Annotated in this window: 111 protein-coding genes and 1 pseudogene (1 of these 112 only partly in view); 47 read left to right on the top strand and 65 right to left on the bottom strand. The window is 39.0% G+C overall.

The annotated features are described in order from the left end of the window. Positions 1-3: 3 nt before the first annotated feature. The 3 genes from agaF to agp all read left to right on the top strand — a co-directional run bounded on the left by agaF (position 4) and on the right by agp (position 2961). Positions 4-441 (top strand): PTS galactosamine/N-acetylgalactosamine transporter subunit IIA, encoded by a 438-nt coding sequence (gene agaF / locus GYM74_RS01095; protein ID WP_220218663.1) that lies wholly within the window; start codon positions 4-6, stop codon positions 439-441. Further along, positions 431-1588 (top strand): N-acetylglucosamine-6-phosphate deacetylase, encoded by a 1158-nt coding sequence (gene nagA, locus GYM74_RS01090; RefSeq protein WP_220218662.1) that lies wholly within the window; start codon positions 431-433, stop codon positions 1586-1588. Before agaF ends, nagA begins: the two co-directional genes overlap by 11 nt. Positions 1589-1701: 113 nt before the next feature. Continuing rightward, positions 1702-2961 carry a bifunctional glucose-1-phosphatase/inositol phosphatase gene (agp, locus tag GYM74_RS01085; protein ID WP_220218661.1) on the top strand — a complete coding sequence of 420 codons (1260 nt, stop codon included), beginning with the start codon at positions 1702-1704 and terminating at the stop codon, positions 2959-2961. Between the two features lie 141 nt (positions 2962-3102). Here agp and GYM74_RS01080 read toward each other — a convergent pair whose 3' ends face one another. The 8 genes from GYM74_RS01080 to gatA form a co-directional block, all read right to left on the bottom strand. After that, positions 3103-3765, bottom strand: a complete 663-nt coding sequence (locus GYM74_RS01080) for an HAD-IA family hydrolase (RefSeq protein ID WP_220218660.1) — start codon at positions 3763-3765, stop codon at positions 3103-3105. Position 3766: 1 nt separating this feature from the next. Continuing rightward, on the bottom strand, positions 3767-4621 hold the full coding sequence (locus tag GYM74_RS01075; RefSeq protein ID WP_220218659.1) for a tagatose bisphosphate family class II aldolase: 855 nt from the start codon (positions 4619-4621) through the stop codon (positions 3767-3769). A gap of 26 nt (positions 4622-4647) precedes the next feature. Further along, positions 4648-5586: a hexose kinase gene (locus GYM74_RS01070; RefSeq protein WP_220218658.1), complete on the bottom strand. Its 939-nt coding sequence runs from the start codon at positions 5584-5586 to the stop codon at positions 4648-4650. Between the two features lie 205 nt (positions 5587-5791). Then, positions 5792-6565 carry a DeoR/GlpR family DNA-binding transcription regulator gene (locus GYM74_RS01065; RefSeq protein WP_220218657.1) on the bottom strand — a complete coding sequence of 258 codons (774 nt, stop codon included), beginning with the start codon at positions 6563-6565 and terminating at the stop codon, positions 5792-5794. 93 nt (positions 6566-6658) lie between these two features. Beyond that, positions 6659-7702 carry an alcohol dehydrogenase catalytic domain-containing protein gene (locus tag GYM74_RS01060; protein ID WP_220218656.1) on the bottom strand — a complete coding sequence of 348 codons (1044 nt, stop codon included), beginning with the start codon at positions 7700-7702 and terminating at the stop codon, positions 6659-6661. Positions 7703-7797: 95 nt separating this feature from the next. Continuing rightward, entirely contained in the window at positions 7798-9183 is a 1386-nt protein-coding gene (locus GYM74_RS01055; RefSeq protein WP_220218655.1) for a PTS galactitol transporter subunit IIC, read from the bottom strand. A 4-nt stretch (positions 9184-9187) separates the two neighbouring features. Continuing rightward, entirely contained in the window at positions 9188-9472 is a 285-nt protein-coding gene (gene gatB, locus GYM74_RS01050; protein WP_065734968.1) for a PTS galactitol transporter subunit IIB, read from the bottom strand. A 17-nt stretch (positions 9473-9489) separates the two neighbouring features. Next, entirely contained in the window at positions 9490-9942 is a 453-nt protein-coding gene (gene gatA, locus GYM74_RS01045) for a PTS galactitol transporter subunit IIA (protein ID WP_220218654.1), read from the bottom strand. 293 nt (positions 9943-10235) lie between these two features. Here gatA and gntK point away from each other — a divergent pair, with 293 nt between their 5' ends. Together gntK and edd are read left to right on the top strand one after the other, a co-directional pair. Beyond that, positions 10236-10766: a gluconokinase gene (gene gntK, locus GYM74_RS01040; protein WP_220218653.1), complete on the top strand. Its 531-nt coding sequence runs from the start codon at positions 10236-10238 to the stop codon at positions 10764-10766. Positions 10767-10812: 46 nt separating this feature from the next. Continuing rightward, positions 10813-12618, top strand: coding sequence for a phosphogluconate dehydratase (gene edd / locus GYM74_RS01035; protein WP_220218652.1), 1806 nt, complete (start codon positions 10813-10815; stop codon positions 12616-12618). Between the two features lie 111 nt (positions 12619-12729). Here edd and GYM74_RS01030 read toward each other — a convergent pair whose 3' ends face one another. Next, positions 12730-14451, bottom strand: a complete 1722-nt coding sequence (locus GYM74_RS01030) for a thiamine pyrophosphate-dependent enzyme (RefSeq protein WP_220218651.1) — start codon at positions 14449-14451, stop codon at positions 12730-12732. A 288-nt stretch (positions 14452-14739) separates the two neighbouring features. Between GYM74_RS01030 and GYM74_RS01025 the strand changes: the two genes are divergently transcribed. Both GYM74_RS01025 and fmt read left to right on the top strand, forming a co-directional pair. Beyond that, positions 14740-16581, top strand: coding sequence for an SLC13 family permease (locus GYM74_RS01025; RefSeq protein ID WP_366915704.1), 1842 nt, complete (start codon positions 14740-14742; stop codon positions 16579-16581). A gap of 491 nt (positions 16582-17072) precedes the next feature. Then, positions 17073-18029, top strand: a complete 957-nt coding sequence (gene fmt / locus GYM74_RS01020; RefSeq protein ID WP_220218649.1) for a methionyl-tRNA formyltransferase — start codon at positions 17073-17075, stop codon at positions 18027-18029. Between the two features lie 48 nt (positions 18030-18077). Here fmt and tehB read toward each other — a convergent pair whose 3' ends face one another. Beyond that, positions 18078-18938, bottom strand: coding sequence for an SAM-dependent methyltransferase TehB (gene tehB / locus GYM74_RS01015; protein ID WP_220218648.1), 861 nt, complete (start codon positions 18936-18938; stop codon positions 18078-18080). A gap of 195 nt (positions 18939-19133) precedes the next feature. Between tehB and fabI the strand changes: the two genes are divergently transcribed. The 4 genes from fabI to GYM74_RS00995 all read left to right on the top strand — a co-directional run bounded on the left by fabI (position 19134) and on the right by GYM74_RS00995 (position 22106). Beyond that, entirely contained in the window at positions 19134-19922 is a 789-nt protein-coding gene (gene fabI / locus GYM74_RS01010) for an enoyl-ACP reductase FabI (RefSeq protein WP_220218647.1), read from the top strand. A gap of 301 nt (positions 19923-20223) precedes the next feature. After that, positions 20224-20790: a peptidylprolyl isomerase gene (slyD, locus tag GYM74_RS01005; protein ID WP_220218646.1), complete on the top strand. Its 567-nt coding sequence runs from the start codon at positions 20224-20226 to the stop codon at positions 20788-20790. A 386-nt stretch (positions 20791-21176) separates the two neighbouring features. Continuing rightward, positions 21177-21845: a DNA repair protein RadC gene (radC, locus tag GYM74_RS01000; protein WP_220218645.1), complete on the top strand. Its 669-nt coding sequence runs from the start codon at positions 21177-21179 to the stop codon at positions 21843-21845. Between the two features lie 57 nt (positions 21846-21902). Next, positions 21903-22106, top strand: coding sequence for a SlyX family protein (locus tag GYM74_RS00995; RefSeq protein ID WP_220218644.1), 204 nt, complete (start codon positions 21903-21905; stop codon positions 22104-22106). Between the two features lie 69 nt (positions 22107-22175). On the opposite strand, the gene GYM74_RS00990 is transcribed toward GYM74_RS00995, so the two are convergent. From GYM74_RS00990 to iscR, 36 genes are all read right to left on the bottom strand, one after another. After that, positions 22176-23093, bottom strand: a complete 918-nt coding sequence (locus GYM74_RS00990) for a DMT family transporter (RefSeq protein ID WP_220218643.1) — start codon at positions 23091-23093, stop codon at positions 22176-22178. Between the two features lie 221 nt (positions 23094-23314). After that, positions 23315-23701, bottom strand: a complete 387-nt coding sequence (rplQ, locus tag GYM74_RS00985; protein WP_065558593.1) for a 50S ribosomal protein L17 — start codon at positions 23699-23701, stop codon at positions 23315-23317. A gap of 29 nt (positions 23702-23730) precedes the next feature. Continuing rightward, the gene (gene rpoA, locus GYM74_RS00980; protein WP_220218642.1) at positions 23731-24720 is read right to left on the bottom strand and encodes a DNA-directed RNA polymerase subunit alpha; all 990 of its coding nucleotides are present in this window, start codon (positions 24718-24720) and stop codon (positions 23731-23733) included. A gap of 25 nt (positions 24721-24745) precedes the next feature. Then, complete coding sequence (gene rpsD, locus GYM74_RS00975; RefSeq protein ID WP_065577881.1) at positions 24746-25366, bottom strand: 30S ribosomal protein S4; 621 nt, start codon at positions 25364-25366, stop codon at positions 24746-24748. A 43-nt stretch (positions 25367-25409) separates the two neighbouring features. After that, positions 25410-25799, bottom strand: coding sequence for a 30S ribosomal protein S11 (gene rpsK / locus GYM74_RS00970; RefSeq protein ID WP_025314405.1), 390 nt, complete (start codon positions 25797-25799; stop codon positions 25410-25412). A 15-nt stretch (positions 25800-25814) separates the two neighbouring features. After that, positions 25815-26171 carry a 30S ribosomal protein S13 gene (gene rpsM, locus GYM74_RS00965; protein ID WP_220218641.1) on the bottom strand — a complete coding sequence of 119 codons (357 nt, stop codon included), beginning with the start codon at positions 26169-26171 and terminating at the stop codon, positions 25815-25817. A gap of 169 nt (positions 26172-26340) precedes the next feature. After that, on the bottom strand, positions 26341-26454 hold the full coding sequence (gene rpmJ / locus GYM74_RS00960; RefSeq protein ID WP_025314403.1) for a 50S ribosomal protein L36: 114 nt from the start codon (positions 26452-26454) through the stop codon (positions 26341-26343). Positions 26455-26480: 26 nt separating this feature from the next. Continuing rightward, positions 26481-27821, bottom strand: coding sequence for a preprotein translocase subunit SecY (gene secY / locus GYM74_RS00955; protein ID WP_220218640.1), 1341 nt, complete (start codon positions 27819-27821; stop codon positions 26481-26483). An 8-nt stretch (positions 27822-27829) separates the two neighbouring features. Then, positions 27830-28264 (bottom strand): 50S ribosomal protein L15, encoded by a 435-nt coding sequence (gene rplO, locus GYM74_RS00950; RefSeq protein ID WP_160403070.1) that lies wholly within the window; start codon positions 28262-28264, stop codon positions 27830-27832. 5 nt (positions 28265-28269) lie between these two features. Then, a complete protein-coding gene (gene rpmD / locus GYM74_RS00945) occupies positions 28270-28449 on the bottom strand; it encodes a 50S ribosomal protein L30 (RefSeq protein ID WP_025314400.1) in 180 nt (59 codons plus the stop codon). 6 nt (positions 28450-28455) lie between these two features. Next, positions 28456-28956, bottom strand: coding sequence for a 30S ribosomal protein S5 (gene rpsE / locus GYM74_RS00940; RefSeq protein WP_025314399.1), 501 nt, complete (start codon positions 28954-28956; stop codon positions 28456-28458). A 14-nt stretch (positions 28957-28970) separates the two neighbouring features. Then, positions 28971-29324, bottom strand: coding sequence for a 50S ribosomal protein L18 (rplR, locus tag GYM74_RS00935; RefSeq protein ID WP_025314398.1), 354 nt, complete (start codon positions 29322-29324; stop codon positions 28971-28973). Between the two features lie 9 nt (positions 29325-29333). Next, positions 29334-29867 (bottom strand): 50S ribosomal protein L6, encoded by a 534-nt coding sequence (rplF, locus tag GYM74_RS00930; RefSeq protein ID WP_220218639.1) that lies wholly within the window; start codon positions 29865-29867, stop codon positions 29334-29336. 11 nt (positions 29868-29878) lie between these two features. Beyond that, positions 29879-30271: a 30S ribosomal protein S8 gene (gene rpsH, locus GYM74_RS00925; RefSeq protein ID WP_220218638.1), complete on the bottom strand. Its 393-nt coding sequence runs from the start codon at positions 30269-30271 to the stop codon at positions 29879-29881. A gap of 17 nt (positions 30272-30288) precedes the next feature. After that, positions 30289-30594, bottom strand: coding sequence for a 30S ribosomal protein S14 (gene rpsN, locus GYM74_RS00920; protein WP_065634459.1), 306 nt, complete (start codon positions 30592-30594; stop codon positions 30289-30291). An 11-nt stretch (positions 30595-30605) separates the two neighbouring features. Then, positions 30606-31145, bottom strand: a complete 540-nt coding sequence (gene rplE, locus GYM74_RS00915) for a 50S ribosomal protein L5 (RefSeq protein ID WP_025314394.1) — start codon at positions 31143-31145, stop codon at positions 30606-30608. Positions 31146-31162: 17 nt separating this feature from the next. Next, on the bottom strand, positions 31163-31477 hold the full coding sequence (gene rplX / locus GYM74_RS00910; RefSeq protein WP_220218637.1) for a 50S ribosomal protein L24: 315 nt from the start codon (positions 31475-31477) through the stop codon (positions 31163-31165). 10 nt (positions 31478-31487) lie between these two features. Continuing rightward, positions 31488-31859, bottom strand: a complete 372-nt coding sequence (rplN, locus tag GYM74_RS00905; RefSeq protein WP_025314392.1) for a 50S ribosomal protein L14 — start codon at positions 31857-31859, stop codon at positions 31488-31490. 195 nt (positions 31860-32054) lie between these two features. After that, positions 32055-32315 (bottom strand): 30S ribosomal protein S17, encoded by a 261-nt coding sequence (gene rpsQ / locus GYM74_RS00900; RefSeq protein ID WP_220218636.1) that lies wholly within the window; start codon positions 32313-32315, stop codon positions 32055-32057. A 1-nt stretch (position 32316) separates the two neighbouring features. Further along, on the bottom strand, positions 32317-32508 hold the full coding sequence (gene rpmC, locus GYM74_RS00895; RefSeq protein WP_034902373.1) for a 50S ribosomal protein L29: 192 nt from the start codon (positions 32506-32508) through the stop codon (positions 32317-32319). Further along, a complete protein-coding gene (gene rplP / locus GYM74_RS00890) occupies positions 32509-32919 on the bottom strand; it encodes a 50S ribosomal protein L16 (RefSeq protein ID WP_025314389.1) in 411 nt (136 codons plus the stop codon). 12 nt (positions 32920-32931) lie between these two features. Next, a complete protein-coding gene (rpsC, locus tag GYM74_RS00885; protein WP_065562942.1) occupies positions 32932-33669 on the bottom strand; it encodes a 30S ribosomal protein S3 in 738 nt (245 codons plus the stop codon). Between the two features lie 14 nt (positions 33670-33683). Further along, positions 33684-34016, bottom strand: a complete 333-nt coding sequence (gene rplV / locus GYM74_RS00880) for a 50S ribosomal protein L22 (RefSeq protein WP_034884235.1) — start codon at positions 34014-34016, stop codon at positions 33684-33686. Positions 34017-34029: 13 nt separating this feature from the next. Continuing rightward, on the bottom strand, positions 34030-34308 hold the full coding sequence (gene rpsS, locus GYM74_RS00875; protein ID WP_024496505.1) for a 30S ribosomal protein S19: 279 nt from the start codon (positions 34306-34308) through the stop codon (positions 34030-34032). A 19-nt stretch (positions 34309-34327) separates the two neighbouring features. Next, on the bottom strand, positions 34328-35152 hold the full coding sequence (gene rplB, locus GYM74_RS00870; RefSeq protein WP_065561019.1) for a 50S ribosomal protein L2: 825 nt from the start codon (positions 35150-35152) through the stop codon (positions 34328-34330). 18 nt (positions 35153-35170) lie between these two features. Further along, entirely contained in the window at positions 35171-35473 is a 303-nt protein-coding gene (gene rplW / locus GYM74_RS00865) for a 50S ribosomal protein L23 (protein WP_034885052.1), read from the bottom strand. Next, positions 35470-36072 carry a 50S ribosomal protein L4 gene (gene rplD, locus GYM74_RS00860; protein ID WP_220218635.1) on the bottom strand — a complete coding sequence of 201 codons (603 nt, stop codon included), beginning with the start codon at positions 36070-36072 and terminating at the stop codon, positions 35470-35472. The genes rplW and rplD overlap by 4 nt, the downstream gene beginning before the upstream one ends. A gap of 16 nt (positions 36073-36088) precedes the next feature. After that, on the bottom strand, positions 36089-36715 hold the full coding sequence (gene rplC, locus GYM74_RS00855) for a 50S ribosomal protein L3 (RefSeq protein ID WP_065567159.1): 627 nt from the start codon (positions 36713-36715) through the stop codon (positions 36089-36091). Between the two features lie 31 nt (positions 36716-36746). After that, positions 36747-37058: a 30S ribosomal protein S10 gene (gene rpsJ, locus GYM74_RS00850; protein ID WP_006120582.1), complete on the bottom strand. Its 312-nt coding sequence runs from the start codon at positions 37056-37058 to the stop codon at positions 36747-36749. Between the two features lie 652 nt (positions 37059-37710). Continuing rightward, positions 37711-38049 (bottom strand): ISC system 2Fe-2S type ferredoxin, encoded by a 339-nt coding sequence (gene fdx / locus GYM74_RS00845; RefSeq protein WP_220218634.1) that lies wholly within the window; start codon positions 38047-38049, stop codon positions 37711-37713. A 14-nt stretch (positions 38050-38063) separates the two neighbouring features. Next, the gene (gene hscA, locus GYM74_RS00840; protein WP_220218633.1) at positions 38064-39923 is read right to left on the bottom strand and encodes a Fe-S protein assembly chaperone HscA; all 1860 of its coding nucleotides are present in this window, start codon (positions 39921-39923) and stop codon (positions 38064-38066) included. Between the two features lie 37 nt (positions 39924-39960). Next, on the bottom strand, positions 39961-40479 hold the full coding sequence (gene hscB / locus GYM74_RS00835) for a Fe-S protein assembly co-chaperone HscB (RefSeq protein ID WP_220218632.1): 519 nt from the start codon (positions 40477-40479) through the stop codon (positions 39961-39963). A 14-nt stretch (positions 40480-40493) separates the two neighbouring features. Further along, complete coding sequence (gene iscA / locus GYM74_RS00830; RefSeq protein WP_220218631.1) at positions 40494-40817, bottom strand: iron-sulfur cluster assembly protein IscA; 324 nt, start codon at positions 40815-40817, stop codon at positions 40494-40496. After that, positions 40817-41203 (bottom strand): Fe-S cluster assembly scaffold IscU, encoded by a 387-nt coding sequence (iscU, locus tag GYM74_RS00825; protein WP_220218630.1) that lies wholly within the window; start codon positions 41201-41203, stop codon positions 40817-40819. The genes iscA and iscU overlap by 1 nt, the downstream gene beginning before the upstream one ends. Positions 41204-41218: 15 nt before the next feature. Further along, on the bottom strand, positions 41219-42433 hold the full coding sequence (locus GYM74_RS00820; RefSeq protein ID WP_220218629.1) for an IscS subfamily cysteine desulfurase: 1215 nt from the start codon (positions 42431-42433) through the stop codon (positions 41219-41221). A 45-nt stretch (positions 42434-42478) separates the two neighbouring features. Continuing rightward, positions 42479-42934, bottom strand: coding sequence for a Fe-S cluster assembly transcriptional regulator IscR (iscR, locus tag GYM74_RS00815; protein WP_220218628.1), 456 nt, complete (start codon positions 42932-42934; stop codon positions 42479-42481). 163 nt (positions 42935-43097) lie between these two features. Here iscR and sltY point away from each other — a divergent pair, with 163 nt between their 5' ends. Together sltY and trpR are read left to right on the top strand one after the other, a co-directional pair. Further along, entirely contained in the window at positions 43098-45038 is a 1941-nt protein-coding gene (gene sltY, locus GYM74_RS00810; protein ID WP_220218627.1) for a murein transglycosylase, read from the top strand. 11 nt (positions 45039-45049) lie between these two features. Further along, positions 45050-45340 (top strand): trp operon repressor, encoded by a 291-nt coding sequence (gene trpR, locus GYM74_RS00805; protein ID WP_220218626.1) that lies wholly within the window; start codon positions 45050-45052, stop codon positions 45338-45340. A 38-nt stretch (positions 45341-45378) separates the two neighbouring features. On the opposite strand, the gene robA is transcribed toward trpR, so the two are convergent. The 3 genes from robA to GYM74_RS00790 all read right to left on the bottom strand — a co-directional run bounded on the left by robA (position 45379) and on the right by GYM74_RS00790 (position 47736). Then, the gene (gene robA / locus GYM74_RS00800) at positions 45379-46296 is read right to left on the bottom strand and encodes an MDR efflux pump AcrAB transcriptional activator RobA (RefSeq protein WP_220218625.1); all 918 of its coding nucleotides are present in this window, start codon (positions 46294-46296) and stop codon (positions 45379-45381) included. A gap of 85 nt (positions 46297-46381) precedes the next feature. Continuing rightward, positions 46382-46963 (bottom strand): Fe-S biogenesis protein NfuA, encoded by a 582-nt coding sequence (gene nfuA / locus GYM74_RS00795; RefSeq protein ID WP_255556185.1) that lies wholly within the window; start codon positions 46961-46963, stop codon positions 46382-46384. Positions 46964-47064: 101 nt separating this feature from the next. Further along, complete coding sequence (locus tag GYM74_RS00790; RefSeq protein ID WP_220218624.1) at positions 47065-47736, bottom strand: phosphoribosyltransferase family protein; 672 nt, start codon at positions 47734-47736, stop codon at positions 47065-47067. A gap of 719 nt (positions 47737-48455) precedes the next feature. Here GYM74_RS00790 and GYM74_RS00785 point away from each other — a divergent pair. Beyond that, on the top strand, positions 48456-49019 hold the full coding sequence (locus GYM74_RS00785) for a peptidylprolyl isomerase (protein WP_220218623.1): 564 nt from the start codon (positions 48456-48458) through the stop codon (positions 49017-49019). A gap of 94 nt (positions 49020-49113) precedes the next feature. Here the strand turns inward: GYM74_RS00785 and GYM74_RS00780 are convergent, their stop codons facing one another. The 6 genes from GYM74_RS00780 to pepB all read right to left on the bottom strand — a co-directional run bounded on the left by GYM74_RS00780 (position 49114) and on the right by pepB (position 60062). Then, positions 49114-50316, bottom strand: a complete 1203-nt coding sequence (locus tag GYM74_RS00780) for a tetratricopeptide repeat protein (RefSeq protein ID WP_220218622.1) — start codon at positions 50314-50316, stop codon at positions 49114-49116. A gap of 333 nt (positions 50317-50649) precedes the next feature. Continuing rightward, on the bottom strand, positions 50650-51462 hold the full coding sequence (locus tag GYM74_RS00775; RefSeq protein WP_220218621.1) for a tetratricopeptide repeat protein: 813 nt from the start codon (positions 51460-51462) through the stop codon (positions 50650-50652). A 334-nt stretch (positions 51463-51796) separates the two neighbouring features. After that, complete coding sequence (locus GYM74_RS00770; RefSeq protein ID WP_220218620.1) at positions 51797-54874, bottom strand: tetratricopeptide repeat protein; 3078 nt, start codon at positions 54872-54874, stop codon at positions 51797-51799. Between the two features lie 329 nt (positions 54875-55203). Then, on the bottom strand, positions 55204-55917 hold the full coding sequence (locus GYM74_RS00765) for a tetratricopeptide repeat protein (protein ID WP_220218619.1): 714 nt from the start codon (positions 55915-55917) through the stop codon (positions 55204-55206). A 354-nt stretch (positions 55918-56271) separates the two neighbouring features. Continuing rightward, a complete protein-coding gene (locus tag GYM74_RS00760; protein ID WP_220218618.1) occupies positions 56272-58605 on the bottom strand; it encodes a tetratricopeptide repeat protein in 2334 nt (777 codons plus the stop codon). Positions 58606-58781: 176 nt separating this feature from the next. After that, the gene (gene pepB / locus GYM74_RS00755; protein ID WP_220218617.1) at positions 58782-60062 is read right to left on the bottom strand and encodes an aminopeptidase PepB; all 1281 of its coding nucleotides are present in this window, start codon (positions 60060-60062) and stop codon (positions 58782-58784) included. Positions 60063-60163: 101 nt separating this feature from the next. Here pepB and GYM74_RS00750 point away from each other — a divergent pair, with 101 nt between their 5' ends. Then, complete coding sequence (locus GYM74_RS00750; protein WP_220218616.1) at positions 60164-60937, top strand: tyrosine-protein phosphatase; 774 nt, start codon at positions 60164-60166, stop codon at positions 60935-60937. Between the two features lie 71 nt (positions 60938-61008). On the opposite strand, the gene GYM74_RS00745 is transcribed toward GYM74_RS00750, so the two are convergent. After that, a complete protein-coding gene (locus GYM74_RS00745) occupies positions 61009-61626 on the bottom strand; it encodes a 4'-phosphopantetheinyl transferase superfamily protein (protein ID WP_220218615.1) in 618 nt (205 codons plus the stop codon). Between the two features lie 97 nt (positions 61627-61723). Between GYM74_RS00745 and metC the strand changes: the two genes are divergently transcribed. Then, positions 61724-62941, top strand: coding sequence for a cystathionine beta-lyase (gene metC / locus GYM74_RS00740; RefSeq protein WP_220218614.1), 1218 nt, complete (start codon positions 61724-61726; stop codon positions 62939-62941). A 64-nt stretch (positions 62942-63005) separates the two neighbouring features. Continuing rightward, complete coding sequence (gene tilS, locus GYM74_RS00735) at positions 63006-64295, top strand: tRNA lysidine(34) synthetase TilS (protein ID WP_370634040.1); 1290 nt, start codon at positions 63006-63008, stop codon at positions 64293-64295. Between the two features lie 94 nt (positions 64296-64389). Here the strand turns inward: tilS and GYM74_RS00730 are convergent, their stop codons facing one another. After that, a complete protein-coding gene (locus GYM74_RS00730; protein WP_220218612.1) occupies positions 64390-66579 on the bottom strand; it encodes a cation-translocating P-type ATPase in 2190 nt (729 codons plus the stop codon). A gap of 323 nt (positions 66580-66902) precedes the next feature. Between GYM74_RS00730 and GYM74_RS00725 the strand changes: the two genes are divergently transcribed. Beyond that, positions 66903-67229: a helix-turn-helix domain-containing protein gene (locus tag GYM74_RS00725; RefSeq protein ID WP_220219606.1), complete on the top strand. Its 327-nt coding sequence runs from the start codon at positions 66903-66905 to the stop codon at positions 67227-67229. 102 nt (positions 67230-67331) lie between these two features. On the opposite strand, the gene suhB is transcribed toward GYM74_RS00725, so the two are convergent. Beyond that, on the bottom strand, positions 67332-68135 hold the full coding sequence (suhB, locus tag GYM74_RS00720) for an inositol-1-monophosphatase (RefSeq protein ID WP_220219605.1): 804 nt from the start codon (positions 68133-68135) through the stop codon (positions 67332-67334). A 278-nt stretch (positions 68136-68413) separates the two neighbouring features. Between suhB and GYM74_RS00715 the strand changes: the two genes are divergently transcribed. The 3 genes from GYM74_RS00715 (at position 68414) to GYM74_RS00705 (ending at position 80972) form a co-directional block, all read left to right on the top strand. Further along, positions 68414-70114, top strand: a complete 1701-nt coding sequence (locus GYM74_RS00715) for a ShlB/FhaC/HecB family hemolysin secretion/activation protein (RefSeq protein WP_220218611.1) — start codon at positions 68414-68416, stop codon at positions 70112-70114. A gap of 88 nt (positions 70115-70202) precedes the next feature. Beyond that, positions 70203-80588, top strand: coding sequence for a hemagglutinin repeat-containing protein (locus GYM74_RS00710; protein WP_220218610.1), 10386 nt, complete (start codon positions 70203-70205; stop codon positions 80586-80588). Positions 80589-80594: 6 nt separating this feature from the next. Beyond that, positions 80595-80972 (top strand): hypothetical protein, encoded by a 378-nt coding sequence (locus GYM74_RS00705; protein WP_220218609.1) that lies wholly within the window; start codon positions 80595-80597, stop codon positions 80970-80972. A gap of 56 nt (positions 80973-81028) precedes the next feature. On the opposite strand, the gene GYM74_RS12340 is transcribed toward GYM74_RS00705, so the two are convergent. Further along, positions 81029-81208, bottom strand: coding sequence for a SymE family type I addiction module toxin (locus GYM74_RS12340; RefSeq protein ID WP_370634032.1), 180 nt, complete (start codon positions 81206-81208; stop codon positions 81029-81031). 240 nt (positions 81209-81448) lie between these two features. Between GYM74_RS12340 and GYM74_RS00695 the strand changes: the two genes are divergently transcribed. The 10 genes and pseudogenes from GYM74_RS00695 to GYM74_RS00650 all read left to right on the top strand — a co-directional run bounded on the left by GYM74_RS00695 (position 81449) and on the right by GYM74_RS00650 (position 93989). After that, positions 81449-81787, top strand: a complete 339-nt coding sequence (locus GYM74_RS00695; protein ID WP_220218607.1) for a hypothetical protein — start codon at positions 81449-81451, stop codon at positions 81785-81787. 21 nt (positions 81788-81808) lie between these two features. Then, a complete protein-coding gene (locus tag GYM74_RS00690) occupies positions 81809-82048 on the top strand; it encodes a hypothetical protein (RefSeq protein ID WP_220218606.1) in 240 nt (79 codons plus the stop codon). A gap of 735 nt (positions 82049-82783) precedes the next feature. Further along, entirely contained in the window at positions 82784-87334 is a 4551-nt protein-coding gene (locus GYM74_RS00685) for a hemagglutinin repeat-containing protein (RefSeq protein ID WP_220218605.1), read from the top strand. A gap of 8 nt (positions 87335-87342) precedes the next feature. Further along, positions 87343-87810, top strand: coding sequence for a hypothetical protein (locus tag GYM74_RS00680; RefSeq protein WP_220218604.1), 468 nt, complete (start codon positions 87343-87345; stop codon positions 87808-87810). 109 nt (positions 87811-87919) lie between these two features. Beyond that, positions 87920-91345, top strand: a complete 3426-nt coding sequence (locus tag GYM74_RS00675) for a hemagglutinin repeat-containing protein (RefSeq protein WP_370634039.1) — start codon at positions 87920-87922, stop codon at positions 91343-91345. Then, positions 91342-91608, top strand: a complete 267-nt coding sequence (locus tag GYM74_RS00670; protein ID WP_220218602.1) for a colicin immunity domain-containing protein — start codon at positions 91342-91344, stop codon at positions 91606-91608. Before GYM74_RS00675 ends, GYM74_RS00670 begins: the two co-directional genes overlap by 4 nt. An 81-nt stretch (positions 91609-91689) precedes the next feature. Continuing rightward, positions 91690-92451 (top strand): annotated as a pseudogene (locus tag GYM74_RS00665) (VENN motif pre-toxin domain-containing protein); the annotation flags it as partial. A gap of 1 nt (position 92452) precedes the next feature. Further along, the gene (locus tag GYM74_RS00660) at positions 92453-92701 is read left to right on the top strand and encodes a hypothetical protein (RefSeq protein ID WP_220218601.1); all 249 of its coding nucleotides are present in this window, start codon (positions 92453-92455) and stop codon (positions 92699-92701) included. A 215-nt stretch (positions 92702-92916) separates the two neighbouring features. After that, the gene (locus GYM74_RS12325) at positions 92917-93714 is read left to right on the top strand and encodes an EndoU domain-containing protein (RefSeq protein WP_305054784.1); all 798 of its coding nucleotides are present in this window, start codon (positions 92917-92919) and stop codon (positions 93712-93714) included. 23 nt (positions 93715-93737) lie between these two features. Continuing rightward, a complete protein-coding gene (locus GYM74_RS00650; RefSeq protein WP_220218600.1) occupies positions 93738-93989 on the top strand; it encodes a MafI family immunity protein in 252 nt (83 codons plus the stop codon). Positions 93990-94038: 49 nt separating this feature from the next. Here GYM74_RS00650 and GYM74_RS00645 read toward each other — a convergent pair whose 3' ends face one another. Next, positions 94039-94272, bottom strand: coding sequence for a SymE family type I addiction module toxin (locus GYM74_RS00645; RefSeq protein ID WP_220218599.1), 234 nt, complete (start codon positions 94270-94272; stop codon positions 94039-94041). Between the two features lie 110 nt (positions 94273-94382). Here GYM74_RS00645 and GYM74_RS00640 point away from each other — a divergent pair, with 110 nt between their 5' ends. From GYM74_RS00640 to GYM74_RS12335, 3 genes are all read left to right on the top strand, one after another. Next, the gene (locus GYM74_RS00640; protein ID WP_220218598.1) at positions 94383-94979 is read left to right on the top strand and encodes a hemagglutinin repeat-containing protein; all 597 of its coding nucleotides are present in this window, start codon (positions 94383-94385) and stop codon (positions 94977-94979) included. Positions 94980-95041: 62 nt separating this feature from the next. Continuing rightward, positions 95042-95473, top strand: a complete 432-nt coding sequence (locus GYM74_RS00635; protein WP_220218597.1) for a hypothetical protein — start codon at positions 95042-95044, stop codon at positions 95471-95473. 148 nt (positions 95474-95621) lie between these two features. Further along, positions 95622-95810, top strand: coding sequence for a DUF6572 domain-containing protein (locus GYM74_RS12335; RefSeq protein ID WP_370634031.1), 189 nt, complete (start codon positions 95622-95624; stop codon positions 95808-95810). Positions 95811-96164: 354 nt separating this feature from the next. Here the strand turns inward: GYM74_RS12335 and GYM74_RS00630 are convergent, their stop codons facing one another. Then, entirely contained in the window at positions 96165-96710 is a 546-nt protein-coding gene (locus tag GYM74_RS00630) for an RNA 2'-phosphotransferase (protein WP_220218596.1), read from the bottom strand. Positions 96711-97303: 593 nt separating this feature from the next. Between GYM74_RS00630 and GYM74_RS00625 the strand changes: the two genes are divergently transcribed. From GYM74_RS00625 to csdE, 5 genes are all read left to right on the top strand, one after another. Then, positions 97304-97999 (top strand): hypothetical protein, encoded by a 696-nt coding sequence (locus GYM74_RS00625; protein WP_220218595.1) that lies wholly within the window; start codon positions 97304-97306, stop codon positions 97997-97999. A gap of 350 nt (positions 98000-98349) precedes the next feature. After that, positions 98350-99345 (top strand): peptidase U32 family protein, encoded by a 996-nt coding sequence (locus tag GYM74_RS00620; protein ID WP_220218594.1) that lies wholly within the window; start codon positions 98350-98352, stop codon positions 99343-99345. Positions 99346-99485: 140 nt separating this feature from the next. Next, positions 99486-100364 (top strand): U32 family peptidase, encoded by an 879-nt coding sequence (locus GYM74_RS00615; protein ID WP_220218593.1) that lies wholly within the window; start codon positions 99486-99488, stop codon positions 100362-100364. Continuing rightward, the gene (gene csdA / locus GYM74_RS00610) at positions 100321-101544 is read left to right on the top strand and encodes a cysteine desulfurase CsdA (protein ID WP_255556183.1); all 1224 of its coding nucleotides are present in this window, start codon (positions 100321-100323) and stop codon (positions 101542-101544) included. The genes GYM74_RS00615 and csdA overlap by 44 nt, the downstream gene beginning before the upstream one ends. Positions 101545-101579: 35 nt before the next feature. Further along, on the top strand, positions 101580-102011 hold the full coding sequence (gene csdE, locus GYM74_RS00605; RefSeq protein ID WP_220218592.1) for a cysteine desulfurase sulfur acceptor subunit CsdE: 432 nt from the start codon (positions 101580-101582) through the stop codon (positions 102009-102011). A 46-nt stretch (positions 102012-102057) separates the two neighbouring features. Here csdE and dolP read toward each other — a convergent pair whose 3' ends face one another. Next, positions 102058-102636, bottom strand: a complete 579-nt coding sequence (gene dolP, locus GYM74_RS00600) for a division/outer membrane stress-associated lipid-binding lipoprotein (RefSeq protein ID WP_220218591.1) — start codon at positions 102634-102636, stop codon at positions 102058-102060. Positions 102637-102868: 232 nt separating this feature from the next. Here dolP and GYM74_RS00595 point away from each other — a divergent pair, with 232 nt between their 5' ends. Next, positions 102869-103567, top strand: coding sequence for a DUF1266 domain-containing protein (locus tag GYM74_RS00595; protein ID WP_220218590.1), 699 nt, complete (start codon positions 102869-102871; stop codon positions 103565-103567). Beyond that, complete coding sequence (locus tag GYM74_RS00590; protein ID WP_220218589.1) at positions 103564-106230, top strand: J domain-containing protein; 2667 nt, start codon at positions 103564-103566, stop codon at positions 106228-106230. Before GYM74_RS00595 ends, GYM74_RS00590 begins: the two co-directional genes overlap by 4 nt. 67 nt (positions 106231-106297) lie before the next feature. On the opposite strand, the gene GYM74_RS00585 is transcribed toward GYM74_RS00590, so the two are convergent. The 3 genes from GYM74_RS00585 to xthA form a co-directional block, all read right to left on the bottom strand. Then, positions 106298-107968, bottom strand: coding sequence for a molecular chaperone HscC (locus GYM74_RS00585; protein ID WP_220218588.1), 1671 nt, complete (start codon positions 107966-107968; stop codon positions 106298-106300). 149 nt (positions 107969-108117) lie between these two features. After that, positions 108118-109449, bottom strand: coding sequence for an exodeoxyribonuclease VII large subunit (xseA, locus tag GYM74_RS00580; RefSeq protein ID WP_220218587.1), 1332 nt, complete (start codon positions 109447-109449; stop codon positions 108118-108120). A gap of 30 nt (positions 109450-109479) precedes the next feature. Then, the gene (gene xthA / locus GYM74_RS00575) at positions 109480-110286 is read right to left on the bottom strand and encodes an exodeoxyribonuclease III (protein ID WP_220218586.1); all 807 of its coding nucleotides are present in this window, start codon (positions 110284-110286) and stop codon (positions 109480-109482) included. A 115-nt stretch (positions 110287-110401) separates the two neighbouring features. Between xthA and tyrA the strand changes: the two genes are divergently transcribed. From tyrA to atpH, 6 genes are all read left to right on the top strand, one after another. Continuing rightward, entirely contained in the window at positions 110402-111523 is a 1122-nt protein-coding gene (tyrA, locus tag GYM74_RS00570) for a bifunctional chorismate mutase/prephenate dehydrogenase (RefSeq protein ID WP_220218585.1), read from the top strand. Positions 111524-111688: 165 nt separating this feature from the next. Further along, entirely contained in the window at positions 111689-113026 is a 1338-nt protein-coding gene (glmM, locus tag GYM74_RS00565) for a phosphoglucosamine mutase (protein ID WP_220218584.1), read from the top strand. A gap of 252 nt (positions 113027-113278) precedes the next feature. Then, positions 113279-114061 (top strand): F0F1 ATP synthase subunit A, encoded by a 783-nt coding sequence (atpB, locus tag GYM74_RS00560; protein WP_220218583.1) that lies wholly within the window; start codon positions 113279-113281, stop codon positions 114059-114061. A gap of 41 nt (positions 114062-114102) precedes the next feature. Next, positions 114103-114336, top strand: a complete 234-nt coding sequence (atpE, locus tag GYM74_RS00555) for a F0F1 ATP synthase subunit C (RefSeq protein WP_220218582.1) — start codon at positions 114103-114105, stop codon at positions 114334-114336. Between the two features lie 24 nt (positions 114337-114360). Beyond that, positions 114361-114831, top strand: coding sequence for a F0F1 ATP synthase subunit B (gene atpF, locus GYM74_RS00550; RefSeq protein WP_220218581.1), 471 nt, complete (start codon positions 114361-114363; stop codon positions 114829-114831). 13 nt (positions 114832-114844) lie between these two features. Then, a protein-coding gene (gene atpH, locus GYM74_RS00545; RefSeq protein ID WP_220218580.1) for a F0F1 ATP synthase subunit delta crosses the window boundary here: on the top strand, positions 114845-115343 show its 5' portion. Its footprint extends 35 nt past the window's final position; the window shows 499 of its 534 coding nt (coding positions 1-499); the start codon lies at positions 114845-114847; the stop codon falls past the right edge of the window.

The following is a 115343-nucleotide window of genomic DNA, read 5'->3' as shown; positions in this document are numbered from 1 at the left end:
TAAATGATAGGTGTAATTTTAACAGGTCACGGTAGCTTTGCTACCGGACTTTATCAAGCGGCTTGCCAAATTATTGGTGAACAACCACAATTTATTGCCGTCAATTTTCCCGACGGTATGAGTAGCGAACAGTTAGAACAACAATTAAATAGCGCGTTAACACTTTGTGATAGTGGCGAAGGTGTGATATTTTTAACAGATATTGTTGGTGGCTCGCCATTTAGGCTGGCAGCAACGATAAGTTATCAATATAATAATATTGAAGTTGTCAGTGGTATTAATATGCCACTATTACTTGAAGTATTACTTCGGCGTGATGAGCTGGATTTACCCACACTCCGCCACCATACCATTGAAAACGGTAAAAATACGGTCACCAGCTTATGGCATGAACATCAAAAAAAATCGCTAACAAATAAGGAGCGTACGGATGGAATTTAAACAAATCCATGCTAAGCAAGTGTTTACACCTGTTGGTTGGCTTGATAATGCTATCGTTGACATCAAAGATGGCAAAATTATCGATATCAAGCCAAGTAACACGCCCTGTCCCAATCAATTCAAACTTATGCCGGCACTGATTGATACCCATATTCATGGCGTAATGGGTGCCGATACAATGGACGCCACTCATCAATCACTTAATACCATTAGCTCATTTTTAGCCAGCCACGGCGTCGGTGCATTTTTGGCGACAACAGTGACAGAAAGCCATGAAAAGATTGAAGCGGCGTTAGTTCAAGTCAAAGAGAGTATTAAACAGGGAGTCGCTGGCGCCACCATACTAGGTTCTTATTTAGAAGGTCCTTTCTTTAATGCCGTTCATAAAGGCGCACATCCGGAAGAACTTTTACAAGCCCCCGACCGTGAACTTATTGAAAAGTGGCTTAAGTTAGCTGACGGCACACTAAAATGTATTGCGCTGGCGCCGGAATACCCAAGCGCCTTACCGATTATTAAATGGTTATGTAGTCAAAATATCCGAGTCATGATTGGTCACACTAATGCCGATTATGAAACTACTAAAGCGGCACTTTTAGCCGGCGCCAGTGGTGTTGTACATTGCTATAACGGCATGTCCGGTTTGCATCACCGTAATCCGGGTGTGGTCGGTGCGGCACTGAGCATTGATAATTGCCAAACCGAAATCATTGTTGACGGTCATCATGTGCATCCGGCAGCGGTTAGCATTGCACATAAGTGCTGCGGTCACAATCTGCTATTAATTACCGATGCCATGCGAGCAACCGGAATGCCAAACGGCGATTACTATTTAGGTCAATTACCCGTGCACATGGAAAACGATGTAGTGCGAACTCAAGACGGTAGTTTAGCTGGCAGTACCTTAACGCTCGATCGGGCGGTGAATAATCTTGCCAACTTTACCCGTATTACCTTTGAGCAAGCTTGGCTCCATGGTAGCCATTATCCGGCAAAAGCATTAGGCATTGATAATCAGTTAGGTACTATTGCGGTCAATAAAGTGGCTAATTTAGTCCTGCTTAATGAACAAAATCAAGTTACTGCAACCATGGTAAATGGCAATTTTGTCTATCAAACCGAGCAATTTAAAAGCCAATATCAATGACCAAACCCGATGCACAGCAAAGCTTAAATAAAAGGAATTAAACGTATTGATTAATGGTCAGCAGTTATGAACCTCATCAATTACAACATGTTATACCAGTCAAAGGAGAGCATATGAAAAAAATACGATTAAAAGGCGTGTTAGCTTTAACGTGTATTTTATCTTTTTCAACTCAAGCATTAGAAACACTGAATCATTACACGTTGGAACAAGTGGTCGTTTTTAGCCGTCATGGTTTACGAGCCCCCTTAGCCAGTCCCAATAGTACTTTGGGTAAAGTCACCCCTAATCAGTGGCCACAGTGGGATACCCCGGCAAGTTACCTCACCACTCGTGGTGGTGTGTTAGAGAGCTATTTTGGTCATTATTTTAGTCAATGGTTAGCCGATAATAAGTTATTAGATCAAAAAGATTGCCCTGACCAAAACGATGTATACATTTATACCAATAGCCTACAACGCACTATCGCAACCGGACAATATTTTGCGGTTGGTGCCTTTCCGGGCTGCACCGTGCCTGTTGTGCATAAAGAAACCTTAGGCACAATGGATCCGCTATTTTTCCCGGTGATCAGCGATGATAGCGCTGAATTTAAACAATCGGCGATTAATGCCATTAATAACATTGCCGACAGTGACGGTGTGAAAGGTTTAAATAACAAATTGGCTCATGCCTATCAAGACATGTCAAATATTCTAAATTATTCACAATCGCAAAATTGCCTTACCGATAAACAGTGTGATTTTTCGACTTTACCCACTAAGCTCATCATTGAAAAAGGAAAAGAGCCGGGTATCACCGGACCATTACGCACAGGCACATCGATTGCTGATGCATTTATTCTACAATACTATGAAGGCGCCCCTTTGCAAGATGTTGCATGGGGTAAAATAAAAAATAATCAACAGTTTGAACAGTTGGTTGCCATAAAAGAAAATTACAACACGGTATTATTTGGTTCACCGGTTGTCGCTAAGCAAGTTGCCACAAAGTTAGTGAACTACATCAATCAGTCGTTTAGCGAAAATGAAAATAAACCAAAATTCACTTTACTTGTAGGCCATGATTCTAATGTCGCTTCACTATTTTCAACCATAAAGATTAAACCTTATCAGCTTGCCGATCAGTTTGAAACAACGCCTATCGGTGGCAAGGTTGTCTTTCAGAAATGGCGTAACAATCAAACTGGTGAAGCGATGATGAAAATTGAATATTTTTATCAATCTACCGATCAAATTCGTCATTTAACCGAATTAAACCGACAAAACCCACCACTTAAGGTGACGTTGGAAATGGAGAATTGCCCAATTAACACGCTGGGCTTTTGCGCTTTTTCAACCTTTAAACAAGCGATGAGTAAGGCAACGCAATAACCTTTAACGAGTTGAAAGTATGCATAAATTTAGCTAAATTTTGTATACTTTCAATCTTTCGTATACTTTCAATCTAAAGACAGTTAAATCAATTGCACTTGTGTGGAGCAAAAGCAGGTAACACCGCCGGGGATTATCTTATTAGCAAAACGTTTTTTTATTAATAATGAATTGATCGCTACCTGTGATTTTTTCAACAATCAGATCATTAAAGTTATCGATATTTAGCTGGGCATGATGATTAATCAAATTAGACGTATTAACACCAATCACCTGACAATTAGCCTTATTTGCTGACTCAATGCCCGCAGCGGAATCTTCAAAAACAATACACGAACTGGCAGCTAAACCTAATAGTTTTGCGCCTTGCAAATAGCCGTCCGGCGCTGGTTTGGTGTTAGCTACCATTTCGCCAGTGATAAATACCGGCGGTTTGGCAACCTGTAGCAAACTAAATCTTGCTTCAGCCACAATTTTAGTGCCGGAAGTAACAATCCCCCAAGGGATATTCATTGATGATAATAGCTGCAGAAAATCGCTTGCGCCCGGTATTTCATCAATCCCTTGTACATCATTTGACTCTAATTGCTCCATCCAATGATATTCTTGCTCAATCAAACTAGCGGGCTGATCAGGTAAAAACAGCTTAATATTATCGATAGCTTTACGCCCATGAATGGTTGTTAATACCTGAGTGGCATCTAAATGATGCCGCTGAGCAAATTTCAACCAGCAGCGTTCAACTGCTGGTAGAGAGTTCACCAAAGTACCATCTAAATCAAACAAAATACCTTTAGCTTTCATATTATAGTTTACCTGCACTTCCACAAATACGAATTTTATCTTCCACAATTTTCGCCATTGCCAGTTTAGCCGGTTGCATGTAGTGCCTTGGATCGTTAGCATCCGGTTGCGCTTGAAAGTATTGTTTCAACGCATCTGAAAAAGCAATTTTTAATTCAGTTGCCACATTCACTTTACAGATACCTAATGAAATCGATTTTTTCACCATTGCTTCAGGTATTCCCGAAGCGCCATGCAACACCAATGGAATGGCAACTTTTTCGCGTATTTTGGCTAATCGATCAAAATCCAATTTAGGCTCACCTTTATACATCCCATGAGCGGATCCAATTGCCACCGCTAAAGAATCGATGCCAGTGCGCTCGACATATTCCCTTGCTGCATCCGGATCGGTAAAGGCACTGTCTTTATCATCCACGATAAGATCGTCTTCTTGCCCGCCCAGACGCCCTAATTCAGCTTCAACACTGGCATTAAATTTATGACTAAATTCGACCATATTACGCACAATGTCAATATTTTCTTCAAAGGGATGATGTGAAGCATCGATCATAATTGAGCGAATGCCGCCGGCAATTTTGGCTTGGATATCATCGACATCTTCATGGTGATCAAGATGTAAAGCAAACGGGAAATGCTTAATTTGGGCTGCTGTTTTACAAATATTGATTAAATACTCTGTGCCGGCATAACGATAAGTGCCGGGGGTGGCGGCTAATATAACCGGCGACTGCAACTGTTTTGCGGTATCAATCACAACTTGAATTGTTTCAAGGTTATGAATATTAAATGCCGGAACAGCATAATTTTCACGTTGCGCTTTTTTTAACATCTCTTGACTTGAAATAAGATACATAATAACTCCTGAATTAATCTTGATATTTAATAAATTTGGTTAACAATAACTTGTTGAAAATAATCATCATAATTGTGCATATTCACAAACCCGGTTTGCGATTCCATGGCATTTAACATGCCCATTGTCATCGCCCGTTTGAGCATGGTTTCTATCGATTCGTTTTCATGGATACTTACCGCAAGCCCCGCTAACGTCACATCGCCAGATCCAACCGGATTGACAACATCAATTTTAGGGATTGAAACTTGATAATATTGCTGATGACAACGCGCAAAAGCACCATTTTTACCCAGTGAAATAATGATAAAAGGGATTGCATTTAGCAGTGGATGATCAACCGCCTTAATCAACGAAGCCGTATCATTTACATCAATATCCATTTGAATTATTTGTTGTAATTCATCTTTATTCGGCTTAATTAAGTAAGGTTTACGTTCAGACACCAGCGTAGCTAATAACATCTTGCCGGAGGAATCTAGCAAAACAGGAATGCTCTTTTTATTGGCGATTTGAATTAATGTGGCATAAAAATCAACCGGAAAACCTTGTGGCAGCGATCCGGAAATGGTCATCACTTTGGCTTTGTCCATTAACGTTTGATAGTGCGCTAAAAAGGCGTCCACCTCTTTTTGTCCGAGTGTTGGCCCGGATTCGAGAATTTCGGTTTGATTGCCTTCATGTAGTATTGCGATACAATTTCGTGATTCATGCTTGGTAACATAAAAATGGTAGTGGATATTGTCACTATCTAACTGTTTTTGTATATATTCACCTGTTGTACCGCCAACAATACCGGAAGCTAACACCTCGATGCCAGAAAACTTCACACCTCGTGTGACATTGAGTCCTTTACCACCAGCAGTTTTTCTAACATTGGCAACACGATTAATATCATTAATATGGAGCGTATTGAGTGGATAAGAGATATCCACGGAAGGATTCATGGTAATTGTTAATATCATATTCTCACCTACGTATTGATTGCAAAGTCATAGCATTGGGAGAAATAACAAGCTTAAATAATCAAATGAGTTCAATAGTATTAATCAACCAAATAGCCAACAACAATCCATTGCTATCATTACGTTCATTACCCAAAATCGACTATTTAGCTAAAAGATCTTTTAAGCTTTGTTCAAAAAGATACACAATCACCAGTTAAAAAATTTAAACAGCTATAAAACCAATGCCTTTTTCTTCAAATTGTTGTTTATAACTGTTATCGACATCAGTATCGGTAATTATGGTACTTAGTTTATTAAGTGGTAATACGATATTAATGCCATTTCGTCCAAATTTTGATGAATCTAAAACCGCAACAACCTGCCTTGCCGCATTAGCCATCACACTACTGATAGTGTAGCCTTCGTTAAACGTTGTTATTCCTCTTTTTGGATCTATTCCATCTGCACCAACAAACAAAATATCAGCAGAAATGCCGTCTAACGATTGCTCAGCAATTTTTCCATGAAAAGAACGAGTCTTATGCCTCAGCGTACCACCACACATAAATAACATAATGTCACTGTTATCCGATAAAATAAATGCAGAAGTAAGACTGTTGGTAATGACAGTGATATGCTTGAGTTTTACTAACTCTTCAGCTATCAACATTGTGGTACTACCACTATCTAAAATAATGGTATCCCCCTCTTTAACATGTTTAACTGCTTCAATTGCAATGCGTTTTTTGGCTTCTATAAAACGTTGATAACGTTCTTCTAATTGCAACTCTTTAAATGATTTTAAATCGCCTTTACTCATGATTTTGGTTGCGCCGCCATGAAATCGAGTCAAAACCCCTTGTTTTTCCAACAAACGAAGATCGGTTCTGATTGTCACTTCCGAAACATCATATTGTCCTGATAAATCACTAACCAAAACAGTTCCTTTCGTATTAAGAAGTTCGACTATTTGTTGACGTCTTTCACTTGCATTCATAATATTTCCTTTTTCGAAAATTTTTCAGCAGTGTATAACAAACAAAATCAAAAGATAAGCGCTCATTTTTATTGGCTGATTTAAATCAGATAATTACATGCAATTTAATAAAATCTTACCGTTCATTGGATGACCGTTTAACGCACTAACTTGCTGAGTAAATTCATCAAAATCCCCCACCCCAGCAATTAACTCATCAAGCCTGATTTTACCGTCAACAAAAAACTGACTAACGAGTTGCCACTCTTTACCAGGCCATGGTGCTGAGTAATTCATCCAGCTACCTAAAATCTCAAGCTCTTTGCGTAAAATCATTCCGAACGTTTTTTCTGAAAGGGTCACATCATGATGCAATGTACCAATCAAACCAACTTTGGCTCTAGCACCAGCTATTTCAATGGCTAAGCTTACTGTCGCTGGCGTGCCGGCGGTTTCTAATACCACCTGATCAAATCGATGTGGCATCAATGCTTCATAGATCGCCGAAGCTGTCATATTTTTTGAGTGATAAACCGCATCAGCACCTAGTTTTTTAGCCAGATCTAAGCGCTCTTGATTAATATCTAATACCGCAACAAATTTAGCGCCCATCGCTTTGGCGCACTGCATAGCAAGCAAACCAATGGTACCGCCACCAACAATCACTACATTTTTATTTTGACAACCGTCAGCCAATAATAGTGCATGCATCCCAACAGTCATTGGCTCAAAAAATGCCCCTTCAATAGGGCTAACACTTTTCGGTAACTTAAAGGCATTTTTCTTATTTATGACGATATACTGTGCCAAACCGCCGGTAATTCTTGAACCAACGAAGGTGTAGTGTTTACAAAGTGAATAGTAATGTTTTTGACACTCATCACATTTAAAACAAGGCAATAAAGGTACACAAGAGATCAGATCACCAATCTCAAACTCTGTCACATCGCTGCCCATTTCGACAACCGTGCCACTAAATTCATGACCAAGTGTGATTGGGTAAAAATGTGCACCATGATGAAAAATACGTGGAATATCAGAACCGCATAACCCACAATACGCCACTTTCACCAGAATTTGATCTGGTGAAGTGATTTTGGGCATCTCAATATCTTCTACAGATAAAGTCCCCTCATCATTAACAACGACTGCTTTCATATTATTTTCCTATGTTAATAATTAAATAGGTTGCTGTTTTAACGTTCACTGGTTTGACAGTGAACGTTGCTTAATGGATTTAAAAAATGACTTTTTTATTGCTTATTTACGCTGTTTGCACCGTCTACCTGTTGCTGTTTTAATAATAATTTGTATTTTTGCGCGCGTTGCCAGGTCAAAAATAGACAAAACAGGTAAAAGAGACCAATGCAGGCAAACCCGATCGGTTGTTTTAAATTAACCAGTTGAACTAAGATATAGGTAATTGGCGAACCACCTTGATCCATTGCGCCAACCGAGATGCCATTACCGGCAGTAATGGTACCGGCATTGACGGCAAGCTGAGTGGTTAATGGCACCATTTGCGTGGCAATCCATAAGGTAATAGCAATAATGATTGAACCGGAAATAATAATCCTAAACAGATTGCCTTGATGAATCGCCACACCCATTGCGATAAAAAAGCCGATAGTTGCTAAGTCACCAAAAGGAAGCACTTCATTACCGGGCAGCACAATGGCAATAAAAATACTTAATGGGATAAAAATTAAGCTGGCAGAAACAACGGTTGAATGACCCAATAATAGTGCCGGATCTAAACCGATTAAAAAGTCTTGCCCACCAAATTTCGATTGAAGATGTTTACGTGCTTGTTTAGATATTGGGGTTAAACCGTCCATAATAGGTTTAATCACTCTCGGCATTAATAGCATGACCGCTGCGGTTTGAATCGCAAGTTGTAAAGTCTGTTTCACCCCATAACCGGCTAATACGCCTAATAAAATACCCATAAATAAACCAACTGTGACGGGCTCACCAAATGCGCCAAATCTTTTTTGCATATCGACCGCATTGAAATTAATCTTTCTAATGCCGGGTATTTTTTCAATCACCGTATCGACAAATACCGCTATCGGTCCACAATAAGCCGACGTACCATGTGGCACAGCAATGCCGTCAAGCTCAAAAAAATCTTTGGTATCTTTAGCAAACCAATCCCCCAATTTATAAGCGATAATTGCATGTACAATCACGCCAGCAATGCCTAGCCAGTAAGAGCCGGTTGCAATATAAACCAGCGCCCCGCTGAAGGTCATATGCCAAATGTTCCAAATATCAACATTAACAACACGGGTTAATCTTAAAAGTAACATGGCAATGTTTACTGCAATGGCAATGGGAATGGCAACCAGCGCAATTTGCGATGCCCACGTCATAGGGGCTGCGCCAGGCCAACCAACATCGACAACATTCAAACTGATATCAAATCTTTCTGCCATAGCTTGAGCTGCAGGCCCAACTGAGCTGGTTAATAAGCCAACCACCAAACCAATACCGACAAAGCCAATCCCAATATGAATCCCGGCTTTTAATGCATCACCAATTTTCATTCTTAGCGAAAGTGAAAACAGAATAATCACAATGGGTAGCATTACAGACGGTCCCAAATCTAAGATGTACTGCATAATTTCAGTAAACATAGGTTCATCCTTTTAAAATAGACAATATTTTTGCTTTTAACTGCTCAATACCAACGCCAGACACAAAAGGCATACCATGCACAATCGGAATATCACCAAATGTTTGATCCATTTTTGCCGTCGTACAGATCAGGTCGACATCATCAATAAAGGTATTAATTTCATTAATACGACACTGCACTAAATCGAGCTCAATATTATTTTCATTACATAGCTCTTTTATCTCTTCTGCTGCTAAAGTTGACGTCGCAACAGCGCCACCACATGCAACAATAATCTTTTTTTTCATAATGCCTCCTAAACAACTTATTGATTAAATATCACTTCATTAAAACGTTCGGTAACTTCGTCTTGCGAGCGATTTAATAAAAAGTGATAAAATTCTTTATCTTGTAAATGGGTAAAAAGTGCTTTTAACAGTGATAGTTGATCAGCCGGTGAAGTCACTACCAATGAAATAATCAATGAAACATCAACGGTGCCATCGTCATCTGCACGTTGAAATGAAACCGGAGATTGGGTGCGAAGAATAAAAATCGCAGGACTGTTAGCATGCTCAGCTTCACAATGTGGAATCGCCACTGCATAGCCATCGAGCAAAATACCGGTTGGATATAATGCTTCCCGATCAAGTAAAGCTTTCAAATGGCTCTGTTTGACAATCCCTTTTTCTTGTAACTGTTGACTTAAATAAGTCAGTAAGGCTAACTCATTGTCAAATTTAAGATTGTCTTCGAAAAGAAGCTGACATTTATTCATATTTACTCTCCATTTTTTATCTTTTTGATATTACGTTTTAGGTTATTACTTTCGAAAACAAAAACAATATCGAAAGATTAAATACTTTCGAAATAAAAAACAAATAGGATTTTATATTTTTGTGATCGAAATCTATTTTTTAAAATAAACTTGAGATCCCAAATCGGGATAAAAACCTTTACCCAAAACAAAGTATGATCCAGATCACAAAATCAACTTTTTTGAATTGCAATAACGGATTAAAATGTCAAAATGTTACCCGTAACAACATGGGAGCAAATTAAGGACAAGTAATGACGAAAAATAATAAACATGTTTTTGTTTTAATGGGGGTATCGGGTAGTGGTAAATCAGCAGTTGCCAAACAAGTAGCCTATAATCTTGACGCCGCTTTTTTAGACGGTGATTTTTTACATCCGAAAGCCAATATATTAAAAATGCGCAGCGGTACGCCGTTAAATGATCAAGACCGTATGCCATGGCTTGAACTAATCAGTAATGCCGCCTTTGCGATGAGTAATGTTAATGATGTGTCGTTAATTATCTGTTCATCCTTGAAACGACAATATCGGGACATTATTCGTGGCGAAAATGAAAATGTTCATTTTATCTATCTAAAAGGCAGTTTCGATGTGATTGCTAAGCGACTTGCTGAGCGTAAAGGGCATTATCAAAAAGCCGGCATGTTGCAATCACAATTTGATACGCTCGAAGAGCCCGATCAAGATGAGAAAGATGTTTACACAGTCAATATCGAACAATCATTAGACGGGGTGGTTAACGATACTGAACAAGTGATTTGTTCAATTTGCCAAGGTCAGTAACATATAAAAATTAATAACAAGAATAAAGATAGTCCAAGAGGTTAATGTGAATTCTACCGTTGAAGCTGTAACACAACGTATTATTGAACGATCGAAAGCTTCTCGTGAAGCTTATTTGCAAAAAATTGAGCAGGCGATGCAACATAACGTAAACAGAGCCAAATTGCCATGTAGCAATCTGGCGCATGGTTTTGCCGCCTGCTGTGCGGATGAAAAAAACGATTTAAAAAATATTTTAAAAAGTAATATTGGTATTATTAGTGCCTATAACGATATGCTCTCAGCACATAAACCCTATGAGTTTTATCCGGAGCAAATACGTAAAGCACTGCACCAAGCCGGCGCAGTTGGGCAAATGGCTGGGGGTGTGCCGGCTATGTGTGATGGGGTAACGCAAGGCGAACCGGGCATGGAACTGTCTTTAATGAGCCGAGATGTGATTGCCATGTCGGTTGCTGTCGGGCTGTCACATAACATGTTTGACGGAGCATTGTATTTAGGGATCTGCGATAAAATCGTACCGGGTTTATTGGTTGGGGCTTTAACATTTGGTCACTTACCGGCAATTTTTATTCCAGCCGGACCGATGCCGTCAGGACTATCAAATAAAGAAAAAGTTCGCATTCGTCAGCTTTATTCGGAAGGGAAAGCATCGCGTGAAGATCTGTTAGAATCTGAGTCAGCCTCTTATCATACCAGTGGCACATGTACCTTTTATGGCACAGCCAATAGTAATCAAATGGTCATTGAGTTAATGGGATTACATTTGCCGGGGGCGGCATTTGTTCATCCTCAAACGGCATTAAGAACGGAACTGACTAACGCCGCTGCTAAACAGATAACTCGCCTTACTCACCAATCCGGTCACTATCTGCCTGTTGGTAAAATGGTTGATGAAAAAGTGATTGTAAATGGCTTAGTTGCGCTATTAGCCACCGGGGGCTCGACCAATTTAACCATGCATATTGTCGCTATGGCAAAAGCGGCTGGGATTATGATTAATTGGGATGATATCTCCGATCTATCAACGGTCGTTCCATTACTTTGCCGTATCTATCCAAACGGGCCGGCCGATATCAATTATTTTCAAGCAGCGGGCGGCACGGCATTATTAGTTAGAGAGTTATTAGCTGGCGGTTTACTCCATGAAGATGTTGAAACAGTGGTCGGCCGAGGTCTTAGCCGGTATACCAAAGAGCCAATTTTAGAAAATGGCAAACTGGTATTTCGTGAAGGACCAACGCAATCATTAGATGAATCAGTGATTGCCTCCATTAAAAAACCGTTCCACTCGCATGGTGGCTTAAAAGTGCTGTCCGGTAATTTAGGACGAGCAATTATGAAAACGTCAGCGGTTGCCGCTGAGCATCAAATTATTGAAGCACCTGCGGTTATTTTTAACAGCCAATATGATTTAGATGCGCAGTATAAAGCCGGAAAGTTAAATAAAGATTGTGTCGTTGTAGTGCGCTATCAAGGACCCAAAGCCATTGGTATGCCGGAACTGCACAAACTGATCACCCCGCTTGGTGTACTGCAAGATCGGGGCTATAAAGTGGCACTGGTCACCGACGGTCGATTATCCGGCGCTTCCGGTAAAGTCCCAGCAGCAATCCATGTAACGCCGGAAGCTTATGACGGTGGATTGTTAAGTAAAGTACAACCGGGCGATAAGATTCGAGTCAATGGGCTAACCGGTGAGCTTACGCTACTGGTCGATGAAGCCGAGCTTGCTAAGCGGCAACCAGATCCATTTGATTTGCGTGATTCTCATCAAGGTTATGGGCGGGAGCTATTTACTGTTCTTCGTGAAAATTTAACCTCAGCTGAACAAGGCGCTGTTAGCTTTTAAAGCAATTATTCTGCCGCATAAAGCGGCAGAGTCTTTTTTTCAAGGTTGCGACTGAACATCACTAACAGCAATAATGGTTAATCAAAATTAGCGATAATAGAATCTTAAACGTTATTTTTTAATGAAATTATCGACTAATAAGTGCACCACATCCCCCATTTTACCACTCAATGAAGCTTTGACACTGTAAAGCGCCATACCCATAACTTGTGAGGCTTTGATCTCCGGTGGCATAACTAATTCATTAGCGCTGGTTTTAACATCTAATAGCGCCGGCCCCGGATGCGATAAGAATGATTGCACCGCCGCTTCTAATAAATCAGAACGATCAACACTAATCGAGAATAAGCCCATGGCAGCGGCCACTTTAGCAAAGTCGGGATTTTTCAAATCAGTATAGTGGTCTACTAGCCCTTCGGATTTTTGTTCCAGTTCAACAAAGTTAAGGGAACCATTATTTAATACAATAACTTTAATCGGTAGATTTTCTTGAATGGTGGTTAACAGATCGCCCATTAACATACTAATCCCGCCGTCGCCGGATAAGGTGATAACTTGACGATTAGGAAACGCTTTTTGTACCCCTAAAGCCTGCGGCATCGCATTGGCCATGGTGCCATGTTTCAAGCTTATTACCGTGCGCCTTTTACCATTGGTATTAAAATGTCGGCTAGCCCAAACCATTGGCGAACCGACATCAGCGCATAGTACCGCATCATCAGAAGCATATTTATCAACTAATTCGGTTAAATATTGAGGATGTATGGTCGATTTTGACGCAATCGACTTTTTATTTAATTTCGCCATCGATTTTACATATAACTCACGGCATCTTTCTAAAAATGCCGCATCGTGTTTTTCATCAATTAAAGGCGTTAAGGCCGCTAACGTTGGTTGACTGCTACCAACCACGCCAATATTTACCGGATGACGGCGACCAAGATGTGTTGCATCAATATCAACTTGAATGAGTATTGCATTATCGGGATAAAATTGTGACCAGGCAAAATCAACCCCTATCATTAAAAGTACATCACACTCTTTAATCGCTGTTGCACCTGACTCAACGCCAAACATACCTGTCATACCGACATTATACGGGTTGTTATATTCGACAAAATCTTTCGCTCTTGAGGTATGTATAATCGGCGATTTTAATTTTTCTGCCAGCCCAATAAGCTCATCATGCGCTTCATGCACACCTTGTCCGGCGAAGATCGCAACTTTATCATGTTTGTTCAACACTTCCGCAATTTGCGCAAGCTCTCTATCTGACGGGCGAATAATCGGTTTAGGGTGGTAGATCTTATGCCCGCTGTTATCTTCCACTTTTTCTAAACTAATATTATAGGGAATAACTAAAACAGCCACCCCACGTTGATTAATCGCCGCTTGAATGGCCGCAGTGGTGATTTGTCTTGCTTGAGTTGGATCACTAATTTCCTGACAAAATACCGAACAATTTTTATAAACCGCCTCAAAGTCAACTTCCTGCGGAAAATCGTTATTTTGCTGGGATGTGACCAGTTGACTGGCTAATAAAATTACCGGCACTTTGTTACGCTGAGCTTCGTAAATGCCATTGATAAAATGTAAACTCCCCGGACCACATGAACCGGCACACGCAGTGATTTGATCGGTTAAATAAGCCTCTGCCCCCGCCGCAAAAGCACCAACCTCTTCATGCCGAACATGTACCCACTGAATATCACTTTTTTTAATCGCATTAGTAATTTGGTTTAATGTATCACCCACAATACCATAGCAATTTTTAACCCCTGCTTCAGTAAGCACATCAACGATAATTTGGGCTACTGTTTTTTTTGATGACATATTGTCTCCTAAAGATGACTTATTAATGGGATGACTCAAATTGATTAAATTATACCCAACTTTAACCAAAGCAAATAGGAGAAATGAAAAAAAGCAAAAAATGTTAAAAATGTCATTATTTTGCTAATTAAAACATCATAAACTTTATTGAGGTATATTCCCTATTACAATAAATCAAGGTATTATGTCTAAAATCCATTCGACATTATAGAGCTACTTTTCGTGGAACATTTGTCATCCGGGCAAAATTTTTTAACATCTATCACTGCATTTTTGCCTAATTATATCATCGAATATTACCCATTAATCACTGTTTGTCTTTTGCTATTTATTGCCATTTTGATGTTTTCATTTAGTAAACTGAGAATGGATATAATTGCATTATTGACTATTGCCGCTATCACAACAACTGGCGTATTAACGCCTGCTGAAGCCTTATCCGGCTTTAGTGATCCCAATATTATTTTAATTGCATTACTATTTGTTATTGGTGAAAGCCTTGTTCGAACGGGCATATCTTTTAAAATGAGCGAATATATTTTAAAAGTATCCGGTAAAAATGATATTCGGATTATTACCTTTATTATGCTGGGCGCTGCGTTACTTGGGTCAATAATGAGCTCAACAGGCGTTGTGGCGATTTTTATTCCGGTTGCAATTAGTATTGCCAATCATACCGGCATCCATGTTAAAAAATTAATGATGCCATTATGTATTGCCGCCTTAATTAGTGGCATGATGACGCTGGTAGCGACTGCACCTAATTTGGTGGTCAATAGTGAACTGAGCCGGGCAAATTTAACGGAATTTGGCTTTTTCTCAATCACCCCTATCGGTTTAGGTGTTTTAGTCGTCGGAGTGATTTACTGTTTATTGACCCGAAATTGGTTACTCACCTCAGAACAAGTGACCCCAACTAATACCCAACCACAAAGACGAAGAATTACCGATTTAATTCGAGATTACAAATTAATTGGCCGGGCACATCGGGCGCAAATATTAGCCGGCTCGCCTTTTGTTGGTCGCACAATTGACGGACTCCATTTGCGTAGTGAGCATGGGGTCAATGTGATTGGGGTTGAGCGCTGGCGAAAATTTCAAAAGGTCTTAATTCCGGTTAACGGATCGACCGAATTTCGCGAAAACGATATTTTATTACTCGACATGTCACACTCTGAAGCCGATTACCGAACATTTTTAAACACCAATAATCTTGAGCCTAAAGTTTTACGCGGTGAATACTTTTCCGAACAGGTTAAAGAGGTCGGCATGGCTGAAGTGGCACTGTTACCTGAATCATCACTGTGCGGCAAAACCCTTAACGAAATTGATTTTAGAGGAAAATATTTTCTCACCGTTATCGGTATTTGGCGCAACCATGCACCGGTTGAAACCAACAACTTATTCCAGGAACGCTTAGAAATGAGCGACACCTTATTGGTGTGTGGTGATTGGGGATCAATTCAAAAACTGCAAACTCGTACCAGCGATTTTGTTGTATTGGACTACCCTTCTGATATTGATGATGTTGCGCCAGCCAGTTCACAAGCTTATGCGGCTTTAATCAATCTGGCGATTATGATCATATTAATGGTGACCGGCATTGTGCCAAATGTGGTTGCTGCGCTAATTGCATGTTTATTAATGGGCGCAACTCGCTGTATTGATATGGCCAATGCCTATAAATCCATACACTGGCCAACACTGATTTTAATCATCGGTATGATGCCTTTTGCCGTCGCGTTAAATAAAACCGGTGGTATATCACTTATATCAGCATGGTTAGAGATTCACCTAAAATCGTTTGGCCCTTATATGGTGCTGACATTTATCTTCTTACTGTGTTCAACAGTCGGATTATTTATCTCCAACACAGCAACCGCCATTTTAATTGCGCCTATCGCCATTGATCTGGCTATAAAATTTGGTTACTCGCCTTATCCATTTGCCATGACAGTTGCGATAGCAACATCAGCATCATTTATTACACCGGTCTCCTCGCCAATCAAAACAATGGTTGTCGCCCCCGGCGGATACAGTTTTGGCGACTTTGTTAAAGTGGGCGTACCGTTAACTTTCTTAGTCATGGCAGTCAATATTGCTTTAGTACCGATATTCTTCCCGTTTTAGTCTCATTGGGGATTTTGCTTAAAATCCCCCTGTTTGGGAACGGCATAAGACACATATCATCAACGAGCGCTGAAAGTTAAACCAATCTAACTAAGCTTTGGCGCCAGTTGGCTTTTATAAAATAAAAAAATCTTGTCAAGAAGTTTCAGAAAATATATACGTTTAAGTAAAAAATATAATCTTTAATTTTTATAAAGCGATAGGACAAAATCTCCTACCAAAATCTAAAAAAGATCAATCCCGTTCAACGGCTTGATTAAAACAGATAAGACTTAAATTAGCTTTTTATAAAGTCAGAAAATCTTGTCAAAAAGTTTCAGAAAATACATACGTTTCAGTATAAAAACGGATAATCTTTTGTTTTTTAAAATGATAGTCAGTTTATGCCATAACGGCTTATCTGGTTAATCAAGCTATTTTTTAAATTAAAGATTCTGACTTAAATTTCCAGTATAATCGCTGTAATTTTTTCGATGATGGATATGATACTTATGCCTAATGCCACTAAACCACTTAATATCATTTTTGCCGGAACACCGGAATTTGCCGCCACCCATTTAAAGGCGCTGATTGAGGCTAACTACAATGTGATAGCGGTTTTTACTCAACCTGATCGCCCAGCTGGCCGAGGAAATAAATTAACGGCAAGCCCGGTAAAACAATTAGCGATTGAACATAATCTTGCTGTTTATCAACCGGCAACACTGAAAACCGAAGAAAATCAGAAATTAATACAACAGCTTAATGCAGATATTATGATTGTTGTGGCTTATGGACTTATTTTGCCACAAGCGGTGCTTGATATGCCAAAATTAGGTTGCTTAAATGTACATGGATCTTTGTTACCAAGGTGGCGTGGCGCGGCACCTATCCAACGAGCTTGTTGGGCAGGCGATACCCAAACAGGTATTACCATTATGCAAATGGATGCCGGGCTTGATACGGGCGATATGTTGTATAAATTGGCATGCCCGATTGAAGCAACCGATACCAGCGCTTCATTATATGACAAGTTGGCAAAATTAGGTCCGCAAGGGTTGCTTGAAACCTTGACATTAATCCGTGAAGGGAAAATTCAACCCGAAAAACAAGATGAATCACAAGCCACTTATGCGCAAAAGTTATCAAAACAAGAAGCTAAACTGGATTGGAATTTATCAGCTCAACAGCTCGAACGCTGCATACGAGCGTTTAATCCATGGCCGGTCAGTTATTTTGAAGTTAACGGCGAGACGGTTAAAGTATGGCAAGCTCAAGTGATTGCCACATCACACAACAAACCAGCTGGCACTATTTTACAAGCGGATAAAACAGGCATATGCGTCGCCACCAGTGACGGCGCATTAAATATGACACTGTTACAGCCAGCCGGTAAAAAACCAATGGCTGCTCAAGATCTGCTAAACTCTCGCAAAGCGTGGTTTACTGTTGGCGAAAAGCTCAACTAAACGTCACTTATCAATATGGCAATTACAGGATGATATATCCAGTAATTGTTATCGTTTTTTCGCTAATAATGTTGCAAATCGCAACTTAATACGGTTTCCATGAATATCGGTTTTATGCAATTGCCCGACATCTTCGTTATACTTTAATATTTCCCAATCTTGATAATATTGCCGTAATTGGTCTTCTTTAAAGGTAAAAGAAAATCCTACAGGGCAAGGATAATCAGCCGTAGACATAGCGCTAACAATTAAATTATAGCCGCCCGATTTGGTGATTTTTTGCATATTTTCAATAATCGCCGGAATGCTATCCGGTTGTAAAAACATCATAACAACCGTTGAAACGATAAAATCATATTCACCTTGTAAATTGGCTTGATTGATATCATAAACCATTGCTTTAATGTGTTTCAGGTCATCTTGACTGATAATCTGTTGTAAGTTATCAATGCTCATTTCTGATTTATCAACCGCTGTGACATCAAATCCTAGTAACTGCAAATAAAGCGAATTGCGACCGGCGCCACATCCTAAGTCTAAAGCCTTACCAGCCGGAATGATTTTTGTTGCAGCGATGACCTCAGAATGGGTTTTGGTCATTTGATATTTTTTTTGCGTGTAATCTTCGGGTAAACAGTAAAATGCCAATTGGCATTGTAAATCATCGGATACTTTCGCAATGCGGTGCCATTGCTGGGGTGAAATAAACGGTGGTTGCTGTTGAACACTAAAATAGTGGGTTGAGATAATCTCACCTTGTTCAGTTAGCATTTCAAATTCGATACTGCCTTTTATAATCTGTAATTTCGCCCACGTACCAACTTGAGTATTATGCTTTTGACGAAAAAGCTCGGGTAATGTATCGGCATTCCAGATAGGTAATGTTTTATAACAAATTAAATTATTCAAAGTGATACCGCCTATAGAAAATTAATAGTTGACTATTATAGTCGGATATTTGTTAATTAAACAATAAATTGTTTGAATCAATAAAATAAAAACCCATTAACGAAAAATAAATTTATAGTAGCGAAGTTGGCTTTATCAACATATAATCGTTACTTATCCTAGACGATACAAGTGAAAACATTAGAGGAATAATTTATGGGATTTTTAACAGGTAAACGCATACTCGTTACCGGCGTTGCAAGTAATCGTTCTATTGCTTATGGTATTGCACAAGCTATGCATCGTGAAGGTGCAGAATTAGCCTTTACTTATCAAAGTGATAAATTAAAAAGCCGTGTAGAAGAGTTTGCTGCTGATTTTGGTTCAAAAATCGTTTTACCTTGTGATGTTGCGCATGATGAAAGCATTACAAATTTATTTACCGAACTGGCAAAAACTTGGGATAAGTTTGATGGTTTTGTGCATGCAATTGCTTTTGCGCCGGGCGATCAGTTAGACGGTGACTATGTTAATGCTGTAACACGTGAAGGATTTGCTATCGCTCACGATATCAGCTCTTATAGTTTTGTTGCAATGGCTAAAGCATGCCGTTCAATGTTGAATCCTGGTTCAGCGTTAGTTACTCTTTCATATCTTGGTGCTGAACGAGCGATTCCTAATTATAATGTAATGGGTCTTGCTAAAGCATCTTTAGAAGCAAATGTACGTTATATGGCAAACGCTATGGGTCCAGAAGGAGTTCGTGTCAATGCTATCTCTGCCGGCCCAATTCGTACCCTTGCTGCATCAGGTATTAAAGATTTCAAAAAAATGCTATCTCATTGTGAATCAGTTACGCCAATTCGTCGAACTGTTACAATTGAAGATGTTGGTAATTCAGCGGCATTTTTATGTTCAAACTTAGCATCCGGCATTACAGGTGAAGTTGTGCATGTTGACGGTGGATTTAGCATCGCCGCAATGAACGAGTTAGAACTTAAATAATAGGCATTATTAAAAAAATAAAAAAAAGGCATCAATAATTATCTTGATGCCTTTTTTTGTTGGTCTATTTTCTGATTTTTATTCAGAATAATAGTTGTTATCATCAAACAAAATTTAATCAAAAAACTAATTGAGTGGTTACACGCTATCATCTGGTTACTTAGGTAAATTCATGACTTATCATTTATCAACCTAAATATTTTAATTAATCGGATTTATATAAAAAAATTATGAATACTTATCCTTTATTTTCCGTTAAAATCTATAGCTGTTTGCTCAATACAAGTTTGTTGGAGAAAAAATGAAAATAGCAAAAAATACAGTAGTCAGTTTAGCTTACCAGGTTCGCACTAAAGACGGTGTTTTAGTCGATGAAGCAACCGCTGTTGCCCCACTAGAATATCTTCATGGCGTAGGCAATTTATTACCGGATTTTGAAAAAGCGTTAGAAGGACATCAAGTGGGTGATAAATTTGATGTTGAGCTTATCAACGCTTACGGTGATTTTAATGATGCATTGGTGCAAAATGTTCCCCGTGATGTCTTTGTCGGTGTTGATGAGCTTGAAGTTGGCATGCGCTTTTTTGCCGATACCGATCATGGCTCTATTCCGGTTGAAATTACTGCAATTGACGGCGATACCGTTACCATTGATGGTAATCACATGTTAGCCGGTCAAGATTTAAAATTTAATGTGGAAGTGTTAGCCATTCGTGAAGCAACAGAAGAAGAGATCGCTCATGGTCACATTCATGGTGCTCACGGTCACGAACATGATCATCATGGTAGTTGCGGTTGTGGCGGTCACGATCATGATGATGAAGAGAGTGACGGCTGTGACGGTCACGGCGGGTGTGGTTGTCACTAATTTATCTTAATGAAAGTTTATTTTAAAGCGCCTGTTGGCGCTTTTTCTATTTTCAAGAAACGACTCAGAAGAACAATTCAGCAGAACGACTCAGAAAAACGATTCAGAAGAATGATTCAGAAGAATGATTCAGAAGAACGATTCAGAAGAACGATTCAGAAGAACGATTCAGAAGAATGATTCAGAAGAATGATTCAAAAGAATGATTCAAAAGAATGATTCAGAAGAACGATTCAGAAATTGACTCAGAAAAATAATTCAGAAAAACGGCTGTTAAGAGAAAAATTGTTAATCTTTTTGTGAAATAAATCGCATCCTTTTCATTCAATCTTTATTTAGCTAATTTTTTTAATAATAATTTAATTTTTCCATTGGAATAATTAGCTATGTCAGTGCCCGTTCCAACATTAATGCCTCGTGAAAAGCTATTAAAATACGGTGTTGAAATATTAAGTGATGCAGAACTACTTGCAATATTTTTACGTACCGGCACCCGTAAATTACCAGTTTTAGAGTTATCACAAAAACTGTTAAATGAATTTGGCTCGTTCTATAACCTCATGAATGCAAGCCACAAAGACTTTTGCCACAAACATGGGGTAGGTACCGCAACCTATACACAGTTACAAGCAGTTGTTGAACTATCTCATCGCTATCTTAAAGTGAAAATGACAAACGAAAATCCGCTGACTTCGCCAACATTAACCCATCACTATTTGGCAAGTCGTCTCGCAAATAAAGATCGAGAAGTTTTTATGGTGATATTTTTAGATAATCAAAATCACGTTATCACCTCAGAGGAGATGTTTACCGGTACCTATAATTGTGTTGAAGTGCATCCTCGTGAAGTGGCTAGACGAGCATTACAACACAACGCGGCGGCAATCATTTTAGCGCATAATCATCCGGCTGGTATAGCCACGCCAAGTCAAGCTGATCTTATTGTCACAAAAAAGGTAGGGCAAGCTTGTGAGTTAATTGATATTCGGGTAATCGATCATATTGTCATTGGGAAAGGTGAATACGTTTCTTTTGCACAACGAGGATGGATTTAATCGCCTTTTTTACTTACAATGTCATCAGATATTTCCCACTTATTGATGAAAAATTTTATGAATCAACAATTAGAATTGCTCGAAACGAAAGTTGCCTTTCAAGAGATCACCATTGAAGAACTTAATCAAATGGTTACCCATCTTCAAGCTGATATAAGTAAGTTAAAAGAGCAATTAACGTTATTATCACAAAAACTACAAGCCGCACAGACATCAAATATTGCCAGTCTGTCAGAAGAGACTAAACCACCCCATTACTAAATGACCTTCATATCAACCAATAGGCTTTCTGACTCAATAGCATTTATCTCATCGTGAAATGAGTTCAATTTAAGGTTTAGATGTATCTGAGCGCTGTTCTACATCGTATAAGCTTGAACGGCGGGTGCGGATAAAGACATATCCACGATAAATTAGCAATGATATGAGAATAAGCAAGCAACCTATCCACTTAGTCCAAGACATTGGCTCATCATAAATGATAATCCCTGCAATGGTGGTAAAAATAGGCTCTAAAATCATAATAATTGCGGCATTACCCACCGGTACATATTTTTGCCCTAAAAGCTGTAACGCCCAACGTAGAATAGTGGCAACAAATATACTACCGATGATCCAGCCAACAGTTATATAACTGACGGTAGTCGGCCAAGTTTCAAACAAGATAGAAAGTATCAGACAGCAAAAACCGGTACAAAATAGTTGAATGGTAATGAGTGGCAAAATAGCAATTTTTTGTACAAAACGGCTGTTAAAAATAAAAAATATTGCTTGAGCAAAGGCCGAGGTAAAAAACCACAGTTGATTGATATTCGTCTGCCACCCATTGGATAGACTCAGAAAAGCTAGCCCAATCACAGCAACAGGTAACGAAATCCAAAAGATAGATAAAGGTTTTTCTTTAAAGAACAACCAACCGACAATAGGCGCCATTAATACTGACAAGCTCATAATAAAAGAGCCTTCACCAAGTTGTCCGCCAAGGCTTATTGCTAAAATCCAAAATATAGTATTAGTCGCCTGTAAAACGCCGGCAAATACTGCTTTGGGAATATTGGTAAACGCAATACCTTGATGCGTGTAGAAACATACGGGGATTAAAAGAATGGAAGCGGATAAAAAGCGGATAGCCATAAATGCCAGTGGTGGCATTGCTAATATAGCTTGTTTAGAGCATACCCAACCAAATGCCGCTAAGATGGTTACCAGAACTAAAATCCATTCACCATTGCGTTTGAGATCTATCATACAAATATCATGTTTATCATGCAGAGTTGTAATGTTAAATCGATTATTTGGTTGAGTAAATATTTTTGGGTAAAGTTATGTGAATTATAAGTAATTTAGTTAAGAACAAAATTAATTATATTAAAAGGATAAGTATTAAGAGCTTCAATTACCATTGTGGATATAACATCCGATAAAAAACCGGCAATTAAGCCGGTTTTATTGCACAACAGTTAAATATCTTATTCAGCTGTAGCTTCTGCTTCAACAGCAGGGCGATCAACTAATTCGATATAAGCCATTGGGGCATTATCTCCGTCACGGAAACCACATTTTAAAATACGTACATAACCACCTGGGCGGGTAGCAAAACGTGGGCCTAAATCTGAAAATAATTTTTTCACTGTATCTTTATCACGGATACGAGCGAAAGCCAAACGGCGATTAGCTACGCTATCGCTTTTGGCTAGCGTAATTAACGGTTCAACAACACGACGCAACTCTTTTGCTTTAGGCAATGTAGTTTTGATGATTTCATGTTCAACAAGTGAACTTGTCATGTTACGAAACATTGCTTGACGATGGCTGCTATTTCGGTTCAGTTGACGACCACTTTTACGATGGCGCATAACTTTATCCTTCTTATATAAATTTTATCTTAGTCTTCAACAATACTTGCTGGTGGCCAGTTCTCAAGACGCATGCCTAAAGATAAACCACGAGATGCGAGTACATCCTTAATTTCAGTAAGTGATTTCTTACCAAGATTAGGGGTTTTAAGTAACTCAACTTCAGTACGTTGTACTAAATCACCAATATAATGAACTGCTTCTGCTTTTAAGCAATTAGCAGACCGAACAGTTAATTCCAAGTCATCTACTGGTCGTAGAAGGATTGGATCAAATTCCGGTTTATCTTCTTTCACTTCAGGTTGACGTACATCGCGTAAATCAACGAAAGCTTCAAGTTGTTCAGCCAAAATAGTTGATGCGCGACGAATAGATTCTTCTGGGTCGATAGTACCATTGGTTTCCATATCGATAACCAGTTTATCTAAATCGGTACGTTGTTCCACACGAGCGGCATCAACAGAATACGCAATGCGCTCGACAGGACTATAACATGCATCGACTAATAAACGACCGATTGGTCGCTCTTCATCTTCTGACTTAACGCGAGCAGAAGCAGGGACATAACCACGTCCTCGTTGCACACGAATACGCATACTAATTGAAGCATTTGCATCAGTTAGATGACAAATTACTAAATCAGGATTAACAATTTCAACATCACCGTCATGAGTGATATCCGATGCAGTTACTGCACCAATACCTGATTTATTTAAGGTTAGCATTACATCATCTTTATTATGTACACGCACTGCTAATTTTTTCAAATTAAGCAGAATATCAAGTACATCTTCTTGAACGCCTTCTTTAGTACTGTACTCATGCAGAACACCGTCAATTTCAACTTCGGTCACTGCATATCCAGGCATTGATGATAATAAAATGCGGCGTAGTGCATTACCTAAAGTATGGCCAAAACCACGTTCAAGCGGCTCTAAAGTCACTTTGGCGTGAGTTTGACTGTATTGAACAACATCAACTAGGTGAGGTTTTAAAAACTCTGTTACAGAACCCTGCATTATGTCCTCTCTTAAGTGCTAAACTTTACTTAGAGTAAAGTTCGACGATCAAATGTTCGTTGATGTCAGCAGATAAATCTGAACGTTCTGGTAAGCGTTTGAATACGCCTTCCATTTTGCTAGCATCAACTTCTAACCATGTTGGTTTTTCACGTTGTTCAGCTAACTCTAAAGCGGCTTTAATACGTGCTTGTTTTTTAGATTTCTCACGAACACTAATCACATCTTCAGGTGAAACTTGATAAGATGCGATGTTAACAACGTGACCATTAACAAGAACAGCTTTATGACTAACTAATTGACGAGCTTCAGCACGAGTTGCACCGAATCCCATACGATAAACAACGTTATCTAAGCGACGCTCTAAAAGCGCAAGTAGGTTTTCACCAGTATTGCCTTTAATGCGTGCTGCATTTTTATAGTAATTACGGAATTGACGTTCTAAAATTCCATAAATACGTCTAACTTTTTGTTTTTCACGTAACTGAACACCATAATCTGATAAACGCGGTTTACGCGCACCATGTTGTCCAGGAGCTTGTTCTAACTTACATTTACTGTCAACCGCTCGGACGCCAGACTTAAGGAATAAATCTGTACCTTCACGACGACTTAATTTGAGCTTTGGTCCCAAATATCTTGCCATTTTTTTTCTCCAATAATCCTAAACATTCGATGTTTAATAAAAATTAAACACGACGTTTCTTTGGTGGACGACAACCGTTATGAGGAATCGGAGTAACATCAGTAATGTTAGTGATGCGATAACCCGCAGCATTTAATGCACGAATTGTTGACTCACGACCAGGACCAGGTCCTTTTACCATAACTTCCAGATTCTTAATTCCGTAGTCTTTTACGGCTTCTGCACAACGCTCTGCGGCTACTTGAGCTGCGAACGGAGTTGACTTACGAGAGCCACGGAAACCAGAACCACCAGCGGTTGCCCAACCCAACGCATTACCTTGACGATCGGTAATAGTTACGATTGTATTGTTAAATGATGCATGAATATGAGCTATACCATCAGAAACTTGCTTTTTAACACGTTTACGTGTACGAACAGGTGTCTTTGCCATTTATTATCACCTCAATTATTTCTTGATTGGCTTACGCGGTCCCTTACGGGTACGAGCGTTAGTCTTAGTGCGTTGACCACGGACTGGAAGTCCACGACGATGACGCATGCCACGATAACAACCAAGGTCTAATAAACGCTTGATACTCATAGTTACTTCACGACGTAAATCACCTTCTACAGTGAATTTAGCGACTTCTTCACGTAACTTTTCAATCTGATCTTCAGATAGTTCTCTGATCTTAACATGTTCAGGAATACCCGCTTGAGCACAAATTGTCTTAGCGCGAGTATTACCGATACCATAAATTGCTTGTAACGCAATTACTGTATGTTGTTGATCAGGAATGTTAATGCCTGCTATACGGGCCACTATGCACTCCTTTATTGTTAATGTTCAGCAAACCCACCATACTGAAAAGCCCGTTTTCAGGATACTCAAACAGCGGGTTTACAAATAAATTTAGGCTGGCTATTCTAGCCAGCTTTACTATACTTTGGCAAGTAAAATATGCAAAAGTTCAACTTTACAGCTAAATAAATTAACCTTGACGTTGTTTATGTTTACCTTCAACGCAAATAACACGAACAATGCCATTACGTTTGATGATTTTACAATTTCTGCATAATTTCTTGACTGAAGCACGAACTTTCATGTTTTTCTCCGTAACTTCTGGCTAACTTATCGGCCGTAGCCTTTAAGATTCGCTTTCTTTAACACTGACTCATAACGATTTGGCATCATTAAAGTCTGTACTTGTGCCATAAAATCCATGATTACAACAACCACAATTAATAAAGATGTTCCACCGAATTGGACAGGAACTTTCATCGCACTTGTCATAAACATTGGTACCAAACATACAAAAGTAATGTAGATAGCGCCAATTAGCGTTAAACGTGTCATTACTTTGTCAATATACTTAGATGTTTGTTCACCCGGACGGATACCTGGAATGAATGCACCTGATTTTTTTAATTGATCTGCTGTCTCTCTCGGATTGAAAACCAATGCCGTATAGAAGAAACAGAAGAAGATAATCGCTACCGCAAAAAAGATAATGTATAACGGTTGATCATGGGAAAAATATTGTCCAATAAGAACAAAAATATATCGCCATCCTTCACCATTTCCTTGGAACCAAGAAGCCATCATAGATGGTAACATTACAATTGTTGAAGCAAATATTGCAGGAATAACCCCTGCCATATTAATTTTTAATGGTAAATGTGTACTTTGTGCGGCATACACACGGCGACCTTGTTGACGTTGCGCATAGTTAACAACAATACGTCGTTGACCACGTTCGACAAAGACAACAAAATAAGTCACACCAACCACTAACGCTGCGACCACTAATAATAAAATCGGATGCAATGAACCAGAACGAGCTTGTTCAATTGTTTCATATATTGCATGAGGAAGACCTGCCACAATACCAGCAAAGATAATGATAGAAATACCATTACCTACACCTCGTTCTGTGATCTGCTCACCTAACCACATAAGAAACATAGTGCCAGTAACTAAGCTAACCGATGCAATAAAATAGAAAGAAAATCCTGGGTTGATCACCACGTGACCATAACCTGGAATATTCGGTAAACCAGTCGCAATACCAACTGCCTGTACAATCGCTAAAGCTAATGTTCCATAACGTGTATACTGACTAATTTTTTTACGACCTGATTCACCTTCTTTCTTCAATTCTGCTAGTTTAGGGCTAATTGCTGTTAATAACTGCACAATAATTGATGCAGAAATATAAGGCATTATCCCTAAAGCAAAGATTGAAGCACGGCTTAAAGCACCACCAGAGAACATATTGAACATACCCACAATACCATTAGTTGATGCTTGTGTCAGTAAGTCCGATAACGCTTTAGTATCAATACCAGGAACGGGAATGTAAGAACCAAGACGAAAAACAATAAGCGCTAAAAGCACAAATATTAAACGTCTTTTAAGCTCACCACTACCACCTCGTGTACTTTGAAAATCTAATCCTGGTTGCTTTGCCATCTTTCTAATTATTCCTCAATTTTTCCGCCAGCAGCTTCAATTGCAGCTTTAGCACCTTTAGTTACTCGAATTCCACGAACTGTTACTGGTTTAGTTACTTCACCAGATAACATGATTTTAGCGTATTCGATTTGTGAATTGATCACATTTGCAACTTTTAAGCTATTTAGGTCAACAATATCACCTTCGACTTTCATTAAATCTGAAAGACGAACTTGAGCTGTAACTAGAGCTTTACGTGAGGTAAAACCAAATTTTGGTAAACGACGATATAAAGGCATTTGACCACCTTCAAAGCCACGACGAACGCCGCCACCTGAACGAGATTTTTGACCTTTAACACCACGAGTACCAGTTTTACCTAGTCCAGAACCGATTCCTCGACCTAGACGTTTCGGTGCATGCTTTGAACCTTCAGCAGGAGATAAAGTATTTAAACGCATTACTATTACTCCTCAACTTTAACCATGTAATAAACTTGGTTTACCATACCGCGAATAGCAGGAGTGTCCTCACGCTCAACAGTATGACCAATACGACGTAATCCTAGACCTACTAACGTTGCTTTATGCTTCGGAAGGCGACCAATTGAACTACGAGTTTGTGTAATTTTAATTGTTTTTGCCATGGCTAATTACCCCAAAATTTCTTCGACGGTTTTACCACGCTTAGCAGCAACCATTTCAGGTGATTTCATATTTTCTAAGCCATCGATTGTTGCACGAACCACATTAATTGGGTTAGTAGAACCATATGCTTTAGCTAGAACGTTACGAACTCCGGCAACTTCTAATACTGCACGCATCGCACCACCAGCGATAATACCGGTACCTTCTGATGCTGGTTGCATATAAACACGAGAACCTGTGTGAGCACCTTTAACCGGATGCTGTAAAGTATCGTTATTTAAAGCAACATTGATCATATTGCGACGTGCTTTTTCCATTGCTTTTTGAATTGCTGCTGGCACTTCACGTGCTTTACCATATCCAAAACCTACGCGACCGTTACCGTCACCAACAACAGTTAGTGCAGAAAAACTAAAAATACGACCACCTTTTACGGTTTTAGAAACTCGGTTAACTGCGATTAATTTTTCCTGCAGTTCACCAGCTTGTTTTTCGATGTTTGACATCTTTAACTCCTACCTTAGAACTGTAGGCCAGCTTCGCGAGCAGCATCTGCTAGCGCCTGAACTCGACCATGATATTGGAAACCCGAACGATCAAAAGAAACTTCTTTGATATCTTTCGCTAATGCACGCTCTGCGATTGCTTTACCAACTGCTGCTGCTGCATCTTTGTTTCCAGTGTATTTTAAACTTTCACTGATAGCTTTTTCTAATGTAGAAGCGGCTGCCAGTACTTCTGATCCGTTTGGTGCGATAATCTGCGCATAAATATGACGCGGAGTACGGTGAACTACTAAGCGAGTTGCAAGTAGTTCATGCATCTTACGACGCGCTTTAGTTGCACGACGGATACGAGCTGATTTCTTATCCATAGTGTTACCTTACTTTTTCTTAGCTTCTTTAGTACGCACAACTTCATCTGCGTAACGAACACCTTTACCTTTATAAGGTTCAGGACGACGATAAGCACGGATATCTGCTGCTACTTGTCCGATTAACTGTTTATCAGCACTTTTTAGTACGATTTCAGTTTGAGAAGGACACTCAGCTGTTACACCTGCAGGTAATTGATGTTCAATTGGATGTGAATATCCAAGAGATAAACCAATTGCATTACCTTTAACTTGTGCACGATAACCGACACCAACTAGCTGAAGTTTTTTTGTAAAACCTTCAGTAACACCAACTACCATTGCATTAATCAATGCGCGAGCTGTACCTGCTTGAGCCCAAGCATCAGCAAAACCTTCACGAGGTGCAAATTTAATTTGACCTTCTTCTTGATTAATTACAACAGCTTTATTAATTGTACGAGATAACTCGCCATTTTTACCTTTAATCGTAATTACCTGACCATTGAGTTTTACCTCTACGCCAGCAGGAACAACGACAGGTGCTTTTGCAACACGAGACATTTTTTTCTCCCTTACGCTACGTAGCAGATAATTTCACCACCAAGACCAGCTTGGCGTGCTGCACGATCAGTCATAACACCTTTAGAAGTAGAAATAACTGCGATACCTAGTCCAGCCATTACTTTTGGCAATTCGTCTTTACGTTTATAAATACGTAAACCTGGACGGCTAACACGTTTAATACTTTCTACTACAGCTTTACCTTGGAAATATTTTAAAGTGATTTCCAATTCTGGCTTAGTGTCACCAACAACTTTAAAGTACCCAATATAACCTTCTTCTTTTAGCACATTGGCAATTGCCACTTTTAGCTTAGAGGAAGGCATGGTGACTGCAACTTTATTCGCAGCTTGACCGTTACGAATACGGGTCAACATATCTGCTATAGGATCTTGCATGCTCATCTATAACACTCCCCTGATTACCAACTTGCCTTTTTAAGACCTGGAATCTCACCACGCATGGCTGATTCACGGACCTTAATACGGCTTAAACCAAACTTACGAAGGACGCCATGAGGACGACCTGTTTGACGACAACGACGACGTTGACGTGATGGACTAGAATCACGAGGAAGCGTTTGCAATTTAAGCACTGCATTCCAACGATCTTCATCTGATGCATTAAGATCAGAGATAATCGCTTTTAATTCTTGACGCTTTGCAAAATATCTTTCTGCTAGCTTTACGCGTTTCTTATCGCGTTCAATCATTGATTGTTTAGCCATTATGCCCTACCTTACTTACGAAATGGGAAGTTAAAGGCAGATAATAAAGCTCGGCCTTCTTCATCAGATTGTGCAGTAGTGGTGATAGTAATATCTAAACCACGAACACGATCAACTTTATCATAATCGATTTCAGGGAAAACGATTTGTTCACGAACACCCATGCTATAGTTACCACGACCATCGAAAGATTTTGCGCTTAAACCACGAAAATCTCGAGTACGAGGAAGAGCAATATAAACTAGACGTTCAAAAAATTCCCACATACGTTCGCCACGTAAAGTGACTTTACAACCAATAGGATACCCTTGACGGATTTTAAAACCAGCAACTGATTTGCGTGCTTTTGTGACAAGTGGTTTTTGACCACTGATTGCTGCTAAATCTGCAACCGCATTATCTAATAATTTCTTATCAGTAATTGCTTCACCCACACCCATATTCAAGGTGATCTTTTCGATCCGAGGGACTTGCATGACAGATTTGTAGCCAAACTGTTCTTGCAGTTTATTTACTACCTGTGCTTTGTAGTAATCATGCAGTTTCGCCATCGTACACTCCAAATTACTTAATTGATTAATTCATTAGTAGACTTATAAAAACGGACTTTTTTACCGTCTTCAATACGAAAGCCTACGCGATCCGCTTTGCCTGTAGCCGGGTTAAAAATTGCGACGTTAGAAACATTAATTGCTGCTTCTTTCTCAACAATTCCACCTTCTTGATTTAATGCAGGTACAGGTTTTTGGTGTTTTTTCACCAAATTGATACCTTCAACAATCACTTTACCAGTAGACAAAACACTTCTTACTTTACCGCGTTTACCTTTATCTTTACCGGTTAACACGATAACTTCATCTTCTCGACGGATTTTCGCTGCCATTACCCGCTCCTTACAGTACTTCTGGTGCTAATGAAATGATCTTCATAAACTTCTCAGAACGAAGTTCACGAGTGACCGGTCCAAAAATACGCGTACCAATCGGTTGCTCACTGTTATTGTTTAAAATAACACAAGCATTGCGATCGAAACGAATGACAGATCCATCAGGACGACGAACACCTTTTCTAGTGCGCACGACAACAGCTTTAAGTACATCACCTTTTTTCACTTTACCACGTGGAATTGCTTCTTTAATGGTAACTTTGATGATATCACCTACCGCTGCATAACGACGGTGCGATCCACCGAGAACCTTGATACACATTACGCTACGTGCGCCAGAGTTATCGGCAACATCTAGCCTAGTCTGTTCTTGGATCATTTTAATGCTCCGTATAAATAAATTATTGTCTAATCTACCTTCATCCACCTCAACTACCATGGATAAGAATAGACAACCAAAAACCCACATATGTGAGGGCGCATAGTATAACACCACTCAAATAAAATGGATAGCATAAAATAAACGGCTGTTGGGCCGTTTATTATATTATGTACAGTTTTTAATCAATAAAGATTATTTAACTGCTTTTTCAACGATTCGAACAAGAGTCCAAGATTTGGTTTTTGATAATGGACGACACTCTTTAATTTCAACAGTATCACCAATACCACACTCGTTGTTTTCATCATGTACATGCAATTTAGTCGTACGTTTAATGAACTTACCATATAACGGATGCTTCACTTTACGTTCAATAGCTACAGTAATAGATTTATCCATTTTGTCGCTAATAACACGACCTTGCTGAGTACGAATTTTTACTTCAGTAGTCATATTACGCACCCGCCTTCTCAGTTAATAATGTTTTAACACGTGCAATATTACGACGCACTTGTTTTAACATATGAGTCTGTGTTAACTGACCCCCAGCTAATTGCATACGTAAGTTAAATTGCTCACGTAATAAATTAAGAAGTTCAGTATTTAACTCTTCAACGCTTTTTTCGCGTAGCTCTTTTGCTTTCATTTACATCACCGTCTTAATCACAAAGGTGGTTTTAATTGGCAGTTTTGCAGCTGCCAACGCAAATGCTTCACGAGCAACTTCTTCCGGTACTCCGTCCATTTCATAAAGGACTTTACCTGGTTGAATCTGTGCAACCCAGTATTCAACGTTACCCTTACCTTTACCCATACGCACTTCAAGTGGTTTTTCAGTAATTGGTTTATCAGGGAAAACTCGAATCCAGATTTTACCTTGACGCTTAACTGCACGAGTCATTGCACGACGTGCTGCTTCGATCTGGCGCGCAGTCAAACGACCACGACCCACAGCCTTAAGACCGAATGTACCGAAACTAACGTCAGTACTTACAGCAAGACCACGATTGCGGCCCTTGTGCACTTTACGGAATTTTGTACGCTTTGGTTGTAACATCAGCGACGCTCCTTATTGTTTTCGGCCTTTGCGCTGCTTTTTCGGTTGAGCAGCAGGTTGTTTTTCTGCTTGTTCAACGGCAGCCATACCACCAAGGATCTCACCTTTGAAGATCCACACTTTAACACCAATAATACCATAGGTAGTTAATGCTTCAGATGTACCATAGTCGATATCAGCACGTAGAGTATGTAGAGGTACACGACCTTCACGATACCATTCACTACGAGCGATTTCAGCGCCGCCTAAACGACCACTTACTTCAACTTTGATACCTTTAGCACCCGCTTTCATTGCGTTTTGTACCGCACGTTTCATAGCACGACGGAACATAACACGGCGTTCTAACTGAGAGGTAATACTGTCAGCAACTAATTTTGCATCAAGTTCAGGTTTACGAACTTCAGCAATATTAATTTGTACTGCAACATCACGTTTCTCTCTTTTGTCTTTGTATTTATTGACAATAGAAGCTACGGCATTACGTAATTTTTCAACGTCCTCGCCTTTTTTACCAATCACAATACCCGGACGAGCAGTATGGATAGTAATACGAACGTTAGTTTCTGCTGAACGGTCGATTACAATTTTAGAGATTGACGCTTGTGCTAATTCTTTGTTTAAGAATTCTCGCACTCTAAAATCACTTTCTAAATTATCAGCGAATGTCTTTGTACCCGAATACCATGTAGATGTCCAAGGCTTGACAATGCCTAATCGGATACCATTTGGATTTACTTTTTGACCCATTGCTATTCTCCAGCCTAGCGATCTGAGACGATCACGGTGATGTGACTCGTACGCTTCAAAATACGATCTGCACGACCTTTTGCACGAGGCATAATACGCTTCATGGTTGGGCCTTCGTCTACGAAAATTTTCGCAACTTTCAGATCATCAATATCAGCACCATCGTTATGCTCTGCATTAGCAATAGCAGACTCTAATACTTTTTTAACAAGTACAGCCGCTTTTTTATTGGTGTACGTTAAAATATCTAGTGCCTGAGACACTTTCTTACCGCGAACAAGATCTGCAACTAAGCGAACTTTTTGTGCAGAAGAACGAGCGTGGCGGTACTTTGCAATTGTTTCCATCTCTTTCTCCTACTTATTTCTTCTTAGCTTTCTTATCAGCCGCGTGGCCGCGATAAGTACGAGTCGGCGCGAATTCACCCAATTTATGACCAACCATTTCGTCGGAAACATAAACTGGAACGTGCTGACGACCATTATGGACAGCGATGGTCAAACCGATCATGTTAGGAAAGATCGTTGAACGACGGGACCAAGTACGAATTGGTTTCTTGTCCCCGCTTTCCACCGCTTTCTCTACCTTCTTCAGCAAGTGTAGGTCAATAAAAGGACCCTTCTTGAGAGAACGTGGCATAGCTAATCCTCTATATTAATTATTTCTTATTGCGACGGCGAACAATATACTTATCAGTACGTTTGTTGCTACGCGTTTTCAATCCTTTGGCTTTTTGACCCCATGGAGACACAGGATGTTTACCAAAGTTACGACCTTCACCACCACCATGTGGATGGTCTACCGGGTTCATTGCTGTACCACGAACAGTAGGACGAACACCACGCCAACGCGTTGCACCCGCTTTACCTAATACGCGAAGCATATGTTCTGAGTTACCAACTTCACCAATAGTGGCGCGGCAATCAGATAATACTTTACGCATTTCACCTGAACGTAGACGTAATGTTACATATGCACCATCACGCGCAACGATTTGAACATAACTACCAGCAGAGCGAGCAAGTTGTCCGCCTTTGCCTGGTTTCATTTCAATATTATGCACGGTAGAACCGACTGGGATGTTGCGCATTGGTAAACAGTTACCTGTTTTAATCGCTGCATCAACGCCAGATTGGATCTGATCACCTGCTTTTAAGCCTTTAGGCGCTAAAATATAACGACGTTCACCGTCTTTATATAAAACCAATGCAATATTTGCACTACGGTTTGGATCATATTCCAAACGTTCAACAACTGCTGGAATACCATCTTTATTACGCTTAAAGTCTACAATACGATAATGTTGTTTATGACCACCACCGATATGACGGGTAGTGATACGACCATTATTATTGCGACCACCAGTTTTGCTTTTTGAATCAAGCAACGGTGCATAAGGTTTACCTTTATGCAACTCTGGGTTAACCACTTTAACAACGTGGCGACGACCCGGAGATGTAGGTTTACACTTAACAACTGCCATTGTTCTTACTCCTCCGAATTACTCAGCGACGCCAGCAAGGTCTAAATTCTGACCTTCTGCTAAAGTAACGTAAGCTTTTTTCCAGTCGCTACGGCGACCAATTTGTTGACCACGACGTTTTACTTTGCCTTTAACAACAAGTGTATTTACGTCATCTACTTTAACTTCAAATAGTTGTTCAACTGCGGCTTTAATCTCTCTCTTAGTAGCATCTTTAGCAACTTTCAATACTAATGTATTTGTTTTTTCCATTGAAATAGATGCTTTTTCAGAAACATGTGGTGCTCGCAGGACTTTCAGCAGACGCTCTTCACGAATCATGCTAACATCTCCTCTACTTGTTTAACGGCATCAACAGTGATAACCACTTTGTCAAATGCAATCAAACTAACTGGATCAATACCTGCCACATCACGCACATCAACTTTATGTAAGTTACGTGCTGCTAAGAAAAGATTTTCATCAACTTCAGAACAGATAATAAGAACATCATTTAAGTTCATATCATTTAATTTCTGAGTTAATAATTTAGTCTTAGGTGCTTCAACAGTAAAGTTTTCAACTACAACTAAACGCTCTTGACGCACTAATTCAGAGAAAATACTCTTTAATGCACCACGATACATTTTACGGTTAACTTTTTGGCTATGATCTTGTGGTTTTGCTGCAAATGTTACACCACCACTACGCCAAATTGGGCTCTTAATAGAACCTGAACGAGCACGACCTGTGCCTTTTTGACGCCATGGTTTTTTGCCTGAACCAGCGATTTCTGCACGAGTTTTTTGTGCGCGTGAGCCTTGACGAGCAGCAGATGCATAAGCAACAACTACTTGATGAACTAACGCTTCATTAAACTCACGTCCGAAGGTAGTTTCGGAAACAGAAAGCGCTTGCGCGTCTTTTACTACTAATTCCATCTCTATCTCCTCGACGTTAAGCCTTGATTGCCGGTTTAACAATTACGTCACTATTGATTGCGCCAGGAACAGCACCTTTAATTAATAAAAGGTTACGCTCTGCATCAACACGTACAATATCTAAGTTTTGAACGGTTACACGTTCATTACCTAGGTGACCTGCCATTTTACGACCTTTGAACACTTTACCCGGAGTTTGGTTTTGACCAATAGAGCCATGACCACGGTGTGCCAAAGAGTTACCATGTGTTGCATCTTGAGTACGGAAATTCCAACGTTTAGTTACGCCAGCAAAACCTTTACCTTTAGATGTACCAGTAACATCAACTTTTTTAACGTCTGTGAAAATATCAACGTTAATACTTTGACCTACAGTAAATTCGCCTTCTTCAAAACGGAATTCCCATAGACCACGACCAGCTTCAACGCCAGCCTTAGCGAAATGACCTGCTTCAGGTTTGTTTACACGGCTTGCTTTTTTGCTGCCAGTAGTAACCTGAATGGCTTGATAACCGTCATTCTCAAGTGTTTTAACTTGTGTAATGCGGTTGCTTTGAACTTCAACTACGGTGACAGGAATAGAAACACCCTCTTCGGTGAAGATTCGTGTCATTCCTACTTTACGACCGATTAAACCAATCATTGTTTCGACCTCTCAATCATTCAGCCTAGGATTAACCTAAACTGATCTGCACATCAACACCGGCAGCAAGATCTAGGCGCATTAAAGCATCAACTGTTTTTTCAGTTGGCTCAACGATATCAACTAGACGTTTGTGAGTACGAATCTCATATTGATCACGCGCATCTTTATTTACGTGCGGAGAAATCAATACTGTGAAACGCTCTTTGCGTGTCGGTAATGGAATAGGACCACGAACTTGCGCACCTGTGCGCTTCGCAGTTTCTACAATTTCAGCAGTTGATTGATCAATCAAACGATGATCAAACGCTTTTAACCGGATACGGATTCTTTGGTTCGACATGAGACCAGAGCTCCACTATTTAAAAGTTATAACAAAAGACTACTCCTCTTGCCCTGTTTCGATTGACAGGAGAGTGTAATCCGTTCTTTTTCGTAATTCCCAAATCGGGAATATTGTTGATATAATTCAATATTTTTATATACGATTATATCGTCATACGCATTTGTTTATCGAAAATGCAACAAACAAAGTGCGTCAATTATACGTAAATAATCAACTAATGCAAGGAGTAATTCATCAAAACTTATCGATAATTAGATATCGTTAGCAAATAAACTGAGTTGTCAAAAACTAAACACCGGCAATTTTCTAAGGCGACACTTGCGATAGCGCATCGGACGAAGATTTACGAGATGAGGTTAGCAAGATGAGATTAGATAGTTCGATAGTTAATAAGAGCGTCAATAGAATAGTTACTCGCTAAATTTTGCTCTTTTAGTGATTTATCAATCTGCTTATTTTGACTTCATACCCGTAAAGTAGGTTATCTTTTTTGGATAATACCTGATATTCAATGTCAGCCATTAACTCTCAAATAAAAGTAAGGCAAGATAGAAAATACCAAAATCACATTATCGGCATAAAAACGATTGAATACACTTAATAAAGATAGCCGATATAGCGTGATAAAAGTCGCCATTATGGCGACGAATTAATGATCTTCTTTGGCGTGATTAAGACTATATCTTGGAATTTCTACTTCTAAATCTTCATCAGCAACTCGTGCCTGACAGCTCAGACGGCTATGTGGCTCAACGCCCCACGCTTTATCAAGCATATCATCTTCTTGTTCATCACTCTCTTGCAGTGAATCAAATCCTTTACGGACAATACAGTGACAAGTCGAGCAAGCACACGACATTTCACAAGCATGCTCAATTTCAATATCATTGCGTAAAGCAACTTCTAATATAGATTCGCCTTCCTCTGCTTCAACGGTTTTTCCCTCCGGGCAAAGATCGGCATTAGGTAAAAAAGTAATTTTTGGCATAATAATCTCGTTAGTTAAATATCATTAACATTGTGACCGGTTAATGCATGACGGATTGATCTGTCCATACGTTTAGCCGCAAAGTTTTGCGTAACACTATCAACAATTTTAATTTGCGCTTGAATGCGGTAACGATCGTCAGATTCACTGGCGAGTTGTAATTGATGTTTAGCGGCTAAAATTTGTTCCAGTTCCGCTGGGCTTAATAAATCAGCATCTTTATCTAAAGCGCTTTGTAGTGTTTCCAGCACTCTTGCTGCTTCAACTTTTTGTTCAGCAAGCATTCTAGCTTGTTTATCTTCTTGGGCATGACTAATTGAATCTTGAATCATGTTAGCAATTTCATTATCGGTTAAACCGTAAGAAGGCTTGACTTGAATGGCTGCTTCAACCCCGGTTGATTTTTCCATGGCGCTGACGCTTAATAAACCGTCAGCATCAACTTGAAACGTCACACGTATATGCGCGCCCCCAGCTGGCATTGGCGGAATCCCACGTAGCGTAAACTGCGCTAGCGAACGGCAATCGGCAACCGTTTCCCGTTCTCCTTGTAGCACATGAATCATCATCGCCGTTTGCCCATCTTTAAAAGTGGTAAACTCTTGTGCACGTGCGCAAGGTATCGTGCTATTACGAGGAATGATTTTTTCAACCAATTGCCCCATGGTTTCGATCCCTAAAGACAGTGGAATGACATCAAGCAATAACATATCAGAATCTGGCTTATTGCCAACTAAGATATCAGCTTGAATGGCAGCACCGATTGCCACCACCTGATCTGGATCGATTGAGGTTAATGGTTCAGTCCTAAAATAGTTAGCAACGAGTTGACGGACTAATGGCACACGAGTTGACCCACCAACCATCACCACTTCTGACACCTCATCGGCATCGATATTGGCATCTTTCAACGCTCGTCGACAAACGGCTAAAGTTCGCTTAACTAATGGCTCAATGAGTTGTTCAAACTGCGTTCGGGTAATGGTTAATGTTTGATTATTAATCTGACATTCCACACTCTCTTGCTGGCTTAAGGCTATCTTAGCTTCGACAGCTTGATTAAGAATTTGTTGGTTTAAGCGATGATCATCAGCAGAATCTATACCTAACTGCGTTTTGATGTAATTCGCCACTAACCGATCAAAATCATCCCCGCCGAGGGCAGAATCGCCACCGGTAGCCAGTACTTCAAAAACCCCTTTATGTAGTCGAAGAATAGAGATATCAAACGTGCCGCCACCTAAATCATAAACCGCAATTACGCCTTCTTTGCCCGAATCCAAACCATAAGCAATGGCAGCGGCAGTTGGCTCATTTAACAGACGAAGAACATGCAACCCGGCTAATTTAGCCGCATCTTTGGTTGCTTGTCGTTGGGCATCATCAAAGTAGGCTGGAACGGTAATGACCGCACCGTCTATTTCACCTTGTAAGCTCTGCTTAGCTCGCTCAGCCAGCGCAACTAAAATTTCTGCTGATACTTGAATTGGATTGACTTTAATATTGGGTAAATTTAATAAAGGCACGCCATTTTCAGTAAATGAAAAGGAATAGGGAAAATGCGAGACATCAATATCAGCTTCGCTTCGCCCCATTAGCCGTTTTACTGAACTGACGGTATTTTGCGGATCACTGGTCGCACTAGTTTTGGCATTTTTACCGACAGTAATAATCATATTATCATCATGATCAAGGCCATAATGAACAACCGAAGGAAGTAATGCCTCACCCTCTAGATCGGGCAGTACTTCTGATTTGCCACTACGCACTGTTGCCACTAATGAATTTGTTGTACCAAGATCGATGCCGACCGCAAGGCGGCGCTGATGAGGTTCTGGGGTTTGTCCCGGTTCACTGATCTGTAATAAAACCATTTAATCTATCTCTAATTGATGTGTGACTTATCTTAAATTATAAAGGAAATTGTTTTTCTTGTAACTTTTCGATGTGTTCAATCAATCTAGCTAGATAACGGATTTTATAGATTTGATTCAGTGCTAATTGCCAATCTTGCTTTGCTATATGTTGCAATAGTTGCTGGTAGACCGCTCGCTTTCGCTCTGATATTTGCGCATCAAAATCATCCAAAAGGGCAAAGTTCGCCTGCTGTTCGATCTCATCAAGCTGTTCACGCAAGGTGAATTGTTCCATTAAAAAGTCAGCATCATGAATAATATTTTGCTCTATTTCCACATCGAATCCTTGTAAAGACAACAGATATTGCGCCGCTTTAATTGGATCTTTAAGGGTTTGATAAGCATCATTAATCATTGCCGACTTTTGAATAATTGCCACTTTTTCGCTATCAGTTGCATTAGCAAAATTATCCGGATGATACTGTCTTTGTAGCTGCTGATAGTGCGCAGTTAAATGCGCCATATCGACAGGTAAACTTATCGGCAATTGAAACAGCTCAAAATAGTTATCCACAATCATCGCTCCAATTAAACATTAAAGCTTTCGCCACAACCACATTCGTTATGCGCATTAGGATTATTAAATTTAAAGCCTTCGTTTAAGCCTTCTTTGACAAAATCAAGTTCGGTGCCGTCAATGTAAACTAAACTTTTTTTATCGACGATGACTTTTACATCTTTGTCTTCAAAAACGCTATCATCATCGTTAATTGTATCGGCAAACTCTAAAACATAAGCCATACCCGAACAACCCGATGTTTTAATGCCAAGTCTGAGCCCAACGCCTTTTCCGCGATTAGCTAAAAACGCTTGAACTCGATTGGCTGCGCGAGTAGTTAATGTAATTGCCATTAACGTTGTCCTTTTTTAGTTTTATAGTCATCAATTGCTGCTTTAATTGCATCTTCGGCTAAAATTGAACAGTGAATTTTAACCGGCGGCAATGCCAGCTCTTTGGCAATATCGGTATTTTTAATCGCTTGTGCTTCATCGAGCGATTTACCTTTGATCCATTCGGTCACTAAAGAGCTCGAAGCAATCGCACTACCACAACCATAGGTTTTAAATTTAGCATCTTCAATAATGCCTTCATCGTTAACTTTGATTTGTAATCGCATTACATCACCACATGCTGGCGCACCGACCATACCACTACCAACATTAGGATCATTTTGATCGAATGAACCCACATTACGAGGGTTTTCATAATGATCAACGACTTTTTCGCTATATGCCATAATTTACTCCTAATTTTAATGGGCTGACCATTTGATTGTCGTTAAATCAACACCATCTTTAAACATTTCCCAAAGTGGGGAAAGATCCCTTAACTTATCGATAGAGTCTTTAATCAATTTAATGACATAATCAACTTCTTCTTCTGTACTAAATCGTCCTAATGAAAAACGAATCGAGCTATGGGCAAGCTCATCATTAAGTCCTAATGCACGCAGTACATAAGAAGGCTCTAAGCTTGCCGATGTACAGGCAGAGCCTGAGGACACTGCTAAATCTTTTAATGCCATCATTAATGATTCGCCCTCAATATAAGCAAAGCTAACGTTTAAGATATTTGGTGCGCTGTGCTCTAAAGAGCCATTTAAGTACACTTCTTCAATATCTTTTAAACCATTCCATAACCGATTTTTTAGGGCTAATAATCGTGGCATTTCAGTTGCCATTTCCTCTTTGGCAATACGGTAGGCTTCGCCCATGCCAACAATTTGATGTACAGGTAATGTACCCGAACGCATACCACGCTCATGCCCACCACCGTGCATTTGTGCTTCAATGCGTACCCGTGGTTTACGTCGTACATAAAGCCCACCGATGCCTTTTGGTCCATAGATTTTATGACCGGAAAATGACATTAAATCGACTTTTAATTTCGATACATCAATCGGTAATTTACCCACAGCTTGAGTGGCATCAACATGAAAAACAATGCCTCTTTCACGGCACATTTCACCGATTTTTTCGATATCTTGTATCACGCCGGTTTCATTATTGACATGCATAATCGAGACAACGGTCGTATCGCTACGCATCGCCTGTGCAAGCTTATTAAGATCAAGTATGCCGTCAGATTCCGGGGCTAAATAAGTCACTTCATACCCTTCTCGCTCAAGTTGACGGCAAGTATCAAGTACGGCTTTATGTTCAGTTTTACAAGTTATGATGTGTTTACCTTTGGCTTTATTAAAATGCGCTGCGCCTTTGATAGCCAGATTATCAGCCTCAGTTGCCCCAGAAGTAAAAACAATTTCCCGTGAATCAGCGCCAATAAGATCGGCAATTTGGTTACGGGCAATATCAACCGCTTCTTCGGCTTGCCAACCAAATTTATGTGAACGAGATGCCGGATTACCAAAAATACCATCTAAGGTTAAATATTGCATCATTTTGTCAGCAACTCTAGGATCAACAGGCGTTGTTGCTGCGTAATCCATATAAATAGGTAATTTCATTAACTGCTCCCAAAAAACAAATTCTGTATATCTGTATAATAGTTCTTAACTAATTGTGACGTGTTGGATATGACTTTGTCGATTCGCTACTGCTTTAACTTCTTTATTGTTGACTAATTCACTTAGCGTGATACTGGTTAAAAACTCTTCAATGCGCTCGCTTAAGTCATTCCATAAAGAGTGGGTTAAACATCTTACACCGCCTTGACACCCATCTTGACCATGACATTTTGTTGCATGAACGGTTTCATTTACGGCTTTGACAATTGAGCTTATGGCGATTTGATCCATACTACGGCTGAGAACGTAACCGCCACCCGGACCACGAACACTGGTTACTAAGCCATTTTTACGTAAACGAGAAAATAGTTGTTCAAGATAAGATAGTGATATTTCCTGACGTTCTGAAATATCAGCGAGTGATACAGGGCCTGATTGTGAATGCAATGCCACATCTAACATTGCGGTTACCGCATATCGCCCTTTTGATGTCAATTTCATTAATCATTCCCCTGTGTGTAATGTGAATATTTTATATTTCCTTTAATTTTAGTCAAGTATTTAGTTGACTATTTTAGTGGGAATTAATCTATCGCTTCTTTCATCGACGATTGATAACAAAATATGCTAATCTAGCACTCCAATTTGATGCAGGGGTTAGAAAATGAGTTTTGTATTTCGATGTTTCTTGATTGTTAGTTTATTAGTGACAAATAATGTATGGGCAAATAATACTCAAATTACGTTAAGAGAAAGCTTCAAAAAATGGCAAAATACCTATCAAACACTGAGTTATGATGAACAATTCAAACTGCTCAATACACTAACAGACTATCCATTATACCCTTATGCAGCCGCACAGTTTTTTCAACTTAATCGCAAAACGGTTAGCCCTGATTTAGTCAGTAATTTTGTCCGTCAATATCCAAACTTTCCATTAACATCTTCGCTCACTCAAACATATCTAACCGAATTAACCAATCGAAAAGATTGGTCAGCGATTATCTCGTTTCCCAAAGATGATTCAACTTCGTCCTTTTGCCGAAATCAATATGCATTATTACAACTAAACAATAAACAAGGCGTCCTCGATTCGGTCGAATCATTATGGAAGACAGGCAAAGAGCTTCCTTCCGCCTGCGATCCGCTACTTGATGCCTGGTCTAAAAGTGGAAAACGCACCGCAAATATGATCTTATTACGTGTCGAACTTGCGTTTGAAGCAAACAACCTTAAGTTGGCACGTTATTTAGCCAACCAATTAGATGCAAATTATCAAACCACGAAAACGCATTTATTAGCCCTATTAGAAAATCCTCGAAAAATAGAAGACTTTTCTAAAAATATTGGCGCCAGTCCGTTTACTAAAAAAATTGTTATGGCAACTTTTCCACGGTTAGCTAAAGCCGATATGAATGTAGCGGCGACTTTATTGCCACAATTAATTGAAAAGCAAAAACTGTCTCAAACCGAGCAAAACCTGCTACGAAAAAGTCTGGCTAATAGTTATTTCAGTGATCTTGCAACCGATGAACAAATAAAATGGCGAGATGATTATATTGCCCAAAGTCATGATACTACCTTAGTTGAAAAACGCATTCGTAAGGCAATCGATGACAACAACTATAAAGATTTAGCCTATTGGTTAACACAACTTACGCCTGAAGATCAATTAAAAGAGGACTGGCAATATTGGCAAGCGCGTGTGCTATTAGATAAGAAAGAGACCAAACAAGCCCATGAAATTTTAGAAAAATTGAAGACTAATCGTGGTTTTTACGGCATGATAAGTGCTCAAACGCTCAAAAAACCTTATATTGTTAATAATCAATCGAAAACCCCGTCATCTGCTCAAATCAATACACTTAACAGCAAATACGACAATCAACTTGCGGTAAAAAGAATAAAAGAGTTAAGATTATTAGGTATGATGTCCGAGTCGGTTGCCGAATGGCGTGCGGTCTTAAAAAATGAGACTCAAGCGAAAGCCTATTTAGATCTAGCCATATATGCTCATCAGAAAGGTTGGGGCGATTTAAGTATTTTAGCCACAATTTCCGGTAAACTATGGGATAATTGGACTGAACGCTTACCGATAATGTACTTAGGGCTGTATAAAGATGCCTTAAAAGATAAAACCATTCCGTTATCTTATGCTTTAGCGATCACTCGTCAGGAAAGCGCTTTTAACACAGCAATTCAATCGCCTGCCGGGGCGAGTGGTTTAATGCAGTTGATGCCAGCCACTGCTAAGGAGACTGCGGCAAAAGTTAGTTCAGTGACTTATTACTCGCAATCTCAATTATTTGAACCACAAACCAACGTTTTATTAGGTAGTTACTTTTTAAATAAAGTATATGAGCAAAATGACAGAAATCGCATTTTAGCTTCTGCTGCTTACAATGCAGGACCTAGTCGGGTTAAAAAATGGTTAAGTAAAAGTGGCGGAAAACTCGATGCAGTCGCCTTTATCGATAGTATACCTTTTACCGAAACCCGGAATTATGTCAAAAATATATTAGTTTATGATTATATTTACCAAACAATTTTAGGTCAGAAAAAGAGTAAAATCTTAACGGAAAATGAATTTAGTAAACACTATTAATGGTGAACACAATGAAAACTAAAGAATGGAAACAGACAGTTGAAATATTACACCAAGCATTTAATGACGGTTACTCACTTGATATATTGAAATTATTAATGACTGCTGATGAGCGTGATGCGCTCATCACACGCGTTAAAATAGTTCGTTCGCTACTTGACGGCTCAATTAATCAGCGTCAATTAAAAGAACAATTAAAAATCGGCATTGCAACAGTGACCCGAGGCTCAAATAGCCTGAAAGAGGCAACACCAGAGTTTAAAACCTGGCTTGAGAATATTTTATTAAAATCAGACAGTTAAAAGCACCCGGTCACGGTTGCTCTACAGCAAAATTGGCGTTATAAATTTTGTTGGATATTTACTTCGTTCTCGGTCACAACAGGCACACAATAATCACACTCCATGCTTTTAATATCCTTTAGTGAGTGAACACTATCATCATGATGATTATGGTGAATTTCGATTATACAACTTGAACTACGTAAGCGAACTTTTAAAGCAGGCATTGCCGCTAAATGAACTTGTGAAATAAAATCACTAAAGTTTTCCGGCGCCCCGATATATTTAAAGCACAGATACAAACCACCTTCGCTAACAATTTGTTCGATATGCTCAAGATTATTATTATGTTCTAAAGCAATGGTATAAAGTAGCTCTTGCTCATTAGCATTATCTTTGCTTTTTAAAATACGACTAAAAGCATAAATTTTATCCGGTAAATTCTCTTTTTTATGAGAATAACGAGATAAATAATTATGGAAGAACTGCGCTCGTAACTTGTTCTCTTCATCTAATAATTGACTCAAATTACAGTTATTTTTGTAGCTAATTCCCCAAAATGTCTGCTTAGGCATATTAACAAATTTCGGTTCGGGTAGGGTTAATTGATCTTTGTTTAACTCAATTGCCGGCGTTAAACCAATTGGATCCCAATATTCACCGCGTCGATAACTTGCCGGTGTTTCGTTAAATTGCTTTTTAAAAGAACGGGTAAAGGTTTGTTGTGAATCAAAGCGATACTGCATTGCAATATCTAAAATAGGCTTACTGGTCATACGTAAAGAGAGCGCAGCGTAAGTAAGCCGACGGTGACGTATGTAAGTACCAAGCACTTGACCTGTTACCTCTTTGAACATACGTTGTAAATGCCATTTTGAATAACCTGATTTTTGCGCAACGTGATCAATTGATAACGGTTGCTCCAGATTTTTTTCAATCCAAACGATAAGATCTGAAATAATACTAACTTGATTCATATAACCCCATCATAAAATGAATTGACACACATCACCCGATTATGACTTAATCCCAGCAATAAGCAAGGTTTAAATCAAAATTTTTTTAACAATAAGAATGACTTCCGGCTTGATGTTCAGTAATATCTTTTACCCCAGCCAATTCGGGAAATTGAGCTAATAGCTGTTTTTCAATCCCTTCTTTTAAGGTGTAATCAACCATAGAACAACCGTTACAACCACCGCCAAATTGTAATATGGCATAATTATCTTCGGTTAACTCAACTAAACTTACATGCCCACCATGACTAGCTAGCTGAGGATTAACTTGTGCTTGAATCACATAATTCACCCGTTCAATTAACGGGGCGTCATCTGCCACTTTTTTCATTTTCGAATTAGGGGCTTTTAAGGTGAGTTGAGCGCCGAGTTCATCGGTCACATAATCAATGACGGTCTCTTCTAAAAAAGGGGCACTGAGCTCATCAATATAAACCGAAAAACCCGTTTGCTTTTCTTCAATATCGTTATCTTCAATCGTATCAGCTGGACAATATGATACACCACACTCCGCAGAAGGCGTGCCAGGATTGATAACAAATACACGAATTTGCGTCCCTTCCGGTTGATTGGCAAGCAATTTTTTAAAGTGCTGTTGTGCTGATTCAGAAATAGTGATAATTGACATAACCCCTCACTTTGGTGCAATTGTACGTTCGACTATCGTATGCACCATTTATCATAATAGTTGACTAACTTTCTTGGTTATTATAGGGCTTGTTTTCGATTTTACAAGATCGTACGACACAAACACAACACTTGAATTTTAGCTGCACCACTGTTTTTTAATTGTTGGCTAATAGCGTTAATCGTATTGCCTGTTGTAACAATATCATCAATAAGTAAAATCGATTTATTACTCACACTAGACCGGCAAGTAAAAAGCGTTTGTACATTATTTTGTCGTTGCTTAAGCGATAAATCTTTTTGATCGTGAGCAAACTGATAACGTGATAACAGAGCTGGATCAAAATAACAACTTAACCATTTTGCTATGGGTTTAGCCAATAATTGCGCTTGATTAAATCCACGATACCAGTACCGAATATGATGCAGTGGCACACAGGTAACGATGTCCGGTTTAGCCAAACCACTATTTAATCGTCTTTGATACCATGCTAACAGCATCAATCTTGCTAACGCCTGATTTAATTCAATTTGATGATAAAACTTTAAACGATGTATCAATTTTTTTAACGGATCGATATATTCCGTTACCGCAATTAGCTCATCCCAATAAGGTGTATTATCCCGACAACGATAGCATATGGCCGTCGGTAGTGAATGGGGTAAAGCGCATTGGGGGCAGACTTTATTTAATTTAGGTAAATTTTTTAAACATTGACTACAAATACCATGCAAAGGCAAAAATAAAGGCATATTACACAAGACACAACGCATACAAACCACCTGTCATTGTCTGTCAAAAACTTTCAGAAAACATATACGTTTTAGTATAAAAATATCTGTTTATTGTGATTTTCTAAAATCGCCTTATTGGCTAAAGCCAAAACGTTTTACCTCAACCTTAAAATGCTTGTCAAAAACTTTCAGAAAATATATATGTTTCAGTATAAAAATGTCTGGTTATTATGAATTTCTAAAATCGCCTTATTGGCTAAAGCCAAAACGTTTTACCGCAGCTTGAAAATACTTGTCAAAAACTTTCAGAAAATATATATGTTTCAGTATAAATATATCTGGTTATTATGATTTTCTAAAATCGCTTTATTGGCTAGAGCCAAAACGTTTTCCCTCTGCCTAAAAATGCTTGTCAAAAACTTTCAGAAAATATATACGTTTTAGTATAAACCTATCTGGTTATTATGATTTTCTAAAATTGCCTTATTGGCTAAAGCCAAAACGTTTTACCGCAGCTTGAAAATACTTGTCAAAAACTTTCAGAAAATATATACGTTTTAGTAAAAACGAGCAAACAGCGTTTTTATATCGAAAACTAAAAACAGTTTCATCATAACGTTAAAAAATAATTTAGAGATTTCAATAAATAAAACTGGAAGATGCTATACAAAATTTTTTCTAATTTTTCTAATTTGTTATTTCAAATAATCTAATATTCGGTATAATCAGCCGACAATATTGGATTAAGGAATTAACATATGAATAAAATCAAAGTGTTATTAATATCATTGCTAATAACTTTTTTTTCTGCCTTTAGTTATGCGGATACCAAAGTTTTACTACAAACCAGCATGGGTGACATTGAAATAGAATTAGATAGCGAACATGCGCCAATTACCACTAAAAACTTTCTTGATTATGTCAACAGTGGTTTTTATGAAAATTTAACTTTTCATCGAGTCATTCCTCATTTTATGATTCAAGGCGGGGGTGCAGATGATCAATTAAAATTCAAAAATGGTAATGCACCGATAAAAAATGAAGCTGAAAACGGTTTGAAAAACGATCGTGGTACTATTGCAATGGCAAGAACTAATGCCGTTGATAGCGCAACCAGCCAATTTTTTATTAATGTTGAAAACAATGACTTTTTAAACTATCAATCGCCGGAAAAATATGGTTATGCTGTATTTGGCAAGGTCACTAAAGGCATGGATGTAGTTGATAAAATTGTTAACACCCCGACCAAACGCGTTGGTCCACATCAAAATGTCCCTGTTGATCCAATTTATATTAAAAAAGCAATTGTGATAACAGAATAGAGCTTCTTAAATTTATCTTTATTAAAAGAACTGCCTTAATATATAAGACAGTTCTTTAAACAGGTTTCAAGTTTGCCTGACTTATGAATAATGTTTATTTGATTCCTTTGTGAAGAATATCGCAACTTTTTTTAAGTTTTTGCTCACAAGCTAGTTCAAAATACTTTTTAGCTAACTCGCTATTTTTTTCAATACCATCACCTTTATAATACATAATGCCTAAATTATACATTGCTTCAGTGTTACCATTATCTATTGATTTTTTATACCAAAATAGTGCTTTTTCTTTATCGACTTCGATACCGTCACCTTGGTCATACATACGTGCTAAAGTATCTTGTGCATTACCAAGCTCTTTTTTCATTGCTTTACTGAGCCAATATACCGTTTTATCTTTATTAACTTCGAGACCGTCACCTTTGTCATACAGTTCTGCTAAACGATATTGCGCTTGAGCAATTTCATATTCCGGTCCAGTGATTTTTCTATGTCCCCTTTTTATTAGCTCTGCTATGACATCGTCACTTTCATTATTCAAAACTGCTAAATAATATTGGGCGTCAACAAATCCTTTTTTTGCTGCTTTTGTGTACCAATATACTGCTTTCTCTTTATTGACTTCAACACCGTCACCTTTGTCATATCTCTCTGCTAACTTTAATTGCGCCGAACCCTCATCTTGTTCCGCTGCTTTTGTATACCAATATAGCGCTTTTTCTTTATTTCCTTCATGATCATACATCCAGGCTAAACCATAGTGCTGCGCATAAACAAACCCTTGTTCAGCCGCTTTAGTGTACCAATAGAGCGCTTTTTCTCTATTTTTATCGAAATTGAACGACCGCCCTAATTCATATTGCGCAATAGCAAATCCTTGCTCTGCTGCTTTAGTGCGCCATTTTTCACGTTCAAACCTTCTGGATAAATCATATTGCGCTTGAACAGATCCGGCTTCCGCTGCTTGAATAAGCCAATAGAGCGCTTTATCTTTATCGACTTCGACTCCCTCACCTTCTTCATACATGCGTGATAAACCATATTGCGCAACAGAAACCCCTTGTTCCGCTGCCTGAGTAAGCCAATTTAGTGCTTTTTCAGTATTTTCTTCGACGCCGTCGCCGTTGTAATACATAAATGCTAAATTAAACTGAGCATCTTTATCTCCCTGCTCAGCCTCAGTGTTACAAGCAATAAAAGCTTTATCAAAAGCTTTTTGTTCGAAATAGGTCGCGCAATTATTAGCGTAAGCTGTCGTCGATAATAATGCAGTTAATACAACAAATAGTACTTTTTTCATTAGTTTTCCTTAAATTCCTAAAAATAATAATAATTTTTTTATTTTGCCTGCTGGCAAGAAAAGAACAAAAATACGTTTACTATCTATTACTTGTTAACAATGTACTTTTAAACCGCTTATCGATATCGGGTTATGGAGTTGATAAAATGACTAACACGCCAACCAAATATCTTGAGCCGTATTAAAATGTCATTGTTAAGCTAATTTATATCAAAAAAGTGATTGTGTTAACAGAATAAATCACATTTTGAGGCTGTATAAAAAAAGAACTGACTTAATATGTAAGACAGTCCTTTTAACAGATTTCTGATTTGCGTGACTTATGAATAATGTCTATTTGGTTCCTTTAAGAAGGATATCGCAACTTTCTTTAAATTTTCGGTCACAAGCTAGTTCAAAATACTTTTTAGCTAACTTGCTATTTTTTTCAATACCATCGCCTTCATAATATATAACGCCTAATTTATGCATTGCTTCAGTGTAACCACTATCTGCTGCTTTTTTATACCAAAATAGTGCTTTTTCTTTATCGACTTTGACACCATCACCTTTGTCATACATAACCCCTAAACTATGTTGTGCGTCACCAAGACCTTGTTCAGCGGCTTTAGTATACCAATAGAACGCTTTTTCTTTATTGACGTCGACTCCCTCACCAGAGTCATACATAAACCCTAAATTATATTGCGCCTCACGCCCCCCTTGTTCTGCGGCTTTAGTATACCAATAGAGTGCTTTTTCTTTACTTTCTTCAACACCCTCACCTTCATTATACATTACCCCTAAATTATTTTGCGCTGTACTAAATCCTTGTTCAGCGGCTTTAGTATACCAATAGAACGCTTTTTCTTTATTGACGTCGACTCCCTCACCAGAGTCATACAGAAATCCTAAGTAAAATTGAGCCTCCTTATCTCCTTGCTCAGCGGCTTTAGTATACCAATATAACGATTTTCCTTTATCGGCTTCGACAATTTCACCTTCGGCATATATAACTGCTAAGTACAACTGAGCATCCCTATCTCCCCGCTCAGCCTCAATTAAAGCTTTATCAAAATCGTTTTGTTCGAAATAGGTAGTGCAATTATTAGCGTAAGCCGTCGTCGATAATAATGCTGTTAATACAACAAATAGTACTTTTTTCATTAGTTTTCCTTAAATTCCTAAAAATAATAATAATTTTTTTATTTTGCCTGCTGGCAAGAAAAGAACAAAAATACGTTTACTATCTATTACTTGTTAACAATGTACTTTTAAATGGCTTATTGGTATCGGGTTATCGGGGTTGATAAAATGACTAACACGCCAACCAAATATCTTGAGCCGTATTAAAATGTCATTGTTAAGCAAATTTATATCAAAAAAGTGATTGTGTTAACACAATAAATGACATTTTTAGGCTGTATAAAAAAAGAACTATCTTAATATGTAAAACAGTCCTTTTAACAGATTTCTGATTTGCCTGACTTATGAATAATGTCTATTTGATTCCTTTGTGAAGAATATCGCAACTTTCTTTAAGTTTTTGCTCACAAGCTAGTTCAAAATACTTTTTAGCTAACTTGTTATTTTTTTCAATACCATCACCTTCATAATATATAACGCCTAACTGATGTATTGCTTGAGTGTTACCATTATCTGCTGCTTTTTTATACCAAAATAGTGCTTTGTTTTTATCGACTTTTATACCGTCACCTTTGTCATACATACGTGCTAACTCATATTGCGCAACAGTATGCTCTTCTTGCGCAACTTCATTGTACCAATATACCGCTTTTTCTTTATTAACTTCGGCACCGTCACCTTTGTCATACATATATGCTAACTGATATTGTGCTTGAACAAGCCCTTGTTCTGCTGATTTTGTGTACCAATATAGCGCTTTTTCTTTATTGACTTTGACGCCTTCACCTTTGTCATACATACGTGCTAAATGGAATTGCGCCGTAATATCCCCTTGCTCTGTTAAACGGGTGATCGATAATAGCTTTTGTTTTTTAAAATGATCTGAATACTCTTCCTCATTACTAAACCCATTTTTTGCTGCTCTAAGGTACCAATATATTGCTTTTTCTTCATTGGCTTCAATTCCGTCACCTTTGTCATACATAAGTGCTAAACAATATTGTGCACCACCATCCCCTTGTTCCGCAGCTTTTGTGTACCAATAGCGTGCTTTTTCTTTATTGACTTCAACACCATCACCTTCGTCATACATACCCCCTAATTTATATTGCGCCCAAACATTCCCTTGTTCCGCTGCTTTTGTGTACCAATAAAACGCTGTTTCTTTATTAACTTCGACATCGCTACCTATTTCATACATAAAAGCTAAATCTTGTTGTGCTTGAACAAATCCTGCTTCCGCTGCTTTTGTATACCAATAGAGCGCTTTTTCTTTATTGGCTTCGATATCATCTCCTGCTCTATACATAAAAGCTAAATCATATTGCACACTAGTAAGCCCTGCTTCCGCTGCTTTAGTATACCAATAGCGCGCTTTTTCTTTATTGACTTTGACACCGTCTCCTTCTCCATACATACATGCTAAAAAATATTGCGCATCACTATCGCCTTGTTCTGCTAAACGGGTGACCAATGATAGCTTTTGTTCTATAAAATGATCTGAATACCCTTCTTCACTACTATATCCCTGTTTTGCTGCTCTAAGGTACCAATATATCGCTTTTTCTTCATTGGCTTCGATTCCGTCTCCTTTGTCATACATAAGTGCTAAAGAATATTGTGCACCACCACCCCCTTGTTCGGCAGCTTTTGTGTACCAATAGAGCGCTTTTTGTTTATTGACTTCGACACCGTCTCCTTCGTCATACATACGTGCTAAATCATATTGTACCGTATCATTCCCTTCTTCCGCTGTTTTAATGAGCAAATTGAGCGCCGTAACATTTCCTTTTTTCGCTGCTTGAGTGTACCAATAGTGCGCTTTTTCTTTATTGGTTTCGACACCATCACCTTTGTCATACATACGTGCTAAATGATATTGCGCATAATCAAGCCCTTTTTCCGCTGCTTTGGTGTACCAATAGAGCGCTTTTTCTTTATTGGCTTCAACGCCGTGACCTGCGTCATACATAAATCCTAAATGATATTGTGCCTCACTAAACCCATGTTCAGCCGCTTGACTATACCAATATATCGCTTTTCCTTTATCAACTTCGATGCCGTCACCTTGCTCATACATAAGTCCTAAATCATATTTCGCCCGACTAAACCCTTGTTCAGCTGCTTGAGTATACCAATATAACGCTTTTTCTTTATCAACTTCGATGCCGTCACCTTGGCCATACATAAATCCTAACTTATATTGTGCCTCACTAACCCCCTGTTGAGCCGATTGACTATACCAATATAACGCTTTTTCTTTATTGACTTCGACACCGTCTCCTTTGTAATACATATTGGCTATGTTATATTGCGATATAACATCCCCTTGTTTTGCAGCTTTTGTGTACCAATAGAGTGCTTTTTCTTTATCGACTTCAATGCCCTTCCCACTATCATACATATGTGCTAAATCATATTGCGCTGTACGAAATCCGCCTTTCGCTGCTTTAATTAACCAATCTAGCGCTTTTTCTTTATTGCTTTTGATACCGTACCCTTCATCATAAATAACCCCAAGTTCTTTTTGCAGCTCATAAGTCCCGGAATATAATATTTGAGTGTACCAATAAAGCGCTTTTTCCTTATTGATTTCGGCACCATCCGCTTCGTCATATATACGTGCTAAATCATATTGCGCATCACCAAGTCCTGCTTCCGCTGCTTGAATCAACCAATCTAATGCTTGTTCTTTATTGACTTCGACACCGTCTCCTGCTTCATATATACGTGCTAAATGATATTGCGCAACACGAACTCCTTTTTTCGCTGCTTGAGTATACCAATCTAGCGCTTTTTCTTTATTGACTTCGACACCGTCACCTTTGTCATACATACGTGCTAAATTATATTGCGCTTCACCAAGCCCTTGATCCATTGCTTTAGTGAACCAATATACCGCTTTTTCTTTATTGGCTTTGACACCGTCTTCTTTGTAATAAATAAGCCCTAAATAATTTTTCGCCTCATCAGACCCTTGTTCAGCTGCTTGTGTAAACCAATATATCGCTTTTTCTTTATTGACCTCGACACCCTCGCCTTTATCATACTTACGTGCTAAATCATATTGCGCCTCAACAAGTCCTTGTTTTGCTGCTTGAGTGTACCAATAGAGCGCTTTTTCTTTATCGACGTCAACACAGTACCCATCGTCATACATCACTGCTAAATAATATTGCGTATGACTATGTCCGTGTTCCGCTGCTTGTGATAACCAATAGAGCGATTTTTCTGGATAGATTCCGACAGGATCGCCTTGGTCATACATAAGCGCTAAGTTAATCATAGCGTCGGTATCTCCCTGCTCAGCCTCTTGTTTACAAGCAACAAAAGCTTTATCAAAATTATCTAGATCAAAATAAATAGCGCAATTATTAGCGTAAGCTGTCGTCGATAATAATGCTGTTAATACAACAAATAGTACTTTTTTCATTAGTTTTCCTTAAGTTCCTTAAATATAATAATTTTTTTATTTTGTCTGCTGGCAAGAAAAGAACAAAAATACGTTTACTATCTATTACTTGTTAACAATGTACTTTTAAATCGCTTATCGGTATCGGGTTATAGGGTTGATAAAAGGGTTAACACACCACCCTAACTTATTGGGTCGCATCAAAGTGTCACTGTTGAGCCAATTTATAACAAAAAAGTAATTGTGTTAACAGAATAAATGACATTTTGAGGCGGTATAAAAAAAGAACTGCCTTAATATAAGACAGTTCTTTTAGCATAAATTGACTCTTCTATATTGATTAATGATGTTTACTTCATGGAATTATAATTTTTACAACCTTCTTTTAAACCAAGCGAACAAGCTTGTTTAAAATATTTTTTGGCTAACGCTATATCTTTTTTAACACCCTCACCTTGCTGATACAGTACTCCTAAATTATTTTGCGCCTCACGCCCCCCTTGTTCAGCGGCTTTAGTATACCAATAGAGCGCTTTTTCTTTATTGACGTCGACTCCATCACCTTCGTCATACATAAGCCCTAAATTATATTGCGCCTCACGCCCCCCTTGTTCTGCGGCTTTAGTATACCAATAGAACGCTTTTTCTTTATTGACGTCGACTCCATCACCTTCGTCATACATAAGCCCTAAATTATATTGCGCATCACCAACACCTTGTTCTGCGGCTTTAGTATACCAATAGAGCGCTTTTTCTTTACTTTCTTCAACACCCTCACCTTCATCATAAATAACCGCTAAATTATATTGTGCGTCACCAACACCTTGTTCTGCGGCTTTAGTATACCAATAGAGCGCTTTTTCTTTACTTTCTTTAACACCCTCACCTTCGTCATACATAAGTGCTAAGTTATATTGAGCATCTTTATCTCCCTGCTCTGCCTCAGTGTTACAAGCAACTAAAGCTTTATCTAAAGCTGCTTGTTTTAAATAAGTAATGCAATTATTAGCGTAAGCTGTTGTCGATAATAATGCAGTTAATACAACAAATAGTATTTTTTTCATAAGTTTTCCTTAAACCCCTAGAAAATAAAAATAATTTTTTAAGTTTGCCTACTGACAAGAAAAGTTCAAAAATAGGCTTACTCTCTATTACTCGTTAACAATGTACTTTTAAATGGCTTATCGGTATTGGGTTATGGCATTGATAAATGGTTAACACGCCAACCAAATTTATTGAGCCGTGTCAAAATATCACTGTTATGCCAATTTATATCAAAAAAATGATTGTGTTAACAGAATAAATGATTGTGTTAACAGAATAAATGACATTTTTAGGCTGTATAAAAAAAGAACTGCCTTAATATATAAGACAGCTCTTTAAGTATAAATTGACTCTTCTATATTGCTTAATGATATTTACTTCATGGAATTATAACTATCACAACTTTTTTTTAAACCGAGTGAACAAGCTTGTTTAAAATATTTTTTGGCTAACGCTATATTTTTTTTAACGCCCTCACCTTGCTGATACATTACTCCTAAATTGTTTTGCGCCCAACCAACGCCTTGTTCAGCAGCTTTAGTATACCAATATACGGCTTTTTCTTTGTTAACTTCGACACCAAAACCTTCGTCATACATAACCCCCAAATTATATTGAGCATCATCAACACCTTGTTCCGCAGCTTTAGTTAACCAGTATAGCGCTTTTTCTCTGTTTTCTTCGACGCCGTCACCTTGGGCATACATAATCCCTAGATAATATTGTGCGTCATCAACATCTTGTTCTGCAGCTTTAGTAAACCAATTTAGCGCTTTTTCTTTATTGACTTTGACACCGTCACCTTCGTAATACATCAATCCTAAATTATATTGCGCATCATCAATGCCTTGTTCTGCGGCTTTAGTATACCAATAGAGCGCTTTTTCTTTATTAACTTTGATACCATCACCATCGTCATACATAACGCCTAAATTAAATTGTGCGTCACCAACCCCTTGTTCTGCAGCTTTAGTATACCAATATAGCGCTTTTTCTTTATCAACTTTGACACCTTCACCATCGGCATACATAATCCCAATACTAAATTGCGCATCACCATCCCCTTGTTCAGCGGCTTTAGTAAACCAATATAGCGCTTTTTCTTTATTGACTTTGACGCCCTCACCTTCGTCATACAGAAGTGCTAAGTTATACTGACCATTTATATGGCCTTGTTCAGCGGCTTTAGTATACCAATAGAACGCTTTTTCTTTATTGACTTTGACGCCTACACCTTCGTCATACATGAGCCCTAAATTATATTGCGCCCTACTAAATCCTTGTTCAGCTGCTTTTTTATACCAATAGAATGCTTTTTCTTTATCGGCTTTGACTCCCTTTCCTTGGTTATACATATTCCCTAAATTATATTGCGCTTTATCATACCCTTGTTCAGCAGCTTGGCTATACCAATGGAATGCTTTTTCTTTATCAACTTCGACACCTTCACCTTCGTCATACATAACGCCTAAATTAAATTGTGCGTCAACAACCCCTTGTTCTGCGGCTTGAGTATACCAATATAACGCTTTTTCTTTATCGACTTCGACACCTTGACCTTCGTCATACATAACGCCTAAATTAAATTGTGCGTCACCAACCCCTTGTTCTGCGGCTTTAGTATACCAATAGAGCGCTTTTTCTTTATCGACTTTGACACCTTCACCTTCAGCATACATAATCCCTAAATAATGTTGCGCTTGAGCAAACCCTTGTTCAGCGGCTTGACTATACCAATAGAATGCTTTTTCTCTATCTTCCTTGACGCCCTCTCCATGGTCATACATAAGCCCTAAATTATATTGCGACTTATCTAACCCTTGTTCAGCGGCTTGACTATACCAATAGAATGCTTTTTCTTTATCGACTTTGACGCCCTCACCTTCGTCATACATAACCCCTAAATTATGTTGCGCCTCACTGAACCCTCGTTCAGCGGCTTGAGTATACCAATATAGCGCTTTTTCTGTATTGGCTTTGACCACATCACCTTGGTCATACATAAGCCCTAGGTTATATTGTGCTTTAGTAAACCCTTGTTCAGCCGCTTTTTTATACCAATATAGCGCTTTTTCTTTATCGACTTCGACGCCGTCTCCTTCTTTATATATAATCGCTAAATTATATTGCGCTTTGTCTAACCCTTGTTCAGCAGCTTGGCTATACCAATAGAATGCTTTTTCTTTATCGACTTCGATGCCGTCACCTTGCTCATACATAAGTCCCAAATTATATTGCGCCTTACTAAGCCCTTGTTCAGCTGCTTTTTTATACCAATATACTGCTTTTTCTTTATCGACTTCGACACCGCCACCTTCGTTATATAAAATCCCTAAATTATATTGTGCCTTATTAAACCCTTGTTCAGCCGATTTTTTATACCAATATAGCGCTTTTTCTTTATCGACTTCGACAACTTCACCTAGATCATACCAAACCCCTAATTCAAATTGCGCTTTACTAAACCCTTGTTCAGCTGCTTTTTTATACCAATAGAGCGCTTGTTCGTTATTTTCTTCAACGCCGAGACCTCGATAATACATCGTTCCTAAATTATACTGAGCTTGTCTATCTCCCTGCTCAGCCTCAGTGTTACAAGCAAATAACGCTTGTTCAAAATCTTTTTGTTCAAAAAAAGTAGCACAATGATTAGCGTAAGCCGTCGTCGATAATAATGCTGTTAATACAACAAATAGTGTTTTCTTCATGATTCTTCCTTAACCCACTGAAATATAATAATTTACTTATTTTTTTGCTAGCAAACGAGTAAAATGCAAAAGACATTAATAAAAGCCTTTTGCAAATCAACAATGCTTCGATAAGCAGTTAATAATCTCCTAAGATAAGCTAACTTGAGAATAAATTGACTTGTAATATCAATCATTTATTTTAAAGTACTTAATAGGTTAGCAATGGTTCTTACACCAATACCCGTTGCTCCCGTTGCCCACAATGCGCTAGCGCTTTTACGGAATGTTGCTGAACAGTCGATGTGCAGCCAGTTTTGTTTATAATTTTTAATAAAATATGACAAAAATGCCGCTGCTGTGCTGGCACCAGCCGTATTAGGTAATCCGGAATTGGCTATATCGGCAAATGAGGAAGGGAACTGGGAGCGATGAAACTCCGCTAATGGTAAACGCCAAAAGGCTTCATGCTCGATTTCACTACTCACCAATAGCGCATTAGCTAATTTATCATCAAACGAGAGTAACGATTGATAGTCATTACCGACAGCAATTTTTGCAGCGCCGGTTAATGTTGCACAATCAATAATATAACGAGGTTTATCTTTGTCAGCACTGATTAATCCGTCAGCTAAAACTAAACGACCTTCAGCATCGGTGTTATCAATTTCAACTGTTTTACCGTTGCGATAACGGATAATATCACCAAGTTTAAAGGCGTTACCACTGACTAAGTTATCTGCACAACATAAGTAAAGTTTAATACGATGATTGACACCTCGTGCAATAGCGAGTGCTAAAGCGCTGGTAACCAGAGCTGCACCACCCATATCGGCACGCATCGACTCCATAAAGCTACTCGGTTTTAGGCTGTAGCCCCCCGAATCAAAGGTGATACCTTTACCAACTAAACAAGCAACGATAGGCGCTTTTGGATTTTGGCTCGGGTTATAGTCAAGTTCAAGTAGTGCCGCCGGCCTATCCGATCCTTTCCCCACAGTATAAATACCCATATAATCATGCGTTTTTAATGCTTCGCCTGTGATAATATTGTATTTTATATCAGATGAATAAGTGCTAATTAATTTGGCGCTTTGGGTGGCTAATTCAAGAGGACTTAATGTTTCAGCGGGTTGGTTAACAATATCACGACACCAATCAATAATGGCTAGGCGGTGTTTGAGTTCTTGTTTATCTTCAGTACTAAGTTTTGGCCAACTCACTTTATTATTATTTTTAGCATTACGATAACCTAACCAAAAATGCCAGCAAGATTCTAAATCCCAGCCACTTCCACTGAGTTTAATCGAGTTAATGCCTTGATTATCAAGTTTACGCCCTGCCCGTTGAATTGCACCTAAGCGATGTTCAGTTTTATAGTGAATAGTAATAGACTCTTGGCAATAGCTCAGTAGCGCATCTTTACCCCACTGTGGTTGCGCAACTTGATCAGAAAGTAAAATAGATAATGTAGACATAATAAGCACCTCGATAAGTAATAAAGCAAAAACAATGGCTTAATTCTAATCAGAAACATGTTAATATAGCAAGCGAAGTTAAGCATAAATAAGGAACAGCAATGACATCGGTTATACCTATTAAAAATGGCATCAATTTTCGTGATTTAGGCGGCATTAAAACCAAAGATGGGCGGCAAGTTCGCTCTGGCATGTTATATCGGGCTGGGGAATGTTCTCGCCTCACAGAGGATGAAAAAAAATTCTTGTCTGACGAATTAAAGTTACATTATGTTTTAGATTATCGTGATCAACATGAAATCGATCGCCACCCTGATAATTTATGGGCTGATAGTCATTATATTAATGTACCGGCCAATCCATTAAATAACGAAATTACCGCAAGTTTAACCAGTGATCTAAAAAACGATATCACGGTGTTAAAAAAATATTCCCCTCATGAGTTTATGCTTAAACTTTATCAGCTTTTACCGTTTAATAATCTTGCTTATCAGACACTTATTTCAACACTATTTAAAGCCAATGGTAGACCGTTAGTCCAACATTGTGCAGTTGGCAAAGACAGAACAGGCATCGGTGTGGCATTAGTTTTATTTGCTTTAGGCGTTAGTGAAGAGGTGGTTATGCAAGATTACTTACTCACTGAACAGTGCTTACAAACGTTTCGAGAACAGACGCTTAACCAACAAAAAAGCCAATTAACACCGGAAGAGTTTGAAAAGCAAAAAGCGATCTTTGCTACCAAAAAAGAGTATTTAAGCGCTGCAATTACGGCTATTAAAGAGCGTTATAACACTATCGATAACTGGTTAGCGCAAGAGTATGATCTCGACCAAAAAAACAGAGAAATATTGCAAAATATCTATCTTGTTTAAAGCTTAACAGCCTGTTTACTCATTTGACTAAGATGATTTGTTAGAATTTATCCGGTAAGTCATCAAGTTAATTACGTGTTTAACACAAAATGAGTAATCGGCTTATCGCAATTGACCGCAAGATGAATATCATCCACCTGCTGATATTGATAATAAAAGTGACCGCCAAAAGGTGCACTAATCATCTTGTTAGCCAGATCAATTTTTACCGATTTCATTTGCCACACCCCTTTGGCATAGAGCTTTAAGGCCGACTCTTTTAACGTCCAAAGTTGCCAAAAAGCGGATAGTTCATCTTGTTGTGTGCGCATCCATTGACATTCGGTATCAGCAAAAAAATTTTTTGCTACCTTCTGATAATTTTTTCGTGGACGTGCCACTTCGATATCTAACCCAACTTTACCGGTTAATGAAATCGCCACAGCCACGCTGTCTTGACTGTGGCTAATATTAAAATCCGGCAGATTAGAATCTAAAAAACAGGGGCGAGCATTATCGCCAATTATCATTGTTGGCAAAGTTGCGATCTGACAATATTGATTGAGCAAACTGGCTAGTATGGAACGACAGGCTAAAAACTGTTTTTTACGTCGCTCATTCATTTTATTAGCATCATTAATAATTTGCTCAGATAACAACGAATAGTTAATTGCCACGCTATTGAGATTGGCAAGTTGGACAATTAGCATGATTGAAAAGCCAGTATTGATAAAAATTATTTTTTACTATTTTAACAGCATGCTATGCTAATTGTTATTAAAATTTATCAGATAGCAAGGATACGTCATGTCATTACAAACCAAATTAGTCAATGCTGGTCGCAAAAAACGCTATACTCAAGGTGCAGTAAATCCGGTTATCCAACGAGCCTCATCGTTAGTATTTGACTCTATTGCAGCCAAAAAAGAAGCGACCGAAAATCGCACTAATGGCGCACTCTTTTATGGACGTCGAGGCACATTAACCCATTTCTCGCTGCAAGATGCCTTGACTGAAATTGAAGGTGGTGCAGGATGTTACCTTTACCCGTGTGGTGCAGCAGCCATTGCCAATGCGATTTTGGCTTTTGTAAAAACCGGCGACCATATTTTGGTATCTGAAGCCAGTTACGAACCGACTCAAGAGTTTTGTAATCATATTTTAAAAGATTTAGGTGTTGAAACCGATTACTTTTCACCTTTAGTTGGCCGTTATATCACAAACCACATCAAACCAAATACTAAAGTGGTGTTTTTAGAGTCGCCAAGCTCAATTACGATGGAAATCCATGATGTGCCCGCTATTGTGAAAGCAATCAGGAACATTAATCCGCAAATAGTCATTATAATGGATAATACCTGGGCTGCTGGCGTGCTATTTAAAGCGTTAGATCATGATATTGATATCTCAATTCAAGCAGGCACTAAATATTTAATTGGTCACTCCGATGCGATGCTCGGCACTGCTGTTGCTAATGAGCGATGCTGGGATAGATTGCGAGAACGCTCTTATTTAATGGGTCAAATGTGTGATGCAGATACCGCTTATATGGCAGCACGAGGTTTACGCACTTTAGCAGTCAGACTTAAACAACATCATGAAAGTGGCTTAAAAGTAGCAAAATGGCTGGCGGCTCATCCTAAAGTCGCGACCGTTAATCACCCTGCCTTAGCAAGTTGCAAAGGACATGAGTTTTTTGCCCGTGACTTTACCGGTGCAAGTGGTTTATTTTCATTTGTGCTAAACGACCATTTAAATGATGTACAGCTTTCCGACTTTTTAGATAATTTAACCCATTTTTCAATGGCTTATTCATGGGGTGGGTTTGAGTCATTAATTTTAGCCAATCAACCCGAAGAGCTAGCCAAAATCCGACCGGTTTCTGGAGTCAGCTTTGACGGAACGCTCATTCGGTTACATATCGGGCTTGAAGATCCCGATGATTTAATTGCTGATCTATCCGCTGGTTTAGACCGAATTAAGTTAAATAAAAATAAAGCAAATGCCCTACAAAGCTTAATATGATCAAAATTTAGTATGATTAAAAGCTTAGTGTGATTAAATAACAATGAAAAATCAAAGCCAAACGATGATTGATCAAAGCATTGAACAGGCGATTTTAGATCATATCAAAAATCGTCAATCGCTACTGGTTGCTTACAGTGGTGGCGTGGATTCAACGGTGCTATTACATGCGCTTACCCAATTGAAACAACAGCAACGACCAGACTTACAACTCAGCGCAATTTATATTCATCATGGCTTAAGTCAAAATGCCGATAGCTGGGCAAGGCATTGCCAACAGCAGTGCCAAATATGGCAAGTACCGCTCATTATTGAAAAAGTTCGGCTCGATCCTATGGCGGGTAATATTGAACAGCAAGCTCGAAATGCTCGTTATCAAGCAATTTATCGTCACCTAAAAAGCGATCAGATGCTATGCACAGCCCAGCATCTTGATGACCAATGCGAAACTTTTTTGTTAGCGCTAAAACGGGGCAGCGGGCCAGCCGGTTTATCGGCAATGCCGGTTGAAAGCAACAGGCATCTTAGACCATTATTGACGATCTCACGCCAACAAATCGAAGCGTACGCCAACTGGCATCAATTAACTTGGATAGAAGATGAAAGCAATCAAGATGACCATTATGACCGTAACTTTCTACGATTAAAGGTGTTACCACTTATCAATCAGCGCTGGCCACAGTTTTCCCAAATGGTTGCCCGAAGTGCTTCACTTTGCCAACAACAAGAAGCGTTAATTAACGAGCTGTTAGATAACGATTTTCACCAACTATTGACAACGCAAGGTCAGCTACGTTTGTCGCCGTTAATCAATTATTCAGAATATAAACGCAATGCGATTTTGCGCATGTGGTTTCGACAACAAGGCGTGATGATGCCGAGTCAAAAACAGCTGGCATTAATTTGGCAAACGGTCGTTGAAGCAAAGGAAGATGCTAATCCAAAATTTGTTTTGCATAACAAACAAATTCGCCGTTATCAAAATCAACTTTATCTGTTGCCACTGTATGATGATACTGAACACTTAGTCATCAATTGGGATCTCACTTCGCCTTTAGTGTTACCGGATAATATCGGTCAGTTACAATCTCATTACCAGCACGATTTAAATTGTCGCCTACCTCAAGCCGACGAGGCAGTTACCGTACGTTTTCATGCGCAAGGTCGATTGCAAATAGTTAATCGGCAAGGGTCAAGAGCGATCAAAAAAATATGGCAAGAACACCAGATCCCACCATGGATGCGCACACGTACTCCTTTGATTTACTATAACGAACAACTTATTTGTGCCGTTGGCGTGTTTGTCACTGAGCAAGGCAAAGGATCGCAAATTAATTTTAGTGTGACCGAATAAATAAAATGCTTTTAAGCAACTCAAGCAGAAACTTGAGCAGAAACGTAATCAATAAGGGGCATAATTGCCCCTTAACTTATAACTAACCATTCGCTTACTTAGTTTCTGCCCTTGCCTTCCAGCGTTTAAGTAATAAAGCATTGGTGACAACACTGACACTACTTAATGCCATAGCAGCGCCGGCTATCATTGGATTTAAAAAGCCCAATGCGGCTAATGGAATACCAATTAAGTTATAAAAAAACGCCCAAAATAGGTTTTGTTTGATCTTATTATAAGTTCGGCGGGAAATATCAATCGCATCAGCAATAAGATACAAATTACCACGCATTAAGGTAATACTTGCTGCATGCATTGCCACATCTGTCCCCGTCCCCATTGCTATACCAATATCAGCAGCTGCCAAAGCGGGAGCATCATTAATACCGTCGCCAACCATTGCTACTCGATTATTGGTATTAGTATGACTCTCTTTTTGTAATTGATAGATATAATTAGCTTTGTCCTGTGGTAACACTTCTGCAATAACTTTATCTAGGCCTAACTGCTGCCCTACCGAATTTGCAGCTTGTTGATTATCACCGGTTAGCATAACGGTATTAACATGTAATTGATGTAGTGCATCAATAGCATTTTTGGCTTCGGGTTTTATCACATCAGCAAAACCAAATAAAGCCAGTATCGCTACACCATTTTCAGATTGTTGCTTAGCTAAAAATGAGATGGTATAACCTTTCGCAGTAAGCTCACTGATTTTATCATCCATATCAACAAAATAGGCATTTAATGACTTCATCCAGCGTAAACTACCTAAATAATATTCGGTATTATCAATGGTTGCCATGACCCCCGATCCGGTGACAGAGGTAATATTTTGGGCATAATCGTACTGTTTTGCTTTAGACAAGATAGCTTTAGCTAATGGGTGCTCACTGCCCGCTTGCATAGATGCCGCAAGCGATAAGATTTGATCGGGCGTCTCAGTGCCAATTACATCCATTTCGACCAGTTCAGGTTTACCTAGGGTTAATGTGCCGGTTTTATCGAATGCGACGGTATTAATATTGTGCAATGTTTCTAAGGCTTCAGCATCTTTAATTAAAATGCCTTGTCGAGCAGCCACGCCTGTTCCAACCATGATCGCTGTTGGCGTGGCTAAACCTAAAGCACACGGGCAAGCAATAACTAATACGGCAACAGCATGCAGTAATGCTTGTTGCCAATCATGATACATCACGCCCCATGCCAGTAAGGTAATTAAAGCGATAATCAAAATTACCGGCACAAAGATTGCACTAATACGATCAACAATGCGTTGAATTGGCGCTTTTTTAGCTTGCGCAGATTCAACCATTTGAATAATTTTTGCCAGGGTCGAGTCGGCTTCAACCGCTGTGGTTTTGACTAACAATAACCCTTCACCATTAATGGTACCGCCGGTAACCGTACTATTTACGGTTTTATTCACCGGTAAACTTTCCCCGGTCAACATCGATTCATCACAGCTCGAAGCACCTTCAATAACAATACCGTCGACCGCAATACGCTCACCGGGTTTGATAATAACTATATCATCCACCTTCACTTGATTGATCGGTAAACTTACTTGTTGATCGCCTCGTTTAACTAACGCTAGTTCAGGCCTTAAGGCGGAAAGTGCTTCGATCGCTTGGGTGGTTTGGTGTTTTGCTCTTGACTCGAGCCATTTACCAAACAAAATCAGGGTAATAATTACAACTGATGATTCAAAATAGAGATGATCATAATCGCCATTAATCAGTTGATATAGTGACAAACCATAAGCCGCACTGGTACCCATTGCCACTAATAAATCCATATTACCCGTTAACGCTTTTAGTGCCTTAAAAGCACTACGATAGAATTTAGCCCCCAGACCAAATTGAACAATCGAAGCCAGCACAAGTTGTAACCATGCTGGCATCATCAAATGAATATTAAATGGCTCAAGTAGCATCGGCACAACAAATGGAATAGCCAAAATAACCGATAACACAATCGGCCAAAGTGACGCTTGTTTCTCTTCATCTTTGGCGTGTGTTTGTTGATCGGTAATTTCCACCGCATGATAACCGGCTTTATCCACCGCCGACATTAGCGTTTCTAATTTAACATTGGCATTGGCAGTCACGTTTGCTTTTTCGGTGGCAAGATTGACACTGGCATCGATTACACCATCAATTTTTTTTAATGCTTTTTCAACTCGGCTGACGCATGATGCGCAACTCATATCTTCAACAAAAAATTGATATTCAACTGTTTTCATTTGACGCATCCTTCAATAATTAGTGTTGTTTTGATTTATTATATTCACTAAGAAACCGTTTTATTTGACGCTATCGTTATAATATAAATAATCTATCTAAAACCAAATATATCTTATTTATCCAAAAGATCTTATTTTTACAGGTTGTATTGATAGCCATTTTAATACTAATTGTATTATTAACAAGAATGCACTTTTTTGATATATACTATCCAAAAAGATACTGTTAAGACATTAACGTGAACAATCCTATAGCTAAAATCGATGAACGCGAACCACATTCGCAACCAACTATCTGTTGCCCGGTCGAAACAACCTTAAATATGATTGGTGGAAAATATAAAGCTTTGATTTTATGGCAACTGATGACAAACAAAACATTAAGGTTTTCGCAGCTGCGTAAACAAATCCCTTGCGCCACGCCAAAAATGCTAACTGCGCAATTACGTGAACTTGAATCGCATCAGCTAATTAATCGAAAAGTTTTCCCGGTTGTGCCACCGAAAGTCGAATATTCCTTAACCGCATTTGGTGAAAGTATTCAACCGGTACTGCAAGCTATGTATAAATGGGGTAGTCACTGCTTAAACAATCAAGGATTGAATGTTAATTGCTCAATGGAGCCAATGCCAGCCAAACAAAAAAGATAAATAATTGATTGGTACTATGTAGGCATTTCTTATTATAGCTAAAGCAAAATACACAGCCGCAACCAAAAAGAACAGAGCATTATCACTCTGTTCTAATAAGCATTAGCCTCGTAAGTTTTCCGGCCAATCGTTTTGGGTAGAAACCAGCAAATCTTTCACAACACGTGGATTACCGGCAACAATATTGCCCGATACCATGTAGTTATTTCCGCCGGCAAAATCGGTAATAACGCCACCAGCTTCACGTAAAATTAACTCGCCTGCGGCAATATCCCATGGTTTTAAACCGATTTCAAAAAAGCCATCTAAACGACCCGCTGCCACATAAGCCAAATCTAGTGCCGCTGACCCACTACGACGAAAATCACCACATTTGGTAAATAATTTTTGTAGTACTGCAAAATAGCTATCGCTGTATTGCTTTGCTTTAAATGGAAAAGCTGTTGCCAGTACGCTTCCTTCTAAATCTTTAGCATTACTAACACGAATTCGGTAGCCATTAAGCTGCGCACCTTTACCACGTGCCGCAGTAAATAGCTCGTTACTCATTGGATTATAGACAACCGCCACTTCGGTTTTACCTTTCACTCGAGCAGCAATAGACACCGCAAAATGGGGAATATTTTTAATAAAATTGGTGGTACCATCAATTGGATCGATTACCCACTGCGTATCGGCATCATTACCTTTAGCAAGGCCGCTTTCTTCAGCAATAATAGTATGATCTGGATAAGCTTTTTTAATTGTTTCAATAATCAAAGCTTCAGCCGCTCGATCTGCATTAGTTGCAAAATCATTAGCACCTTTAGTGTTAATTTCGATTGAACTCGGGTTTTCATAAGCCTTAATGGCAACATTACCTGCTTTACGCGCAGCACGAATAGCAATATTAAGCATCGGATGCATAATTTTCTTCCAATTGATGATGTTAAAGAACGGGGTAAAAATAAGTATGGTCTTTGCCATACACAAAATTATGTCTAGTATAAAGCTTTTGCCCTATCTTTGCCAGTCTATGTTGAGATTGATATTTAATTTACCTTAGCTTAACCCATTGAGTACATTTATACCGAACCGATAACTTATCTATTTTTACCCAAAAACACTTATCGTTTTTAAATAGACTATTTATTAGTCATATGTTAATATTCCAAAAAAGGATTTTTATTAAATTTTGATTTTATATGGATTTTTTATTTAAACATAGCTGTATTGCGGCTGTAACAATCGTATTAACATCACCCATAGCATTAGCTCAATTGCCTGCTACGCAACAGTTGGGTGATATACAACTGATTCATCAACAAGAGCGCCAAAAGGCTTTAGAAGAATCATTAAATACCACTGCTCCCGATATTCATTTGCTTCCGCCGACAACCAGTGTCAATGTGTTAAATTTTCCGCAAGAGTCTTTGTGTTTCAATATTGATCAGGTTCAATTGCTTGAGCGTGATAAATTACCCTGGTTTGTTCCTTTAAACAAGCTTGCCCAACAAGCAGAGCATCGCTGTTTAGGCGCTAAAGGGGTGAACATTTTAATGAGCGCCATTCAAGATCGCTTAGTCAGCTATGGCTATATTACAACAAGAGTGGTTGTGCCGGAGCAGGATTTAACCCAAGGGGTGTTAAAATTACTCCTGGTTGAAGGTAAAGTGAGACATATACGCTACACCGATGACAGTGATAAATATGCGCAACTTTACACCGCGATGCCGGCAAGAGAAGGGAAAATCTTAAATTTACGTGATATTGAGCAAGGGCTTGAAAATCTTCAGCGCATACCAACAGTCAGCACGCAAATGCAATTAGTCCCGGGTGATAAGCCGGGTGAAAGCGATATTATGATTAGTCGCAAGCAGACAAAAATGTGGCGATTAGGGTTATCGATTGATGACTCGGGCACCAAAGCTACCGGTCGTGATCAGGGCGGTGCCACTTTATATCTGGACAACCTGTTATCATTGAGTGATTCGTTTTATGGATCAATAGGACATGATTTAAACGGAAAAGGCGAATACGGCTCCCGTAACTTTTTATTGTCCTATTCGGTACCTTTCGGCTATTGGACGCTCAATACATCATTATCCGGTAATAAATATCATCAAACTGTAGCCGGGCAAAATGTCAATTATCAGTACAGTGGGCGCAGCCGTAATGCCAATATCCAACTTAGCCGCGTTATTCACCGTAATGAGTCACAAAAAACAACCTTAAGCTATGGCCTTTCACTGCGCCAATCGCATAACTATATCAATAATACGGAGCTTGAAGTTCAACAGCGCAAAACCACACATTGGCAATTGGGTTTACAGCATCGACACTATATTAAAGATATCACGTTAGATGCGGGTATAACTTACCAAAAAGGCGTACGTTGGTTTAATGCTAAAAAAGCACCGGAAGAAAAAAGCCCGGAAAATAGCGGCAGTCCCCTGTCAGAGATCTTTTTAGTTAACTTTTCAGCCAATGTCCCATTTAGTTTGGCTGAGCAACCGTTTCGCTATCGATTAGATTATCAGGGGCAATATACCCGAGGCGGGGATTTAACCTCACCTGAACAGTTTTCAATCGGCGGACGTTGGAGTGTACGCGGTTTTGATGGCGAGCTTACCTTGAAAGCCGATCGAGGCTGGTATTTACGTAATGAGTTTGCCTGGCAAGCACCGCTTAATCACGAGCCTTATCTGGGTATTGATACCGGTGAAGTATCCGGTACCAAAAGTGAGTACCTGCTTGGCCGACATTTAACCGGTGGCGTAGTTGGTGTGCGGGGCAATAATTATGGATTCTATTATGACGTCTTTGCCGGTAAGCCAATTCGCAAACCGAAAGGATTTAAAACCAATCCATTGACGTTAGGTTTTAATATCAATTGGAATTATTAACTGAGTATTGCGTGAATTACACATCGTATACCCGACCAGTTATACATGGAAATAAGTAATAAACAGAATGGAATGAAGGAATTAAAAAATGAATAAGCACCTATATCGAGTCATTTTTAATAAAAAACGCGGTATCCAAATGGTTGTCGCCGATATTGCTAAAACGCCTAATGGTCATGAAAAAGCCAATAAAGAAGATAAACAATCATTATTCAAATCCTGTTTATTTGCATTGCAACCGATAAGCTTATTCGTATCTATCTCGTTAGGCTTTGTATCTATCATCTCACCAGCCTATGGTAATAATATTGTTGTTGATAATCAGGCAAATAAAAATCAGCAACCGCAAGTGATCTCGGCGGCAAATGGTGTCACCCAAATTAATATACAAACGCCGAATAATAAAGGTCTTTCACACAATAAATACACCCAATTTGATGTCTCACAGCAAGGGGTAATTTTAAACAACAGCAGCAAAATCAATCAAACCCAGATTGGCGGTTATGTTCAAGGTAATGAAAACTTAAAAACAACCGGTCCGGCTAAAATTATCTTAAATGAAGTCAATTCACGTAATCCAAGCCAACTAAATGGCGTGATTGAAGTTGCCGGCCAAAAAGCGCAAGTGATTATCGCTAACCCTTCGGGTATTACCTGTCATGGCTGTGGCTTTATTAACGCTAATCGAGGCACCTTAACCACCGGTACCCCGACTATCGATAATGGTGAATTAACCGGTTACCGGGTTGAACAAGGACATATTAATGTCACCGGTAAAGGGCTCGATGGCTCAACGCAAAGCTATACCGATTTAATTGCCCGCTCAGTATCGATTAATGCTGCGGTATGGGCAAATGAAGCCAATGTTATCACCGGTAAAAATCAAGTCAGCCGTGATACCAAAAACGTTACTGCGTTAGACGGTACTCATACCGAAGATAAACCCGAAGTATCGATCGATGTTTCACAATTTGGCGGCATGTATGCCGGTCAAATCAACATGATTGGTACCGAAAAAGGCGTTGGGGTACACAATGCCGGCGAACTTGGCGCAAGCTCAGATAATATCGTGATTCGTGCAGACGGAAAAATTATTAATACCGGTACATTACAAGCGCAGAAAGATATCACCTTAAACAGTCAGCAAGATATCACTAATCGCCGTCAGATCTACAGTAAACAAAATATTAAATTAAATAGTCAAAATGCGATCACCAATGAAGGGGCAATCATCGCTCAACATGATATTACCTTAAATGCCCAAAAAATCGACAGCACTGAGGCAAGTCGAGTTGCCGCCGGCATTAATGAGCAAGGAAAACTGATCCATAATAAAGGTAATATTTCCGGCACCGCAAATGACATCAATTTCAACGGTAAAAACAGTGCCGGCCAGACACTATCGCTCAATGCCAAGAACAATCTGAATCTGAATAACAGTCAAACTTATGCCAATAAGCTGCATTTGACCGGTGAAGAGAATATTTCTCTCAATTCGGCAAAAATTCAGACAGAGCAACAATTACAGTTATCAAATAACCAACAAATCGATATTGATAACGCCACAGTGCAAGCTAAACAAGGGATTGAAATACAAACCAATAAGCTCACTGCCGACCATAGCCAACTGTTAGCGCAAGAGTCTATCACCTTAAAAGCAGATCAAATAAAAGCGCAAGCAGCAGACCTTAACACTAATAGTACCATTGATATCCAGGCCAATGATGTGCAGATGCAATCGGGTAACTTAAGTGCTAAAGGGGAAATTTCACTATCGGCAAATAACGCCATTATGGATAATTTACAGGCCGTTACTGAGCAATCATTAGCAATTACCGCACAAACGTTATCCACGCAAGAAGCCAATATACAAGCCGGGCAAGATATCTATGTTGAAGCCAATACCATCGAAAACGCTTCAAGCTTTATCCGATCGAATGGGCCGATTAATTACTACTTTAATCGCTTAAATAATCAAGGCGCCACCTTAGTCAGCGGCCGGGAAATCAGCCTGACCGGTGATAACCTGTTTAATGAAAAGGGTAAATTGCAAGGTACCGGCAACATTCACATTTCAGCTTATCAATTATTTAACAACCAATTTGGTACAATTTTATCAGATAAATCCATCATGGTTTATTCTGAAAAAATCAACAATGATAACGCTAAATTGGTCGCCAATAATGGCTTATTACTCTCTACCCGGCAGTTATCGACCAACAACAGTTATTTGTATGGGAATACTAACATAACATTAGATGCGGAAAAGCAATTGAGTGCCAAAGGCGCAACTCTTTATTCCGAAGGCATCATTGCATTAGACAGTGAGCAAATTGATTTAACCGATGCTTCTGTCAGTGCTAAGGACGATATTAACGTTAGCGGTCAGCAACAGAACTTAACCAAAAGTGAGTTTTTATCCAACGGTCAAATCAATTTGGACGCCACGACCATTGAAGCTGACGATGCGGTTATCAGAGCGGCCAAAGATCTATCCATTAAAGCTTTAAAGCTGGCATCATTCAACCGTGGTCAATTGTACGCTAACCAACAACTGAATCTGACAGCGGCACAAGCCAACACCCATCATTCAACGCTTTATGCCATAAATGGCATGACGATCAACACGACCGAACTCAATAACCAGGACGGCAAATGGATCAGTGGCGGTCATGTTGCAATATTCGCCAAATACTTTAATAACCAATACACCAATATTCAGGCTGAAAAAGACCTGACTATTGACAGTGAGCAGTTAGATAACCGTGAAGCAACCTTAATATCTTTCAAAAATCTGGCCATAAATACCCAGGATCTCGACAACACAAAAGCGCGAATTCAGGCAAGTAAAATTAGTATTAATGCCAATAACATCATCAACAGCGCTGCTCGATTTTTGGGTGTGCAATCTATTACCCTAAAATCCAACCAGTTAGATAATCAAAAAGCGCAATTATCCAGTCATGGCATCATTAATCTAACCAGCGATGTTATGGATAATCGATCGAGTGTGATTCAGGCTAAACAAGGCATTGAGATTAAAAGCAAGCAACTTAGCAGTGACCTTGCGCAGTATGTTTCTGAAGGTGATTTCACTATCAACAGTGAAAACGCCTCACTCAATCAAGCCTCGCTTGGCAGTAAAGGCAATATGCAAATTAATACACAGCACGTTTTAGCGTTACAAAATGCCCAACTGGTTGCTGAAAAAAATATGCAAATTCGCGCTGAGCAAATCAATACCACGGAAAGTGAAATTGGCGCACAAGGCAATATCGATGTTGACGCCTCAACGCTGATTAATAACCAGGCTAAATGGCAGGCGAAGCAGAATATCAACATTAACGCTAACCAATTTGATAACTCAGGGGCTCAACTTGTTTCAGATCAATCCATAACTATTCACAGCCAGCAACTGAATAATGATCAAGCGGCGTTGAGTGCTAAAGACAATATGACGATCGAGGCACAAACCGTCGAGAATGCCGAGGCTAAATTATTTAGCGGTCAATCAATTACCGTTGATTCAACTAAACTCAATAATCAAGACGCCGTGTTTAAAGCCGATAATGCAATAACGATCAATAATCAGGCGTTTAACAACGCTAATGCGACTTTAGTGGCAAATGCGGCCATAAAAATAGCCACCAAAGCACTGAATAATGCTAATGCAACATTACAATCGCAAACAGAAATTGCGGTCAAAGCCGATCAATTTGACAATCAGTCCGCCTTACTGCTTTCCGGTAAAAACGGTACCAATATTGAAAGCCAAACACTCAATAACCAACAAGCAAAAATATTAACGCAAGGCGATTTGACCATTAAGGCTGACGACATTGCCAACCAAAATGCCAAATTAGTGGCGGATAAAGCGATATCGATTCAAACCAATCAAATCAATAACCAACAAGCTGATTTACAAGCCAAAGGTAATATCGACATAAATGCTGAAACGCTTGATAATGAGTCGGCCAATGTGGTGTCGGAAAACACTATTACTTTCGATGTGGCAAATGGTATCAACAACCGTTTTGCTGAGCTGACCGCTAGTGGCGCCATTAAACTCGCTTCATTAAATGGTCATATTGAAAATCAACATGCCAAATTATTGTCTAATAACGGTATTTCATTACAGGCAATCAATATTGATAACCAATCCGCCTCGTTTAAAACCAATGGTCTTGTTGATATTAAGGCACAGCAAATTAATAACCGCCAATCTCACTATGTGGCAGAAAATATCCTGCTCGAAAGCAACGCTTTAAACAATCAGTTAGCCAGTTTAACCGCCAATAATAAAATTATTATTGATGCTAAGGACTTTGATAACGATCAAGGTTATTTACTCTCTGACAACTTATTGCTCAAAACAAAATCATTTCGTGGTAATGGTACGATTAAAACGAAAAATGATTTATCGCTTGAGTTAGAAGACAGTTTTGTTAATGACAGTGAAATTACCGCGAATGGTCACTTATCGATTAGCAGTGAACATGACATCATCAATAAAAACAAAATTACAGCCGGCAAACAAGTCAGCTTAAAAAGCCAACAACTTATCAATGAACAACAAGCAGAAATTAGTGCCGATTATCTGGCATTAAATCATCAAAATGCCACCAACTATGGCCTAATTAATGGCACAACCGCAATTATTGACAGTAACACATTAAATAACTTACAAACCGGTCGAATCTATGCCGATAATTTAGCCATTAACGCCATAACGCTGAATAATCGGGCACAAAATGGTACTGCGCCGGTCATTGCTGCCCGACAAAATTTTCATTTAGGGGTCAATACGCTCAATAACTATGCGCATGCTCAGTTATTGAGTCTGGGTGATTTTATTATTGGCGGCGAACTTGATGAACATTACAATGTAAAAGGTCAAGCCGAACTGATTGAAAACCATTCAGCAACCATTGAATCACACGGCAATTTATTGATTAATGCGAAGGTCATTAATAATATTAATGACCATATTGTCACTGAAATGCGCCAAAGTGACGAGCCTCCGGAACATGAACTTTATTTTCAAACGGCAGAGGGGGACGGCCAAACCAAATATTTACCTGAGGACGTACTTTTTCGCATATGGAATATTGATCTGTATTTTGAAGGTATTAAAGGTCTAGAAGGGTTTTATTGTGATAAAAAGGGGGGTCGATGCTACTATCGTTGGAACGACATTCCCGATTATATAAAACATAACCGTGAATCGATACTACAAAGGTTTAGTGCGAAATCTAAAGGCGTACACGCAATCGTAAACTCTTGGGAATATGATATATATAAACAGAAATATCATACGGTTTTGCTCGAAACAGATCCAAGTAAAATCACCGCCACCGGTAATATTACGATACAAGGACAAACGTTAAATAATCACGACAGTAAAATTATTGCCGGTAAAAATGTCAATATTAATGTCGATCAGTTAAACAATATCTCGCAAGAGGCTGTCACAAAATATGTTTATTCCGGGAAGTATTATCACCGTACTCATAAGCACAAAGATGACTATAGATGTTATGAGCGAGATTTTACAAAAGCCGATGAAGTCGTTATTGATAATGCATTAAATACGAATATTTTAGATCATCAAATATTTGAGCAGGCTCAATTAAACGATACCGCTCGTCAACCAACAACGGTTGAAAATACCCATCAACATGTTGATATTAATCAGCCTGTTCAAGATTCAGCTAAGCAACACGAAAAACAGATTGATAACCCGCATTTTGGGCACGATAATACCACGGCGGTTAACGCGACAATCGATAAACAGGAGGTTATCACCTCTGCAAATACCCCTGTCGATAATAATATTGATGACCATTTAAATCAGCAAAGCCAACAGGCGGATCATGCCGATTTAGCCACCGCCGATAAGGATATCACCCCGCCTAAAACTATCAGCATTTATGAGCCTAATTTAACCCTGCCGGATAACAGTTTATGGATCGTCAATAAAGATACCGATAAAAATTATATTATTGAAACCGACCCTAACTTTACTCAGCGTAAGAAATGGTTAAGTTCAGACTATATGTTAAGTCGCTTAAAAGCCGATCCGGACTCGGTGCTTAAGCGCTTAGGTGACGGTTATTATGAGCAACAACTGATTAAGGAACAAATCGTTGGTTTGACCGGTCATCGCTATTTGCAAGGCTATGAAAATGATTTAGCGCAGTATCAAGCCTTAATGGATGCCGGTATTAGCTTTGCTAATCAATACGGTATTGCGCCGGGGGTGGAGCTGTCTGCTGAGCAGATGAAAGCGTTAACCACTGATATGGTTTTGTTGGTGAAAAAGCAGGTGGTCATTAATAATCAAGCAATCGATGTTTTAGTGCCGCAGGTTTACATTGTTAACCGCACTGAGCTCAGCCATGACGGTGCGTTAATTGCCGGTGATAATGTCTTTATTAAAGGTCAGGCGCTTAATAGCAGTGGATTAATTAATGCGAAAAAAGATATTCAGTTATCCGGCAATAATGTCACCAATAGTGGCACGGTATTCGGTGAGCGGGTGGCAATCGATGCAAAAAATGATATTACCAATTACGGGAAGTTAGTCGGTGATAAGCTGGTTTATTTATCTGCCGATAATGATATCAATCTTCTGTCCAGTACCCGCACGCAAATCCGTGGTAATAATGTCACCACCAATATCGACCAGGCCAGTATCATTCAGGTGAATAATGGCAATATTGTTATCGATGCCGGGCATGATATTCATGCTAAAGCCGGCTGGATTATTAATAATGCGGAGACAGGCAATACGTCGTTGCACGCCGGTCATGATATTCGCTTTACTGCCGCTGAGATTGAAGAGAAGTTAGATTTAGGGGGCGGCAAACATTATCGTAAAAGCCATGAACACAATGTCGTTGGCAGTGAAATCAGTGCCGCCAATAATGTGACGTTAAGTGCCGGGCATGATATTGATGCCAAAACGGTCGATATTGCTGCCGGTAAGCAATTAGGGCTTTATGCCGATAATGATATCGCTATCGGGACGTCGTCTGAGCGATTTGAGTTAGATGAGTTCCATAAGAGTTCAAGCAAAGGCTTTTTAAATAAAACGACCACCACCACGCAGACGCAAATCGATAATACCACCGAAAAAGGCAGTCAGCTCTATGGCGATAGTGTCACTATTGCCGCCGGGAATAATTTAAGTGTCACCGGTAGTCAGGTGGTCGGTACTCACGATGTCAATCTGAAGGCGGGCAATAATATTGATATTGATGCCGCCGAGGAGTCTTATTACCGTAAACAAGAGACAAAGACGAAAAAATCCGGGCTGATGAGTAGCGGCGGTATCGGGGTGACCATTGGTCATGAGAAAGAAAATCTGAAACAGACCGATAGCGAGCAAGCCTATTTAGGCAGTACCGTCGGCAGCACTGAGGGTAATGTGAGCATTCAGGCCGGTAAGGATATTACCGTCAAAGGCAGTGATATTATTGCCAAGCAGGATGTGAACTTAACCGGTGAGAATGTGGCTATCGAGGCACTTGATGCCAAAACCACCTATAACGAGCAGTACACTTATGAGAAATCCGGACTGACCATTGCGTTAACCGGTACGGCAGCAGATATGTATGAAGCGGCCAAAGCGGTTGAGCGGGCGAAAGAGAAAGGCAATGATAAGTTATTAGCCCTGCAATCGATTAAATCTGCGCTGACCGCACTTGAAGCGATTGAAGATTTGCAGCTGCAAAATCAGCAAGGTCAAAAACAGGCATCAATCGGTGTCAGTGTGATGGTGGGCACGCAGCGCACTGAGCGGGAGGTCAATCAGGAGCAACATAATGTTATCAGTAGCGGGGTCTCTGCCGGGCAGAATATTCATATCACCGCAACCGGTGATGCAAATGAGCAAGGCGGGGATATCACCTTAAAAGGCAGTGAGGTGAAAGCCGGCAATGATATTAATCTGACCGCTAACCGGGATGTGAATGTGATTGGTGCGGTCAATACGCAGCACAGTGACCGGGATGAGAAAAGCTACGGCGGTGGCGTGGGCATTCAGCTTCAGTTTGGTGGCGATGAAAGTGGTCTGCGGTTTAAAGCCAACGGTAACTTTAGTCGGGAGCGGGAAAACGCTGACGGCAGTGCCTGGACCGAGAGTGTGATTGATGCTAAAAATCAACTCAATATCAAAACCGGTCATGATGTGAATGTGGTCGGTGGTCAGTTAAAAGGGGATACGGTGAAGATGAATGTGGGCAATAATCTTAACATTCAGTCACTGCAAGATACCGATAATTATGATTATGAAAAAATCAGTGCTTCAGTCAGCGGCACCGCCGGTTATGGTGGGGTGAGTGCGAACGGCTCGTTATCGGCCACGGAAATGGAAAGTAAATGGGCGAGTGTGACTGACCAGTCGGGTATCTTTGCCGGTAAAGGCGGCTATGATATTACGGTCGGCAATAACACGGACTTAAAAGGCGCGGTGATTGCCTCGAAAGCGGAAGATACCAGTAAAAACAAACTTGATACCGGCACTATCAGCTTCAGTGATATTAAAAATAAAGCTGACTTTAAAGTGACCCATGTTGCCATTAGTGGTGGCACGGCCGGTCCCGGTGCGCCAACGGCATTTAAAGACAGTGACAGTGACTCAAGCACCACCAAATCAGCGGTGGAAAAAGGCGAGTTAATCATCCGCAATCAGGACCAGCAAAAACAGGATATTAACGGCTTAAGCCGGGATACGGACAGTGCCAATAATCCGCTCAAACAGATTTTTGATAAGCAAAAAGAGCTGGATAAAATTGAGACGGTTGAGCTGATTAAAGATATTGCCCAACAGGCTAAAAGTGTGGTGAAGAAATATGACCGCATTGAGGCACAAAAAGAGGTGGATAAAAACAAGGATGCGTTAATCCGGGCGGAAGCAGAAAAGCAATATAAACATTTAAGTGATGAGGAAAAAGCGAAATACGCCTCATTTGAACAATATTATAGCGCAAATGAAGACTCCATTTATTACGCGCTGGTTGATACTCAGCTAAAAGCCAATAAAGATAAAAATCTGGGCACAATGGGCGGTAATGTCAGTAAAGGGATTGATACCGCTATGGCGATTGTAACCGGGGTGATCACCGGTGATATTGCCGGTAGTCTGGCGGGTGCCAGTGCGCCGTGGATTGCCGAGCAAATCAAACTGCATACCGGTCATCAAGATGAAAAAGGTAACTGGGTGACCGATGATATCGCCGGCAACTTAATTGCCCATGCGATACTTGGCGCCGTTGTTGCTGAGCTGCAAGGTGGCCCGTCGATTGCCGGTGGGGCCGGAGCGGTTGTCGGTGAGCTGGCGGCAAAACTGATTCGTGAGCAACTCTACGGTAAAGACGTTAAAGACTTAACCGAAGCCGAAAAACAAAACATCAGCGCCCTCGCCCAGCTGGCAGCCGGCCTGGCGATTGCCGCCGGTGGCGGTGATACCGGCGCTGCCGGTGCGGCAATTGCTGCCGGGAAGAATGCGGTTGAGAATAACTTGTTGAGTAATGAACGGGGCGTCGAAAAACTTGATAAAGAAAGTAAAGAACTCTATGAAAAAATTAAAGGTATTGTAGGTTATGATGAGGTGGATAAATTACAACTACAATATATAGGATGTAATGATAGCGAATGTAAAAATGATGCTTATAATACTTATATCCTAAAAGAACAAGAAGCTGGTCAAAAACTGGTTGATTTGTATAGATCTGGTGAATTAACTAAAGCAGATTATGAACAATTTGTAACATGGTATACTAATTCAATGCTTGCTGGCGTTGAGCAAGGTAAGGTTGATAATAAGTATGGTCATGCATTTATTGATTGGGATGTTTATGATGCATCATCAATGTTTTGGACACCAAGTGGATTAATTGGTAATCCATATCTTGACGAAATAAGAACTAGAATTTTACTAGATGAATGGCGCGCTAATGGCCTATCTGATACAGAAATTCAGGAAAAATTCCTTAAAGATAATGTATTAGGTGCGTTCGGCTCAGGTCCTGATATAAGTAATATTGCCTATCAAATTCGCAATAATGAATTAAGTCTTGATGATGGATTGATGTTAGCTTCGGCTGCTGCTTTTGGTAAGTTTACTGATGCAGCAAGTAAAGGGAAAAGTATTGAACAAACATTAAAGCCTGTAAAAAGTTGGGAACAAGCGAGGAACAATGCTTTAAATATTGTTGGTGATTTAGGTGTCGACTCAAAACCAGTTATAGGAAGACTTGAAATTAGTGCGGGTTATGGAAAAACAATTGGTCGACAATCAAACGACGGAAAAATAGGTTGGCGAGTTGACTTTGATCCTGAAAAAGGTACTCATATTAATATATGGGATTATTCTCAAGGTAAAGGTCCAGGTAAAGCTATCAAGCAAGTAATTCCATTTGATGGTAACGAAAAAACATTTGAAACAATATTAAAACAGCTAAATAGGTAAATTGTAATGACCTTATTTGACGAATGTAAAGATGCGCTAAAAGATGATTTTACGATTATTGATGATAATCTATTGAAAGATGTTATGGCTATTTTTGAGCAATATCCTTTAGTTAAAGGTAATATGGTTTGGTCTAAAATTAGTCATAAAGATTATGATAATGTTGAGTCTATCTTGAATGAAAATATATTGAATGATAAAGAAATTTTTATCATTGCCGATGATAAAAATATTCCAGTTTTTAAAACAAATTTTTATCTCTTTGCAGAGAATATTTATGATGTTATAGCATTATCAACGAAATTATTTATTTTTAACAATGAATTTATTTTAGAACCTTTATTTCCTACATATACTCTTCGTTTAGGGATAAAAAATAACTAATTCAGTTCTGCGATCCCCATCGCAGAACTGAACTAATCATTTATCAACAATGCGATCTACTTCGCAAGTTGAACAATTAGCTTACCTTTTTTAGCCGTAATGGTGACAGGTTGCCCGCTAGCGAGCCCAGATTGTTCTAACCAATTGCCTTTAAGATGCAGCGCAGGGTGGTTTGCTGTAGTGGGTGTAAGCTTCTTTGGCTTTGGGGTCGCGGCGGATGCTGATATAGCCAACACTATAATAAGGCGTTATGACGCTTCTCGCAGACGGGAAAGGGACCTACTGCCAACAAACCATTAGACAAAACAGAGTTAGAGCTACAACACGGAAAAGGAAATGTTGAACAAGGTGGTGGAAATTATAAAGAGACTAAGGATAAAATACTTGATAATCAAGCTGCCAATCAGAAAGCCAACGAAAGTAGTAATTTTGGTGAACATGTAGCGAAAGAACAACAAATTAATGCTGGTAAGGGGATGTCGAGTGCAACAGGACAGACTGCTAATAATTTAAACATCAATGAATTAGTTAACTCCGCCAATAAGCCAGTAAACGCTCAAGGATTATCTGAGGCGGCTAGAGCTTGGGAAAAACATGCAGGTAGACAAGGCGGAACATTTGATCCATTGAAAGGTAATGTTACTCAAAAGAATGCGGCAGCTAGTGAATTTGTTAAGGGAGTATTAGAAAACCCTAATACGATTAGAACAGAATTATCTCGTGGTGGCGTTGAATATAGATTACCTAACGGACAAGGAATCCGCTATAACGCTGATGGTTCTTTTTCTGGTTTTTTAGATCCAAAAAAGAAATAACTGATAAGGGAATGACTAATTATGAGTACTGATTTTGAAATTGATTTTTTTAGTGATAATAAGTATAAAGAAATAACTATTGAAATATCCTACAAAGGACAAATACTTTGCCAATTAAATAAAGACAAAGGTATTTCTAATATAGAAATAGAGTTTTTCTTTGACTCCAGAATACTAGCAGAACAGGTAACACCAAAATTTCCACTTGATGAATTTATTAATATTTTAAATGAAGCAAAACAGGATCTTGTTACCGCATAAATAAAAGCCCCGCTCTGGTTAAGCGGGGAGCTTTTATTACTTTTTAGATCTGCATCGCAAGTTCAATAATCAACTTGCCCAGTTCAATCTTAATAATAACAGGGCAACCCAAAATAAAAGCTTATCTACTCCAGCCACCCCACCTTAACCGTTAGTGAGGTTTGGAGTAGCTTTTGCACCTTGTGCTATCTTTAGCATAATAGATAATTTTTAAATACGGCTAAGTGTATTTTTTTATCTTTCCCCAACAAAATCCCTAAAAATAAAGACAATACCTCCCTTCCCCTTTATTTATTACAAGATTTCATATTAAACGATACCGCTCGTCAACCAACAACGGTTGAAAATACCCATCAACATGTTGATATTAATCAGCCTGTTCAAGATTCAGCTAAGCAACACGAAAAACAGATTGATAACCCGCATTTTGGGCACGATAATACAACGGCGGTTAACGCGACAATCGATAAACAGGAGGTTATCACCTCTGCAAATACCCCTGTCGATAATAATATTGATGACCATTTAAATCAGCAAAGCCAACAGGCAGATCATGCCGATTTAGCCACCGCCGATAAGGATATCACCCCGCCTAAAACTATCAGCATTTATGAGCCTAATTTAACCCTGCCGGATAACAGTTTATGGATCGTCAATAAAGATACCGATAAAAATTATATTATTGAAACCGACCCTAACTTTACTCAGCGTAAGAAATGGTTAAGTTCAGACTATATGTTAAGTCGCTTAAAAGCCGATCCGGACTCGGTGCTTAAGCGCTTAGGTGACGGTTATTATGAGCAACAACTGATTAAGGAACAAATCGTTGGTTTGACCGGTCATCGCTATTTGCAAGGCTATGAAAATGATTTAGCGCAGTATCAAGCCTTAATGGATGCCGGTATTAGCTTTGCTAATCAATACGGTATTGCGCCGGGGGTGGAGCTGTCTGCTGAGCAGATGAAAGCGTTAACCACTGATATGGTCTTGTTGGTGAAAAAGCAGGTGGTCATTAATCATCAAGCTATCGATGTTTTAGTTCCGCAGGTTTACATTGTTAACCGCACTGAGCTCAGCCATGACGGTGCGTTAATTGCCGGTGATAATGTCTTTATTAAAGGTCAGGCGCTCAATAGCAGTGGATTAATTAATGCGAAAAAAGATATTCAGTTATCCGGCAATAATGTCACCAATAGTGGCACGGTATTCGGTGAGCGGGTGGCAATCGATGCGAAAAATGATATTACCAATTACGGGAAGTTAGTCGGTGATAAGCTGGTCTATTTATCTGCCGATAATGATATCAATCTTCTGTCCAGTACCCGCACGCAAATCCGTGGTAATAATGTCACCACCAATATCGACCAGGCCAGTATCATTCAGGTGAATAATGGCAATATTGTTATCGATGCCGGGCATGATATTCATGCTAAAGCCGGCTGGATTATTAATAATGCTGAGACAGGTAATACGTCGTTGCACGCCGGTCATGATATTCGCTTTACTGCCGCTGAGATTGAAGAGAAGTTAGATTTAGGTGGCGGCAAACATTATCGTAAAAGCCATGAACACAATGTCGTTGGCAGTGAAATCAGTGCCGCCAATAATGTGACGTTAAGTGCCGGACATGATATTGATGCCAAAACGGTCGATATTGCTGCCGGTAAGCAATTAGGGCTTTATGCCGATAATGATATCGCTATCGGGACGTCGTCTGAGCGATTTGAGTTAGATGAGTTCCATAAGAGTTCAAGCAAAGGCTTTTTAAATAAAACGACCACCACCACGCAGACGCAAATCGATAATACCACCGAAAAAGGCAGTCAGCTCTATGGCGATAGTGTCACCATTGCCGCCGGGAATAATTTAAGTGTCACCGGTAGTCAGGTGGTCGGTACCCATGATGTCAATCTGAAGGCGGGCAATAATATTGATATTGATGCCGCCGAGGAGTCTTATTACCGTAAACAAGAGACGAAGACGAAAAAATCCGGGCTGATGAGTAGCGGCGGTATCGGGGTGACAATTGGTCATGAGAAAGAAAATCTGAAACAGACCGATAGCGAGCAAGCCTATTTAGGCAGTACCGTCGGCAGCACTGAGGGTAATGTGAGCATTCAGGCCGGTAAGGATATTACCGTCAAAGGCAGTGATATTATTGCTAAGCAGGATGTGAACTTAACCGGTGAGAATGTGGCTATCGAGGCACTTGATGCCAAAACCACCTATAACGAGCAGTACACTTATGAGAAATCCGGACTGACCATTGCGTTAACCGGTACGGCAGCAGATATGTATGAAGCGGCCAAAGCGGTTGAGCGGGCGAAAGAGAAAGGCAATGATAAGTTATTAGCCCTGCAATCGATTAAATCTGCGCTGACCGCACTTGAAGCGATTGAAGATTTGCAGCTGCAAAATCAGCAAGGTCAAAAACAGGCATCAATCGGTGTCAGTGTGATGGTGGGCACGCAGCGCACTGAGCGGGAGGTCAATCAGGAGCAACATAATGTTATCAGTAGCGGGGTCTCTGCCGGGCAGAATATTCATATCACCGCAACCGGTGATGCAAATGAGCAAGGCGGGGATATCACCTTAAAAGGCAGTGAGGTGAAAGCCGGCAATGATATTAATCTGACCGCTAACCGGGATGTGAATGTGATTGGTGCGGTCAATACGCAGCACAGTGACCGGGATGAGAAAAGCTACGGCGGTGGCGTGGGCATTCAGCTTCAGTTTGGTGGCGATGAAAGTGGTCTGCGGTTTAAAGCCAACGGTAACTTTAGTCGGGAGCGGGAAAACGCTGACGGCAGTGCCTGGACCGAGAGTGTGATTGATGCTAAAAATCAACTCAATATCAAAACCGGTCATGATGTGAATGTGGTCGGTGGTCAGTTAAAAGGTGATACGGTGAAGATGAATGTGGGCAATAATCTTAACATTCAGTCACTGCAAGATACCGATAATTATGATTATGAAAAAATCAGTGCTTCAGTCAGCGGCACCGCCGGTTATGGTGGGGTGAGTGCGAACGGCTCGTTATCGGCCACGGAAATGGAAAGTAAATGGGCAAGTGTGACTGACCAGTCGGGTATCTTTGCCGGTCAAGGCGGCTATGATATTACGGTCGGCAATAACACGGACTTAAAAGGCGCCGTGATTGCCTCGAAAGCGGAAGATACCAGTAAAAACAAACTTGATACCGGCACTATCAGCTTCAGTGATATTAAAAATAAAGCTGACTTTAAAGTGACCCATGTTGCCATTAGTGGTGGCACCGCCGGTCCCGGTGCGCCAACGGCATTTAAAGACAGTGACAGTGACTCAAGCACCACCAAATCAGCGGTGGAAAAAGGCGAGTTAATCATCCGCAATCAGGACCAGCAAAAACAGGATATCAACGGCTTAAGCCGGGATACGGACAGTGCCAATAATCCGCTCAAACAGATTTTTGATAAGCAAAAAGAGCTGGATAAAATTGAAACTGTTGAGCTGATTAAAGATATTGCCCAACAGGCTAAAAGTGTGGTGAAGAAATATGACCGCATTGAGGCACAAAAAGAGGTGGATAAAAATAAGGATGCGTTAACCCGGGCGGAAGCGGAAAAGCGATATAAATATTTAAGTGATGAGGAAAAAGCGAAATACGCCTCATTTGAACAATATTATAGCGCGAATCAAGACTCCATTTATTACGCGCTGGTTGATACTCAGCTAAAAGCCAATAAAGATAAAAATCTGGGCACAATGGGCGGTAATGTCAGTAAAGGGATTGATACTGCTATGGCGATAGTGACCGGGGTGATTACCGGTGATATTACCGGTAGTCTGGCGGGTGCCAGTGCGCCGTGGATTGCCGAGCAAATCAAACTGCATACCGGTCATGCTGATGAAAAAGGTAACTGGGTGACCGATGATATCGCCGGTAACTTAATTGCCCATGCGATACTCGGCGCCGTTGTTGCTGAGCTGCAAGGTGGCCCATCGATTGCCGGTGGGGTCGGTGCGGTTGCCGGTGAGCTGGCGGCGAAACTGATTAGTGAGCAACTCTACGGTAAAGATGTTAAAGACTTAACCGAAGCTGAAAAACAAAACATCAGCGCCCTCGCCCAGCTGGCTGCCGGCCTGGCGATTGCCGCCGGTGGCGGTGATACCGGCGCTGCCGGTGCGGCGATGGCTGCCGGGAAGAATGCGGTTGAGAATAATTATTTAAATTCGTCAGATCATCAGACTAAAGAAAGTCTAAAATATAAAGAAAAAAATGGAACAATAACTGATTCTGAAAAACTAAAATTATTAGAGCTTCAAATAAAAGATGAAAGCACGACAAATGCTTTGTTAGAAGCCTGTGTTGATGCTAATAGTCAGGCATGTGCAACAGAACGCCAAAATGCTTATGATGCATTGAAGACCTACCAACAATATACTTATTTATATCCTGTGGAAACTCAAATAGGTTATCAGGAAATAAACCATTTATTAAAATCAACATCAAAAGAAGCAAATGAATTGCGCAGTATCTATGATGGCGTGGTGTTATCTTTTCAGCGTTGGGGTTACAACCAAGAAGATGCACAAAAAATGGCTGGCTATTATATGGGTAGCATGATGACAGTTCATGGTGTAGTTGGAGCTGGGATTACTCTGCCTAGAATACAAAAAGTATTCGGTAACACCAAGCAGTTGATCGGAAAAACTGCAACCAATGCCGGAAAGGGAAATACTACCAACAAACCATTAGACAAAACAGAGTTAGAGCTACAACACGGAAAAGGAAATGTTGAACAAGGTGGTGGAAATTATAAAGAGACTAAGGATAAAATACTTGATAATCAAGCTGCCAATCAGAAAGCAAACGAAAGTAGTAAATTTGGTGAGCATGTAGCGAAAGAGCAACAAATTAATGCTGGTAAGGGGGCAAATAGTACATCATCCAATCCAATTATTAACCCAGCAACAAATAAAGTGATTATTGAACACATCATTGTACCATCAGGTAAAGCACCAAAAACCTCTACGCCAAACTCAATTTATGAGGTATCGAGAGCAGATGGTTCTAGGAGTGTTACTTATTATGATGAAAGAGGTAATATGTTCTCAAGAGAAGATTATGGGCAACAAAAAACACATGGGAAACTTGGATATGACGAAAATGGAAAAGTTCCACCGCATGAACATAAGCAAACTTATAAATCTCATAACGGCAAAATATATAAAGATAAAAGCTATTACAGACAAATTGATGAAAATGGTAAGCCCGTTGGTCCTTGGATTTTAGATAAAAAATAGGAGATATTATGTCAAATGATGTATATGGTTATATATTGCCAGATATAAATATAGATTATAAATTAAAATTAGATGATTACATAAAAGTATGTTCAATTAATATTCGAAAAATTGAAAAAAGAGAATTATTTAATTACCCCATAAATTTAATACCAAACATGGAGGCTTTTATATTTGATATAAGTGATGGTCCTAATTCTATTAATGCTACTTATTTAATAGATTATGACCAATATGCACCAGATACAGATATTGGCTTTCCTGCAGATCCGAAAGAACGTCTAGATATACTTATTAATACATTGATTGATATGATCAAAATTACTAATGCATCTAAAATGGTTGTATCCATGACTGAATGCAACCAAATAGAAACGATTAAAAAAATAAGTTTTTCTGAAATGAGGGAAGTCATCCATGCTGATTTTGAAGCATACCAGGCACCGCCTGACACACTTTATGAAATTATATGTTAACAAATTCCTTTTTTAATAAATCAGGCTCTATAATTAACTTGCCCTGTTCAATCTTAATGATAACAGGGCAACCGACATAAAACCCTAGCAGCTAAAGCCCCCTACCCTTATCGATGCTGGACATGATATTAATGCCAAAACGGTCGATATTGCTGCCGGTAAGCAATTAGGGCTTTATGCAGATAATGATATCGCTATCGGGACGTCGTCTGAGCGATTTGAGTTAGATGAGTTCCATAAGAGTTCAAGCAAAGGCTTTTTAAATAAAACGACCACCACCACGCAGACGCAAATCGATAATACCACCGAAAAAGGCAGTCAGCTCTATGGCGATAGTGTCACCATTGCCGCCGGGAATAATTTAAGTGTCACCGGTAGTCAGGTGGTCGGTACTCACGATGTCAATCTGAAGGCGGGCAATAATATTGATATTGATGCCGCCGAGGAGTCTTATTACCGTAAACAAGAGACGAAGACGAAAAAATCCGGGCTGATGAGTAGTGGCGGTATCGGGGTGACCATTGGTCATGAGAAAGAAAATCTGAAACAGACCGATAGAGAGCAAGCCTATTTAGGCAGTACCGTCGGCAGCACTGAGGGTAATGTGAGCATTCAGGCCGGTAAGGATATTACCGTCAAAGGCAGTGATATTATTGCTAAGCAGGATGTGAACTTAACCGGTGAGAATGTGGCTATCGAGGCACTTGATGCCAAAACCACCTATAACGAGCAGTACACTTATGAGAAATCCGGACTGACCATTGCGTTAACCGGTACGGCAGCAGATATGTATGAAGCGGCCAAAGCGGTTGAGCGGGCGAAAGAGAAAGGCAATGATAAGTTATTAGCCCTGCAATCGATTAAATCTGCGCTGACCGCACTTGAAGCGATTGAAGATTTGCAGCTGCAAAATCAGCAAGGTCAAAAACAGGCGTCAATCGGTGTCAGTGTGATGGTGGGCACGCAGCGCACTGAGCGGGAGGTCAATCAGGAGCAACATAATGTTATCAGTAGCGGGGTCTCTGCCGGGCAGAATATTCATATCACCGCAACCGGTGATGCAAATGAGCAAGGCGGGAATATCACCTTAAAAGGCAGTGAGGTGAAAGCCGGCAATGATATTAATCTGACCGCTAACCGGGATGTGAATGTGATTGGTGCGGTCAATACGCAGCACAGTGACCGGGATGAGAAAAGCTACGGCGGTGGCGTGGGCATTCAGCTTCAGTTTGGTGGTGATGAAAGTGGTCTGCGGTTTAAAGCCAACGGTAACTTTAGTCGGGAGCGGGAAAATGCTGACGGCAGTGCCTGGACCGAGAGTGTGATTGATGCCAGGAATCAACTCAATATCAAAACCGGTCATGATGTGAATGTGGTCGGTGGTCAGTTAAAAGGTGATACGGTGAAGATGAATGTGGGCAATAATCTTAACATTCAGTCACTGCAAGATACCGATAATTATGATTATGAAAAAATCAGTGCTTCAGTCAGCGGCACCGCCGGTTATGGTGGGGTGAGTGCGAACGGCTCGTTATCGGCCACTGAAATGGAAAGTAAATGGGCAAGTGTGACTGACCAGTCGGGTATCTTTGCCGGTCAAGGCGGCTATGATATCACGGTCGGCAATAACACGGACTTAAAAGGCGCGGTGATTGCCTCGAAAGCGGAAGATACAAATAAAAACAAACTTGATACCGGCACTATCAGCTTCAGTGATATTAAAAATAAAGCTGACTTTAAAGTGACCCATGTTGCCATTAGTGGTGGCACGGCCGGTCCCGGTGCGCCAACGGCATTTAAAGACAGTGACAGTGACTCAAGTACCACCAAATCAGCGGTGGAAAAAGGCGAGTTAATCATCCGCAATCAGGACCAGCAAAAACAGGATATTAACGGCTTAAGCCGGGATACGGACAGTGCCAATAATCCGCTCAAACAGATTTTTGATAAGCAAAAAGAGCTGGATAAAATTGAGACGGTTGAGCTGATTAAAGATATTGCCCAACAGGCTAAAAGTGTGGTGAAGAAATATGACCGCATTGAGGCACAAAAAGAGGTGGATAAAAATAAGGATGCGTTAACCCGGGCGGAAGCGGAAAAGCGATATAAATATTTAAGTGATGAGGAAAAAGCAAAATACGCCTCATTTGAACAATATTATAGCGCGAATGAAGACTCCATTTATTACGCGCTGGTTGATGCTCATCTGGAAGCCAATAAAGATAAAAATCTTGGCGCAATGGGCGGTAATGTCAGTAAAGGGATTGATACCGCTATGGCGATTGTGACCGGGGTGATCACCGGTGATATTACCGGTAGTCTGGCGGGTGCCAGTGCGCCGTGGATTGCCGAGCAAATCAAACTGCATACCGGTCATGCTGATGAAAAAGGTAACTGGGTGACCGATGATATCGCCGGTAACTTAATTGCCCATGCGATACTCGGCGCCGTTGTCGCTGAGCTGCAAGGTGGCCCATCGATTGCCGGTGGGGTCGGTGCGGTTGCCGGTGAGCTGGCGGCGAAACTGATTCGTGAACAACTCTACGGTAAAGATGTTAAAGACTTAACCGAAGCTGAAAAACAAAACATCAGCGCCCTCGCCCAGCTGGCAGCCGGCCTGGCGATTGCCGCCGGTGGCGGTGATACCGGCGCTGCCGGTGCGGCAATGGCTGCCGGGAAGAATGCGGTTGAGAATAATCATATTGGTCAAGCCATTGTAAAGGCCGCAGAGGCTTCATGTAACGGCGATAAAGCTTGTGAAGATAAGGTTATCTGGGAAGGAATAAACAGTTATAACGAAACGATAATAGAGTACGGCGAACCGCAAGTGATTGTGATAGGCGGACTGATAGCCGCACCTATCGCAATTGATATAGCCGGTCCTGCTATTGCTTCTTGTACTGCCAATCCTGTATTGTGTGCCAATAATGTAGGAACTTGGTTAATCGAAACTGTTGGATTTGAAGGTTACCCGGCGGCAGGGTTAGGAATGACTGCTGGCTCATTAGTTAATTCATTAAGTAAGTCTGAACTGAATGAACTTGCTGCTATAATGGAATTATATAAAAATAATCGTATTGAAAATCCATCTGTCGTATTAAATGAAATAAAAACGACTCTTAGTGAAAACGCGAATTATAAAATTGTTTATGATAGAGCTAATAACACTATCATAAAACAAATTAAAGTTGGAAACGGGATGGGTGGTAATTCGGTTGCCAATGAATTAACAGGGATCACACAAAAACAGTTAGATAAAAAGTTTAAACATGCTGCTGATTTTGGGATAACAACAACAAAGAAAAACGCTGAAACACTTAGTCAATATGAAACAGCAATTAAAAGCCATATGGGAGATGAAGCAACCAAACCTCTAGGTACTTATGGCTTTGTAACAGACTCAAAAGTATTTTTTAATTCAAATACAAATAATGTAGTTGTTCTTGATAAATCTGGTAATTTTGTTACCGGATTTAAGATTACTCCAGGAACACCTCAATATGAAAACTATATGAAAAATGGAGTATTACGATGAGCCTCACGATATTAGAATTTACTAGATCATTAGTTAATGGAAGGATAACTCCTCAAGTTTTTGTTGAAGCTTATATTGAACTTTATCAAATAGAACGAGATAACAATATCTTGATTAATGATGAAGATAGTATAAGTGAATGTTTATCATCCATATTTTGTTTAGCTGATCTTTATAATCCTGATTCTGACAGAGAAGAATATGAATTAGATGAATCACAACTTATTGAACAAATTGAGCAAGAACTAAAAAAGCTAAGATAGTTAAAAACCACACGTTGGCATGGGATCTTAACTTAACTGACTTGTTAACAACTCTACGGTAAAGATGCTAGCAAGTTAACCGAAGCCGAAAAACAAAACATCAACGCCCTCGCCCAGCTGGCAGCCGGCCTGGCAATTGCCGCCGGTGGCGGTGATACCGGCGCTGCCGGTGCGGCAATGGCTGCCGGGAAGAATGCGGTTGAGAATAATTTTATGGCCTTGCAAGTAATGGATGAATTTGACCGTGATTATCGAGATGGTTTGTTACTATTTAAAGGTGATGAAAAAGCAGCAACAGATTATGCGAATGAAATGATTCGAGATAGAGCAATTGCAAGCGGTTTTGCAACAGGTATAATTGTAGGAGGTGCTGTTCTTCCTAATACTGCAATAATTGGTGGTTCACTGAGTGGCGCCATTAATGCAGGAATGCAATATACATTAAATCCAGATGGAAGTATTAATTGGACTGATGTAGGAATTGCATCAGGAGTTGGTGCTGTTACTGGTGGTGCAGGGACAGGGTTTTGGGGGACAGTTGGTTGGAATGCCGCAGGCGGTGCAACATCAAATTATTTAAAGGATGAAGATCCGTTAATTGGTGCTGCTGCTAGTGCAATAGGATCTGGTTTTGGTTATCTTGGCGGCAAGATGTTACAAGGTCCATTAGAGAAATTATTTAATCCAGTATCAAAACAATATGAGTGGATTCCTATTGGAATTTGGACTATTACTAAACCCGCTTCTCAAAGTTCTATTCCGGCTATTTCCGGGGGAGTCGTAGACTCTGCTACAGGAGAATTAATTGACAATAAGATTAATGATCTGATGAAGAGTAAATGAGATGAAGAAAAATAGAAAATATTTAGCATTACTGTTTCTATGTATAGCGATGCCTTTAATCTTGTTTTTTAGTATTTTAATTATAAGTTTAATATTTTCATTTTTGTTTTATTTTAAAACAAATGAATTTGTAATTGATACTAAAGATATATATATAGCTTGTAAACTAGCTCCTTTTGGTATCCCTGTAGGAATCGCTATGTGGTATTTGGAGTGTCGTCGTTTAGGGATTAAGATCTTTGGTAAATAATTTAGTTCCCAGCTCAAAAAGCTGGGATTTGTTTGTTTTTAGAATCTACCTCGCAAGTTCTACTATCAACTAGCCCTGCTCAATTTTAATAATAACAGGGCAATCTGACATAAAATTTTATCTGCTCCAGCCCCGCTATCCTAATAGTTACTGTGGTTTGAGGCTATCAGCAAATAAACCAACTGTTAGCATCAACATCAAAAGAAGCAAATGAATTGCGCAGTATCTATGATGGCGTGGTGTTATCTTTTCAGCGTTGGGGTTACAACGAAGAAGATGCACAAAAAATGGCTGGCTATTATATGGGTAGCATGATGACAGTTCATGGTGTAGTTGGAGCTGGGATTACTCTGCCTAGAATACAAAAAGTATTCGGTAACACCAAGCAGTTGATCGGAAAAACTGCAACCAATGCCGGAAAGGGAACCGCTGTCAACAAACCATTAGACAAAACAGAGTTAGAGCTACAACACGGAAAAGGAAATGTTGAACAAGGTGGTGGAAATTATAAAGAGACTAAGGATAAAATACTTGATAATCAGGCTACCAATCAGAAAGCAAACGAAAGTAGTAATTTTGGTGAACATGTAGCGAAAGAGCAACAAATTAATGCTGGTAAGGGAACGAATGCAAAAATATCGCCTGAAAATCAGAAGTATGTCGATATTCTATCACCTGAAGCTAAGCAGCATATACTATATGGGGATGGACCAACAAGTGGCGGACACATGTACCCAGGAAATCCTGGTAAAACCACATTTCCTAAGGATTGGTCTGCAGACAAAATTGTCCATGAAATAGGGGATATTGCGACATCGCCTAATACACAATGGTATGCACAGAGTGGAACTGGTGGTCTTTATACAAAAGCAGGAAATCCTGCAAGATGGGCTGCATACGAAATTAGAGATGGGGTACGTATTAGAGTTATTTATGAACCAGCAAATGGAAAAATAATAACTGCGTTTCCGGACAAGGCGCCAGTTCCTTCTCATTATAAACCAATTAAGTAAAAAGTTATAAAGGTTAAATAATTATGTTAGTTAACAATTGTATAAAAGAATTTGGTAATTCTTTAAAAGATAGGATAGATCCTGAGTTAATAGATTATGCTTTGGATTATATTAATCATTCCGAAAATGTTTTGGCTTTTGAAACATTGTGTGATCATATTGCAGATTTTGATGTGAAAATTAGTGAAGACGAATATAACAAAGTACTTCATATTGTTGATTTACTCGGTTTGGATTTAGATAATAGATTTTTATATATAAACCCCAATAAATAATTTCTTATTTCCCGCCTTAACAAGCTGGGGGATCTTTTATTATTTATTTTTAAACTTGCAAATCAAGTTCAACCACCAACTTGCCCTGTTCAATCTTAATGATAACAGGGCAGCCCACATAAAAGCCTATCTGCTCCAGCCACCTGCCTTTAATGGTCAGTTGTGATCTGGGGTTGGGCTTTGTGCCTTGCGGCACGTAGCCAATGGTATAAAACCGCTCAGTGAGTTGTGGTGCAGGTGCTTTGTCTGTGGTTGATTTTAGCGTTGAATGCACCTCACTCATAATAATTATCTCGTATAATTGTTGGGGTAAGTAGTGGTAGCAAGTTGTCGCCTGTTACTGCTACGTTACTTTTTTACCCGTCCTACCTAGCCTGTAATTTAATCTGCTTCTTGATTAAAAAGTCTTCTAAAAATATCTTACTCACGGCTTTAACTTCTTCCTATAACCTATTAAAAATTATTCAGTTATCCGGCAATAATGTCACCAATAGTGGCACGGTATTTGGTGAGCGGGTGGCAATCGATGCAAAAAATGATATTACCAATTACGGGAAGTTAGTCGGTGATAAGCTGGTTTATTTATCTGCCGATAATGATATCAATCTTCTGTCCAGTACCCGCACGCAAATCCGTGGCAATAATGTCACCACCAATATCGACCAGGCCAGTATCATTCAGGTGAATAATGGCAATATTGTTATCGATGCCGGGCATGATATTCATGCTAAAGCCGGCTGGATTATTAATAATGCCGATACAGGTAATACGTCGTTGCACGCCGGTCATGATATTCGCTTTACTGCCGCTGAGATTGAAGAGAAGTTAGATTTAGGTGGTGGCAAACATTATCGTAAAAGCCATGAACACAATGTCGTTGGCAGTGAAATCAGTGCCGCCAATAATGTGACGTTAAGTGCCGGACATGATATTGATGCCAAAACGGTCGATATTTCTGCCGGAAAGCAATTAGGGCTTTATAATGTTTGATAGAAGAGGGAATAGAATTGGAACTTATGATAAAGATTTAAATAGAATTAAGGATTAACTATATGTTTAACATTGAAATAAATAATTCTCCAAAAGAGGTTTTTGGTGAGCAGGTTTATCCATCAAAAATTGTTATTAATGATTTCTATGAGTGGATAAATATTCCAGTTGTTTATTGGGATATAGAACAATATAAAGATAGTTGGAAAAAATCAATTAAATATGGGTTGGAAACAAAAGAGCATGCAGCGTTAATTGTTTCGATGTATGATCCTGATAATTTGAATTTTATATCTACCTGGACTCTTTATTTTGTTAATGAATTAGTTTATATCCAAAATAAATTGATATTTGTTAATGAATATAATAATTTTGATGTAAATAACATAAATGATTTTATCAGTAATAGAGAAATTTATAACGAAGATGGAGTGAGAATATCCGAATGGCAATGTACTGTAGAAGATATTATTGAGTTTTATCATTCTTTGTAGCCTAAATATTATATTAGTTCTGCGATTTTGTCGCAGAACTGGATTAATTATTTACCAACTATGCGATTTGCTTCGCAAGCTCAACAATCAACTTACCTATTAAAGCTGAAGTAGTTAGACCAAAAACGAATAGAGATAAATACATTTTATGACTATTGAAGATAAAAATAAGATTGATATGATAACGATGACAAAGGAAGGTATACATCCTCAAAAAGTGATATTGATTATAAAAGATCATTTCAATTGGGAAGCTGATATAAATGAACATCTATTCAAATTACAAGAAAAACTAAATCTTTATATCAGTGTTATTGAAAGTAAAAATATATTTTAAGTACCAAATACCTGACGAATGTATATGTTTTTTGGAGAAAGTTAACGAAGTTATAATATCAATTAATACTACAATAGAGTATGGAATAGGTTGATTCTAAAAGTTACCCAGAATTTAGGTTGTTTATTATAACAAGCTATACACTATACCAATTATTTATGCTCCTTTTTGATCTAATATTTTATAGTCAATTTTTGAATTACACTTCCAATTTACACGTTCAAAATTTATTGATAAACAATATCGACTAGGATTTTATTTAAAAATATTGAAATTTAATTTTAGAGAATCAAATAATGAATAACTTATTTGCTCCTTCTAAACTCAAACATAATGGGCTAAATTAAATAAGATTTAGTCAAATATTAAAAAAATATTAGGAACAGCATTAGTCAACCAAACACCGTTATCTGCCAAATAAAATTTAAAACCTTGTTGAGACATCTGTAAGGCTTTTACTTTTAATACTACTGGTTTTCCATGCCTTTCGCCTACTTTCTTAGCAGTCTTCTCATCGCCAGATAAATGGACATAATGGCGACTGCCAGCAATTAATCCCTGTTTTTTAATGGAATCAATAAATCGAGTGGCTGTGCCGTGATATAAAAATTCTGGGGGAATTTGTTCTACATGGCTTATTTTTACTTGCTCAGTTGAATGCCCTTGCGCTGCACGTATTTTTAGACCGTCATCCGAAATCGTAAAACGTTTTTTATCACTTGTTTTAACAACTTGCTCTATCAACTCTCTAGTAAGAGATTCATTATGTTGATTAGCTTGCATGATGAGTCTGTCAATATTAACCCAACCATCAGAATCTAATGTAATTCCAATAGCTTCTGGTTGATGTCTCAAAATATAACTTAAGAATTTACTTATTTTATCTAGTTGTTTACTCATCTTTATTTCCTTACTAATCCACGCTCTAACTCTGAGTTAGGATAATTTTTTTATCTATTTTTAGATCCATATAACAAGTTCAATAATAAATTAGTTTTGCTTAACTTTAATGATGATAGGCCGTTTGGCATAAAAACGTATCTGTTTCAACCGCTAGCCCTTAATAGTGAGTTCTGAGCTGGGACTATTATGCCCGACATCAAACATGTAACCCACGATATAAAAGTGCTTGTCAGGTTTGGTGCCCGTTCTTTAACTGGTGGTTAATTTTAGCACAACGTATACCTTAGTCATAATAATTACCTTGTTTAGTTGTTACGAGTAGTAGGTTAGCACTGGCGTCACAGCCTGCCCCAGAACGTCAACGTGTTTTGAAGATAGCGACAAACGGTTTTGCATCACAATAAAGCCGATCACCAAAAGCGCTATATTAGCTATCATTTAAGAAATTCGTTAAATAGATAAATAATTACAAATCTGGACAATTACTTTATTCAATACAATAATAAAGATGCATCAAACAATAACTTATTGTTTATACCAATAAAAAATTATTTGATGAAATATAAATAAGTAAAAGGAAATATAAAATTATGGAAAAGATTAAATATGTTATTTTAAGTTGTTGCTTGCTTTTATTATTTGGATGTTCTGGCAACAGAGAACCATTGCCTAGAACACAGATTGTGGAAACAGAAGTAATAACTTTAAATAATGGTGCGAATATTAAGGTGTTAACGGAAAATGCCATTAATGGAGAAGTAGTTAAAGATACGAATAGTTATTTAAATATTGTTACCCGAAGTAATACAGCACAAGTTGTTGGATTGAAAGTAGTTCAATTTGCCGCAGGCTTTTTTACTAGTCTTGGTGGCAACGTGAATACTTTTTCAAAGGAAGAATTAAAAGGTAGCTACGTAAATTCAGTACCAAATAAAACCATGGAGCTTTTAAAACCTCAGTTATATACAATTTTAAAAAAAATAAAAGCCAACAAACAAAAAGAACACACTATCACCATTCAACCTTATAAATTTAAACTGATTTATGATGGTTTGACGGATAATAAATACAATTTTATTTATCAAACATCGATTAAAGCGGAAGGATTTTACTTTGCTTGTTCTCACAACAGTTTATCGGTAGAGGATAAAACCAAAACTTTTGACGAATGGGAAAGTAATAACTATCAGTTAGTTCAAGATATCACTTCACAATTAATCAATAATTGTATGACTCAATTAAATTCGACTGAAAATATAACACAACTTGAAAATGCGCTGAAATAAGTATTAATTATCAGCAACATAGTACGCTAAACATAAAATAGATTGAATTTAGTTGATTATTGATATAATTCTTTTTAAATATAAAAACCAGAAATTAAATAATAAATGTCTGGTTTTTTACTTTGCAAAATCGTAAATTATCCTATGTTAACTATCACCGTTTTGATTCAATTTAATTATCAATAGTAATCACTTACTTTATTAAAAATTATATTTATTACATACAGTTATATAAAAAACAGGGTTGTATGTTTTTTTTAGCCTAGAAATTTGCTTTCTATTCGCATTAAATCAGGAATTATTGCATAATACATGGCGTATTAAATACCGAACTTAAGTTAGGAATAATTATGGAACTTCTTTGTCCTGCTGGATCTTTACCATCGTTAAAAGTGGCGATTGATAATGGCGCTGATGCTGTCTATATTGGTTTGAAAGATGATACCAATGCCCGTCACTTTGCTGGTTTAAATTTTAATGAGAAGCGATTAATTGAAGCTGCGGATTATGTACATAAACGTGGTAAAAAATTGCATATTGCGATTAATACTTTTGCGCATCCTGAAAATTTTCAGCGGTGGCAACATGCGGTTGATACCGCTGCAAACATTGGCGCTGATGCTTTAATCATTGCCGATCTTGCAATGCTTGATTATGCAGCTGAAAAATATCCCAATTTAGAGCGCCATGTTTCGGTGCAAGCCTCTTCGACCAATGAAGAGTCAATTAAGTTTTATTATAATAATTTTCACGTACATCGAATTGTGTTGCCTCGTGTATTGTCAATGCATCAGGTAAAACAGCTTTCTCAAGTGTCGCCTGTTCCATTAGAAGTTTTTGCTTTTGGCAGTTTATGTATTATGGCAGAAGGCCGTTGTTACTTGTCTTCTTATTTAACTGGCGAATCTCCTAACACTGTTGGTGCGTGCTCACCAGCAAAGTTTGTGCGCTGGGAAGAGACCGAAAAGGGTCTTGAGTCAAGACTAAACAATGTTTTGATCGACTGTCATAAAAAAGGTGAAAATGCTGGCTATCCAACCTTATGTAAAGGTCGCTACTTTGTTGGTCAAGAGCTTTATCATCCGATTGAAGAGCCAACCAGTTTAAATACGATTGAACTTTTACCGGAATTATTTGCTGCTAATATTGCCTCGGTGAAAATCGAAGGTCGTCAACGTAGCCCGGCTTATGTTGAACAAGTGACCAAAGTATGGCGACAAGCTATTGACCGCTATAAAGCTAATCCACAATCCTATCAGGCAGAAAAAAATTGGATGGATACACTTGGTTCTGTTTCAGAAGGAACGCAAACCACATTAGGTGCTTATCACCGTAAATGGCAATAATGTAGAATTAACTTGCCAATTAGTCATTCACAATAAAGATGATTGAAATAGATTCATATTTTAATTAATGACAATGTAAATAAAATCGCTGTAGCGATTTTTAGTTAAATCAATCTAATATAAATATAGTGAGCAAAACGATGAAATACGCATTAGGACCAGTGCTGTACTATTGGCCTAAAATCGAAACTGAAGCTTTTTACCATGCTGCCACTAATAGTGAAGCAGACATTATTTATATGGGTGAAACGGTATGTACCAAGCGCCGTGAAATGAAGGTGCCCAATTGGTTAGACTTAGCAAAAGAGATTGCCAAATCTGGCAAGCAAGTCGTCCTTTCCACTTTAGCATTACTTGAAGCGCCATCAGAACTTAATGATTTAAGGCAGCTGGTAAACAATGGTGATTTTTTAGTTGAAGCTAATGACTTAGCAGCAATTAACATTGCCCATGATAATCATTTACCTTTTGTGGCAGGTCCGGCTATTAACTGTTATAACGCTTTAACCTTAAAGTTATTACAAAAACAGGGTATGGTACGTTGGTGTATGCCTGTTGAACTTTCTCGCGATTGGTTAAACAATGTACTTAATCAATTTGATAGCTTGAATATAGCTCGAAATTTTGAAGTTGAAGTCTTTAGTTATGGCTACTTACCGTTAGCTTATTCTGCTCGCTGTTTTACCGCTCGTTCCGAAGATAGACCAAAAGATAAATGTGAAACCTGCTGTATTAAATACCCAACCGGCCGTGAAGTATTTTCACAAGAACAGCAAAAAGTATTTGTGTTAAACGGCATTCAAACGCAAAGTGGTTATTGTTATAATTTAGGCAATAATCTTAAAGAGATGAAAGGATTGGTTGATATTGTCCGCATCTCGCCATTAGGTGTTGAAACCTTAGATGTGGTCAAACAGTTTAAAGCCAATGAAGACGGATTAAATCCTTTGCACATTGAACATAAACGAGACTGTAATGGTTACTGGAATGGAATTGCAGGACTTGAACTTGCGCAATAAATATTTTGATGCCGAGCAATTTCGGGCCGATTTCCCCGCGCTCAATAATCAAAGTGTCTACCTTGATTCGGCAGCCACTGCGCTTAAGCCACAAGCGATGATTGATGCGACAGTACAATATTATGCGCACAACACCGCAACGGCTGAACGCAGTTTGCACCATAATGCGCTGCAGGTGACACAAACCATTCACACAACAAGAGAAAATGTTGCTAATCTGATTCATGCCAAACATAGCCATGAAATTATTTGGACGCGTGGCACAACTGAATCAATTAACTTAATTGCTCAAAGTTATGCTCGCCCCCTATTACAACCTGGCGATGAAATTATCGTTAGCGAATTAGAGCATCATAGCAATTTATTACCTTGGTTAATCGTTGCTAAGCAGACTGGAGCAAAAGTCATTCAATGGTCAGCGGATATTGATGAGCTTTCTTCACTCATCTCATCACGCACAAAAATCGTTGCGGTGACGCAAATGTCTAACGTAACGGGATTTTGTCCAGATTTAGCGCAAATTAGTCAACTTGTTCACCAAAATAATGCGATATTAGTGGTTGACGGGGCGCAAGGTATTGTTCATCAGCCAATCAATGTTGACAAGCTCAATATCGATTTTTATGCCTTTTCAGCACACAAGCTATATGCCCCAACTGGGCTAGGGGTGTTATATGGCAAAGCGACGTTACTGGAACAAATGAGCGTTTGGCAAGGTGGCGGGAAGATGTTGAAGACAACCACATTTTCTGAATTTCAAGTTGCACAACTGCCCTACAAATTTGAAGCCGGAACGCAAAATATCGCCGGGATTGTTGGCCTAAATGCCTCACTTAGCTGGTTAAATAAATGGGATGAAGTTCAGGCAGATAACTACTTAATTCAATTATCCAATTACGCAAGATCGCAATTAAAACAGTTTGATGATATTCAATTTTATAGCGTCGAAGGTAGCGCTATTATCAGTTTTAATTTTAAGCATATTCATCATAATGATATTGCAATCTTATTAGGCGATCAAAATATTGCCATACGTACTGGGGAGCTTTGCGCTCAACCGTTGATGAATAAACTTGGTTGTCACGGTGTGATTCGTATATCGCTTATGCCTTATAATAACCAACAAGATATTGATAAATTGATAACTGCCCTTAATAATGCCATTGAGATATTTGCATAAATTTATGCGAAAACATCTATCTAAACTGAACTAGCATGGCAAATTTTTATCACCCTAAACAGGTCTATAATATGGTTTCACAACAATCTTTAACTGAACTATTTTCTCAGCAACATAACTGGCAAGATCGCTATCGACAACTGATACTTTTAGCTAAGCAATTGCCTGATTTTCCTCCAGATCAAAAAACCGAGGAAAATCAAGTGAACGGTTGTGAAAACCGAGTATGGTTAACTTATCAAAAACAAGCTGACGGCACATTTATCTTTCAAGGTGATAGTGAAGGAAGGATTGTTAAAGGATTACTTGCTATTTTGATCTTGATAGCCAATAACAAAAATGCCACGCAAATTCATGCTATCGACTTTCCGGCATTATTTAAAGAACTGAAAATTGCTCAAGAACTTAGCCAATCACGACAGCAAGGTCTGGCAAAACTTATCGAACGGATCGAATCAATAAAATAAGATAAAAAAAGGGGGAAATCCCCCTTTCTTTTATAATTTTAACTGATTAGTTATCTGGGTAAGTGTAAAGCGTAATCACCTTTTTAACACCGGCTACTTTACTGGCAACTTCAGCAGCAAGTCTGCCTTGTTCTGGTGTTAAGATACCAATTAAGAAAACTTCACCATTTTCCGTCACCACTTTTATCTTACGTGATTTAACTTGTGAATTTAGCATTAACTGAGATTTTACTTTAGTGGTGATCCATGTGTCATTAGTTACTGTGCCAGCACCCACTGGCGTTCCGATACGAATTTGATTGTAAACTGTTTTTACACCTTCAACTTCATTTGCTAAGCTTTCAGCTTTCTCAATTTGTTCTTGATTTGCTTGCCCGGTTAACAAAATATTACCATCATAAGTGCTAGTTGAAATACGTGAGCCAATAAACATAGGTCCGTTATCTCTTAATTTACTGGTAATTCGTGAATTAAGCGTTGTATCATCAACTTGGGTTCCAGCAGTACGAGGATCGGTTGCAATTGTCGCTGTAGCGCCGGCACCAACGCCAATCAATGCCGCAACACAGCCTTGTAGCATCAATACGCCTGACATTAATAGTACCATTAAGGCGAATTTTTTCATTATAACTCCTTTCTTTTGTGGCTAAATAATGTATAGATGATTACAAAAAAATCGTATTTCATTATGCCTTGCACAAACCAATTTGCAAAACAATTTTGTTGCTTCTTGTAATAATTCCGCTATGCATTTTAATCACATTAAATTTCAAGACAATATGCCCTTTCAATTTATACATGATTCTGTTATCTTTCTACAACGCTATAAACAATATCTGTTATCAACTGAGTAGAAAATGGTTTCTCAAGATTTTATTGATTGGTTATACGCTTTATCGGCACCTATGGTTATGTTAAATAAAAAAAATGGTGCTATCTTTACGTCCCCTTATGTTTTCCCTGATGATACATTTATCGATTTAAGTGAGAATTGGGAGATCAATTCTCGGGAAACTTTTCTAAAACAAATATTTGACCTGGTTGATGACGGGCCAGCACAATTCATTTCACAACTCTATTTTAAATATTCACGATTTTCTGAAATTGAATGGCTTAACTATTGTGAAGAACAAACAGACATTCAGAAAATAATACTAAAATATGTGGAACAAACATTTCCAGCTTGTGGTGTTGCCGGTATTCGTAGTTGGGATTATGTAAGAGCCGCATATCTTATACGAATCGGCACAACCAATAAATATGTAACCGAACAAGAAGCTTTATGGATTTTAAATAGGATCAGTCTTCGAGCTCGATGTTTTTATGAATCATGGCAGCATTATCATATTGGCTGGTTTATTGGTCATCGATACAGGCAAACGTGGGGAATTGAGGACTTAGAGCAGTTGCATTGTCAATTAACCAGAACATCACAACGCCATGTAATGGCAGAACTATACACAGACAAAACATTGCCTTACAACTTATTACCTTGGTTTATTAATATTGAAGAATTAGAGAAACCAACATCATTAATGGAGTATGATTGGTCATGAATGATAACATATGGCAACTACTGGGCATTGAGAAAACGACTGATATTGCAACTATTCGTCAAGCATATCGTGCAAAATTACCCAATCATCATCCCGAAACCGATCCTGATGGATTTAAAGCGTTACGAGCCGCTTATGAAAATGCAATAGAATATGCCAAATCGCCTGAAAAATTTGCTGCTGAGTTAGAATCGGACAGCTCAGCACAAGACATTTCCCAGCCACTGACAGAAGAGCAGCTTAAAGAGAATGAAATTTGTACTGCTTATCAAATGCTTTTAAATGATCCAAAACGTCGCTTTAATGTCGATGAATGGCAATTATTTATCAGTTCATTTTATGACTATCCTATGGCAATTATTGATTCGGTAAAATGGCGTTTGTTAGAAATAAGCACTCAAGCAAAGAATATATCGCAATCATGCGCCAAATTACTCGCCGAAAGTTTACGTTGGCGACAACAGCTGATGATCGAAAAACCCGAACAATATGAAAAGTATGAGAGTTTTCTTGAATATATTGATAGTGGCGATACTTTCAATTACGCATCCTTACCAACCACAAATATCGTACTACAAGATGCCACCATTGATTATATTTCTCACTGTCATTGGTTATATTGGTGGCGTTCACAAGATGAACTTGAGTCTTTTTTAATGCAAGATACAGTCATCTGTTTACCTGATGATAAAGACTTAATGATGCAATTTGCCAATTTTTACCGTGTGGCAAATATACCAAATCAATCTATTTTAGACTATACTTTACAACGTATCGCCCAAAACGATGATGATAAGCGTAATATTATCGAATGGCGGTTTTTAGCGGCAATTCAATATACCTTACTTACCGATAAACAAAATGCGCTACAAGCTTGGATTGATCTTTATAATACAGGTCATTATCAACAAAAAGCAGCCAGTTGGATAGCGGGTTGGTGTTTATATTTTGCGCAAGAGTATTTCCCACTATTATGTATCGCACTTAATGACTGTTATTGCCTAGCACCGACATCAACAGACAATAACTTTTACAATATAGTTCCTCAATGGTCTACGATAACAGTATCACGATTAGCCCAAATCGATCCTAGCGATTATTCACCAGAAATTGCTAGCTTTATAAATTGGGCGCTAGAAATAAATTGGAATTATCGCCAAATCCTGCCTTTGTTGTTACTGGACAATGGTACCAATCGTTTATATCGCTTATACCGACATGCCATTATGTTATGCCACGGTAATCAAACCTTATTACAGCAAATTCTTGAAGAACAAAGCGATGATATATTTGAACAATTCATTTTACAAAATCTACAACGTCAGGCTAAGCAACATTTAGTATGGCTAACCGAACTTGAACCGATAAAAGCATTTAAAGATTGGTTGTATAATAGTGATGAAGATCTTCCAATGCCAATCAGATTTGATATTGAAAGCGATAATGATGACGCGATATATGTGCGTTTATGGTTAGATAGGTTTGATTTAATTCCTAAGCACGCCAAAGTACATCTTTACAGATATATGAAATATTTTAATATGGAAATGTTTGACTGGCAGGTCTATTTTGACAATGAACAATATTACCAATTTCCATTTCCACCTAACGCCTTGATCGATAAAGAGGCCTATTGGCAATGGTATCGTAGCTGTATGCTCGTTCTCGCTATTACTAATAACCCTTTAGAAACAGCCAAGTTAATTAAAAAAGAGAACAGTGATTTTATTTTAACCGATGATGATCCATTTCTTCCATTGGTCAATATCTTTAAGTATGGTAATTGGCAAAATGAATCAGAACTGTATAACTTGATAATTAATAACAATGAGATCACTAATTGTGTTTTGAGTAATTATCCTAACTCAATTGAAAACATCATTACCAATCCATACGACACTGATTTTACCCAAATTCCACAACATTTAACCGGATTTTGGCAAACAAAATTAGCGAATGAAAATCCTATCTATTTGATGCTGCTATACAAAATTGTTTTAAATAAAACAGCACAACAGTCTCAATTAGAGCACACATTACAAACGATTGCCGGCGACAACCTAAATCTTCAAAAAATTGCACACACTTTAATAAATGAAAAGCGCTTAACACTTTTGGCCGTAGGCAGTAAAAGTAAAGCTGCAAAGCAAGCTATCTTCATTGCTAAGCTGGCAAAACATTTATCCAATCCTTATGGCATCTGTGTTCAAAAGCAAATTAATGCTTTGGATCAATTACGAACAGACGCGAGTAATAATTTAGTACTACGACTTTGCGCTGCATTGCTGTTAGCTGAAAATCAAGAAAATCAAGAAAAACTCAATGCACAATCACTACCTAAAAATGGGTATTTTCAGTTTTGGCGTTGGAATGGTCGCACAAATAATAAAGGCTTTTTTATACAGACCGTATGGATGACAATTTTTTTATTTCTCATTGAAACAAGGATACCTGCCTTCCTGAAAAATCTTGATCTACAAAATTTTGATTATCTCTTTCGAGGAATGTTATTTTGCCTAATATTCATTAATCTTATTTTTGCCATAAAAAGGCGTGTCAATGATACCGATACGGGGAAAGGGTTCAATATTTTTCGACTTTGGCAGCCAAGTATTGAACAAACAAATCGATACGGGCCACCAATAAATGAGAAAGAAAACTAACAAAAACCCCTTTTATAAAAAAATAAAAGGGGATGTATTATAATCAATAGATTAATAATTCATTAAGTTATCTATCGAGGCTAGTTAAAGATGATTCAATTTCACAACGAATTGTTTCAATTTCCTCAGTATTTTGCCGATCTAATACGGTTAAAAAAGTTTCGATATACGAGCCAATCAAGCTGCGTTCATCACCTAATGATTGTGCCCATGCACGATCTAATCTAGCCAATAATGTACGATTTGGCATTTGATCTCGTGGATGAACTTTAAGCGATTTCAATCGTTCATGGCTTTCTTGTTTTTGTTTTTCTGTTAATCCTATCGGGCTATGATCGATGACTTTACCATGCTGTTGGCCGGTGGCATGTATTATCACATCGACTTCTAATAAACCATTTAAATCATAGCTAAATCGAACATCGATTCCTTGCAGCTCTTCGGTCGGCGTTAAAGGCACCTCAAACTGATCAATTAATACGTTGTTTTTAACAAGTGGGTGTTCGCCTTGATATACTGCAACAGAGATATATTTTTGCTGCGGATGTGTAGTATAAAAGGTTTTAACTTTTGAGGTCGGTACAATCGTATTACGTTCAATAATTGGGGAAAATAAACCACGAACATTATCGGAAGAACTTTCAATACCTAATGTGTAAGGGCAAACGTCGGTCAAGATAACTTCTTCCACATCTGCATTACGTAAACGACAAGCCGCTTGAACAGCCGCACCTTGTGCCACAATAGTGGTCGGATTAATATGACGATAAGGGAGTTTGCCAAATAACTTTGTCACTAACTCACGAACCACACCTAATTGCGATGAACCGCCAACTAACACAATATGTTCAAGCTGATTGGGCTTTAAACGGGCATCACTTAATGCTTGTTCAATCGGTGCTCGCAAACGGTTTAGCAAGGGTAACCAAATCATTCTAGCTCGACTTTCGTTAAGTGAAAATTGCCATTGTTTATCCTGCCAAAACCAAGTTAAATTATGCATTTTTTCGCCATTTAACTTACATTTTAACTGTTCAGCTAAATCTAATAATCGGGCATAGTCATCTGTTGCGATATCTTGTGGTTTAATATTCCACTCACTTAAGCAAGCTTTTACCAGTTCATGAGTAAAATCTTCCCCCCCAAGGTAATTATCACCTGCTGAAGCATGGACTTCGATAATTGGCAGGGAATACTCAAGTACTGTGACATCAAATGTACCACCACCCAAATCAAATACTAACGTATTTCCCGATTGCTCCTCGTGCAAGCCATATGCCATAGCTGCTGCGGTGGGTTCATTAATTAAACGTACAGCATTTAACCCGGCAAGCTCTGCGGCAAAACGGGTTTGCTTACGTTGCTCATCATTAAAATAAGCTGGTACAGAAATGACAACATCACAAATCTCCTGCCCTAAAAACGCTTGTGCATCAGCTTTTAACGATTTTAGTACCATTGCCGATAGTTCTGTTGGGGTAAATTTTTTATTGCCTAATTCAAAAACTTTACTCGACCCTAAATACCGTTTAAATGCAGCTGCTGTGCAATTGGGATGAGTGGTTAAGCGAGACAATGCTGCACGCCCAACTAAAATAGAATCATCATTATCAACACTGACAACTGAGGGGGTAACCAACTCGCCTATTGAGTTGGGAATTAAAGTTGGCTGACCGTCCTGCCAAACACAAATTAAACTATTTGTTGTACCTAAATCTATACCAATTGGAGGATGCATAACTTAACTATTCTCTTATGATTAATTCAATTAATAATGCGTTGATATTATATACATATAGCGGTTTTAGATACAATTTTTATCTAGAGACCAATTTGCAACATTTCTCAGCGCCTAAGTGATATATTTACGGGTAATCAGTCGGTCGGTTATTCGACTTTAACAATTTGGCTAACTAATTTCCCCGTTTTTAATTGCGTGGTGATATGCTCACCAATCACAACTTGGTCACAACTGCGTATCACAATATTAGCTTGATTAGTTGTCACGCTATAACCACGCTCTAAAGTTGCCAGTGGGCTGACATTATTGAGTTGCGATGTTTGTAAAACAAACTGATGTTTAGCATGTGTAAGTTTCTGCTCCATTAAAGTCATGATTTGTTGCTGGCGTTTTTCAACTGTTTGGCGTAGAAGACGAATATCATTTTGCGGTGAGAGGCGTAATAATCTTCTATCTAAATAGTTATGAAGATTTGATTGCCGAAATAGGTATTGTTGAATGTTTTCAAATAGCGCATGACGGCAAGTTAACAGACGATTTGACTGTTTGGACAGCTTCGCTTGTGGGTGCTCAGCTTGCAATCGATGACGCCATTTATTAAGCATTTCCCGACGACGCATTAGATAATTGTCTATCGCCATAAAAAGATACTGTTCTTGCACTTGTAGACGCTTTATTTGATCTAGATTGTTAGTACTCACTAACTCAGCTGCGGCTGACGGCGTTGCCGCTCGAATATCAGCAACAAAATCAGCGATAGTAAAATCAATTTCGTGCCCGACTGCACTAACAATCGGTATTTGACTGGCAAAAATCGCTCTTGCGACCACTTCTTCATTAAATGACCAGAGATCTTCCAGCGAGCCCCCACCCCGACCAACAATTAATACATCACACTCTTGACGGTTATTAGCAATCTCAATCATTTTGGCTATTTGCCCTGCCGCTTCTGTGCCTTGCACTTGAGTTGGATAGATAATCAAATGTAAAGAGGGATCACGGCGTTTTAATATCTGGCAGATATCATAAAGCGCAGCGCCGGTTGATGAAGTGATAATACCGATTGTGCGAATATTTTCAGGTAAGGTTTTTTTATAAATTGGATCGAATAATCCTTCGTCAGATAATCGTTGTTTTAACTGCTCAAATTTTTGTTGTAACAAGCCAGCGCCAGCGGGTTGCATTTTATCAATAACAAGTTGATATTCACCTCGAGCTTCATAAAGTGTTACGGAAGCATTAACTAAAACTTGTTGGCCATTTTGCGGTGTAAATCCGGTTCTAAAATTGCTATTACGAAACATGGCACAACGCACTTGGGCGGTTTCATCTTTAAGTGTGAAGTACCAGTGACCGGAAGCTGGGCGTGAAAAGTTAGAAATCTCGCCAACTAACCAAATTTGACCAATAGCATCGGAAAGGAGATCTTTCACCATTTGGTTAAGATCTTTAACCGATAAAATCGAACGATTTTGCATGCTATTATCCTTATTATTCATAATATAAGCTTAGGCTAAATCAAAATCTGCCCAAATCGGCGCATGATCTGACGGTTTTTCCATACCCCGAATATCGTAATCAATACCGGTTTGCTGGCAGTGAGCAAGTAATTTTTGGCTGGCTAAAATCAAATCAATTCTAAGCCCGGTATAGCTATCAAAGCCTTTTGAACGATAATCAAACCACGAATAAGCTTGCTCAGTTGGATGAGCATGACGATAAGTATCAACAAAACCCAAAGACATAAGATTAGTCATCCATTGGCGCTCTTCCGGTAGAAACGAACATTTACCGGTGCGCAACCAGCGTTTGCGGCTATCTTCAGAAATCCCGATATCCACATCAGCAGGACAGATGTTCATATCGCCCATAATTAAAGATAACTCATTGCTCAATTGATGCTCGGTAAGATAGTCAATCAGATCTTGATAAAACTTACGTTTTGCCGGGTACTTAATTTCGTGATGTAAACTCTCCCCTTGTGGAAAGTAACCATTAATCACGGTTAAATTACCTTCATTAGTGGGTAATTGTGCCATAATCAAACGGCACTGCGCATCGTCACTATCCGTTGGGAAGCCACAGCTAACCGTTATCGGTTTTTGTTTGGTTAACAACGCCACACCATAATGCCCTTTTTGACCATGATAATGTAAGTGATAACCAAATTGCGCTAGCTCTTCAACTGGGAATTGATCATTATGAACTTTTGTTTCTTGCAAGCCGATAATATCTGGCTGATGTTTATCAATAATTGCGGCTAATTGATGAATGCGAGCACGCAGACTATTAATATTAAATGAGATAACTTTCATAATTAACTTATTGTATTTGATTTAACGTTGTCATTGATCCATGCTATCAAAAATACGGTATACTGTTAAGCAATTACAGTAAAAGTCACCACTTGTGATAAAGGAATCACGGAATATGTCTACGGAATTACTCAAACTGCGTGATGAAATTGATGAGATTGATAAATCAATTTTATCTTTAATTAATCAGCGATTAGCGTTAGTTGCCGAAGTCGGCGAAGTTAAAAGCCAACACGGTATTCCTATATATGATCCTAAGCGTGAAGCTGATATGCTAGCGAAAAGGCGGCAAGAAGCAGAAAAGCTAGGTATATCACCGGCCTTAATTGAAGATATATTACGACGCTTAATGCGAGAGTCATACATTAGTGAAAATGACAAAGGTTTTAAAAAAGTCTATACCGGTAAAGGATCTGTTGTCATTATCGGTGGTAATGGTCAAATGGGGCGATTATTTGCCCGATTATTTACCTTATCAGGCTACCAAGTAAAAACATTAGGTTCAAAAACCATGCATCAAGCCGCTGAAGTTGTTGCTGATGCCGCAGTCGTAATTGTCACGGTGCCAATCAATAAAACTTGTGAAATTATTCAACAATTACCACCGCTGCCTAAAGATTGTATTTTGACTGATTTCACCTCGATAAAAGTAAAACCACTTCAAGCCATGTTAAATAAACATCCTGGCCCGGTTGTTGGTTTGCATCCAATGTTTGGCCCGGATGTGCCTAATTTAGCCAAACAAATAATCGTCTATTGTGAAGGGCGTGAGCCAGCAAAATACCAATGGCTTATCGATCAAATGCGAATTTGGGGCGCAAATTTATGTGCGATCGATGCTAAAGAGCATGACAAATGTATGTCATTTATCCAAGCATTACGGCACTTTACCTCGTTTTCTTATGGGGTGAATTTGCAACGTGAACAAGCTGATTTAGAACAATTAATTGCGTTATCTTCTCCTATATACCGACTGGAACTGATGATGGTGGGTCGTTTATTTGCTCAAGACCCTGAACTTTATGCCGATATCATTATGGCTTCAGATGATAATATCGAGCTAATCAAACACTATTATCAATGTTTTGGGCAAATGGTTGAGTTAATTGAAAAACGCAATAAAAAAGAGTTTATTGAGAATTTTAATCAAGTGACTAAATGGTTTGGTCCTTATGCAGAGCGATTTATTAAAGAGAGCCAAGTTTTACTAAAATTTGCTAATGATAATCGTGAATAATTTTATACTTAAACGTATATATTTTCTGAAAGTTCTTGACAAGATCCGGATTAAGATTACGTTTTAAATAATTTAATTGATGACTTTCAATGATACGTTAGGCAATGATAACCCATTAATATAATGAAAGTTATCTAATACAAGGCGTCAAAATGAGGGAATAACATGTCTAATCGAAAATATTTTGGGACTGACGGAATTCGAGGCAAAGTTGGGCAGTACCCTATCACCCCAGATTTTGCCCTTAAATTGGGTTGGGCCGCCGGAAGAGTGCTAGCCAAAGAGGGGGTAAAAAAAGTGCTGATTGGTAAAGATACCCGTATTTCCGGTTATATGCTTGAATCGGCACTTGAAGCAGGCTTCGCCTCAGCCGGTGTTGCCTCAGCCTTTACTGGTCCAATGCCGACACCGGCTATCGCCTATTTGACCCGAACATTTCGTGCCGATGCCGGCGTGGTGATTTCCGCCTCACACAACCCTTTTTATGATAATGGCATTAAATTCTTTTCAACCGAAGGGAAAAAGCTCGATGATGCGATCGAACTTGCAATCGAAGCGCAACTGGAAAAACAGATCGACTGCGTCGAATCAGAACAACTAGGACGAGCAAGCCGAATCACCGATGCCGCTGGTCGTTATATTGAGTTTTGTAAAAGCACATTTGATCACGATTTGAGTTTATCCGGTTTAAAAATTGTGGTGGATTGTGCTAATGGCGCAACCTACCATATCGCCCCGAAAGTATTGCGTGAATTAGGCGCTAAAGTTACAAAAATTGGCTGCGAGCCAGACGGTGTAAATATCAATCAAAATTGTGGTGCAACCGATATTAAAGCGTTATCTGAACGTGTTTTAAAAGAGAAAGCCGATGTCGGTTTTGCCTTAGACGGTGACGGGGATCGCATTATTATGGTTGACCATAAAGGCCGCAAAGTTGATGGTGACCAAATTATCTATATCATTGCCAGAGAAGCGCTAAGACAAGGGCAACTTAAAGGCGGTGTGGTAGGAACATTAATGAGTAATATGGGGCTTGAATTTGCCCTCAAAAACCTCGGCATCCCTTTTGCACGGGCTAAAGTTGGCGATCGTTATGTTCTTGAAAAACTTATTGAAAATAATTGGCGGCTCGGTGCTGAAAATTCCGGGCATGTGTTACTTCTCGATAAAACCACAACCGGTGATGGTATTGTGGCCGGTTTACAAGTGCTGGCGGCAATGGTTCGCAACAATATGTCTTTAGCTGATTTATGTAGCGGAATGAAAATGTTACCGCAAGTATTAATCAATGTCCGTTTTGCCGGTGAAAATGACCCTTTACAAAATGCAGCCGTCAAATCTGCAATTGCTCAAGCTGAAGCACAACTGGCTAAAAATGGTCGTGTTTTAATTCGCAAGTCCGGAACAGAACCGCTTATTCGGGTCATGGTCGAAGGACGTGAAGAAGCTGAAGTACAAAAATTAGCAGAACAAATTGCCCAAACAGTGAAAACCTCTAATTAGCTCAATTTAACCCCATTAATTAAATAATCAATGGGGTTAAACTTCCTATAATATAATCGTTAATCGAACTGTTATTATTTACACAAAATTAGTAAAAAGTGTCTAAATCCTTTGATTTGTTAATCAAATCTTGACTTTATATAGGCAATTGGGTTTAAAATAGTGACTTCGGTTATTATAGCGATTGCTTATACCTATATGGTTTAACATAAGCAGTGTTTTTTTATTTTTAGGAATAGGTAAGAGGGTTTTATGTCAGTTTCCTCTCCAGCTTCACCACAAGCTTATATCAAGCATCACCTTGAGAACTTGCAGGTAGGTTCAGGTTTTTGGACCTTTAATCTTGATTCATTGTTCTTTTCAATTCTACTCGGCGCGCTCTTTTTATGGATTTTTTATTGTGTAGCCCGAAAAGCAACAAGCGGCGTACCAGGAAAATTACAATGCGCAGTAGAAATGATTTTTGAATTTGTCAACAACACCGTAAAAGACATGTTCACCGGTCAAAATAAACTCATTGCCCCGCTAGCATTAACGGTATTTATTTGGGTCTTCTTAATGAATTTTATGGACCTTATCCCGGTTGATTTCTTACCTTATGCCGGTCAATATTTAGGTCTATCGCATTTAAGAGTGGTACCTACAGCGGATGTTAGTATTACCATGTCAATGTCTTTAGGCGTATTTGTACTTATCATCATTTATTCAATCAAGTACAAAGGAATTTCCGGGTTTATTAAAGAATATACCCTTCACCCGTTCAATCACTGGGCATTTGCGCCTATCAATTTAGTACTTGAATTGGTCAGTCTATTAGCGAAACCTGTCTCTTTAGGGCTTCGATTATTTGGTAACATGTATGCAGGTGAACTTATCTTCATTCTAATTGCTGCATTATTACCATGGTGGTCACAATGGGTACTATCTTTACCATGGGCTATTTTTCATATTTTAATTATTACGTTACAAGCATTTATTTTTATGGTGTTGACGATCGTCTATTTAGCTATGGCATCGGCAACGGAAGAACATTAATTTTAATTTAAATTTTTTTTGTCAATAAACTGGAGTATATAATGGATACTAGTATGTTATTTGTAGCCGCAGGCATAATGATGGGATTAGCTGCAATTGGTGGTGCAGTTGGTATTGGTTTATTAGGTGGTAAATTTTTAGAAGGTGCTGCTCGTCAACCAGAATTAATGCCGATGCTACGTACTCAATTCTTTATCGTTATGGGTCTGGTTGATGCGATCCCAATGATTTGTGTGGGTATTGCACTATATGTCATTTTTGCTGTCGCAGGCTAAAAATAATTTAAGAGGAATTGTCTCATGAATATGAACGCAACTCTCCTCGGCCAAGCAATTACATTTGTATTGTTTGTTTGGTTCTGTATGAAGTTTGTTTGGCCTCCAGTTATCCGTGCGATTGAAAAACGCCAAAAAGAGATAGCCGATGGACTTGCTTCTGCAGAAACAGCAAAAAAAGATTTGGAATTAGCCAAAGCAAATACATCTGACATAATGCAACAAGCTAAGGTCGAGGCTAATGCAATTATTGAGCAAGCAAATAAACGTAAAGCCGCTATTCTTGAAGAAGCTAATCAAGAAGCATCTCGAGAAAAAGAACGCATCGTTGCTCAAGGACTTGCCGAAGTAGAGGCTGAACGTAAAAGAGCTAGAGAAGAGCTTAAGCAACAAGTCGCTACACTCGCTATTGCTGGTGCAGAAAAAATTATTGAACGTTCTGTTAATGAAGCCGCTAATAGCGACATCATTGATAAACTTGTAGCGGAATTATAGGGAGATTAGAGCAATGGCTGACTTAATTACGGTTGCTCGCCCTTATGCTAAAGCTGCTTTTGATTTTGCGGTAGAAAAAAACAGCATCGAATCATGGCATAAAATGTTGGTGTTAACATCCCAAGTAAGCAAAGATGCACAAGTAAGAAGCATCTTAACATCTGACATGAAAACCGATTCGGTAGCAAATTTACTCATCAATATCTGTAAAGATGTCTTAGATGAGTTTAGTACTAATTTTATTAAGATAATGGCCGAGAACAAGCGTTTATCCCTTCTTCCTGAAGTGTTAGCTCTGTTTGAACAATATTGCTTAGATAAAGATGCCCAAGCAGATGTGGATGTAATTTCTGCCAGTGAGCTAACAAGCGAACAACTTAATAAGATTTCTATCGCTGTCGAAAAACGTTTATCACGAAAAGTAAAACTAAAATGTCAAATCGATAAATCGCTCATTTCTGGTTTTATTATTCGTACGGGCGATATGGTTATTGATAGTAGTATCAGAGGGC

The sequence above is a fragment of the Gilliamella sp. ESL0405 genome, from assembly GCF_019469205.1.
Lineage (GTDB): Bacteria > Pseudomonadota > Gammaproteobacteria > Enterobacterales > Orbaceae > Gilliamella.
This window is presented reverse-complemented; position numbering and strand designations above follow the sequence as displayed.

What these genes read in the sequence shown, in the direction of transcription:
- agaF (WP_220218663.1), top strand. Translation starts at nt 4, where the DNA reads ATGATAGGTGTAATTTTAACAGGTCACGGTAGCTTTGCTACCGGACTT.
- nagA (WP_220218662.1), top strand. Translation starts at nt 431, where the DNA reads ATGGAATTTAAACAAATCCATGCTAAGCAAGTGTTTACACCTGTTGGT.
- agp (WP_220218661.1), top strand. Translation starts at nt 1,702, where the DNA reads ATGAAAAAAATACGATTAAAAGGCGTGTTAGCTTTAACGTGTATTTTA.
- GYM74_RS01080 (WP_220218660.1), bottom strand. Translation starts at nt 3,765, where the DNA reads ATGAAAGCTAAAGGTATTTTGTTTGATTTAGATGGTACTTTGGTGAAC.
- GYM74_RS01075 (WP_220218659.1), bottom strand. Translation starts at nt 4,621, where the DNA reads ATGTATCTTATTTCAAGTCAAGAGATGTTAAAAAAAGCGCAACGTGAA.
- GYM74_RS01070 (WP_220218658.1), bottom strand. Translation starts at nt 5,586, where the DNA reads ATGATATTAACAATTACCATGAATCCTTCCGTGGATATCTCTTATCCA.
- GYM74_RS01065 (WP_220218657.1), bottom strand. Translation starts at nt 6,565, where the DNA reads ATGAATGCAAGTGAAAGACGTCAACAAATAGTCGAACTTCTTAATACG.
- GYM74_RS01060 (WP_220218656.1), bottom strand. Translation starts at nt 7,702, where the DNA reads ATGAAAGCAGTCGTTGTTAATGATGAGGGGACTTTATCTGTAGAAGAT.
- GYM74_RS01055 (WP_220218655.1), bottom strand. Translation starts at nt 9,183, where the DNA reads ATGTTTACTGAAATTATGCAGTACATCTTAGATTTGGGACCGTCTGTA.
- gatB (WP_065734968.1), bottom strand. Translation starts at nt 9,472, where the DNA reads ATGAAAAAAAAGATTATTGTTGCATGTGGTGGCGCTGTTGCGACGTCA.
- gatA (WP_220218654.1), bottom strand. Translation starts at nt 9,942, where the DNA reads ATGAATAAATGTCAGCTTCTTTTCGAAGACAATCTTAAATTTGACAAT.
- gntK (WP_220218653.1), top strand. Translation starts at nt 10,236, where the DNA reads ATGACGAAAAATAATAAACATGTTTTTGTTTTAATGGGGGTATCGGGT.
- GYM74_RS01030 (WP_220218651.1), bottom strand. Translation starts at nt 14,451, where the DNA reads ATGTCATCAAAAAAAACAGTAGCCCAAATTATCGTTGATGTGCTTACT.
- fmt (WP_220218649.1), top strand. Translation starts at nt 17,073, where the DNA reads ATGCCTAATGCCACTAAACCACTTAATATCATTTTTGCCGGAACACCG.
- fabI (WP_220218647.1), top strand. Translation starts at nt 19,134, where the DNA reads ATGGGATTTTTAACAGGTAAACGCATACTCGTTACCGGCGTTGCAAGT.
- slyD (WP_220218646.1), top strand. Translation starts at nt 20,224, where the DNA reads ATGAAAATAGCAAAAAATACAGTAGTCAGTTTAGCTTACCAGGTTCGC.
- radC (WP_220218645.1), top strand. Translation starts at nt 21,177, where the DNA reads ATGTCAGTGCCCGTTCCAACATTAATGCCTCGTGAAAAGCTATTAAAA.
- GYM74_RS00995 (WP_220218644.1), top strand. Translation starts at nt 21,903, where the DNA reads ATGAATCAACAATTAGAATTGCTCGAAACGAAAGTTGCCTTTCAAGAG.
- GYM74_RS00990 (WP_220218643.1), bottom strand. Translation starts at nt 23,093, where the DNA reads ATGATAGATCTCAAACGCAATGGTGAATGGATTTTAGTTCTGGTAACC.
- rplQ (WP_065558593.1), bottom strand. Translation starts at nt 23,701, where the DNA reads ATGCGCCATCGTAAAAGTGGTCGTCAACTGAACCGAAATAGCAGCCAT.
- rpoA (WP_220218642.1), bottom strand. Translation starts at nt 24,720, where the DNA reads ATGCAGGGTTCTGTAACAGAGTTTTTAAAACCTCACCTAGTTGATGTT.
- rpsD (WP_065577881.1), bottom strand. Translation starts at nt 25,366, where the DNA reads ATGGCAAGATATTTGGGACCAAAGCTCAAATTAAGTCGTCGTGAAGGT.
- rpsK (WP_025314405.1), bottom strand. Translation starts at nt 25,799, where the DNA reads ATGGCAAAGACACCTGTTCGTACACGTAAACGTGTTAAAAAGCAAGTT.
- rpmJ (WP_025314403.1), bottom strand. Translation starts at nt 26,454, where the DNA reads ATGAAAGTTCGTGCTTCAGTCAAGAAATTATGCAGAAATTGTAAAATC.
- secY (WP_220218640.1), bottom strand. Translation starts at nt 27,821, where the DNA reads ATGGCAAAGCAACCAGGATTAGATTTTCAAAGTACACGAGGTGGTAGT.
- rplO (WP_160403070.1), bottom strand. Translation starts at nt 28,264, where the DNA reads ATGCGTTTAAATACTTTATCTCCTGCTGAAGGTTCAAAGCATGCACCG.
- rpmD (WP_025314400.1), bottom strand. Translation starts at nt 28,449, where the DNA reads ATGGCAAAAACAATTAAAATTACACAAACTCGTAGTTCAATTGGTCGC.
- rpsE (WP_025314399.1), bottom strand. Translation starts at nt 28,956, where the DNA reads ATGTCAAACATCGAAAAACAAGCTGGTGAACTGCAGGAAAAATTAATC.
- rplR (WP_025314398.1), bottom strand. Translation starts at nt 29,324, where the DNA reads ATGGATAAGAAATCAGCTCGTATCCGTCGTGCAACTAAAGCGCGTCGT.
- rplF (WP_220218639.1), bottom strand. Translation starts at nt 29,867, where the DNA reads ATGTCTCGTGTTGCAAAAGCACCTGTCGTTGTTCCTGCTGGCGTAGAG.
- rpsH (WP_220218638.1), bottom strand. Translation starts at nt 30,271, where the DNA reads ATGAGCATGCAAGATCCTATAGCAGATATGTTGACCCGTATTCGTAAC.
- rpsN (WP_065634459.1), bottom strand. Translation starts at nt 30,594, where the DNA reads ATGGCTAAACAATCAATGATTGAACGCGATAAGAAACGCGTAAAGCTA.
- rplE (WP_025314394.1), bottom strand. Translation starts at nt 31,145, where the DNA reads ATGGCGAAACTGCATGATTACTACAAAGCACAGGTAGTAAATAAACTG.
- rplX (WP_220218637.1), bottom strand. Translation starts at nt 31,477, where the DNA reads ATGGCAGCGAAAATCCGTCGAGAAGATGAAGTTATCGTGTTAACCGGT.
- rplN (WP_025314392.1), bottom strand. Translation starts at nt 31,859, where the DNA reads ATGATCCAAGAACAGACTAGGCTAGATGTTGCCGATAACTCTGGCGCA.
- rpsQ (WP_220218636.1), bottom strand. Translation starts at nt 32,315, where the DNA reads ATGACTACTGAAGTAAAAATTCGTACTCAGCAAGGTCGTGTTATTAGC.
- rpmC (WP_034902373.1), bottom strand. Translation starts at nt 32,508, where the DNA reads ATGAAAGCAAAAGAGCTACGCGAAAAAAGCGTTGAAGAGTTAAATACT.
- rplP (WP_025314389.1), bottom strand. Translation starts at nt 32,919, where the DNA reads ATGTTACAACCAAAGCGTACAAAATTCCGTAAAGTGCACAAGGGCCGC.
- rpsC (WP_065562942.1), bottom strand. Translation starts at nt 33,669, where the DNA reads ATGGGTCAAAAAGTAAATCCAAATGGTATCCGATTAGGCATTGTCAAG.
- rplV (WP_034884235.1), bottom strand. Translation starts at nt 34,016, where the DNA reads ATGGAAACAATTGCAAAGTACCGCCACGCTCGTTCTTCTGCACAAAAA.
- rpsS (WP_024496505.1), bottom strand. Translation starts at nt 34,308, where the DNA reads ATGCCACGTTCTCTCAAGAAGGGTCCTTTTATTGACCTACACTTGCTG.
- rplB (WP_065561019.1), bottom strand. Translation starts at nt 35,152, where the DNA reads ATGGCAGTTGTTAAGTGTAAACCTACATCTCCGGGTCGTCGCCACGTT.
- rplW (WP_034885052.1), bottom strand. Translation starts at nt 35,473, where the DNA reads ATGATTCGTGAAGAGCGTCTGCTGAAAGTCCTGCGAGCACCACATGTT.
- rplD (WP_220218635.1), bottom strand. Translation starts at nt 36,072, where the DNA reads ATGGAATTAGTAGTAAAAGACGCGCAAGCGCTTTCTGTTTCCGAAACT.
- rplC (WP_065567159.1), bottom strand. Translation starts at nt 36,715, where the DNA reads ATGATTGGTTTAATCGGTCGTAAAGTAGGAATGACACGAATCTTCACC.
- rpsJ (WP_006120582.1), bottom strand. Translation starts at nt 37,058, where the DNA reads ATGTCGAACCAAAGAATCCGTATCCGGTTAAAAGCGTTTGATCATCGT.
- fdx (WP_220218634.1), bottom strand. Translation starts at nt 38,049, where the DNA reads ATGCCAAAAATTACTTTTTTACCTAATGCCGATCTTTGCCCGGAGGGA.
- hscA (WP_220218633.1), bottom strand. Translation starts at nt 39,923, where the DNA reads ATGGTTTTATTACAGATCAGTGAACCGGGACAAACCCCAGAACCTCAT.
- iscA (WP_220218631.1), bottom strand. Translation starts at nt 40,817, where the DNA reads ATGGCAATTACATTAACTACTCGCGCAGCCAATCGAGTTCAAGCGTTT.
- iscU (WP_220218630.1), bottom strand. Translation starts at nt 41,203, where the DNA reads ATGGCATATAGCGAAAAAGTCGTTGATCATTATGAAAACCCTCGTAAT.
- GYM74_RS00820 (WP_220218629.1), bottom strand. Translation starts at nt 42,433, where the DNA reads ATGAAATTACCTATTTATATGGATTACGCAGCAACAACGCCTGTTGAT.
- iscR (WP_220218628.1), bottom strand. Translation starts at nt 42,934, where the DNA reads ATGAAATTGACATCAAAAGGGCGATATGCGGTAACCGCAATGTTAGAT.
- sltY (WP_220218627.1), top strand. Translation starts at nt 43,098, where the DNA reads ATGAGTTTTGTATTTCGATGTTTCTTGATTGTTAGTTTATTAGTGACA.
- trpR (WP_220218626.1), top strand. Translation starts at nt 45,050, where the DNA reads ATGAAAACTAAAGAATGGAAACAGACAGTTGAAATATTACACCAAGCA.
- robA (WP_220218625.1), bottom strand. Translation starts at nt 46,296, where the DNA reads ATGAATCAAGTTAGTATTATTTCAGATCTTATCGTTTGGATTGAAAAA.
- nfuA (WP_255556185.1), bottom strand. Translation starts at nt 46,963, where the DNA reads ATGTCAATTATCACTATTTCTGAATCAGCACAACAGCACTTTAAAAAA.
- GYM74_RS00790 (WP_220218624.1), bottom strand. Translation starts at nt 47,736, where the DNA reads ATGCGTTGTGTCTTGTGTAATATGCCTTTATTTTTGCCTTTGCATGGT.
- GYM74_RS00785 (WP_220218623.1), top strand. Translation starts at nt 48,456, where the DNA reads ATGAATAAAATCAAAGTGTTATTAATATCATTGCTAATAACTTTTTTT.
- GYM74_RS00780 (WP_220218622.1), bottom strand. Translation starts at nt 50,316, where the DNA reads ATGAAAAAAGTACTATTTGTTGTATTAACTGCATTATTATCGACGACA.
- GYM74_RS00775 (WP_220218621.1), bottom strand. Translation starts at nt 51,462, where the DNA reads ATGAAAAAAGTACTATTTGTTGTATTAACAGCATTATTATCGACGACG.
- GYM74_RS00770 (WP_220218620.1), bottom strand. Translation starts at nt 54,874, where the DNA reads ATGAAAAAAGTACTATTTGTTGTATTAACAGCATTATTATCGACGACA.
- GYM74_RS00765 (WP_220218619.1), bottom strand. Translation starts at nt 55,917, where the DNA reads ATGAAAAAAATACTATTTGTTGTATTAACTGCATTATTATCGACAACA.
- GYM74_RS00760 (WP_220218618.1), bottom strand. Translation starts at nt 58,605, where the DNA reads ATGAAGAAAACACTATTTGTTGTATTAACAGCATTATTATCGACGACG.
- pepB (WP_220218617.1), bottom strand. Translation starts at nt 60,062, where the DNA reads ATGTCTACATTATCTATTTTACTTTCTGATCAAGTTGCGCAACCACAG.
- GYM74_RS00750 (WP_220218616.1), top strand. Translation starts at nt 60,164, where the DNA reads ATGACATCGGTTATACCTATTAAAAATGGCATCAATTTTCGTGATTTA.
- GYM74_RS00745 (WP_220218615.1), bottom strand. Translation starts at nt 61,626, where the DNA reads ATGCTAATTGTCCAACTTGCCAATCTCAATAGCGTGGCAATTAACTAT.
- metC (WP_220218614.1), top strand. Translation starts at nt 61,724, where the DNA reads ATGTCATTACAAACCAAATTAGTCAATGCTGGTCGCAAAAAACGCTAT.
- tilS (WP_370634040.1), top strand. Translation starts at nt 63,006, where the DNA reads ATGATTGATCAAAGCATTGAACAGGCGATTTTAGATCATATCAAAAAT.
- GYM74_RS00730 (WP_220218612.1), bottom strand. Translation starts at nt 66,579, where the DNA reads ATGAAAACAGTTGAATATCAATTTTTTGTTGAAGATATGAGTTGCGCA.
- GYM74_RS00725 (WP_220219606.1), top strand. Translation starts at nt 66,903, where the DNA reads ATGATTGGTGGAAAATATAAAGCTTTGATTTTATGGCAACTGATGACA.
- suhB (WP_220219605.1), bottom strand. Translation starts at nt 68,135, where the DNA reads ATGCATCCGATGCTTAATATTGCTATTCGTGCTGCGCGTAAAGCAGGT.
- GYM74_RS00715 (WP_220218611.1), top strand. Translation starts at nt 68,414, where the DNA reads ATGGATTTTTTATTTAAACATAGCTGTATTGCGGCTGTAACAATCGTA.
- GYM74_RS00710 (WP_220218610.1), top strand. Translation starts at nt 70,203, where the DNA reads ATGAATAAGCACCTATATCGAGTCATTTTTAATAAAAAACGCGGTATC.
- GYM74_RS00705 (WP_220218609.1), top strand. Translation starts at nt 80,595, where the DNA reads ATGACCTTATTTGACGAATGTAAAGATGCGCTAAAAGATGATTTTACG.
- GYM74_RS00695 (WP_220218607.1), top strand. Translation starts at nt 81,449, where the DNA reads ATGTCGAGTGCAACAGGACAGACTGCTAATAATTTAAACATCAATGAA.
- GYM74_RS00690 (WP_220218606.1), top strand. Translation starts at nt 81,809, where the DNA reads ATGAGTACTGATTTTGAAATTGATTTTTTTAGTGATAATAAGTATAAA.
- GYM74_RS00685 (WP_220218605.1), top strand. Translation starts at nt 82,784, where the DNA reads ATGTTAAGTCGCTTAAAAGCCGATCCGGACTCGGTGCTTAAGCGCTTA.
- GYM74_RS00680 (WP_220218604.1), top strand. Translation starts at nt 87,343, where the DNA reads ATGTCAAATGATGTATATGGTTATATATTGCCAGATATAAATATAGAT.
- GYM74_RS00670 (WP_220218602.1), top strand. Translation starts at nt 91,342, where the DNA reads ATGAGCCTCACGATATTAGAATTTACTAGATCATTAGTTAATGGAAGG.
- GYM74_RS00660 (WP_220218601.1), top strand. Translation starts at nt 92,453, where the DNA reads ATGAAGAAAAATAGAAAATATTTAGCATTACTGTTTCTATGTATAGCG.
- GYM74_RS00650 (WP_220218600.1), top strand. Translation starts at nt 93,738, where the DNA reads ATGTTAGTTAACAATTGTATAAAAGAATTTGGTAATTCTTTAAAAGAT.
- GYM74_RS00645 (WP_220218599.1), bottom strand. Translation starts at nt 94,272, where the DNA reads ATGAGTGAGGTGCATTCAACGCTAAAATCAACCACAGACAAAGCACCT.
- GYM74_RS00635 (WP_220218597.1), top strand. Translation starts at nt 95,042, where the DNA reads ATGTTTAACATTGAAATAAATAATTCTCCAAAAGAGGTTTTTGGTGAG.
- GYM74_RS12335 (WP_370634031.1), top strand. Translation starts at nt 95,622, where the DNA reads ATGACTATTGAAGATAAAAATAAGATTGATATGATAACGATGACAAAG.
- GYM74_RS00630 (WP_220218596.1), bottom strand. Translation starts at nt 96,710, where the DNA reads ATGAGTAAACAACTAGATAAAATAAGTAAATTCTTAAGTTATATTTTG.
- GYM74_RS00625 (WP_220218595.1), top strand. Translation starts at nt 97,304, where the DNA reads ATGGAAAAGATTAAATATGTTATTTTAAGTTGTTGCTTGCTTTTATTA.
- GYM74_RS00620 (WP_220218594.1), top strand. Translation starts at nt 98,350, where the DNA reads ATGGAACTTCTTTGTCCTGCTGGATCTTTACCATCGTTAAAAGTGGCG.
- GYM74_RS00615 (WP_220218593.1), top strand. Translation starts at nt 99,486, where the DNA reads ATGAAATACGCATTAGGACCAGTGCTGTACTATTGGCCTAAAATCGAA.
- csdA (WP_255556183.1), top strand. Translation starts at nt 100,321, where the DNA reads ATGGTTACTGGAATGGAATTGCAGGACTTGAACTTGCGCAATAAATAT.
- csdE (WP_220218592.1), top strand. Translation starts at nt 101,580, where the DNA reads ATGGCAAATTTTTATCACCCTAAACAGGTCTATAATATGGTTTCACAA.
- dolP (WP_220218591.1), bottom strand. Translation starts at nt 102,636, where the DNA reads ATGAAAAAATTCGCCTTAATGGTACTATTAATGTCAGGCGTATTGATG.
- GYM74_RS00595 (WP_220218590.1), top strand. Translation starts at nt 102,869, where the DNA reads ATGGTTTCTCAAGATTTTATTGATTGGTTATACGCTTTATCGGCACCT.
- GYM74_RS00590 (WP_220218589.1), top strand. Translation starts at nt 103,564, where the DNA reads ATGAATGATAACATATGGCAACTACTGGGCATTGAGAAAACGACTGAT.
- GYM74_RS00585 (WP_220218588.1), bottom strand. Translation starts at nt 107,968, where the DNA reads ATGCATCCTCCAATTGGTATAGATTTAGGTACAACAAATAGTTTAATT.
- xseA (WP_220218587.1), bottom strand. Translation starts at nt 109,449, where the DNA reads ATGCAAAATCGTTCGATTTTATCGGTTAAAGATCTTAACCAAATGGTG.
- xthA (WP_220218586.1), bottom strand. Translation starts at nt 110,286, where the DNA reads ATGAAAGTTATCTCATTTAATATTAATAGTCTGCGTGCTCGCATTCAT.
- tyrA (WP_220218585.1), top strand. Translation starts at nt 110,402, where the DNA reads ATGTCTACGGAATTACTCAAACTGCGTGATGAAATTGATGAGATTGAT.
- glmM (WP_220218584.1), top strand. Translation starts at nt 111,689, where the DNA reads ATGTCTAATCGAAAATATTTTGGGACTGACGGAATTCGAGGCAAAGTT.
- atpB (WP_220218583.1), top strand. Translation starts at nt 113,279, where the DNA reads ATGTCAGTTTCCTCTCCAGCTTCACCACAAGCTTATATCAAGCATCAC.
- atpE (WP_220218582.1), top strand. Translation starts at nt 114,103, where the DNA reads ATGGATACTAGTATGTTATTTGTAGCCGCAGGCATAATGATGGGATTA.
- atpF (WP_220218581.1), top strand. Translation starts at nt 114,361, where the DNA reads ATGAATATGAACGCAACTCTCCTCGGCCAAGCAATTACATTTGTATTG.